Below are 113,564 nucleotides of genomic sequence, written 5' to 3' on the forward strand. Positions count from 1 at the left end.
AGCGTCGACCGCGACCAGCTTGCCGCCGCCGCGGGCCTCGACACCCGCACCGCCGCGCAACGCAACCACGACGCAGTCAAGGAAGCACTGCGCGCCCTCCTCGGTTCCGGAGTCCTCGGCTCGCACCGCGGGTTGCCGGTGACGACGATCCTGACGATGACGATCGATGAACTCGAACAACAAACAGGTGTGGTCACCACCGCCTCCGGCGGGATCGTCCCCATCAAGGACGCCCTCAAGCTCGCCGAACGGTCACATCCGGTGCTGGTGCTCTTCGACCACAACGGCAGACCACTGCACCTCGGACGGAGCAAACGCCTCGCCACCGCCGACCAACGACTGGCTCTGATCGCCGCCGATCGCGGTTGCACCCGACCCGGCTGCGACGCCCCGGCCACCATGACCGCCGTCCACCACGTCCACGACTGGTCCAAGGGCGGCACCACCGACATCGGTGTCCTCTCCCCCAAGCACTTCGTGCAGGGGGTACCCCCACCTCGGGTGCGACGGCTGCCACGCCCTCATCCACGACGGACCCGGCGGCTGGCACACCCGCACCGCCCCCAAAGACTCCGAATACGCCGGACGCACCCAATGGATCCCACCAACGCACATCGACACCGAACAGAAACCCCGCGTCAACCACCGCCACCACCCGAAAGAGCTCCTCGACCGCGCCCGACGAAAGGCCAACGCCCGCAGGGAGACCGGCATGCGCAGGCGGGATGGGTCATGGCCGTGGGGAGAGGCGCGGGGCGAAGGATCGGCCTCAGACGGTCTCCCGTAGCGTCCGGCCGTGTCGAGTTGCAGCGAAGATCGACAGGACGCGCCTGGCTACTTTGACCGAGGTCGGGCGTGTAGGTCGCGCCTGTCGATGCAGGTGTGTCACCGAACCCAGAGACACGTCGTCGCATCCGTCAGGATGTGACTATGAAACACGCGCAAATGCACGCGGACCGGATCGCCGGGATCCTGACCGGCCTCGACCGACTTCGAGCAGCCGATCTGAGGACCACGGTCGTCTCGCTCGGCGACCGGGAGGTCATCGGCTACAGATGCGGCATCCATGGGGCAGCCGTGCATCGCTACGAGCACGCTGCTCCCGCGGACCCGGACGTTCTGGCGGCATTCGAGAACCGGCTCGGCGTCGGCCTTCCTGCCGACTATTTCGAGTGGATCACCCGGGTGGGCGACGGCGGAGCCGGACCGATGCTCGGACTGCTCCCGCTGGCGCAGGAGGCCGAAGACGCCGCGATCGACTACGCCGCGGACTTCCCCTTCACCGCCGAGCGACCCTGCGCGCCCGCCGCTGAGGACTCCGAGTTCCAGTGGTCAGAGAACATCGGCCGGATCCACCGAGGCGCGACCTTCCTCGCGAACGAGGGGTGCGGCATGTACGACCTCCTGATCCTGCGCGGCCCGGCCGCGGGGCAGGTGTGGTGGCACAGCTACGAGCACGCCGCCGCGCTGCCGGTGCTTCACCCAGACACCCGCGAGCCGCTGACGTTCCTCGACTGGTACGAACTCTGGCTAGCCCGCGCCCTCGATCCGGACGTAGACCAGGTGGGGAGCTTTGCCGAGTTCGCCGATCACGGCGCGAACCACGACTGAGGTGTCACGTCCCCCCGCAGCGCGGTTGCGACGACGATCGCCAGGTGTGGGCCTCAGGCCGTCATGTCGAACGTACGACCGTTCGTGCAATCGCAAGATCTCGTAGAGAATGAAGCGATGGTGGATACGGCTCAGACTTCCGATCAGCGGTTGATCAAGGGGGCGCTGGCCCGCGCCTCGATCGCCCGGCACGCGGCGGACGTCGCCTCGGTCGAGGGACTGACCGGTCTGAGCATCGGCAGGCTCGCCACCGATCTCGGGCTGAGCAAGAGTGGCGTCGCGACTCTCTTCGGCACCAAGGAGAACCTTCAGGTCGCGGCGGTGCAGTCGGCCAGGGAGGTGTTCATCGAGCACGTCGTCCGGCCGAGCCTGAAGGAGCCCGGCGGGCTGCCCCGGCTACGGGCCCTGATCGACCGTTGGTTCGACTTCGTGTCGGCGCCGGTGTTCCCCGGCGGCTGCTTCCGGGTCGCGACCGTATCCGAGTTCGACAGCAGGCCGGGGCCGGTGCGTGACGCGATCGCGGCCGATCAGCGGGACTTGCGCGAACTGCTCACCCGCGAGATCCGGCGGGCCAAGGATCAGGGCGCGGCGGAGGGGAGGGACGCCGCGGCGCTGGCCTTCGAGATCGAGGCGCTGATGAGTGCGGTCAACACCGCCCTACAGATGGGGGAATCGGAGGCGGCGCCGATCGCCCGCGGGATCATCGATGGGCTGATCGCCTAGCCGGATTCCGGGGGAGTGTCCCCGTCCGCCGATGCCCCGTCGCCGGTGGCCGACTCGGCGTCACGGTCGAGCGCGCGCAGGGTCGTCGCCCCGTTCGGCCCGTCACCGGGTTCGTCGGCGAGCGGCCAGCCCCCGGCCGCGAGGTGTGCGCGCACCCGCTCCACATCGGACTCGACGGGCATCTCGTCCGTGACCTTGGTGATGAGCACCTGGATGTCGATCTTGTCGATCGGCGGCGGGAACTGCTCGACCAGTGCGTCGGTGACCGCATGGACCTCTTCGTCGGACAGGCGCCTGCGGAGCAGGGCGATCAACGGGATGTAGTCCTGTTCGGGCACACCGTTGGGATACCCGGCACGCAGCCACCCGAGTATCGAGGTGAGGAACGGTGGAAGGGCCACGACGGTGCGTCCCTACGGCTCGTCGCCGAGCGGCCACCCGGCCGCGGCGAGCACGGACCGGACCCGGGCGATGTCGTGATCCGACGGGGCCTCGTGGGTGATCTGTTCGATCAGCTCGCCGATCTCGGCGTGGGTGACGGTCGGGTCCTCGCCCTCGCCCCGCGATTCGGCGAGCGCGACGGCCACGTCCTTGATCTGCTCGGCGGTCAGCTCGTGGTGGAGCAGGGCCACCAAGGGGATGCGGTCCTTCGGCGGGACGCCCTGCGGGTACCCGTCCTGCAGCCAGGTCAGCACGGATAGTGGGAACGTTGATTTTGCTGAGGACACGAACTGTTGCCTCTCGACTCGTGGGCCGACGCTAGAAGATCTCGATGCCGAAGGTGTGGCTGAGGAAGCCCTGCATGACGAACAGGATGCCGGTGATGATCGCCACGACCACCACGGCGAAGCATGTACCGGCTGCGATGACGGCAGCCGGCTTGCGGGTGGTCGTCGCCGCGGCGGGATCGGTGGTCGAACCGGAGTCCAGTGCCCGCAGGCCGAGCGCGAAGATCGCGGGCAGGCCTGCCCCGAGCAGTAGCCCCACCGCGACGACCTGCCACAGCGAATCGACGGTTTTCGAGAGAAGATCCATGGTGCTGTATTCCTCAGGCTGTCACGTTGTCGCGCGGGGCAGGCTCCGCGGCCGGTGCGGGCGCGGGGGTCGGGTTCGCCGGCGGGCCGGGGATGTCCTCGGCGGGGATCAGGCCGCCGTCCCATTCCGCGTTGACGTTGCTCGAGTCGATCGGCTGCCTGCGCGAACGCGCATACATCCAGCCCGCCAGCAGCAGCAGGATCGCGAAGACCGCCAGCACGCCGGGCAGGCCGCCGATCAGCTGCGCGATGCCCCAGCACACGGCGCCGACAAGCGCGGCCGACGGCAGGGTGATCAGCCAGGCGACCGCCATCCGGCCCGCGACGCCCCAGCGCACCTCGGCGCCGCGGCGGCCGACGCCGGTACCCATGATCGAGCCGGTGGCGACGTGCGTCGTGGACAGCGGCAGCCCGAGGTGGCTGGAGGTCAGGATGATGGCGGCCGAGGACGCCTCCGCGGCCATGCCCTGCGGCGCCGCGATCTCCACCAGACCCTTGCCGAGGGTGCGGATCACGCGCCAGCCGCCGAGGTAGGTACCGAGGGCGATCGCGACCGCGCAGCTCAGCTTCACCCAGAACGGCATGTCGGAGTCGGCGTTGAGGGTGCCGTGGGCGACCAGGGCCAGGAAGATCACGCCCATCGTCTTCTGCGCGTCGTTGGTGCCGTGAGCGAGGGACACCAGCGACGCGGAGCCGACCTGGCCGAGCCGGAACCCGGAATCCTTGGTCTCGTCGCTGACGCCGCGGGTGATCCGGTAGATCATCCAGGTTCCTGCCGTGGCGACGAGGCCGGCGACGACCGGCGCCAGCAGTGCCGGGATGACCACCTTGCTCAGCACGCCGCCCCACTCCACGCCGTTCATCCCGAGGGAGGCGAGGGCCGCGCCGATCAGGCCGCCGAACAGCGCGTGCGAGGAACTCGAGGGGATGCCGAACAGCCAGGTGGCCAGGTTCCAGATGATTCCGCCGACAAGTCCGGCGAAGACGATGAACAGCAGATCCTCGCCGCCGACGGAGTTGAGGTTGACCACGCCCTTCGCGACGGTGGCCGCGACCTCCACCGAGAGGAACGCGCCCACCAGATTGAGGATTGCGGAAAGCGCAACCGCGACTTTGGGTTTGAGTGCCCCGGTCGCAATCGACGTCGCCATCGCGTTGCCGGTGTCATGGAAGCCGTTGGTGAAGTCGAACCCGAGGGCCGTGACAACTACGACAAGAAGAACGATGAGTTCCGCGTTCACGGCCTCGATCCTCCGTTACGAACGCGTAAAAGTCGAGTCTGTACCCGCTGTTCGCGCGTGCTTTCGAGCACGCCGCGCCGCCGCCCGTCGGGCCAGGTCCTGGCGGTTCGGGCGGGCCCCGAACGGCGTGCGCACCGCCCTGTCGCCATGCGAACCGTCAGGGTCAGGAACGAAATGTGTCGAAGCTCACCGGGCCAGGACCCGTCACTCCTCGCGCCGCGATGGGCCGCTCGACCCGACCGGTTCGCGGGGGATGTTCGCGGTGAAGAACAGCGCGAGGACGGCGAGGAGCGCGGCGAGGCCGCATGCCACCCGCAGCGCCTCCAGTCGTGCGTCCGCGTTGACCGCGAGAACGGCGTCGGCGGTCGGGCCGCTCACCCCGGCCTCGTCCATCGCCGCGGTCAGCTGGGTGTCGGACAGGAACGGGACCCCGGCGGCCAGCTCGGTGGTGGCCTGCTGCTGCACGGCGACGGGCACGTCGGGGTTGTCCTGGATCCCGTCGACGGTCGCGGCGCTCAACGTCGTGATGAGCACCGCACCGATCAGTGCTGTCCCCAGTGACGCGCCGAGGTTGGTCGCCGTGTTCTGCAGCCCGCCGACCTCGGCGCTCTGCGAGTCCGGCACCGCGGACACGGTGACCGCGCCGAGCTGGGACGCCAACGCACCAAGCCCGAGTCCCATCAGGAGCATCGGGACGGCGACGATCGCGGCATTGGCGCCGGGGTCCAACCCGGCGACGAGGACCAGGATCCCGACGATCATCGAACCGAGACCGCACCGCACCACCCGGCGGGGAGCCGCACGAGGCCAGAGCTTGGGTATGCCCGCTGCGGCGAGCAGGAGAGCCACCGAGAGCGGCAGCAGCCGCAGACCGGTCTGCAGCGAGTCGAGTTCGAGGACCACCGAGAGGAACAGCGGGACCGCGAAGAAGATCCCGGCCTGCACCATGAACTGCGCGAAGAACATCGTCAGGCCGCCGCTGAGCTGACGGTTCTGCAGGAGCCGTGGATCGAGCAGTGGCTCGGCGCCCGCCTTGGACAGCCGGGTTTCCCAGAGCAGGAACACATAGGCGACCAGCAATCCGGCGAGGATCAACCACAGGGTCGCGGACACTCCCATCAACTGGACGCCGTCGGGCGTTGGCCGGATCCAGCCCCATTCGCTCGAGCGGAGCACCCCGAACACGAGCATGCCCAACCCCAGCACCGACAGGGCCGATCCCACCAGGTCGAGGTGCACCTTGGCCGGCGGGGTGTCCTCGATCCTCCTGAGCACCAACAGGATCAACACGACGATGACGACCTCGCCGAGGAAGACGTAGCGCCAGGACGCGTACGTGGTGACCGCGCCGCCGATGAGGGGGCCCGCGGCGACGGCCATCGCCCCGGCCGCGGCGACCAGGCCGTAGGCCGCAGGGCGACGTTCCGCCGGGAAGTTGCTCGCCACCAGGGCGACGATCGCGGGCATGATCAGCGCGGCGCCGATGCCCTCCAGGAGTGACCAGCCGATCAGCAGCACGGCCAGGTTCGGTGCCACGGCCGTGGTGAAGGACCCCGCTGCATAGATGACCAGCCCGATGCCGAAGGCGCGGCGACGGCCCAGGATGCTGCCCACCTTGCCGCCCGTGATCATCAGCGTGGCCATGACGAGGGTGTACAGCGTGATCGCCGTCTGGATCCCGGTGATCGTGGTGTTCAGGTCTGCGGCCACGGTGGCCATCGAGACGTTCATGACGGAGCTGTCCAGCGTCATCAGGAACTGGCCGGAGGCCAGCACCGCGAGCACCAGGCCGCTGCCGGTTCGGGTGGAGGACGTGTGCCGAGCAGCTGTGCTCATCGGTGACCTCGGGGTCGATGGGTTCCGCGTGCACGAATCGTCCGCTGCGAGGGCCTCGGTCGTCAACGGCGCCGCGCCGAGAGAATCGGTGCCGCAACCGGCTAGGGGGCCGGGCGGCCGTCCCTCCGGATCGGGTGGTCCGCCGGGATCTGCACCAACACGATCGGGACGCCGTCGGGGTCGGCTATCCACAACTCGTGCAGGCCCCACGGTTCCTGCCGCGCCTCCCGGATGATCTGCACGCCCTTGAGCACCAGTTCCGTCTGCGTGGCCGTGAGGTCGCGAACCTGAAACCAGAGGGCACCGTCGAAGCGGGTGCTCACCCCGGATGCGCCGTGGGCGGCGACCTCGATCAATCCCTGCCCGGCGAAGAACACGGTGCCGCCCGGATACTCGCGCGCGACCGCGAGCTCCAGGGTCTGCGCGTAAAACGCCAGGGTGGTCGGATAGTCGGCCGGCCGCAGGATCGTCCGGCTGCTCAGAATCTCCATGCTCACTCCTGCTCCGCGGGTCGGGCCTCGTGCCCGGGCCTGCCCGGTGTCCGTCTGCGCTGCTTCATCTCCGCCTCGTACAGGTGCCTGCGCCCGCCGAGCAGCTCCTCGCGCACCGCCTGCTCGTGCTCGCGGAATTCCGACCAGTACCCGTCGTCGAACTCCTCCACCACCTGAAAGGTCCAGCGGCCCGCCAGCACGTTCCGGCCGACCAGCTCCTCGAGGAGCTTGTCGGCCCGCTCACCGTGGCCGGCCGCGCGCAGCATATCGACCGCCTCGGCGAGCTGCAGGTGCGCGTGCCCGATGAGTTGGTGGAACCCGTACAGGTGCCCGCGGGCCCGCTCGACCGTCTCGAGGGCCTCGGAGACCCGCCCGGCGGCGGCGATCTCGGCGTCGGTGACACCGTCGGGCCGACGGTGTTCGGGTGCAGGCTCTTCGCGGTCGACGCCCATGCGTTCAGTGTGCCCGATCCGGTGTCGGTCGCGGGCGCGAGATTCGTGACAGTGGCGAACGAATTCCCCTGCGCGGCCCACCCGAACGCGGTACCGTCTCGGCGATCGGTGCCGCCGCCAAGGAGGCCGGCGGTCCGGGCCGTCTGGTGCCCGCATCCGATCGACAACGTCGAGGCTGGGGGAGTCCATGAATTTCGCGTGTCGTCGTCCTGCGTTGGGCCGGGCAATGGGTGTGGCCCTGGTCGCGATCGCGGTGTTGGCAGGCTCGGGCGAGGCCGTCGCGGCACCGGGCACGGGCAGTGACTCGGGTAGCGCGGGCAGTTCGGGCAGCTCGGATTCGGGCAGCGCGGGCGGCAGCTCGGACTCGGGCAGCGTCACCTCCGGATCGACGATGCCCGAGTGGGGGCGCGACGATCCGGGGCCGATACCCCCGCTGCGCGACGACATCGTCACCCCGTCGATCGTCTCGGAGAAGTTCACCTCGGAACGGGTCGCGCGGTTCCTCATCGCCTCGCCCGCGCTGCACCGCGAGGTCGGCGTGGACGTGCTGCTCCCCGCGGACGGCAGCGTCCCGCGGCCCACCCTGTACATGCTCGAGGGCGTCGGTGCCGACGAGAACCAGAGCGGGTGGATGTACATGACCGATGCCCCGAAGTTCTTCGCCGACAAGAACGCCAACGTGGTCATGACCAACGGCGGGGTGGCCAGCCTCTACACCGACTGGGACAAGCGCGATCCGAAGATCGGGCTGCACAAGTGGGAGACCTTCATCACCAAGGAGCTGCCGCCACTGATCAACGCCCGGCTGAAGACCAACGGCGTCAACGCGATCGCGGGCAACTCGATGGGCGCCCAGGGTGCGATGATGCTCGCGCACCGGCACCCCGACCTGTACCGCGGCATCGCGGTCTTCAGCGGCTGCTACTCGACCACCGACGACATCGGTCGGCTGAGCACGCAGGTCACGGTGTCCTCGCGTGGCGGGGACCCGGCCAACCTGTGGGGTGTTCCTGGTGGTCCCGAGTGGGAAGCGCACGACACGGTGCGTCACGCGGAGGCGTTGCGCGGCAAGCCCATCTACATGTCGGTCGCCACGGGTATCGCAGGCAGGCACGAGGGCCCAGGCACCGATGCCGAGCGGATCGTGGTCGGCGGGGCTATCGAGGCGGCGGCGAACCAGTGCACCAAGCGGCTCGACCGAAAGCTGCGGGAGTTGGGCATCCCGGCCACCGTCGACTACGAGCCCACCGGCGTCCACGCCTGGGCGTACTGGAAGGACCAGCTGCCCAAGGCATGGCCCACGTTGCGTCAGGCGCTCGGGCTGTAGGCCTAGAAGTACCAGGGGTACGGCGACCAGTCGGGATCGCGCTTCTCCAGGAACGCATCCCGGCCCTCGACGGCCTCGTCGGTCATGTAGGCCATCCGGGTGGCCTCGCCGGCGAACAGCTGCTGGCCGACCAGGCCGTCGTCGGCCAGGTTGAACGCGTACTTGAGCATCCGCTGCGCCTGCGGGGACTTGCCGTTGATCTTCTCGGCCCACTCCAGCGCGACGTCCTCGAGCTCGGCGTGGTCGACGACCTTGTTGACCGCGCCCATCTGATGCATCTGCTCGGCGGTGTACGCATCACCGAGGAAGAAGATCTCGCGGGCGAACTTCTGCCCCACCATCTTCGCGAGATAGGCGCTGCCGTATCCGCCGTCGAAGCTGCCGACGTCCGCATCGGTCTGCTTGAACCGTGCGTGTTCGCGGCTGGCCAGTGTCAGGTCGCAGACCACGTGCAGCGAGTGCCCGCCGCCCGCGGCCCAGCCGTTGACGAGGCAGATCACCACCTTCGGCATGAAACGGATCAGGCGCTGCACCTCCAGGATGTGCAGCCGGCCCGCGCGCGCCTTGTCCACGGTGTCGGCGGTCTCGCCCGCGGCGTACTGGTAACCGCTGCGTCCGCGGATGCGCTGGTCGCCTCCCGAGCAGAACGCCCAGCCGCCGTCCTTGGGGCTGGGACCGTTGCCGGTCAGCAGCACCGCGCCCACATCGGAGGTCATCCGGGCATGGTCGAGGGCGGCGTACAGCTCGTCGACCGTGTGCGGCCGGAACGCATTGCGCACCTCCGGACGGTTGAAGGCGACGCGGACGGTGCCCTGCGTGATGTGCCGGTGATAGGTGATATCGGTGAGGTTCTCGAACCCGGGAACCGGACGCCACAGCTGCGGATTGAAGGTCACGATCGCCAAGGATAGGCCCCGCCCGACCGCGAGGCGCCGATGGTGGTGTTGCTGCCGGGCCGGCCATGAGGTCAGGTGCGAGGATGACGGCATGCTTCCCGCTCACCGTCAGGGTGCGTACCGAATCCGGTTCGACTGGGGACCGGCGGGCGCCGCTGCCCTGATCGAGGACTGCGACGTCGCGGTCGTCGTCGACGTGCTGTCGTTCACCACCACGTTGACCGTCGCGCTGGACGGCGGCGTGGGCGTGTACCCCTATCGATGGGACCCCGCGTCCGCCGCCGGCTACGCCGCCGAACGCGGTGCGACCGTTGCGGTCGGCCGATCACGGGCGGTGCCGGGCGACGTGAGCCTCTCGCCCGGTTCGGTCCGGGCCGCCTTCGGCCCTGGTCGGCTGCCGGATACGCGCGGGCACAGGCTGGTGCTGCCGTCCCCGAACGGATCCGCGCTGTCCTTCGGGCTGGCCGAGGCCGGGGTCGAGGTGGTGGGGGCCTCGCTGCGCAACGCCACCGCCGTGGCGCACTGGCTCTCGGCTCGGGGCGGAGCGGCCCGGCCGCCGCGGGTGGCGGTGATCGCGGCGGGGGAGCGCTGGCCGGATGGGGACATCCGCCCTGGCCTGGAGGATCTGTGGGGTGCGGGCGCGGTGCTCCGTGCGCTCGGGGCGTTGGGTGCGGGGGCGGCGTCTCCGGAGGCCCGCGCGGCCGCCGAGGCTTTCGCCGCGGCCGAGGGCGACCTGAGGGACAGGCTGCGTGACTGCGCGAGCGGCCGGGAGCTCGTCGACAAGGGATTCGGCGAGGACGTCGACATCGCCGCCGAGCTCGACACCAGCGCCGTGGTCCCGCTGCTGCGGGGCGAGGCGTTCGTGGACGCCGCGTCATGAGCGGCGAACCGGTGCCGCTGCCGCCACTGTCCGAGCTTCGCGAGGGCGCCGTCGTGGTGAGCCTTCCGATGCGAGTCCGCTTCCGCGGCATCACCACTCGCGAGGTGCTGTTGTTGCGCGGGCCCGCAGGCTTCGGCGAGTTCGCCCCATTCCCCGAATACGCCGACGCCGAGGCCGCCTCCTGGCTCCGCTCCGCGATCGAGGCCGCCTGGCTGGGCCCGCCCGCGCCGCTGCGCGCGATGGTGCCCGTCAACGCGACCGTGCCCGCGGTGGAGGCGGCGCGGGTGCCCGAGATCCTGTCCCGGTTCCCCGGCGCGGGGACGGCGAAGGTGAAGGTCGCCGAGCGGGGGCGGTCGCTCGCCGAGGACCTCGCGCGGGTCGAGGCGGTCCGTGCGCAGATCGAGCACGTGCGGGTCGACGCGAACGGTGGGTGGGGTCTCGACGAGGCGGAGGAGGCATTGCTGGCGCTGTCCTCGGATGGACCGCTCCAGTACGCGGAGCAGCCGTGCGCCTCCGTCCCCGAACTGGTCGAATTGCGTAGGCGCCTGGCCGATCACGCGGCGGCGTCCGGTCGCGCGCGGGTGCGGATCGCCGCGGACGAGAGCATCCGCCGGGCGGAGGATCCGATGAGGGTCGTGCGCGCGGGCGGTGCCGACGTGGCGGTGGTCAAGGTCGCGCCCCTCGGCGGCATGCGGGCACTGCTGAGTCTCGCCGCCGAATTGGCGGAGCACGGTGTGCCGGTGGTGGTCTCGAGCGCGCTGGACTCCGCGGTGGGGATGGGTGCGGGGCTGGCGGCGGCGGCCGCGCTGCCCGAGCTGGAGTACGCCTGCGGGCTCGGCACCGGCGGACTGTTCGAGGCCGATGTCGCGGCGCCACGCGCGATGGTGGACGGGGCGCTGCCTGCCTCTGCGGTCGTGCCGGACCCGGAGCGGGTGGCCGGGCTGTCAGCCTCACCGGAGCGCACACGGTGGTGGCTCGCGAGGCTCGAGCGGTGTCACGAGCTGCTCTCGGCGGATGCTGAGTAAGCCGGTTGGGCTCCGCGTCGTATAAGGTCTGGCGCGACACCCAAGTCAACATCGGAGGCATTGAAAGTGGTTGCAGCACTGAATGACACCCTTCTCGACCCGTCCCGGCTGCCCGCCGTGGTCGCGGACGTGCAGGAGCTGATCGACGCCGAGGTTTCGGAGAAGACGGGCGCCTCGGGCCTCGCGGTCAAGGGCGGCTACGGAGCCGTGAAGAAGGTCGGACCGTCGATCGTGCCGGAGGCCGTCGAGGGACTGCTGCCCGGATTCATCTCCCGCCTCGAGCCGTTCTGGCAGGACTTCGGCGCGGCCGGTGGCGCCGGCTTCGGCGACTTCCTCAGCGCGCGAAGCGAGCAGGTTGCGGACGCGCTCCTCGGCGTGACCGACGAGAAGATCGAGGGCACCAGCAAGTCCGCCATCAAGAAGGTCTACTCGACGATGCGCCCGTCGGCGAAGAAGAACGTCATCGAGGCGCTCCCGCGTCTCGGTGCGCTCGTGGAGAAGCACGCAAGCTAGTCACCACGCCACAGTGGTAGACGGTGGGCCGGATCCCTGGGGGATCCGGCCCACCTGTCGTATGTGGGCTCGGCGCCGTCGGGTCGTCGCCGAAGTGTTTAACGCAAAAATTGCGATTACCCGGCGGTAGCAAGCTGGCCCGTGCCAGACTCCCTCGCGTCACCGGCCGGCGACCTCCCCACGTACGAATGCGTGCCTGTCCTCGTAGGACAGGTGTGCCCATCCCCAGGAGCCCGTGTTGGTCGAAACATGCAACAAATCTGCCGCCGGCCGCAGCGCCAGGAGTCTGCTCGCCGCCCTGCTGGCGGTACCCCTGGCCGCCGCCGGTCTGTCGGTGCTCGCCACACCCGCGGTTGCTGCTCCCGCCGGGCCGACGGCGAGCGTGTCGATGGGCGACAGCTACATGTCCGGCGAGGCGGGACGGTGGAAGGGCAACAGCCTCACCACCTCCGGCAGCCGCGACGGCACCGACCGGGCCTGGACGGGCAGCGGTTACGACCCCACCCGTGTGTACGGCAGCACCTACGCCAACGGCTGCGACCGCTCCGATTCGGCCGAGGTGAACAGTGCCGCGTCCGTCGCGCAGACCAGGATCAACCTGGCCTGCTCGGGCGCCGTCACCGCCAACATCTTCCGGGCCGCCAACGGCGGCCAGGCCTTCAAGGGTGAGGCGCCGCAGGCCGATCAGTTGGCCGCGGTCGCCGCGGCCAACAAGGTCAAGCTGATCACCCTCTCGATCGGCGGGAACGACCTCGGATTCGCCGACGTCATCTCGACCTGCGTTCAGGACTACCTGGTCTGGTACTCCTACTGCAACGACGACCAGCAGGCGGCGGTGGACGGCAAGATGAATGCCGCGATGGACGGTGTCGCCAAGTCCATCGACGAGATCCGTGCCGTGATGTCCGGTGCCGGTTACGCGGCCGCCGACTATCGCGTGGTGCTGCAGTCGGCGCCCTCGCCGACCCCCCGCGCGGCGGATAACCGGTACTCGGAAAGCGGCTGGGCGCGGGCGAACACCGGCGGCTGCCCGCTCTGGGACGGCGACGCCAACTGGGCCCGAGATTCCTTGGTGCCGCAGATTTCCAACCGCCTCGCCGGTGTCGCTGCCGCGAAGGGTGTGCAGTTCCTCGACCTCGGCGATGCCTTCGACGGGCATGAGGTCTGCGCCAAGGCGGCCAAGCAGGTGAGCGCCTCGTCGGCGCCGTCAGGGGCGACCAGCGAGTGGATGCGCTGGCTGGACATGGGATGGACCACGCAGGGCAACCGTCAGGAGTCGATGCACCCGAACTACTTCGGCCAGCTCGCGCTCGGCCGCTGCATCGACCTGCTGTACGCCAAGCCGAGTGGCAACTTCACCTGCCGCAACACGGCGGGGCAGGACCACAGCGGGATGTACCTGACCGGGCGTCCGTAGCCACCCCTGTGAGTCTTTCTGGTCCTTCACGGGGCCAGAAAGACTCACAGGCGGCGCAGCCGCCTAGGGTGCGGACTTCCCGTGGCGCCAGTAGCCGGTGAAGGCGATATCGGACTTGGGCACCTTGCGGTCGTTGACCAGATGCCGTCGCAGGCCCGTCGACAGATCGCTCTCGCCCGCGACGAACGTGTAGGACGGCCCCGTGGGCAGCTCCGCCTCCCGCACCGTCTCCAGGGCGAGGACCCCGGGCCGATCGTGCGGGTCGGAGCGGACGAGCCAGTGCAGGTTCACGTCCTCGGGCGTCGTCACCTGCTGGGCGTCCTCGGCGTGCGGGATCTCCACGAAGACCTCGGCGCGCAGATCGGCAGGCGCCGAGCCCAGGACGCCCATGATGGCGGGCAGCGCGCTCTCGTCGCCTACCAACAGCTGCCACTGCGCTTCCGGGGTCGGGTTGTAGATCAGGCCCTCGTCGAGCAGCGCGACCTCGTCCCCCGGCGTCGCCGACCCGGCCCACGCCGACGCCGGTCCGGTGTCGCCGTGCGAGACGAAATCGATGTCCAGTTCGGGGATGTTCTCACCGAACACCGCCTCGTCCGCGCCGCGGAATCCGCGGACCGTGTAGTTCCTGACCACCGGCCGGGTGCTCTTCGACATCGCCAGGTACTGGGCGTACCACAGGTTGTTGGTCGCGCTCGGCACCCGCAGCGTGGTCTGGCCATCCTGCGGGATGAACATGCGGAACCACTGATCGAACCCCATGGGGGTGAAGCTGCGCAGCTCCTCGCCGCCGATGGTGACGCGGATGAAGTTGGGGCTCACCTGTTTGCTGCCGAGCACCCGGGCCCTGGTGATGTGCCGGTCCTCGGGTTTGACGAACTTGCTGCGCTTGGCCATGGTCTCGTTCCTCGCGGGGTGGTTAGCTCAGGCAATCCTAACTGACGGTGTGCCCGGACCGCCGCCCGTCGGCGGGCGGCCGTCTGACACCCTGGAACCGTGAATCCGTCCACAGCCCAGGCCACCGCCGTCGTCGACGAATTGATCCGCGGCGGGGTGCGCGACGTGGTGCTCTGCCCGGGTTCGCGCAACGCGCCGTTGGCCTTCGCGCTGCAGGCCGCGGACACGGCCGGACGGCTGCGGCTGCACATGCGGATCGACGAGCGCACCGCCGGATTCCTCGCGGTCGGCCTTGCCATCGGCAGCGGACATCCGGTGCCGATCGTGATGACCTCCGGCACCGCCGTGGCGAATCTCGGCCCCGCGGTGCTGGAGGCGAACTACGCCCGGGTCCCGCTCGTGGTGCTCAGCGCGAACCGCCCCTACGAACTCCTCGGGACGGGCGCCAACCAGACCATCGAGCAGCTGGGCCTGTTCGGTAGCCAGGTGCGGGCCACCATCAGCCTCGGCCTCGCCGAGGAGGGCGTCGACCAGAACAGTCAGTGGCGGTCGGCGGTCTGCCGGGTCCTCGCCGCTGCCAGGGGTGCACGGTCCGGCAACGCGGGACCTGTGCATTTCGACGTGCCGCTGCGGGAACCGCTGGTGCCCGGCGCGCACGTCCAGGGCCCCGTGCCGGAGGGCAGGCCCGACGGCGCCCCGTGGACGACCACAACGCACGCGACCCTCGACGTGCCGCTCGAGCTGGACCTGACGCCGGACACCGTGGTGATCTCCGGCCACGGTTCGGGTCATCGGCCGGAGCTCGCCGGTCTGCCGACGGTCGCCGAGCCGACCGCGCCGATGCACGGCATCCCGCTGCACCCGCTTGCGCTGCCCCAGCTCAAGCCCCGGCAGGCGGTGATCACCGGCAGGCCGACGCTGCACCGTCCGGTGGCCAAGCTGCTCGCCGACCCCCGGGTGTCGGTGTTCGCGCTCACCACCGGCCCGCGCTGGCCCGACGTGTCCGGCAACGTGCTGGCCACCGGCACCCGCGCCGTCGTGTCCGGCGCCCCCGACGCGGCCTGGCTCGAGCGTTGCCGGCACCTCACCGAGCATGCGGACAAGGCTGTGCGGCAACAGCTCTCGGCGCATCCGAAGCCGACCGGTCTGCACGTGGCCAAGGTGGTGATGGACGCGCTGTGCGAGGGCGACCAGCTGCTGCTCGGTGCGTCCAACCCGGTGCGGGACGCTGCCCTGGTCAGCTATCCGCGGCCGGGCGTCCGGGTGTTGTCGAACCGTGGCGTCGCGGGTATCGACGGCACCGTGTCGACGGCGGTGGGTGCGGCGATGGCCGCGCAGGGGGAGAACACCCGCACCCTCGCGCTGATGGGCGATCTGACCTTCCTGCACGACGCCTCCGGCCTGCTGATCGGCACCGGGGAGCCGCGGCCGCGCGACCTCACGATCGTGGTGGCCAATGACGACGGCGGCGGCATCTTCGAGCTCCTCGAGCAGGGCGACCCGCAGTACGCGGGTGTCTTCGAGCGGGTGTTCGGCACCCCGCACGGGATGGACCTGTCCGCGCTCTGCGCCGCCTACCGGGTTGAGCACCACGCGGTGAACCCCGAGCAGTTGGCGGCGGCGCTGACCGAGCCGAACACCGCGGGGATCAGGGTCCTCGAGGTCGCGACCGAACGTTCCGGGCTGCGCGAACTGCACGCCGCGGTGCGGGCGCAGCTGTGACGCCGACGGTGGCGGGCCGGGTCAGGAAGGGGATCCTGGTCGCGGCGATCGGGATCTCGGTGCTTGCGGTGCTGCTGGTGGTCGCGGCCTGGCGCAACGACCTCACGATCGAGTCCGACAAGGGCGTGGCCACCGCGGAGGTGCTCTCCGCCGGCCGGCTGCGCTCGGCGATCAGCTTCGTCACCCCGGACGGGGTCACCAAGAACCCGCGGCTCGGCGTGTTGTACCCGACCGAGCTGATGGTCGGCCAGCGGATCGACGTCGAGTACGCGAGGTCCGATCCGGACCTGGTCCGGGTGTCCGGTCGCGATGTCCGGGTGGCGCTGGTCCCCGCCGGTTCGGTGATCGCGGTGACGTGGCTGATCACCCTGCCCGCGCTGTGGCTGGTCCGGCGGCGCACGGCGGCCGAGCCGCCTGATGTGACGGCGGCCGAGCCGCCTGATGTGACGGCGGCCGAGCCGCCTGATGTGACGGCAGCCCCGCCCGACTGACCCGGTAGCCCAGGTTTCGCCGGAACTTCGCCGCCCGGACACCTCGGCCTTCCCGTCCCGGCCCGCGCGGCGCGGACACTGGGCGGGTGCGAGTAGCCATCGTCGCGGAGTCGTTCCTGCCGAACATGAACGGGGTCACCCACTCGGTGATCCGGGTGCTCGAGCACCTCAGGCGCCACGGACACGAGGCGCTGCTCGTGGCCCCCGACAGTGTCGCCGGCCGCCCGGCCGCCCCGACCTCACACGACGGGTTCCCGGTGCACCGCGTGCCTGCCGTGATGATCCCGCGGGTCAGCTCCCTCCCCGTCGGCATCCCGCAGCCGGGGATCACCTCGGCGCTGCGGTCCTTCGACCCGGACGTCGTGCACCTGGCGTCGCCCTTCCTGCTCGGCGCGGGAGGGTTGGCCGCCGCCAACCGGCTCGACGTGCCCGCCGTCGCGGTCTACCAGACCGACGTGGCCGGCTTCGCGCAGAGCTACGGCCTCGGACTGACCAGCAGGGCGGCGTGGCGGTGGACCCGCCGCCTGCACCGCGGGGCCGCCCGCACCCTCGCCCCGTCCACGGCCGCCGTCGAGGCGCTCGAATCGCGAGGTGTGCCACGGGTGTTCCGCTGGGGTCGTGGGGTGGACACCACGCGGTTCGCGCCTTCCCGGCGCAGCGCGGAGCTGCGGGCGAGCTGGTGCGACGCCGATCGGCTGGTGATCGGGTTCGTCGGACGGCTGGCCCCGGAGAAGCACGTCGAGCGGCTGGCCGTGCTGGCCGCCGACCCCGGCCTGCAGTTGGTGATCGTCGGCGACGGCCCCGAACGGGCGCGGTTGGAGCGGCTGATGCCGTCGGCGGTGTTCACCGGGCAACTCGGGGGAGACGAGCTGGCCAACGCCTACGCGAGCCTCGACCTGTTCGTGCACCCGGGCGAGCACGAGACCTTCTGCCAGGCGGTGCAGGAGGCCCTGGCCAGCGGTGTCCCGGTGATCGGTCCGGACGCAGGCGGACCACGCGATCTCGTCGCGCACTGCAGCAACGGTTACCTGCTGCCGGTCGAGCGCTTCGAGGAGCTGCTGCCCAGCGCCGTGATCGCGCTGCGGGACCGGGCAACGCGCGCCCGGTTCGGAGCGTCCGCCAGGAGGTCGGTGCTGCACCGCACGTGGTCCTCGGTGTGCGGCGAACTGCTGGGCCACTACGAGGACGTGACGGGCTCGCGCGGTGTCCCGGCGCAGCGCTCGGCCTGAGCCACCCGCGCGCGAACTGGGCGCGGGGCGCCCGGTGCGCGCCTGTAACGTCAACGGTGTGGCAACAACACACGGGTCTCGGGCCTCACTGGAGAAGGCACCGCACGAGGTCGCGTCCATGTTCGACGGCGTCGCGAAGCGGTACGACCTCACCAACACGATCATCTCCTTCGGGCAGGACCGCACCTGGCGCAAGGCGACCCGGGCGGCGCTCGACCTGAAGCCGGGGGAGCGGGTGCTCGACCTTGCGGCGGGCACCGGTGTGTCCACGGTCGAGCTCGGGCGTTCCGGTGCCTGGGTGGTGGCCGCGGACTTCTCCAAGGGCATGCTGAAGGCAGGCGCCGACCGTCGGGTGCCGATGGTGGCGGGCGACGCGATGGCACTGCCGTTCGCGGATGCGGTGTTCGACGCCGCGACCATCTCGTTCGGCCTGCGCAACGTCTCCGACTTCGAGGCAGGACTGCGGGAGATCGCCCGGGTGACGAAGCCCGGCGGACGGCTGGTGGTCAGCGAGTTCTCCACCCCGACGTTCGGCCCGTTCCGCACGGTCTACATGGAGTACCTGATGAAGACGCTGCCGGTGGTGGCGCGCGCGGTGAGCAGCAACCCCGATGCCTACGTGTACCTCGCGGAGTCGATCCGGGCCTGGCCCACGCAGGAGGAGTTGGCCCTCAAGATCGAGGCGGCCGGCTGGAAGAACGTGCAGTGGCGCAACCTCACCGGCGGCGTCGTGGCGCTGCACCGCGCCGAACGGTAGTCCAGCCCACGGCAACCCGCCCGTCGGCACGATCGCGGCGGGTAACGTGGAAAGCGCAGGGGACCGTGTGATGAGAGTGACGCTTCGATGCCGCCCACCGTGCAAGGCAAGGTCGGGAACCTGCCCCTCGAGCTGACCAGTTTTGTCGGCCGTCGCCATGAGGTGACCGAGGCGCGACGGCTGCTGTCCGAGTCCCGTCTGGTGACGCTCACCGGGATCGGCGGGGTCGGTAAGACCCGGCTGGCACTGCGAGTGGCCGAGGATTCCCGGCGTGCTTTCGACGACGGGGTATGGCTCGTCGAACTGGGTGAGGTGTACGACCCGACGCTGGTGCCTGCCACGGTGGCCGCCGCGCTCGGACTTCGGGACCAGCTCGCCCACCTTCCCGAGGAGGTGTTGGCGGACCACCTCGCCACCCGCCGCCTGCTGCTGGTGCTCGACAACTGTGAGCACCTCGTCGAGGCGGTCGCGGGCCTGGCGGAGTCGTTGCTGACGGCCTGCCCCGAGATGCGCATTCTCGCCGCGAGCCGGGAGGCCCTCGGCATCAGCGGCGAGGCGGTGTTGCGGGTGCCGCCGCTGACGGCCCCGAGCAGCGACGAGGCGCCCTCGTTGCAGGGCCTTCCCCGATACGACGCGGTGGCGCTGTTCACCGAGCGGGCCGCCGCCGCGGTACCCGAGTTCACCCTCACCGAGGACAACAGGCGTGCGGTCGCCGGGATCTGCCACCGGCTGGACGGCCTGCCGCTGCCGATCGAGTTGGCGGCGGTGCGGCTGCGCGCGATGACGGCCGAACAGGTTCTGCAGCGGTTGACCGATAGATTCCGGTTGCTGACCCTTGGCAGCCGCGGCGCTCCGACCCGTCAGCAGACATTGTGGTCCAGCATCGAATGGAGCCACGAGCTGTGCTCGGTCCGGGAACAGGAGCTGTGGGCCCGGCTGTCGGTGTTCTCGGGTGGATTCGAGTTCGACGCCGCCGAGGGGATCTGTGCGGGGGAGCTGTCCTCGGACGACCTGCGCGCCGTCCTGGCGTCCTTGGTCGACAAGTCGATCTTGATCCGCGAGGAGCAGGGTCCCGCGGTGCGGTACCGGCTGCTCGAGACCCTCCGCGCCTACGGGAACGAGAAGTTGCGGGAATCGGGTGACCGCGACGGGCTGCATCGCGGGCACCGGGACTGGTACGCGCGGTTGGCCCACACGGCCGAGACCGAGTGGATCGGGCCCAACCAGGTGTCGTGGATCGGCCGCCTGGAGCGGGAGACGTCGAACCTGCGGGAGGCGCTGCATTTCAGCCTCACCGCGCCCGGCGACGCCGAGGCCGACGCCTGCCTCCGGATGGTCAATTCCCTGTACCTGTACTGGATCTGCCGCGGGCTGATCAGCGAGGGCAGGCGCTGGCTGGATCGCGCGCTGGCGCGGTCGGGCGATCGACGCACGGCCGACCGGGTGCTCGCGCTGTTCGGGGCCAGCGTCATGACCGGCATGCAGCAAGAATTCGCCACCGCCACCGCCCTCGTGGAGGAATGCGGTGCGCTCGCCGAGGAGCGGGGCGATCCGATGCTGCGGGCCGCCGCCGGGTACGCGACCGGTTTCCGGTCACTGTTCAGCGGCCAGCTCAAGGGCGCGCGGAGCTCGTTCGAAGACGCACTGCAGACGAGTCGGCCGACCGGCGAACTCCAACGGGCGATCGGGTGCCTGCTCGGGTTGGCGGTTGCCAGCGGACTCCTCGGCGACGAGGACCGGTCGGTCGCCTGCTACGAGCAGGTGTTCGCCATCACCGCGTCGCGTGGCGAGTCCTACTATCGCGCGTACGCACTGTGGGGGCTCGGCCTTGCGACCCTGCACAAGGGCGACGTGACCCGGGCGTCCGCACAGTTGGCGCAGGCCCTGCGCCTGATCCGACGGGTCAACGACCCGATCATCGCCACGTGGTGCCTCGAGACGATGGGGTGGATCGCGGCAGTCGAGGACGCGCCGGACCGGGCCGCCGTGCTGTTGGGGGCCGCAAACGCGCTGGCGAAAGCGGAAGGGGGCATCACCGTCACACTGCCCAACCTGCTCAGCCACCACGCGGAGTGCAAGCAGCGGGCACGAGCGGCACTCGGCGATCGAGCCTTCGAGGAGGCACGGCGCCGCGGCAGGGGAATGGATTTCCGCGAGGCGATCGGCTACGCGCTCGGTGAACGCCGCCCGGCCGGGCCGCCTGCGGTAGAGGAGGCCGTGAGCCTGACCCGGCGTGAGATGCAGGTCGCCGAGCTGGTCGCACAGGGCCTCACGAACAGGGCGATCGCCGAGAAATTGGTCATCTCCCCGCGGACGGCCCAGGGACACGTCGAGCGGGTGCTGGCCAAGCTCGCGTTCACCTCGCGCACCCAGATCGCCGCCTGGTATCTCGAGCGGACGCGGGAGCAGGAGCCGGACGCGCAACGGGGGGCCTGATCAGAAACAGGTATACATCCGGGTAGTTCCGCCCTGACGGTCACCGGGCGCAAGCGGCAATGTGTGCTGGGTCATATCCGCGACCGCGAAGCCGAGGCCCTCGATGTTGCAGCACCCGACAAGCCACCCCTACGTTGTCAGCCAGGCGAGGAACACCAGCTGGAAGAACACCCTCGTCGAGGGTCGGGCGGCGTCGTATGCGGTTGCGGGTGCAGGCGCTCCGGTCGTGTTCCTGCACGGATACGCGCTGACCCCCCGCGCCTACGACCGCGCACTGCTTCGGATGGCAGCCCAGGGAGTGCGGGTGTTCGCGCCCTCGCTTCCCGGATTCGGCGGCACCGCGGAACTTCCCCCGCAGGAGCGAAACCTGGCCGGGTACGCGCGCTGGCTCGGCGAGTTCCTCGACTCGATCGGTATCGCGGGACCGGTGACGCTCGTCGGCCACTCGTTCGGAGGTGGGGTCGCGATCCAGTCCGCACACGACCTCGGACCAAGGGTGGCGCGGTTGGTGCTGGTCAACTCCGTGGGCGGGGCCGCATGGTCCCCCGGGGGCGGCGACGTGCGCCCGATCGGCGAGCGGCCCCTGTGGGACTGGGGCGCGGCGGCCACCGGCGACGCCCTAGCCATTCGGCCGTCCGTCGCGGGCCTGCTGGCGATCACCGCGGACGCGGTGGGCAACGTACTGCGCAATCCGCTCGCGATGTGGCGCCTCTCGCACCTGGCCCGAAACGCGGATCTGCGCGGCGAACTCGACGAGTTGGCGGAGCGCGGCCTTCCGGTGACGCTGCTCTGGGGCGGCGACGACACGTTCATCCCGCGCGCCAGCTTCGAATCCCTTCGCATCGCGCTCCGCAATCCCACGGTCGTCACCGTCGCGGGCAACCACGGCTGGCTGATCGACGACCCGCACGGATTCGGCACCGCGATGGGGACCGTGTTCGGCGCGGAGCAGACGCAGCCGCACACACCCGCGGCGGTGACATTGTGACGGTCGCGGGCGGGACCCACCTGTGGGCCGGCTTGTCCGCGCGCACGCTGATGATCCGGCGCTGCGAGTGCTGTGGGCTGCTCCTCGCGCCGGTCGCGGTGACCTGCTCCTCGTGCGGGAGCGACCACCTGTCGCGGGTGCCGTCGACCGGGCTCGGGTCGATGGTGACCTGGAAGCTGGCCGACCGTGCGCGGGCGGGTGCGGACGACGACGCCCTGCCGTCCATGCTGGCCGTCGTCGCGCTCGACGACGGGCCCTGGATCTGCAGCTGGATCGAGGGTGAGATCGCGGTTCGCCCCGGCCGCCCGGTCCGGGTGGAGTTCGACCACCTGGAGTCCGACGAGCGGTACCCGGTGTTCCACGGCTGCCAACACGCGCCTGCCGTTCGAGTCGCCTGACACGGCCCCCCGCCACCCCGCTCCGGGGGTAGCGTCGATTGGGCAGGGGACCGGCGTGTTGAGAGTGACGGTTCGATGGCTAGCGCTGTCCGGGGCAAGGTCGGGAACTTGCCGCTCGAGCTGACCAGTTTCGTCGGCCGTCGCCGCGAGGTGACCGAGACGAGGCGGCTGCTGTCTGTCTCGCGCCTGGTGACATTGACCGGGATCGGCGGGGTCGGCAAGACCCGGCTCGCGCTCCGGGTGGCCGAGGACTCGCGGCGGTCGTTCGAGGACGGGGTGTGGCTGGTCGAGCTCGGCGAGCTGCGGGAGGAGGCGCTGCTGCCCGACCTGGTGGCCGCGACGCTGGGGCTGCGGGAGCAGTCGACGAATCGCACGCAGGACTCGCTGGCAAAGTACCTCGCCGATCGACGGCTGCTGCTGGTGCTGGACAACTGCGAACACGTGCTCGACGCGGCCGCGGCGCTCGCCGAAGCGTTGCTGCGGCGCTGCCCGGACCTCAGGATCCTCGCGACCAGCCGCGAGCCGTTCGGCATCGGAGCTGAGGCCTTTCTGCGGGTGCCGCCGCTGTCGGTCCCGGATCCGGATCTGCGCTCGTCCGGGCGCGGTTCGGCTGGGGGCGACGCCGTGGCGCTCTTCGCCGAACGGGCGTCCGCCGCGGTCCCGGAGTTCGGGCTCACCGAGGACAACCAGGTCGCGGTGGCCCGGATCTGTCAGCGGTTGGACGGGCTGCCGCTGCCCATCGAGTTGGCCGCGGGGCGCATGAGGGCGATGTCCGCGGAACAGATCCTGGACCGGTTGAACGATCGCTACAGCCTGCTGACCGGGGGTAGTCGCGGCGCGCCGACGCGGCAACAGACGCTGCGCCTGTGCATCGACTGGAGCCATGAGCTGTGCACCGAGCCGGAGCGGATGCTGTGGCGGCGGATGTCGGTGTTCACCGGTGGTTTCGAGCTCGATGCGGCGGAGGGCATCTGTGCCGGGGACCTGAGCCCGGACGACCTGCTGGATGTGGTGGCGGCGCTGGTCGACAGGTCGATCCTGATCCGGGAGGAAGCGGGTGCCGTGGTGCGCTACCGGCTCCTCGAGACCCTCCGCGAGTACGGCCGTGAGAAGTTGGCGGAATCCGGTGAACACGCTTCGATGCGGCGGCGGCACCGGGACTGGTACCAGCAGCTCGTGATCCGCGTGGAGGCCGAGTGGATCGGTCCGCGGCAGATGGAGTGGATGGCACGGCTGGGGCGGGAGCAGCCGAACCTGCGCGAGGCGATGGAGTTCTGCCTGACCGAGCCGGGAGAGGAGGCGGCAGGCCTGCGTATCGCCGATGCCCTCGCCCCGTTCTGGTTGTCCAGGGGCCTGCTCGGGGAGGGCAGGCACTGGCTCGATCAGTTCCTCGACCGCCAGGACGGGCAGCCGACCGTGGAGTGGCTGTGGGGGCTGTACGCGAACAGCGTGCTGGCAGGCAACCAGGGCGACATCGAGGCGGGCGCGGCGCTGGTCGAGCGGGCGCGTGAGGCCGCCGAGGTCCTCGACGACGCTCAGGCCCACGCGCTCGTGACCCTCGCCGTCGGGCAGCTCGCGGTGTGCAGCGGAGACATGCGGCTGGCCGTTTCCTCCCTCGAGGAGATCACCGACGCCTTCCACACGGGCAGGGAGCTGGTGCTACGGCTCGCGACGCTGCTCGGCCTCGCGCTGGCCTGCGGGCTGCTCGGGGACACGCAGCGCTCGATCGCCTGCCAGGAGGCGGCTCTCGAGATCACCCAATCCCGCGGCGAGTCCGTGTACCGGGCCTACTCGCTGTCGACCCTCGGGCTCGCGTTGTGGCAGAGCGATCCCCGGCGGGCGGCCGGGCTGCTCGAGCAGGGCCTTCGGCTCAGCCGCGTCGTGGACGATCCGCTCGGATCCGCCATCTGTGTCGAGGCGCTGGCCTGGGTCGCCGCGGGCGATCGGCTCGCCAGGCGCGCGGCCGTGCTGTTCGGCATCGCCAACTCGCTGTGGCGGGTCGTCGGCAGCGCAGGGGTCGTGATACCACCCCTGCTTGCGTACCGCGAGGAGTCGGAGCTGCAGGTCCGCAGCGCGCTCGCCAAGCGCGCCTACGAGTCGGCTTTCGAGCAGGGCGCCAACCTGAGCTTCGATGACGGCATCGCGTACGCGCTGGACGAGCAACTCCAGGGGGCGCCGACCTCGGGCGTCGCCTCGGCCCTGACCCGACGTGAGCGGCAGGTCGCCGACCTGGTCGCGCAGGGCCTGACGAACAGGGCGATCGCCGAGCAACTGGTGATCGCCCCGCGGACCGTCGAGGGCCACGTCGAGCACGTTCTCGCCAAGATGGGCTTCACCTCCCGGGCGCAGATCGCGGCGTGGGTCGTCGAGCAGGCGCAGGTCGGCACCCAATCGCTCTGACGCCCGCGTCGGGGGTCGGTCGGCGGAGAAAACAGGTACCCACCCGGGTGGTTCCACCGTCGCCGGGGAGCCGGGCAAAAGGGACACTTGAGTCGTCATCAGCTCAGGAAGCCGAGGTCCCCGATGTTCGAGCGACAGGTGCAGTGCACATCCACAGGTGCGAGAAGTGTCCGTGTCCGGCGGCGGGCGCTGATGATCCTGCGATGCGAGGCGTGCGCGACGCTGCTGGCCCCCGAGGAGACGAAGTGCACCTCGTGTGGACGGGACGAGCTCGAGCGGGTGCGGGCCGCAGGCACGGGGACCGTGGTGTCGTGGACGGTGGTGGACTGTTCGTCCGCCGCCCTCCCGCTGGCGCTGGTGCCGTGCACCCTCGCGATCGTCGAGCTCGACGAGGGGCCCTGGATCTACACCTGGATCGAGGGGGAGCTGCCGGCGCATCCTGATCGGTCGGTGCGGGTGGAGTTCCGGCTGGCGGAACCGGGGGAGCGGTTCCCCGTCTTCGCCGTTCGGCAGGCTGTCGCAGATCGGGTCGCGATCAGCTGAACGGCGGCCGGGAGTCGAGTCGCAGCGAGGAAGACCCCGACGCCCGCCACGCCCGCGCGGTCAGGTCGCGATCTGCGTCGGTCACGAGATTGCCCATCACCCGGACCGCGATCGTCATCAGCGCACGCGAACGCATCGCCAGCGGCCCGGAGGCAGGCAGCACCCGCGGGACCGTGAGCAGGCCTGCGAGCCGACGGGCGATCGAGAAGGCTTGCCCGTACCGCTCCCGCAGCAGGGTCGGCCACAGCTCGGTGAGGTCCGGGGCCCCGAGCACCTCGGCCACCATCGAGCCGGTCTCCAGGCCGTAGTCGATGCCCTCGCCGTTGAGCGGGTTCACACAGGCCGCGGCGTCGCCGATGATCGCCCAGTTGGTCCCCGCCACCCCGGACACCGCCCCGCCCATCGGGAGCAGAGCCGATGCCACCGCGCGCACAGGGCCGTCGAGCCGCCACTCGTCGCGGCGCTGCTCCGCGTACAGCTCGATCAGCGGCCGGAGTGCGCCGGGCGCGGGCCGCTTCGCGGTGGCCAGGGTGCCGACGCCGAGGTTGACCTCGCCGGTGCCGAGCGGGAACACCCAGCCGTAGCCGGCCTGCAGGGTCCCCTCGCGGTCGCGCAGTTCGAGGTGCGAGGTGATCCACGGGTCGGTGCTGCGGGCCGAGCGGACATAGGCACGGGCCGCCACCCCGTACGCGGTGTCGCGATGCCACTCGCGGCCGAGACGTTTGCCGAGGGTGGAGCGCACGCCGTCGGCGACGATGAGGTGCTCGCATCGGACCGTGCGTGGCCCATCGGCCGTCTGGAGGGTTACCGACTGCACCCGGTTTCCCTCCCGGTCGGCATCGACGGCCTTGGCGCCCTGCACCATCCGGGCACCGGCGTCGAGCGCGACCTGTCGGATCCGGTCGTCGAGTTCGGTTCTCGGGACGGCGCTGCCGGTACTCGGCAGTGAGCCGCCTGGCCACGGCAGCTCCAACTCCTGCCCGAACCCGTTCAGCCGCAGGCCGCGGTTGGTGGCGCGGGTGGCGAGCCAGTCACCGAGGCCGAGATGGACGAGTTCCGCCACGGCGCGCGGGGTGAGTCCGTCGCCACACGTCTTGTCCCTCGGGAAGGTGGCGGAGTCGGCGAGCAGCACCTCGCGGCCCGCGCGCGCCGCCCATGCCGCCGCCGCGGAACCGGCGGGACCTGCGCCGATCACCACCACTTCGGCCTGCGCGGGGACGTCATCGGGCGCCTCGGAACGGGCGGCGGAGGGATCGGGGTCGACAGGCGATGGCACCACCCCAGTATCTTCTCAGGCCGGGGTGGACCGCTGTGGTCAGCCCGACGGGCCGCGAACCCGATAGGTTCACTACCGTGACAGTTATGGCATCGGTTGCTGGGCATCACGCGAGACGGGATGGGTACTGAGATCGTGAGCACGAGCGAAGCGATGGGCACGGTCGTTGCCGGCGTGGATCTGGGGGATCCGGCGCTGGCCGAGGTGGTGCGTGGGGGTCTCGCCGAGGTCGAGAGCCTGCTGGTGAGTGAGCTCTCGGATGGCGAGGACTTTCTCACCGAGGCGGCGCTGCACCTGGCGAAGGCGGGTGGCAAGCGGTTCCGGCCGCTGTTCACCCTGCTCACGGCGCAGCTGGGCCCCAATCCGACGGACCCGGCGACCATCACCGCGGCCACCGTCGTCGAGCTGGTGCACCTGGCCACGCTCTACCACGACGACGTGATGGACGAGGCGACGATGCGACGCGGCGCCCCGAGTGCGAACTCGCGCTGGGGCAACTCCATCGCCATCCTGGCGGGCGATTACCTGTTCGCGCACGCCTCCCGGCTGGTGTCCACGCTCGGACCCGAGGCGGTGCGGATCATCGCCGAGACCTTCGCCGAGCTCGTCACCGGGCAGATGCGGGAGACCATCGGCGTCAAGGAGCAGCAGGATCCCGTCGACCACTACCTGAAGGTGGTGTGGGAGAAGACGGGATCGCTGATCGCGGCCTGCGGTCGGTTCGGTGGCACCTTCTCGGGAGCGAGCGCCGACGACGTGGTCCGCCTCGAGCGGCTCGGCGACGCGGTGGGCACCGCCTTCCAGATCTCCGACGACATCATCGACATCTCCTCGGTCGCCGCGCAGTCCGGCAAGACCCCTGGCACCGACCTGCGCGAGGGGGTGCACACCCTGCCGGTGCTCTACGCGCTGCGTGAGGAGGGCCCCGACGCCGATCGACTGCGGGTGCTGCTCGACGGCCCGGTCACCGACGACGACGCCGTCGCGGAGGCGCTGGCGTTGCTGGAGCGTTCCCCCGGCATGGCGGCTGCCAAGGCCAAGCTGGCGGAGTACGCCGACTCGGCGCACGCGCAGCTCGCGGAGCTGCCGCAGGGGCCGGCGAACGACGCGCTGGGACGGCTGGTGGATTACACGATCGCGCGGGTCGGCTGACGGTAACGTCTCGGCTCGGGTCCACGTGGCTCGCCGACGCGCTGCGTGCGGGGGAACGTCCCTCCGGGCTCTTTCGTTGTTCAACTGAGTGTCCGGCGAGAAAAGGGGCCCAACGTGCACCGGTATTCCAACGGGTTGAAGACCTTCGCGTTGCTGGTGGGGATGTCCGCGCTGATCGTGTTCATCGGGGCGCTGTTCAACAACAGGAGCATCCTCATCTTCTCGATCGTCCTCGCGGTCGGGATGAACGGCTACGCGTACTTCAACAGCGACAAGCTGGCGCTCAAGGCCATGCACGCGCAGCCGGTCACCGAGGTCGAGGCGCCTGTCATCTACAAGATCGTGCGCGAACTGGCGACGACGGCGCACCAGCCGATGCCCCGGCTCTACATCAGCCCCACGGCCGCGCCGAACGCCTTCGCCACGGGTCGCAACCCGCGCAACGCGGCGGTCTGCTGCACCAGCGGCATCCTGCAGATCCTCGACGAGCGGGAGCTGCGGGCCGTGCTCGGCCACGAGCTCTCGCACGTGTACAACCGCGACATCCTGATCTCCTCGGTCGCGGGTGCGATGGCCGCGGTCATCTCGGGCCTGGCCAACATGGCGATGTTCGCCTCGATGTTCGGCGGCCGCGGCGAGGGCAGGCCGAACCCGCTGGCGCTGCTGCTCGTCTCGTTGCTCGGTCCGATCGCGGCCTCGGTGGTGAAGATGGCGGTCTCGCGCTCGAGGGAGTACCAGGCCGACCAGTCCGGCGCGGAACTCAGCGGTGATCCGCTGGCGCTCGCCTCGGCGTTGCGCAAGCTGGAGCGCGGCGTGGAGGCCGCCCCGCTGCCGCCGGAGCCGAAGATCGCCGCGCAGTCGCACATGATGATCGCGAACCCGTTCCGGGCGGGGGACAAGATGAGCCGGCTGTTCTCCACCCACCCGCCCATGGCGGAGCGGATCGACCGCTTGGAGAAGATGGCGGGCCGACGACTGCCTGAGTGACGGATATCGCTGGGGGACAAGGTTGTTCGCTGGTCAGTCTGGGTGAATGCGGATCGGCCCCATCGTGTCGGGCCGCCGCCGACGCAGAGAGGACCGCGCGGCCGGTGCGGCCGTCGCGGTCCCCTCGATGCGCTATCGGGTGATCAGCGGTAGTTGACGAACTGCAGCGCGATGCCGAAGTCCTCGCCCTTGAGCAGCGAGATGATGGCCTGCAGGTCATCGCGCTTCTTGCTGCTGACGCGGAGCTCGTCGCCCTGGATCTGCGCCTTGACGCCCTTGGGGCCCTCGTCGCGGATCTTCTTCGAGATCTTCTTCGCATTCTCGGTGGTGATGCCCTGGACCAGGGTCCCGGACAGCTTGTAGATCTTGCCCGACTGCGCGGGCTCGCCGGCGTCGAACGCCTTGAGTGAGATGTCCCGGCGGATCAACTTCTCTTTGAACACCTCGAGCGCCGCCAGCAGCCGCTCCTCGGTGTCGGCGGTCAGGGTGATCGCCTCCTCGCCGGACCAGTCGATGCTCGCGCCGGTGTTGCGGAAGTCGAAACGCGTCGACAGCTCCTTGGCCGCCTGGTGCAGCGCGTTGTCCACTTCCTGCCGGTCAACCTTGCTCACCACATCGAAGGACGAATCCGCCACGGCAACTCCTAGTTCATCGTGCGCGGGCCTGCGCCAGCGCGTGAGAACCCCACGATAACCACACGGTTTGCATTTACCCGCCCCGGTAGAGGTATTCTCTTGTCCGCGCCAGAGATGGTCCGGAGTACTTCGGATCTGATCTGGATGACACCAGGCAGGTTGCCCGAGCGGCCAATGGGAGCGGACTGTAAATCCGTCGGCTTATGCCTACGTAGGTTCGAATCCTACACCTGCCACCTCCGGGTCCCGGTGAGCGCAAGCTCGCCGGGGCTCGTTGATTACACGGATGGAAAGAGCTCCTGACCTGCGGGTTTGGCACTCGGCCCCGCCGCTGTGTAATCTCTTGGAGGCTTCAGCGCATGAACGAAGTGCGCGGAAGCATGCCCCCTTAGCTCAGTCGGCAGAGCGTTTCCATGGTAAGGAAAAGGTCAACGGTTCGATTCCGTTAGGGGGCTCGCTGGATTGGGTGTCCATAGACTGGCACCGATGCACCGAGGCGGTGTAGCTCAGTTGGTAGAGCAAACGACTCATAATCGTTGTGTCGCCGGTTCAAGTCCGGCCATCGCTACACAAGTGGACACATAGAACACTCCCTGATTGACCCCGATCAGATTTATCCGAAAGAAGGCATCCCGTGGCCTCGACTGACGTTCGGCCCAAGATCACCTTGGCCTGCGAGGTATGCAAGCACCGCAACTACATCACCAAGAAGAACCGTCGTAACGATCCCGATCGTCTCGAGATCAAGAAGTTCTGCCCGAACTGCGGAACGCATCAGGCGCACCGCGAGTCGCGCTAGTACTCTTCGAGTCGACGCGGAGATCGTAGGGGTCGGTTCCCGGCTTCCTGGCCTAGCTGCGTCCCAAGCAGATAGGTTGCGTTGCTGTGAAGTTGAGTCCTGATCTCGTTGGCCTGCATCACAGGTTCAGCGACTACTACGAGGTCGGTCGTGAGAAGGTGCGCGAGTATGCGCGCGCCGTCAAGAGCGACGACCCGGTCTACCGCGACGAAGCGGCCGCCAGGAAGATCGGCTACGACACCCTCGTGGCCCCGCTGACCTTCATTGCTGTCTTCGGCTTCCTCGCGCAGGAAGAGTTCTTCAAGGCCCTGGACGTCGAGCTGGACCTCAGCCGGGTCCTGCACACCGATCAGCGCATCGTCTACCACCGTCCGGTCAAGGTCGGCGACCGTCTGTACTGCGACGTGTATGTCGACTCGATCCGAACGATGGGCGGTAGCGACATCATCGTGACCCGCAACGAGATCACCGATCAGGACGGCCAGGTCGTCCAGACCCTGTACACCACACTGGTCGGTCGGCATGCCGAGGAGGTCGAGTGATGTCCGTTCGCGATTTCGCGGAGATCTCCGTCGGCGAGGAACTGCCCGAAGAGACCGTGCCCCTGACCAGGTCCGACCTGGTGCAGTACGCAGGCGTTTCCGGCGACCCGAACCCCATCCACTGGGATGACGCGACGGCGCAGAAGCTCGGCCTCCCCTGTGCGGTTGCGCACGGGATGCTCACCATGGGCATCGGCGCCGGCTATGTGACCTCCTGGCTCGGCGATCCGGGTGCGGTCACCGAATACAGCGTTCGCTTCACCAGCCCTGTCGTCGTGCCCAACGACGGCAAGGGTGCCGTTATCGTCCTCACCGGCAAGGTGAAGTCCGTCGACGAGGAGGCCCGCTCCGCCGTGGTCGCCATCGTCGCCAAAGTGGACGACAAGAAGATCTTCGGTCGCGCTACCGCGACCGTGCGCTTCGGCTGAGTAACCAGCCGATTCGGTTTGTTCGACTACCGTGCAGTACACTGAGATTTCTGGGATCAACCAGCGCTGCGCGCTGCCCTACGTGCCCATTCGGGCCGCTGAGGGTAGCGCGCGTGTTGTGTGGTCACGGAGAGGTTGATCGGTCCGGATCATGATGATCGGGACGCGTCGGTCAACCAGAGGGGCGTAGCTCAACTGGCAGAGCAGCGGTCTCCAAAACCGCAGGTTGCAGGTTCAAGTCCTGTCGCCCCTGCCCCGGATGTCAGCGACTGAGAGGAACGACGGTGAGCGAGGATCGCGGAAAGGCCGATAGCGCGGCGGGGTCTCCGGACGTCGACGCCACCGCGGCCGGCGCGAGTGATTCAGCTCCCGTCGCCTCTCGTCCGACTGGAAAGCGTCCGGGTCGTCGTACCCATGCCGCCGCGACCGAGTCGCAGGCCGCGAAGGTCGCAGGCACCCCCTTGGCCACGAAGGCCAAGCCGGAGAAGCCGCGCAAGGAGAATCTCTTCAAGCGCCTGAGGAAGTTCCTCCGTGAGGTGATCACGGAACTCCGGAAGGTGATCTGGCCTAACCGCAAGCAGATGATCACCTACACCACCGTTGTACTGGCGTTCGTGGCCTTCATGGTCGCGTTCATCAGTGGATTGGACCTGGCGTTCATCAAGGGCGTCAGTTGGCTGTTCGGCTGACGCCGGACACCGAACGTGATGAGAGGAAGCGAGTGCGCCAGTGAGCACCCCCGAGAACGACGCAATTGAGGCTGCAGCCGCAGAGCATGTTGCCGATGACGCGGTCGCCGCGGAGTCCGCTGACGCGGCAGTCCTCGGCGAGGGTGACGCTCCCGTGGCCGACGCTCCCGTCGAAGAGGCAGCAGCTTCCGCAGACGACGCCATCGCCGCCGACTCCGAGGAGCCGGTCGATCCCGTTGCCGAGATGAAGGCCGCGCTCCGCCGCGCGCCCGGCGACTGGTATGTGATCCACTCGTACGCCGGGTACGAGAACAAGGTGAAGACCAACCTCGAGACCCGCGTGCAGAACCTGGACGTCGGCGACTACATCTTCCAGGTCGAGGTCCCGACCGAAGAGGTCACCGAGATCAAGAACGGCCAGCGCAAGCAGGTCAATCGCAAGGTGCTGCCCGGCTACATCCTGGTCCGGATGGAACTGAACGACGAGTCGTGGGGCGCGGTCCGCAACACGCCCGGTGTCACCGGCTTCGTCGGCGCCACCTCGCGGCCGTCGCCGCTGACCATCAACGAGGTCGTCAAGTTCCTGATGCCGCAGGAGGGCGCGAAGAAGCCCGTCGCCGCTGCCGCAGGAACCGGCGAAGCCGCAGCCTCCGTCGCGAAGCCCCTCATCGAGGTGGACTTCGAGGTCGGTGAGTCGGTCACCGTCATGGACGGCCCGTTCGCGACGCTGCCCGCCAGCATCAGCGAGGTCAACGCCGAGCAGCAGAAGCTCAAGGTCCTCGTGTCGATCTTCGGTCGCGAGACGCCGGTCGAGCTGTCCTTCACGCAGGTCGCGAAGATCTAGCCACAAAAACTTGCACTGCAGTAGCAAGACACACACAAGAAATTAGGAACGAAAGATGCCCCCCAAGAAGAAGAAGCTCGCCGGGCTCATCAAGCTTCAGATCCAGGCCGGTCAGGCTAACCCTGCACCGCCCGTGGGTCCCGCGCTTGGTCAGCACGGCGTGAACATCATGGAGTTCTGCAAGGCCTACAACGCGGCCACCGAGTCGCAGCGCGGCAACGTGATCCCCGTGGAGATCTCCGTCTACGAGGACCGGACCTTCGACTTCAAGTTGAAGACCCCGCCCGCCTCGCGACTGCTGCTCAAGGCCGCAGGCGTGCAGAAGGGCTCCGGCGAGCCGCACAAGACCAAGGTCGCCACGGTGACCATGGACCAGGTGCGCGAGATCGCGAAGACCAAGCAGGAAGACCTCAACGCGAACGACATCGAGCAGGCCGCGAAGATCATCGCCGGCACCGCACGCTCGATGGGTATCACCGTCGAGGGCTAAGCAGCTCCAGATCGCGTGGGAGGGCCGGCCAGGCCCGAAACCACAACTGAACCATTAGTAAGGACAGAACACATGGCAAAGCGCAGCAAGGCGTACCTCGCCGCCGCCGAGAAGGTCGACCAGGCCAAGCTCTACAGCCCACTGCAGGCTGCGAAGCTCGCCAAGGAGACCTCCTCCACGAAGATGGACGCGACCGTCGAGGTCGCCGTTCGACTCGGCGTCGACCCCCGCAAGGCGGACCAGATGGTTCGCGGCACCGTCAACCTCCCGCACGGCACCGGTAAGACCGCCCGTGTGATCGTGTTCGCCGTGGGCGAGAAGGCCGCCGAGGCCGAGGCTGCCGGCGCGGACGCGGTGGGTGCCGAGGACCTGATCGAGCGCATCCAGGGCGGTTGGCTGGACTTCGACGCCGCGATCGCGACCCCTGATCAGATGGCCAAGGTCGGCCGCATCGCCCGCGTCCTCGGACCGCGTGGCCTGATGCCGAACCCGAAGACGGGCACCGTCACCGCCGATGTGACCAAGGCCGTCAACGAGATCAAGGGCGGAAAGATCAACTTCCGCGTCGACAAGCAGGCCAACCTGCACTTCGTGATCGGCAAGGCGTCCTTCGACGACGCCAAGCTGGTGGAGAACTACGGCGCCGCGCTGGACGAGATCCTGCGTGCGAAGCCGTCCTCCGCGAAGGGCCGTTACGTCAAGAAGGTCACGGTTTCGACCACCACCGGACCGGGCATCCCGGTGGACCCGAACCGCACCCGCAACCTCCTCGAGGATGCTGCAGAGTAAGACAGCTCGACAAGAAGGCCGGTACGGATCTCCGTACCGGCCTTCTTCGTGTCTGCGGTCCCTACGGCTGTGGGTCTGCCTCATCGTTCCGCCAGGCGAGCAGGACGGCGTTCTCCTTCGACGGCGCCCATGGCAGGAAGATCGCGACGATGATCGCGCAGACCACCACCGCACCGGCCGCGACAAGGGAGGCGGTCTGGGAGCCCTGTAGTACCGCCGACTTCATCGCCGTGATCAGGTTCTCCCGCTGCGGTTCGAGCATCGTCGGGATCTCCCGCTTGCGGATCTCGAGAACACTGAGGACCGTCGCCCGCGCGAATCCCTTCTCGTCCTCGTTCATCAGCATCGCGGGCACCCGGTCGATGATCGGCGAGATCGTCGTCGAGTAGTACGAGGCGACGATGGACCCGAGCACTGCAACGCCGAGGGTGCCGCCGATCTCGCGTGTGGTGTCGTTGACGGCCGAGCCGGCACCGGCCTCGTCGAGGGGGAGCGAGGACATGATCGATTCGGTGGCGGGGCCCTGGACGATCGCCAGGCCGAGCGCCATCGAGACCATCGACGGCAACACGTCGGCGAGGTAGGTGCTGTCGACGTCGACGAGTCCGCCGAGGTAGAGCCCGAGCCCGGTCAGCAGCAGACCGAAGACGATGACCGCGGTGGTGCCGATGCGTTGCGCGAGCAGGGTGGCGATGGGCGCGCCGACCGCCACGCTCACCGCGAAGGGGAGCGAGGCGATGCCGAACTCGAGCGGGGTGTACTCGCGCACTCCCTGGAAGTACTGGGTGATCAGGAACAGGAACCCGAACATCGAGAAGTACGCGATCGCGATCGCCAGCGCGGGCAGCGAGAATCTGCGGATCCGGAACAGGCGCATGTCGAGAATCGGTGTCGGGGTGCGCAACTGCCACCAGACGAACGCGCCGAGGAGTACCGCCGCCGCCGCGATCCCACCGAGGGTGGCGAGGCTGAGCCAGCCGTAGCGCGGGGCCTCGATGATCGACCAGACCAACAGCGTGATGCCCGCGATGGACAGCACGATCCCGGGGAGGTCGAGTCGGCCGACGACGGCGGCCTTGGACTCAGGGACGAGGAGCAGCGTCGCGATGATCGCGACCGCGGCGACGGGGACGTTGATCCAGAACACCGAGTGCCAGGAGAAGTGTTCGAGCAGCCAGCCGCCGGACATCGGTCCGATGGCGATGGCGAAGCCGGCCATCGCGGTCCAGGCCGCGATGGCAAGCGCGCGCTCGCGGGTGTCGGTGAAGATGTTGATGATCAGGGCCAGGGTGGCGGGGAAGACCGCGGCGGCGAACACGCCCATGGCGGCCCGGGCGGCGATGACCTGCCCGAGGGTCTCGGCGTTGGCGCCGGCCACGGACATCACCCCGACGCCGATCAGGCCGATGATCATGATGCGTCGGCGGCCGTACCGGTCTCCGAGATTGCCGCAGGCCAGCAGCAGGCCGGCGAACGTGAGGGTATAGGCGTCCACCACCCACTGCAGTCCGCTCACCCCGGTGTGGAGTTCGACGCCGATCGAGGGCAGGGCGACATTGACAATCGTGTTGTCGAGAACCACCAGTAGTTCCGCGAGGCAGATCACGGCGAGTGCCGCGAATCGCCCTGCGCGCGAGGAGATCAGCTCGACCCTGTTGTCGGGTGGGTTGGTGCGTTCCAGCGTGGTCATGAGTTGTGACGGTACTCGCTATGTGTAACTACATATAACAGTCAATTTGGGACTGGTCCGTCACCCTAGGGGGTTAGATGTGATGGCTGTCACGATCCAGGCTTCCCGTGGCGGCTCGTTTTGGATGGTCAGGCCCGTTCGGGTACTCTCTCCGGAAGAGTTCGATCTATTTCGAGTTCACCCCAAGAAGTTCTACCCAAGACCGTTGGTCACCGATGTCGTGAGGCATTGGTTGAAGGTTCGGGACACAGCCCGACGGCCCACGCAGGAGGACGAGGTAGGGGAGTGGTGGGCCTTCGCGCGAGCTGGGTCCGGATCTCTTCGTAACGCCCCGTGTGCCTGCACCGGGGCGTTTTGCATTGTCACGGCCGCATCCCGAGGGTGCACCAACACGATGTCACGAGAGGAGGCGAAGTATGGCAAAGCCCGAAAAGGTCTCCGCAGTCACGGAGATCACTGAGCAGTTCAAGGGTTCGACTGCCGCCGTGATCACCGAATACCGTGGTCTGTCGGTGACCAGTCTGACGCAGCTGCGACGCGCGCTCGGAGCAGGCGCAACCTACTCCGTCGCCAAGAACACCCTGGTCAAGCGCGCCGCCGCAGAGGCGGGCGTCGAGGGCCTTGACGACCTGTTCGTCGGACCGACCGCCATTGCGTTCATCAAGGGCGAGCCGGTTGACGCAGCGAAGGCCATCAAGGCCTTCGCGAAGGACAACAAGGCGCTTGTCATCAAGGGCGGCTACATGGACGGCAATGCGCTGTCCGTGGACGAGGTCAACAAGATCGCGGACCTCGAGTCCCGCGAGATCTTGCTGGCCAAGCTCGCCGGCGCGATGAAGGGCAACTTGGCAAAGGCCGCTGGCCTGTTCAATGCCCCCGCCTCGCAGATGGCCCGTCTGGCCGCTGCGCTGCAGGACAAGAAGGCCGCGGAAGGCTCCGCAGCCGAAAGCTGATCCGCACGAGACCGGACGGGCGCCCTCGCGGGTGCGAACAAGGTCTTGCGTATCACGTACCAAACCACTCCCACCTCGTCGCGGATCAGCGACATGGGACTTACAGGAAGGACCGCCATCATGGCGAAGCTCACCACCGAAGAGTTGCTGGACCAGTTCAAGGAGCTCACCCTCCTCGAGCTCTCGGAGTTCGTGAAGGCGTTCGAGGAGACCTTCGAGGTCACCGCTGCTGCGCCGGTCGCCGTTGCCGCCGCCGGTGCCCCGGCCGCCGCCGCGGACGCCGCTGAGGAGCAGGACGAGTTCGACGTCGTCCTCGAGTCGGCCGGCGACAAGAAGATCCAGGTCATCAAGGTCGTCCGTGAGGTCGTCGCGGGCCTGGGCCTGAAGGAGGCCAAGGACCTCGTCGAGGGTGCGCCGAAGGCGATCCTCGAGAAGGTTTCGAAGGATGCGGCCGAGGCCGCCAAGGAGAAGCTGGTCGCCGCAGGCGCCACCATCTCCGTCAAGTAAGACCGCCGCGTAACAACGCAGCGCTCACGCTCGACAAAAGGGCCGTTCCCCGTCAGGGGAGCGGCCCTTTTTGGTGCCCGGATTCCGAACCTCGAGCGCGTTAGAAGTGGACGGTTGTTCAGCGTTGAGGCGACGCATCGATGCAGTTCAGAGGGGATAAATCGGACATGGAGGGGCCGGATTGCACCCGAACCCTACTCATGAGTAGCATTCAGCGTCACAGGTACCACTTCGATGCGATAGAGTGACCCAACCCACATTGGGTCAGTGTGTCGAAAAGCGTGGAGGTTTTCGGTGGGAGTAGAGGTAGTAGTCGAGGGACTCACCAAGTCGTTCGGCTCGCAGAAGATCTGGCAGGACGTCACCCTGACGCTCCCCCCGGGGGAGGTCACGGCCCTGCTCGGCCCGTCCGGTACGGGCAAGTCGGTGTTCCTGAAGTCGCTGATCGGCCTGCTCCGTCCGGAGCGCGGTTCGATCGTCATCGACGGCACCGACATCCTGGAGTGCTCCAGCCGAGAGCTCTACGAGATCCGGAAGATGTTCGGTGTGCTGTTCCAGGACGGTGCGCTGTTCGGGTCGATGAACCTCTTCGACAACGTCGCCTTCCCGCTGCGTGAGCACACCAAGAAGTCCGAGTCCGAGATCCGCAACATCGTGATGGGCAAGATGGAGCTCGTCGGACTCATCGGTGCCGAGAACAAGCTCCCCGGTGAGATCTCCGGCGGTATGCGCAAGCGCGCCGGATTGGCAAGGGCGCTCGTGCTTGACCCGGAGATCATCCTGGTCGACGAGCCCGACTCGGGCCTCGACCCGGTCCGCACGACCTACATCAGCCAGCTGCTGATCGACATCAACTCGCAGATCGACGCGACGATCCTGATCGTCTCGCACAACATCAACCTCGCGCGCACCGTGCCGGACAACATCGGCATGTTGTTCCGCAAGGAGCTCGTCATGTTCGGTCCCCGCGAGGTGCTGCTCACCAGCGACGAGCCGGTGGTCAAGCAGTTCCTCAACGGCAGCATGCTCGGCCCGATCGGCATGTCCGAGGAGAAGGACGAGGCGCAGATGGCGCAGGAGCAGGCGATGGTCGATGCAGGCCACCACCACGGCGGTGTCGACGACGTCGAGGGCATCGTCCCGCAGATGAAGGCCACCCCCGGTATGCCGTTCCGTCAGGCCGTCGCCCGCCGTCAGGAGCGCGTCCGCCAGATCATGCACACGTTGCCGCACAATGCCCAGATCGCGATCCAGGAGAGCCTTGACACCGAGGACAACACTCAGGTGATTCCCGCATATGACGACTCCGGCATGGAGACGTCTTCCTGGGGACGCGGGTAGCACGCGCCGATGGGGGGTACCAAGAGCACGCTGCTCAGTCCGCTGACGGCCGCGTTGACACAGGCCGGGTTGATATTTCAGCTCTTCGTCGATGTCGTGCGGAACACGTTCAGGAAGCCGTTCCAGTTCCGGGAGTTCATCGAACAGGCCTGGTTCATCGCGAGCGTGACGATCCTGCCGACAGCGCTGGTCGCGATCCCGTTCGGCGCGGTGGTGTCACTGCAGACCGGATCGCTGATCAAGCAGCTCGGCGCCGAGTCCTTCACGGGTGCGGCCAGCGTGCTGGCGGTGATCCAGCAGGGCAGTCCGATCGTGACCGCGCTGCTGATCGCCGGTGCGGCAGGCTCGGCGGTGACGGCCGATCTCGGGTCGCGCACCATCCGTGAGGAGATCGACGCCATGGAGGTGCTCGGTATCAACCCGGTCCAGCGCCTCGTGGTCCCCCGCGTGCTGGCGATGATCCTGGTGGCGGTGCTGCTCAACGGGCTGGTCTCGGTGGTCGGCATCGCGGGCGGGTACTTCTTCAACGTGATCCTCCAGGGTGGCACCCCCGGCGCCTACCTGTCCTCTTTCTCCGCGCTCGCGCAGTTGCCGGACCTCTACATCGCGGAGGCGAAGGCCGCCGTGTTCGGCGTCATCGCGGGCGTGGTCGCGGCCTACAAGGGCCTGCACCCCAATCCAGGGCCGAAGGGCGTTGGCGAGGCCGTGAACCAGACGGTCGTCATCACCTTCTTGCTGCTGTTCTTCGCCAATCTGATCCTCACGATGGTGTACCTGCAAGTCGTTCCTGCCAAGGGGGCTTAACCCATGACGATCGCCAAGGGTCGCGGCGACCGGACACTGATGCGTGCGCGCAAGGTGACCCGCGCGCCGCTGCACGTTCTCGATCGCGCCGGCGACCAGATGTCCTTTTACGCAAGGGCAATCGGCTGGATTCCGCGGACGCTCACGCACTACGGCCGAGAGGTCCTCCGGCTGCTCGCCGAGGTCACCTTCGGCAGCGGTGCGCTGGCCGTCATCGGCGGAACGATCGGCGTCATCGTGATGATGTCCGGCTTCACCGGCGTCGTCGTGGGCCTGCAGGGGTACGCGGCGCTCGAGCAGCTCGGCAGTTCCGTGCTGACCGGCTTCCTCTCCGCGTACGTCAACACCCGCGAGATCGCCCCGCTCGTGGCTGCCCTCGCGCTGTCGGCGACGGTCGGCTGTGGCTTCACCGCCCAGCTCGGTGCCATGCGCATCTCGGAGGAGATCGACGCGCTCGAGGTCATGGCGGTGCCGAGTGTGCCGTTCCTGGTCACCACCCGGATGATCGCCGGGTTCATCGCGGTCGTGCCGCTCTACATCGTCGGTCTGATGGCCGCGTATCTGGCATCGAGGCTGATCAACACCGTCTTCAACGGGCAGTCGAGCGGGTCGTACGACCACTACTTCAACCTGTTCCTACCGCCGGTGGACGTGCTCTGGTCCTTCGGCAAGGTGCTGGTCTTCGCCTTCGTGCTGATCATGATCCACTGCTACTACGGCTACAACGCCTCCGGCGGACCGGCGGGCGTGGGCGTCGCCGTCGGCCGGGCGGTGCGGACCGCGATCGTGACGATCGCGGTGCTGGACTTCTTCCTCAGCCTCGCCATCTGGGGCACCACGACCACAGTGAGGGTGGCCGGATGACCGACGGTGGTTCGGTGCTGCGCCGACGCATTCTTGGCCTGGCATTCTTTCTCGTTCTCGCGTTGTTCCTGGTGTTCACGATCGGGATGTACAACAAGTCGTTCAAAGAGGTCGTGAAGGTCAACCTCGTGACCGACTCGGTCGGCAACTCGCTGCCCAGCCACGCGGACGTGAAGGTGCGCGGGTTGATCGTGGGTGAGGTGCGGTCGGCCTCGACCGAAGACGGCAAGGTCACCTCGGTCCTGGCGATCGACCCCGACAAGGCCGAGCTGATCCCGTCCAACGCGACGGCGCGGCTGCTGCCGAAGACCCTGTTCGGTGAGCGCTACGTCTCGCTGATCGTGCCGACAGGCGACACCGCCGCCCCGATCTCGCAGGGCGACACGCTGCTCCAGGACAAGAGCGGCAACGCGATCGAGGTCGGCGAACTGCTCGACGGGCTGCTGCCGCTGCTGCAGGCCGTTCCGCCGCAGGACCTGGCGAACACCCTCGGTGCGCTGTCGCAGGCACTTGCGGGGCGCGGCAACGACATCGGGTTGAGCATCGAGCGACTCGAGACAATCTTCGCCGGGGTCAACACCGAGCTGCCGAACCTGCAGGAGGGCCTGCGCGGTCTCGCGGACTTCTCGCAGACCTACTCGGAAGCCGCTCCCGACCTGATCAATGCGTTCGACAACCTGCGGACCACCGGCGCGACCGTGGTCCAGCAGCAGAACCAGATCCGGGCGCTGATGTCCTCGGTCACCGCCACCGCAGGCAGCACCGCGGACTTCCTGGAGGTCAACAAGGACTCGCTGATCTCCATCGCGGCGGATTCGCGGGAGGCCCTCGAGGTCCTGGCCGCTGCATCGCCGACCTTCGGCTGCACCTTCTCGCAGTTCGTGCCGATCGTGGAGAGCGCAAGCGCCATCCTCGGGCTCAACCCGGACGGCAGCCTCAAGGACCACCCGGGCGCCCGCGCGGCCACGGTGTTCGTGAACCCGAAGGGGCGTTACCTGCCGAACCAGGACGAGCCCCGGCTCTTCGACAACCGCGGCGCCAAGTGCTATCAGCCTGCGGCGCCCGGCTACAAGTTCGGCCAGTACCCGGGCGGCTCGTACAACGACGGTTCCTACCAGGTGCCCTCGCGCAACCCGGGCCCCTCGTTCGTGCCGTCGCCCGCCGCCCCGCAGTACTCGGTGGTCCCGAGCCCCGCGACCGGGCAGAATACGCCCGCCGCTTACACCGGATCGACACTCGAGCAGGACACATTGGCAGTCATCTACGGGAAGGGCACCGGCACCCTGCCGGAGGCGGTGCCGGGTTGGACGACGCTGCTGGGCGCGCCGGCATTGAGGGGAACGGAGGTGAGTGTCCGATGAGAGGTCTCGCGGCTCCCCTGATCAAGCTCATCATCTTCGCCGTCGTCACAGTGTTGGCGACCGCGACGCTGGCCTTGACCATCGCGAACACCAGCGGTGGCGGTGGTACCAAGTTCAACGCGATCTTCACGGACGTCGCGTCGCTCAACAAGGGCGACGAGGTCCGAATCGCGGGCGTACGCGTCGGACAGGTCAACGAGATCGCGATCGTCAACGAGCGGGAGGCGAAGGTCCAGTTCTCGCTGACCGACCGCGACTGGCTCCCGGCCAGCTCGACCGCCACGATCCGCTACCGGAACCTGGTCGGCCAGCGCTACATCGCGCTGGAGCAGGGCGAGGGCGCGCAGGGCATGAAGCTGTCCGGCGGCGCGACCATCCCGATCGAGCGCACCAAGCCCGCGGTCAACCTGACGACCCTCTTCAACGGCTTCCGGCCGCTGTTCCAGACGCTCAGCGCCGACGACGTGAACAAGCTGTCGTTCCAGATCATCCAGGTGTTCCAGGGCGAGGGCGGCACGATTTCCGAACTGGTGCGCAACACGGCCAGCCTGACCAACACCATCGCGGACAAGGACCGAGTGATCGGCGACGTGATCAACAACCTCAACGGGGTTCTCGAGACCGTCAACAAGCACGACGAGGAGCTGAGCTCGCTGATCGTCAACACCGAGCAGCTCGTCACGGGGCTGGCCAACGATCGCGGCGTGGTCGGGAGCGCGGTGACCTCGCTCGCCGGGCTGGCCGATGCCACCGCGGACGTGCTCGAACCGACGAGGCCGTCGATCCAGGGCTCGGTGTCCGCGCTCAACACGCTGGCAGGAACGCTGAACGCGCAGAGCGACGACGTGAACAAGATCCTGGCCACCCTGCCGGTGAAGCTGGACAAGCTGTCCCGCATCGCGAGCTACGGGTCGTGGTTCCAGTTCTACCTGTGCGGACTCGACGTCGTCGCGGGTCCCGGTGAGTCGCCGTATCTCAACCTGCCGACGGGACTCCCGACCGTCAATCAGCCGATCTACACCAACTCCGCACCGCGGTGCTCGGCGAACGGGGCCGGACAGTGAAGCAACGTCGTAGCCCAGCCGCCATCGGAGCGCTCGGCATCGTGGTGGCGCTGCTCGCCACGGTGTCGGCCTTCTTCCTCGATGACCTGCCGATCATCGGTGCGGGCGCCACCTACCGGGCCCAGTTCACCGAGGCGGCCGGGCTCAAGCCGAGCAACGAGGTCCGCATCGCGGGCGTCAAGGTCGGCAAGGTGACCGCCGTCGAGCTCGACGGCGACAAGGTCGAGGTCGCGTTCAAGGTCAAGGACGCCTGGGTGGGCGACCAGACCACCGCGTCGATTCAGATCAAGACGGTCCTCGGCCAGAAGTACCTGGCCCTCGACCCGCGCGGATCCGACACCCTGGACGCCAGGGACACGATCCCGTTGGAGCGCACCACCTCCCCGTACGACGTGCTCGACGCCTTCGGCGACGCGACCACCACGCTGGACGCGATCGACACGCCGCAGCTCGCGCAGAGCATGAAGACGCTGTCCGAGGCGTTCTCGGAGACGCCCGCGGACATCCGGGCCTCGCTCGACGGGGTGACGCGGCTGTCGAAGACCATCGGTAGCCGGGATGAGGAGCTGCGCAAGCTCTTCGCCGCGACCGCGGACACCTCCAAGGTGCTCGCCGACCGCAACGCCGAGTTCACCAAGCTGATCGGCAGCGCAGGCCTGCTGCTCGGCGAGCTGAACAGCCGCCAGCAGGCGATCTCCCAGCTGCTCACCGGGACCCAGCGGCTCTCGCAGCAGCTGACCGGGCTGGTCAAGGACAACGAGGCGCAGATCGGTCCCGCGCTCGAGCAGCTCCGCGGCGTCGTGCAGATCCTGCAGGACAACAACGCCAACCTGGACCGGGCGATCAAGCTGTACGCACCGTTCACCCGGCTGTACGCGAACATCGTCGGCAACGGTCGCTGGTTCGACCAGGTGGTCGTGAACCTGACGCCGCCCGCGCTCCCGCTCATCCCGGGTTACCGCGATCCCGTTCGAACCATTGGGGGCAACTGATGACCGGCGTGACCTCGGGAAGGATGCAGAAGTTCAGCAGCCGTCAGATCGTGGCCACCGCGCTGGTACTGGTGGGGCTGCTGGTGCTGGGATTCGGCGGTTGGTGGCTGTTGACCCGAGCGGGGACCACCAAGATCACCGCGTACTTCGACAAGTCGGTCGGCATCTACGACGGCTCGGACGTCCGGGTGCTCGGCGTGAAGGTCGGCTCGGTCAACGAGGTCGAGCCACTGGGTGACCAGGTCCGGGTCACCATGCGCGTCGATCGCGGGGTGAAGATCCCCGAAGATGCCAAGGCCGCGCAGATCACCCCGTCGGTGGTGTCCGACCGGTACATCCAGCTCGCCCCCGCGTACTCGGGCGGCGAGGCGATGGAGTCCGGCGCCACCATTCCCCGCGAGCGGACCGCGACCCCGGTCGAGGTCGATCAGCTCTACTCGAGCATCGACGAGCTGTCGAGGGCGCTCGGGCCGGAGGGGGCGAACAAGGACGGCGCGCTGTCCGAGTTCGTCGACACCGCGGCCAAGAACCTCGACGGCAACGGTGAGGCGCTCGGCGCCACCATCACCGAGCTGTCCAAGGCTGCCGAGACCCTCAATCTCAACAGGGGTGACCTGTTCGAGACGATCCGGAACCTGCAGACCTTCGTCAGCGCGCTGGCGGCCAACGACGAGCAGGTGCGCCAGTTCAACTCCCAGCTCTCCGATCTCAGCGGCTTCCTGGCCGGGGAAAGGAAGAACCTCGGCGACGCGCTGAACCAGCTCTCCTTCGCGCTCGGTGACGTGGCGGTGTTCGTCCGCGACAACCAGGAGGCCGTCACGAGCAACGCGGAAGGATTGGTCCAGGTGACGCAGACCCTCGCCGACAACCGGCAGGACCTGGTCGACGCGTTGACCACCCTGCCGATCGCCATCAGCAACGTCGTGAACTCGTACGACGCGGAGTCCGGAACGCTTGCCTCGAGGGTGAACCTGCCCGAGACGCAGGACCCGTTCGGGACCCTGTGCAAGCTGATCGACCTCGGCAAGCTGATGCCGGGCGACCCGAAGTTCGACGCGCTCGGTCGCCAGATGGCGCCGCTGATCCAGAACTGCAAGATGATCATGGACCAGGTGACCGCGGGCGTGAAGACACCGTCGTTGAATCTGCCGTTCGGCATCCTCAGCGGCGACAACCTCCAGCGGCCCTCGCAGCCCGGTACGGTCCCAGGAAACGTCTCGCCCCGACTCGGAAACTCGCAGGCCCCCGGCCTCAGCGACCAGAACATCCCGCGGGGTGGCCAGTGATGCAGGAACGGTCAGTGAAGCGTTCGGTTGCGATCGGTGTCGGCGCATGCGTCGTCGCGTTGACGGTCGCGAGTTGTGGGTCCAAGGGCATCTACGGCATTCCGTTGCCCGGTGGCGCCGACCTCGGCAGCGACCCGATGCACCTGACGGTGGAGTTCGATGACGTGCTCGACCTGGTGCCCCAGTCCACCGTGAAGGTCGACGGCGTCCCGGTCGGGCGGGTGGAGAGCATCGACGTCCCGGACGACGGTTGGACGGCGGCCGTCGGTGTCGTCGTCGATTCCGCGGTCGATCTGCCGGCGAACGCGCTTGCGTCGGTGCAGCAGACCAGCCTGCTCGGTGAGAAGTTCATCGAACTCAAGGCCCCGCCCGTCAACGCCGACGCGGCCCGGCTCAGTGACGGGTCGACGATCCCCGTGGACCGGACCCGGCACGCCACCGACATCGAGCAGGTGCTCGGCGCGCTGTCGCTGCTGCTCAACGGCGGCGGGGTCGCCCAGCTGCAGCCGATCATCCACGAGCTCACCACGGCCCTGGACGGCCGCGAGTCCAAGGCACGCAGTCTGCTCGACCAGGCGAACACGCTGATCGACGGGCTGAACAAGCAGCGCGACGACATCACAAGGGCGCTCGACGGGCTCGACACCCTCACCGGTCGGGTCAACGAGCAGACCGATCAGATCGAGAAGATCCTCGCGGAGATCCCTCCCGCGGTGCAGGTCCTGAACGAGCAGGAACCGCAGTTCATCCAGATGCTCACCCAGCTGGATCGGCTCGGTCAGGTCGGCACCGACGTGCTGGTCCAGTCCAAGGACAACCTGATCGCCGACCTGCGCGCGCTGCGGCCGACCCTGCAGGCGCTCGCCGACTCGAGCGAGGACCTGGTGACCGTGCTCCCGCTGATCCCGACGTTCCCGTTCCCGGACGGTGCGGAGAAGGTCATCCACGGCAACTCGATGAACCTCTTCCTCTCGCTGGACATGCGACTCGGCCAGCAGTTCGAGGCGCTCGGGGTGGGACTGCCCGACCCGGTCTACGTTCCGCCGCCGCCCGGATACGGCGGATACGTCCCGAAGGTGGACCCGTCGAACCCGTACTACAACGGGAACGGCCCGCGGCCCGGCTGGCCGACGGTCTCGATCCTGCCGTTGCCGCCGATCGTCCCGAAGCCCGCGCCCGCTCCTGGCGCCCCGGTGGCGCCCGGCACCGAGCCGGTCGCCGAGAAGAAGGACCAGAATCCGCTGAGCGGTCTGCTCGACAAGCTGGGAGTGGGTGGACGATGAGGTCGGCTCTGGTGCGCTGGCAGTTGGTGGCGTTCGCGCTGGTCGCGATCGTCGGCCTGCTCTACGTCGGCGCGAAGTACGTGCGGCTCGACAACCTGCTGGGATTCGGCCAGTACACGGTGCAGGCGGACTTCGCCGACTCCGGCGGCATCTTCACCAACGCCGAGGTCAGCTACCGCGGCGTGCCGGTCGGCACGGTGGGGGACCTGCACCTCACCGACGACGGCGTGCTGGTCGACCTGAAGATCAACACCAGCGCCCCGGAGATCCCGTCCTCGGCCAAGGCCGTGGTGGCGAACCGGTCGGCGATCGGTGAGCAGTACGTCGACCTGCAGCCGAGCAGTGACGAGGGCCCCTACCTGGAGGACGGATCGCTGATCGTCCGCCAGGACACCGCCACCCCGGTTCCGGTGGAGGAGGTGCTGGCGAGCACGAACGCGCTGGTGCGCTCGGTGCCCTTGAAGGCGCTGAACACCACGGTCACCGAGCTGGGCAAGGCGTTCAACGGCAAGGGTGACGACCTGCAGGTACTGGTGGATTCGCTCAACACCCTCTCGCAGGAGGGGATCGACAACCTGCCGCAGACGCTGACGCTGATCCGGGACACCAGGACCGTGCTCGACACCCAGTCGGAGCAGTCCTCGGCGATCCGCCAGTTCAGCTCCGATCTGGACCTGGTGGCTGCCCAGCTCCGGGCCAGCGATCCGGACCTGCGGCGCCTCATCGAGACCGGCACCGCCGCGAGCAACGAGGTCGGTTCGCTGATCGATTCGGCGGGCCCGGCCCTGACCACCGACCTGGACAACCTGGCGCTGGTGACGGCGGCCCTCGGTCCGCGGACCCTGGCACTCAACGCCCTGTTGATGTTCCTTCCGGGACTGGCGGCGGGAGCGAGCACCGCGGCACCCGGCGACGGCACCCTGCACCAGGGCCTTTTGCTGGAGACCAACAACCCGCCGCCGTGCACCCAGGGCTACGAGGGGACGCACGAGATCCTCGCGCAGATGAAGCGGGAGAACCCCGACTTCGACCCGACCCGCGACGAGTTCCCGCTGAACATGCAGGCCAACTGCACCACGCCGCTGGGCAGCGTCACCGGCGTGCGTAGCGCCAACCGGATCGTGTACGCGGACCCGGCCACACCGCAGCCGTGGGACAACAAGCCGAAGGTCGATCCGGACAAGCTCAACCTCAACCCGATCGCGACGCAGCTCGCGCCCTTGCTCGGCATCACCCCGAAGTGATGCCGCTCCGGCGGAGTCGAGCAGAAGTTACCAAGTAGTAGGGTAGAAAAAGTGATGCGTAGCACGAAACTGCTGAAGCCTGTTCTCGCTGCGGTGAGTGTGCTCGCCATCGGGGCCCTCGTGGCCGCCGTCTGGTTCGGGTTCGGTTGGGGTCATGCCCTGTTCTCGGACAAGCCGGCGGCCGCCGCGCGCGACGACGCGCTGACCGGCGCGCGCCAGTCAGCGATCAATCTCAACACCGTCGACTCGGGGAATCTGGACCAGACGTTCGCGAACATGGAGTCGTCTATCACCGGCGACGAGATGCTCAATGCGCTGGCCGAGACCAAGGATCAGATGGCCGAGCAGGTCAAGCAGACCGGCGCGAAGAGTGAGGCGAACGTGCTCGACGCCGCGCTCACCGCGATGAGCCGAGACGAGGGCACCGCGAACTCGCTCGTCGTGCTCACCACGACCACGACCTGGCCGAACAAGCCGACCAGCAAGGTCAAGATAACGATGCGAATCGGTCTGACCGATGTCGACGGCGTCTGGAAGGCCTCGAAGGTCGAGAACGTCGGCCAGCCTCTCGCCATGGACCCCGGCACCCCGGCACCCGCCCCGGCCCCGGCGCCCGTGCCCGAAGGGGCCCCTGCCCCCGCTCCCGAGTCCGGCGGACAGTAGGGCCTCGGCCCCGCACCAGCGGCAATCCGGCAGCGGAACAGCTAAGGAGTATCGAACAGTGCCCCCACGTCGTCGCACCACCAGCACGCCCCAGCCCAAGGGGCGTCGCCCCCGCGTGGCCGGTACCGGGTCCGGTACGCCCCGCGGACCCGTGAGCGAACCCGAGGCCACCCCGCCCGCGAGTTCGGCCGCGACCGAGACCGAGGTCGTGGCAGTGGGCCCCGATGTCGTCAGCCCGCCCGCAGGGACGCCTGTCGCCGCCGCGGAGGCCACGGGCGACACGGAGGCCACCGCAGCGGTAGTGGCCGACGCGAGCGGCGAGAGCGCCGCGACCGAGCCGGAGCAGGCGCCGAAGACGATCAACCGGACCAGTTCCCTGCGCCCGCGCGCGACCGGGGCGGACGCCGACGCGTCGTCCGCTCCCGAGGCCGCGGTCGACGGAGAATCGGTCGACGAGCCTGTGGTCGACCAGGAAATGGTCATGGCGGGCTGGAAGCGGGTCACCACGATCGGCTTGGTGGCGCTTGGGCTCGGTGTCTTCGCGCTCGTCGCCGCGTTCCGGCCCGGTGCCGACGTCCCGAACCAGGCCTGGGTCGACACCTCGGAGACCTCGAAGGTCACGGCCGACGCGAAAAATGCGATCCAGACGCTCTACACGTACAAGTTCGACACGGTCGAGCAGGACTTCGAGAACGCGCGGGCGGTCCTCGACGACGCCATGCGCGAACAGTTCGACAAGACCGCCGCGGTCACCAAGGATGCCGTCATCCAGACGAAGACGGCCACCAACGCCGAGGTGACCGACATCGGTCTGAAGTTGCTCTCGGACGACCGCGCCGAGCTCGTGGCCAGCATGAACGTGAGTGCGACCAACGACGGTGCGGCGCAGGGGAGCGCACAGGGACCGCTGTCGGTGACCATGGCGAAGTCCGGCGACCACTGGGTGATCACGGACATCCGGGACCGCTGATCGGGGCTCGGATCGGGTGTCCCGGCGGTGTCCGCGGGGCAAATCGCCGAGACGTGTCTTGACGCGGCGGGGTTGAGGCGTCACTCTAATGGCGAGACATGCGAGATCGCTCCTTCTGTAGGAGCGGGTCCGCGCAAGATCGCGCCGGCGCAAATGGAGGCACCGGGCGCGAGGGATTGCACGGACGCCAGGCTTGGGCACCGTTTGGGCTGCCCTGTCCAGTTGTATTCTGCGTCGACTTCGGGTACCTTTGGACGTTGCGCTGGCTGCCTCCTGTCCACCTCTCCACCTCACCGCCTGTGAAGCGTTCGCTTCCTGCGTCTGTTGGCGAGTTTCGTTCGGGTTGTGACCAGCGAATTCGCCCCACATGAAGAAGCAGATACAGCGGCGGTCGCGCAGCACGAGCGGCCCGCGTGAGGTGCTGGAAGGACGCATCTTGGCAGTCTCTAGCCAGACCAAGGCAAATGCCGGAATCCCCGGAGCCCCGAAGAGGGTCTCGTTCGCGAAGATTCGCGAACCTCTCGAAGTTCCAGGGCTACTTGATCTACAGACGGATTCTTTTGAATGGTTGATCGGATCGCCTGCATGGCGTGAGCGGGCAGCCGCCCGCGGCGACGGCAGTGTCACCGGCGGTCTGGAGGACATCCTCACCGAGCTGTCCCCGATCGAGGACTTCTCGGGATCGATGTCGCTGTCCTTCTCGGACCCGCGCTTCGACGAGGTCAAGGCCTCGACCGATGAGTGCAAAGACAAGGACATGACCTACGCGGCGCCCTTGTTCGTCACCGCGGAGTTCATCAACAACAACACCGGCGAGATCAAGAGCCAGACGGTCTTCATGGGTGATTTCCCGATGATGACCGACAAGGGCACCTTCATCATCAACGGCACCGAGCGCGTCGTCGTCTCGCAGCTCGTTCGCTCCCCGGGTGTCTACTTCGACCACTCCGTGGACAAGGGCACCGAGAAGGACCTGCACAGCGTCAAGGTGATCCCCGGCCGCGGTGCGTGGCTGGAGTTCGACGTCGACAAGCGCGACACCGTCGGCGTCCGCATCGACCGCAAGCGTCGTCAGCCGGTCACCGTGCTGCTCAAGGCCCTCGGCTGGACCACCGAGCAGATCACGGAGCGCTTCGGCTTCTCCGAGATCCTCATGGCCACCCTGGAGAAGGACAACACGGCAGGCACCGACGAGGCGCTGCTCGACATCTACCGCAAGCTGCGTCCGGGCGAGCCGCCCACGAAGGAGAGCGCGCAGACCCTGCTGGAGAACCTGTTCTTCAAGGAGAAGCGCTACGACCTCGCCCGCGTTGGTCGCTACAAGATCAACAAGAAGCTGGGCCTGAACCACGGCCAGCCGATCACCGCGTCGACCCTCACCGAGGAAGACATCGTCGCGACGATCGAGTACCTGGTGCGCCTGCACGCCGGTGACACCGCGATGACGGCGCCCGACGGCGTCGAGGTCCCGGTCGAGGTCGACGACATCGACCACTTCGGTAACCGTCGTCTCCGCACCGTTGGCGAGCTGATCCAGAACCAGATCCGGGTGGGCCTGTCCCGCATGGAGCGCGTCGTGCGCGAGCGGATGACGACCCAGGACGTCGAGGCGATCACGCCGCAGACCCTGATCAACATCCGTCCCGTCGTGGCCGCGATCAAGGAGTTCTTCGGAACCTCCCAGCTCTCGCAGTTCATGGACCAGAACAACCCGCTGTCGGGCCTGACCCACAAGCGTCGTCTCTCGGCGCTCGGCCCCGGTGGTCTGTCCCGTGAGCGCGCCGGCCTCGAGGTGCGAGACGTGCACCCGTCGCACTACGGCCGCATGTGCCCGATCGAGACCCCTGAGGGCCCGAACATCGGCCTGATCGGTTCGCTGTCGGTGTACGCGCGGGTCAACCCGTTCGGCTTCATCGAGACCCCGTACCGCAAGGTCGTCGACGGACAGGTCACCGACCAGGTGGACTACCTGACCGCCGACGAGGAGGACCGCCACGTCAAGGCCCAGGCCAACGCCGTGGTCGACAAGGACGGTCGCCTGACCGAGGACCGCGTCCTCGTCCGCACCAAGGGCGGCGAGGTCGAGTTGATCCCGGCCGAGGACGTCGACTACATGGACGTCTCGCCGCGACAGATGGTCTCCGTCGCGACCGCGATGATCCCGTTCCTCGAGCACGACGACGCCAACCGCGCCCTGATGGGTGCGAACATGCAGCGTCAGGCAGTGCCGCTGGTCCGTTCCGAGGCGCCGCTGGTCGGCACCGGCATGGAGCTGCGCGCCGCGGTCGACGCGGGCGACGTCGTCGTCAGCGAGAAGACCGGCGTCATCGAGGAGGTCTCGGCCGACTACGTCACCGTGATGGCGGACGACGGCAGCCGCAAGACCTACCGGATGCGCAAGTTCGCCCGCTCGAACCAGGGCACCTGCGCCAACCAGCGTCCGATCGTGGACGAGGGCGACCGGGTCGAGGCCGGCCAGGTCATCGCCGACGGTCCCTGCACCGAAGCCGGTGAGATGGCGCTGGGCAAGAACCTGCTCGTCGCGATCATGCCGTGGGAGGGCCACAACTACGAGGACGCGATCATCCTGTCGCAGCGCCTCGTGGAAGAGGACGTCCTGACCTCGATCCACATCGAGGAGCACGAGATCGACGCCCGCGACACCAAGCTCGGTGCCGAGGAGATCACTCGCGACATCCCGAACGTCTCGGACGAGGTCCTCGCCGACCTCGACGAGCGCGGCATCATCCGCATCGGTGCCGAGGTCCGTGACGGCGACGTGCTGGTCGGAAAGGTCACGCCGAAGGGCGAGACCGAGCTGACCCCGGAGGAGCGTCTGCTGCGCGCCATCTTCGGTGAGAAGGCCCGTGAGGTCCGCGACACGTCCCTCAAGGTCCCGCACGGTGAGAACGGCAAGGTCATCGGCATCCGCGTGTTCTCGCGCGATGACGACGACGATCTGCCCCCCGGTGTCAACGAGCTGGTCCGCGTCTACGTGGCACAGAAGCGCAAGATCCAGGACGGCGACAAGCTCGCCGGCCGCCACGGCAACAAGGGTGTCATCGGCAAGATCCTCCCGCAGGAGGACATGCCGTTCCTGTCCGACGGCACCCCCGTCGACATCATCCTGAACACCCACGGCGTGCCGCGTCGTATGAACATCGGTCAGATCCTGGAAACCCACCTGGGTTGGATTGGCAAGACCGGCTGGAACGTGCAGATCGCCAGCGACGGCACCCGTCCGGACTGGGCCTCGACCCTGCCCGAGGAGATGCTCTCGGCCCCGGCCGACAGCAACATCGCCACCCCGGTGTTCGACGGTGCCAAGGAAGACGAGCTGACCGGTCTGCTTGGCGCGACCCTGCCGAACCGCGACGGCGAGCAGATGGTGGGCCCGGACGGAAAGGCCACCCTGTTCGACGGCCGCTCCGGCGAGCCGTTCCCGTACCCGGTCTCGGTCGGCTACATGTACATCATCAAGCTGCACCACCTCGTCGACGACAAGATCCACGCTCGTTCGACCGGTCCGTACTCGATGATCACCCAGCAGCCGCTCGGCGGTAAGGCCCAGTTCGGTGGCCAGCGCTTCGGTGAGATGGAGTGCTGGGCGATGCAGGCCTACGGCGCGGCATACACGCTGCAGGAGCTGCTCACCATCAAGTCGGATGACGTGGTCGGCCGCGTGAAGGTGTACGAGGCCATCGTCAAGGGCGAGAACATCCCCGAGCCGGGCATCCCCGAGTCGTTCAAGGTGCTCCTCAAGGAGCTCCAGTCGCTCTGCCTCAACGTGGAGGTGCTGTCCTCGGACGGCGCGGCCATCGAGATGCGCGACGGCGACGACGAGGATCTCGAGCGTGCGGCAGCGAACCTGGGCATCAACCTGTCCAGGAACGAGGCGGCGACCGTGGACGATCTCGCGAACTAGGTGTTTGGTCCCCGGGCCACGTCGTTGATGTGGCCCGGGGGCGTAGCCCACATTTGAATTTGGCAGACAGGTAGGCGCTGAGAAGCGCACACCATAATCCCTCTGGGGAAAGGAAGTTACGTGCTCGACGTCAACTTCTTCGATGAACTCCGCATCGGCCTTGCCACCGCTGAGGACATCCGTCAGTGGTCGTTCGGCGAGGTCAAGAAGCCGGAGACCATCAACTACCGCACGCTCAAGCCCGAGAAGGACGGCCTCTTCTGCGAGAAGATCTTCGGCCCCACCCGGGACTGGGAGTGCTACTGCGGTAAGTACAAGCGCGTCCGCTTCAAGGGCATCATCTGTGAGCGCTGCGGCGTCGAGGTGACCCGCGCGAAGGTGCGCCGTGAGCGCATGGGCCACATCGAGCTCGCCGCTCCTGTGACCCACATCTGGTACTTCAAGGGCGTGCCGAGCCGTCTCGGTTACCTGCTGGACCTGGCGCCGAAGGATCTCGAGAAGATCATCTACTTCGCCGCCTACGTGATCGTCGCGGTCGACGACGAGCTCCGCCACAACGAGCTCTCCACCCTGCAGGCCGAGATGGAGGTCGAGAAGAAGTCCGTCGCCGACCAGCGCGACGCCGACCTCGAGGCCCGCGCACAGAAGCTCGAGTCGGACATCGCCGAGCTCGAGGCCGAGGGCGCCAAGTCCGACGTGCGCCGCAAGGTCAAGGACGGCGGCGAGCGCGAGATGCGTCAGCTCCGTGACCGGGCCCAGCGCGAGCTGGACCGGCTCGAGGAGATCTGGACGACCTTCACCAAGCTCGCCCCGAAGCAGCTCATCGTCGACGAGGGCCTCTACCGCGAGATGGTGGACCGCTACGGCGAGTACTTCACCGGCGCGATGGGCGCGGAGTCCATCCAGAAGCTGATGGAGAACTTCGACATCGACGCCGAGGCGGAGATCCTCCGGGAGACCATCCGCAGCGGCAAGGGTCAGAAGAAGCTGCGCGCGCTCAAGCGCCTCAAGGTCGTCGCGGCCTTCCAGTCCACCGGCAACTCGCCGATGGGCATGGTCCTCAACGCCGTGCCGGTGATCCCGCCGGAGCTGCGTCCGATGGTTCAGCTCGACGGTGGCCGGTTCGCCACCTCCGACCTGAACGACCTGTACCGCCGCGTGATCAACCGCAACAACCGCCTCAAGCGACTGATCGATCTCGGCGCGCCCGAGATCATCGTCAACAACGAGAAGCGGATGCTGCAGGAGTCCGTCGACGCGCTGTTCGACAACGGCCGTCGTGGACGTCCGGTCACCGGTCCGGGCAACCGCCCGCTGAAGTCCCTGAGCGACCTGCTCAAGGGCAAGCAGGGTCGTTTCCGTCAGAACCTGCTCGGCAAGCGCGTCGACTACTCGGGCCGTTCGGTCATCGTCGTCGGCCCGCAGCTCAAGCTGCACCAGTGCGGTCTGCCGAAGCTGATGGCTCTCGAGCTGTTCAAGCCGTTCGTGATGAAGCGCCTGGTGGACCTGAACCACGCGCAGAACATCAAGTCGGCCAAGCGCATGGTCGAGCGTCAGCGCGCTCAGGTGTGGGACGTCCTCGAAGAGGTCATCGCCGAGCACCCGGTGCTGCTGAACCGTGCACCCACGCTGCACCGCCTCGGCATCCAGGCCTTCGAGCCGCAGCTCGTCGAGGGCAAGGCCATCCAGCTGCACCCGCTGGTGTGTGAGGCCTTCAACGCCGACTTCGACGGTGACCAGATGGCCGTGCACCTCCCGCTGTCCGCGGAGGCGCAGGCCGAGGCCCGCATCCTGATGCTGTCCTCGAACAACATCCTGTCGCCCGCGTCGGGTCGCCCGCTCGCCATGCCGCGTCTGGACATGGTGACCGGTCTGTACCACCTGACCCGTCTGGACGAGGGTGTCGTCGGTGAGCTCGTCGCGGCAGGCAAGGATCGTCCCGAGGTCGGCGCCTACTCGTCGCCCGCCGAGGCGATCATGGCCGTCGATCGTGGCGCGCTGAAGGTCCAGGCCCAGATCAAGGTCCGCCTGACCACCCAGCGTCCGCCGCGCGAGCTCGAGGACGAGCTGTTCCCCGACGGCGGCTGGAACTACGGCGACGGCTGGATCGCCGAGACCACCCTGGGTCGCGTGCTCTTCAACGAGCTGCTCCCCGCGGACTACCCGTTCGTGAACGAGCAGATGCCGAAGAAGCGTCAGGCGACGATCATCAACGATCTCGCCGAGCGCTACCCGATGATCGTGGTCGCGCAGACCGTGGACAAGCTCAAGGACGCCGGCTTCTACTGGGCGACCCGTTCGGGCGTCACGGTCTCGATCTCCGACGTCCTTGTGCCGCCGAGCAAGTCCGAGATCATGGACAAGTTCGAGGGCCAGGCCGAGCAGATCGAGAAGAAGTACCAGCGCGGTGCCCTCAACCACACCGAGCGCAACAGCGCCCTGGTGAAGATCTGGTCCGAGGCCACCGACGAGGTCGGTAAGGCCATGGAGGCCTACTTCCCCGACGACAACCCGATCCCGATGATCGTGAAGTCCGGCGCCGCCGGCAACATGACGCAGGTTCGGTCGCTCGCCGGTATGAAGGGCCTGGTGACGAACCCGAAGGGTGAGTTCATCCCGCGTCCGATCAAGTCTTCCTTCAAGGAAGGCCTGACCGTTCTCGAGTACTTCATCAACACGCACGGCGCCCGTAAGGGTCTGGCAGATACCGCGCTGCGTACCGCCGACTCGGGTTACCTGACCCGTCGTCTGGTGGACGTCTCGCAGGACGTCATCGTTCGCGAGACGGACTGTGGCACCGAGCGCGGCATCGTCACCACGATCGCGGAGAAGCAGGCCGACGGCTCGCTGATCCGGGATGCACACGTGGAGACCAGCACCTACGCCCGCACGCTGGCCGCGGACGCGGTCGACGCCAACGGCACGGTCATCGTCGAGCGCGGCGCCGACCTGGGTGACCCGGCCATCGACGCACTGCTCGAGGCCGGCATCACCGATGTGAAGGTGCGCTCCGTGCTCACCTGCACCACCGGCACCGGCGTCTGCGCCACCTGCTACGGCCGCTCGATGGCGACCGGCAAGCTGGTGGACATCGGTGAGGCTGTCGGCATCGTCGCCGCCCAGTCCATCGGTGAGCCGGGTACCCAGCTGACCATGCGTACCTTCCACCAGGGTGGTGTCGCAGGCGAGGACATCACCGGTGGTCTGCCGCGTGTCCAGGAGCTGTTCGAGGCCCGCGTCCCCAAGGGCAAGGCCCCGATCGCCGACGTCACCGGACGGGTGCAGCTCGAGGATGGCGACCGCTTCTACAAGATCACCATCGTCCCGGACGATGGCGGCGAAGAGGTCGTCTACGACAAGCTGTCCAAGCGTCAGCGTCTGCGCGTCTTCAAGCACGACGACGGTTCCGAGCGCCTGCTGGCGGACGGTGACCACGTCGAGGTCGGCCAGCAGCTCATGGAGGGCGCTGCCGATCCGCACGAGGTGCTGCGCGTCATGGGCCCGCGTCAGGTGCAGATCCACCTGGTCAACGAGGTTCAGGAGGTGTACCGGAGCCAGGGTGTGTCGATCCACGACAAGCACATCGAGACGATCGTTCGTCAGATGCTGCGTCGCGTGACGATCATCGACTCCGGCGCCACCGAGTTCCTGCCCGGTTCGCTCACCGAGCGTTCCGAGTTCGAGGCGGCCAACCGTCGCGTCGTCGCCGAGGGTGGTGAGCCCGCAGCCGGTCGTCCGGTGCTCATGGGCATCACCAAGGCCTCGCTGGCGACCGATTCGTGGCTGTCGGCGGCGTCCTTCCAGGAGACCACTCGCGTGCTGACCGATGCGGCCATCAACTGCCGCTCGGACAAGCTGATCGGTCTCAAGGAGAACGTCATCATCGGCAAGCTGATCCCTGCCGGTACGGGCATCAACCGTTACCGGAACATCCAGGTTCAGCCGACCGAAGAGGCGCGCGCCGCGGCCTACGCCGTGCCGTCGTACGACGATCAGTACTACAGCCCCGAAGGCTTCGGCACCGGGACCGGAGCTGCTGTTCCGCTCGACGACTACGGCTTCAGCACCGATTACCGGTAAGCGCTTCTTGCGCCTGTGAAACGGCCCCCGCCCCCAGCAATGGGTGCGGGGGCCGTTTCGCGTCTACTGTTGGAGGGACATTCCCCGGCATCGGTTCGGGCGACCACCACGGAGGATTCGATGGCAGGCAAGGGTATCGACCGCTCGAAGGCGCAGTCGGCGCTCGAGGTGGTCCGCGAGAATCCGGCGATCTCGTTGGTTGCTGCTGCGCCCGCGATCGTGATCTTCGGGGTGGCCTGGTGGCTGCTCGGCTTCGGCTGGGCGCTGATCCTGGCGATCCTGCTCGGCGTGGCCGTGGTGGCGGGCAAGAAGTTCCTCGGCTGACCCGCCGACAGGTCCATCGGGGCGCCCGCGACCTGCCCGAATCCGGTCGGGAGCGGGGCAGCGCGGCTATCCTCTGATCCTCTGTGACTTTGCTCGCACCAGCCGGGTATTGTCGCAGGAACAGGTTCTAGTTTTGGAGGAGGCCGACAGTGGCGTTCGTGATCACCCAGCCTTGTTGCAACGACGCTAGCTGCACCGAGGTGTGCCCGGTGGACTGCATCCATCCGACGCCGGACGAGCGCGGATTCAGGTCGACCGAGATGCTCTACATCGATCCGGAGACCTGCATCGACTGCGGGCTCTGCGTCGATGCGTGCCCGGTGGACGCGATCTTCCGCGACGACGACCTGCCCGAGGCGATGGCGCGGTACTCGAAGATCAACGCCGACTACTTCGCGGGCACCGAGATCGAGTACGCGGATCCCGCCCCCTCGCTGAAGTTCCCCAAGACCGACCAGGAACCCTTCCGCGTCGCGATCGTCGGCGCCGGGCCGTCCGGCTTCTACGCCGCCCGCGAGCTGCTCTCCTTCAAGCGCTCGGGCATCGAGGTCGACATGTTCGACCGCCTGCCGACGCCGTGGGGCCTGGTGCGCGCGGGCGTGGCGCCCGACCACCCGGAGACCAAGGCGGTCACCGACGTGTTCGCGGAGGTCTCGCGGCGTCCCGGCTTCCGGCTGCACCTGAACGTGGAGGTCGGCAAGCACCTCACGCACGAGGACCTGATGGAGCACCACCACGCGGTGCTCTACACGGTCGGTGCGCCCAGCGACCGGCACCTCGGCATCCCCGGTGAGGACCTTCCCGGCAGCCTCGCCGCCACCGAGTTCGTCGCCTGGTACAACGGACACCCCGAGTACGCGGACCACACCTTCGACCTGTCCGGCACGCGCGCGGTCATCGTCGGCAACGGCAACGTCGCGCTCGACGTGGCCCGTCTCCTGGTCACCGACCCGGACAAGCTGGCCCGCACCGACATGGCCGAGCACGCGGTGGAAGCGCTGCGCGGCAGCGCCGTCCGCGAGGTCGTGGTGCTGGGCAGGCGCGGACCCGTCCAGGCGGCCTTCACCAGCCCGGAGCTGCTGGCCCTCGGACAGATGCCCGACGTGGACGTGATCGTCGACCCGGCCGAGCTCGAGCTCGACAGCCACAGCGCGGCCGAGGTCGCGGAGAACCCGGCCAAGCGGCTGAAGATGGAGATCCTGCGCGAGTACGCGGAGCGTCCCCTTGCCGGCCACGTGAAGCGGATCGTGCTGCGGTTCCTGGCCTCGCCCGTCGAGATCCAGGGCGACGACCACGTCAGCGGGGTCGTGGTGGCGCGCAACGAGATGGTCGAGGGCCCGGACGGCACGCTGCGGGCGAGCAGCACAGATCAGACCGAATTGCTCGAGACCCGCATGGTGCTGCGCTCGGTCGGCTACCGGGGCGTGCCGGTCGCGGACCTGCCGTTCGACGACGCGCGCGGCACGATCGCGAACGTCGCAGGCCGGGTCACCTACCCGGAGTCCGGCGAGCCGATGCCGGGCACCTACACCGCAGGCTGGATCAAGCGCGGGCCCTCCGGCGTGATCGGCACCAACCGGCAGTGCGCGCACGACACCATCGCGCTGGTCATCGAGGACCTCGCCGCGGACCGGCTGCCCGCGCCGAAGGGCGACCGCGAGGCGCTCGAGGCGCTGCTGGCGGACCGTCAGCCCGAGGCGCTGGACTGGGCGGGGTGGAAGGCGATCGACGCCCGCGAGCGCGAGCTCGGCAAGGCGTCCGGTCGGCCGCGGGTCAAGCTGCTCGACCTCGCCGAGATGGTGGCGATCGCCAAGAAGTAGGGGCCGCCGGTCGGCGGCTCAGTAGTGGTCGATGCCCGAGACCCGGGCAACGGCCCTCACTTCGCCGCCGACCAGGAACCACAGGCTCATCGACTCGGCGTCCTGCGTGGCGCGGACGTGGACGTCCTCGCCTCCGGTGATGGGCGCGTTGTATTCGAGAACGGCGCGGTGCGGGCCGGCGAGCAGGTCGGGCCGGGCCACGAGGTGGTCCTCGACGGCGTGCCAGTATGCCGCGTTGTTCACGTGGCCCATCGGGTCCAGGTCGGTCGAGCGCAGGTGGAATCGGGCGTCGGTGCCGTCGTCCTCCGGCGGCGGCCCGCCGAGCCACGGGCGCCATTTGAGTCGGTGCTCGTCGGTGGTCCGCGACAGCAGGGCGATGCCCTTGTCGCTGATCCGGGTCGGCATCCCGGTGTCGGGGCTGATGTTGATCCAGAAGCCCTCGGTCTCGATCAGCGCGCCCTTCTCGCTGGTGAGCTGCACTCGCATCGCCGACCAGCGGGTCGACAGGCCGGAACACCAGCGGCGCAGATGGATCCGGTCCGGCCACAGTGCGGGGCGGACGACGTCGATCACGGTTCGCCGCACGATCCACAGCGGGTCGAGATCGGCGAGTTCGGAGGCGTCCAGGTTGTCGGACCCGATGTCCTGCAGGTACCGGGTGATGCCGTCGAGCCGGAGCCGGTTGTCAGGAGCGACGTCGCCCGTACGGACCGGCCACGAGGTGGCGAACCCCAGCCCGTCGGCGGGGGGAACGGCGAGCGGCTGATCGAAGTCCAAGACTGCGCTCCTCTGCGGTGATCACCGGCGTGACGCGAACAGTATCTTTCCCGCGCAGGCGCGGCGAGACAAGGACTAGCGTCAGGGCGTCGGATCGCAGAAGAGATTGCGATGGCGCGCGAACACGGAGGTCTGTGGTGAAAGCAGTTGTGGTCTCGGAGTTGACCGGGCCCGCAGGGATGGCCCTGCAGGAGGTGCCCGAGCCGGACGCGACGGGCAAGGTGCTGATCGACGTGCGCGCGACAGGGGTGTGCTTCCCGGACCTGCTCATCAGCTACGGCAAGTACCAGCTGCGGCCGGAGCCGCCCTTCATCCCCGGCGCCGAGGTGGCCGGGGTGGTGGTGTCCGCTCCGGACGACAGCGGCTTCGCGGTCGGGGACCGCGTGCTGGCGATGTCCGATCTCGGTGGCTACGCGGAGCGCGTCGCGATCGCGGCCTCCCGGGTGATGCCGATACCGGCTGATCTGAGCTTCGAGGAGGCTGCCTCGCTCATCATCAACTATCAGACGATGGAGTTCGCGCTGTCCCGGCGAGCGGGCCTGGTGGCGGGCGAGACGGTGGTGGTGCTCGGTGCCGCGGGCGGTGTCGGCACCGCGGCCATCCAGTTGGCGAAGGCACACGGCGCGAAGGTGATCGCGGTGGTCCGACGGGCGGGGGCCGACGAGTTCCTCCGCGAACTCGGCGCGGACGAGGTGGTGGCGCTCGACGAGGGCTGGGCAGCCCGGGTGGGCGAGCTGACCGAGAACCGCGGCGCGAACGTGGTGGTCGATCCGGTCGGCGGCGACGCCTTCGACGATGCCGTCCGGGTGCTGGCGCCGGAGGGCCGGCTGCTGGTGATCGGGTTTGCGGGCGGCGGTATCCCGTCCGTGAAGGTGAACCGGGTGCTGTTCCGCAACATCAGCATCGTGGGCGCCGCCTGGGGTGAGTTCCTGCGCACCGACCCCTCGGCGCTGGCGCGCACCCATGCGGACCTCACCGAACTGGTGGGGAAGGGCCTGCGGCCGCTGGTCAAGGCCCGGTATCCACTCGCCGACGCGGCCCGCGCGCTGGCGGACCTCGAGGCCGGTCAGGTGCTCGGCAAGGCGGTGCTCGTCCGCGAGTAGCTGGCCTCGCTCAGCGCGGGATGTGGAAGTCGGTCAGGCGCGCGCGTGAGACGAGGAGGTCGGCCCAGGACCCCGTCACCGCCAGGGTCGCCATGGCCGAGGTCGGGAAGCGGTCCGCGATCCGTTCGGCGAGCGGGCCGCCCGGATCGAGCGCGAGTGCCGTGTCCGGGATGCCGGGCTCGTGCCCCACGACGAGCAGGGTCCGCACGGCCGCGTCGGTACTCGCGATCTCGCGCAGCACCTCGGCGGCACTCGCCCCGTAGAGCGTGTCGGCGTAGCGGGCGGGAGCGTCGATGCCGCTGGCCGCGAGGGTGAGCCTGGTCCTGGTGGCGGTGGAGCAGAGCACGGCGTCGACCGGGGGCTGGGTCAGGCGGATCCAGTCGCCCGCCAGCCCGGCCTCGCGTTGCCCGCGCGGCGCGAGCGGACGCTCGTGGTCGGCCACGCCGTCGGGGTAGGCGGACTTGCCGTGTCGGAGCAGGATCAGAACCTTCGAGGGCATGTCCCGACAGTAGCGAGCCGGTTGGCGGCCGGAAATTCGATTGCCCGGCGACCTGAGACCGTGGTCGGATCTCTCTGCGGGCGCTCGAGCCTCGGCAGCGGACGTGATGCCCTTCACATTAATATCGTTTGGGCAATAGTTGCGCGATCGCTACTATTGCACGAGTGGCCGCTTCCCCCGAAGACCTGTATCAGGCGCTCGACGAGTTCATCATGCGGCTGCTGGGGGTGGGGGAGTCGGAGTCCATGGACAAGCTGATCGCCGTGGACCTGTCGTTCTCGCAGGTGCGAACTCTGTTCATGCTGGCGCAGCACGGCAAGCCGGTTGCGATCAACGAGGTGGCAGAGCGGCTGCGCCTGTCCGTCGCGGCCGCGGGTCGCAACATCGACCAACTGGTCAATCAGGGTCTGGTGGAGCGCCGCGAGGATCCGAAGGACCGCCGCATCAAGAGGATCTCGTTGTCGGAGGCCGGTCGAGCCATCGCCTCCGGCCACATCGACAGCAAGAAGGGCGAGCTGCGAGCGTTCGCGGCCCGCCTCTCGGACTCGGACCGTGACCGGCTGTACGAGTCGCTCAAACCCATTCTCGCGGGAGATGTTCTGCGAGCCAATTGTCAGGAGAACCCATGACGACGCCGACACCTCCGGGCGCCCCCGCGGCCTCGGACAAGATCGACGGCGCAGTTCTGAAGATCGCCAGCGTGGTGGTGATCGGTGCCATCATGTCGATCCTCGATGTGACGGTCGTGAGCGTGGCGCTGCCGACGTTCATGTCCGAGTTCAACGCGACCTACGCAACCGTCGCCTGGACCATGACCGCGTACACCCTGGCCCTGGCGACCGTCATCCCCGTGACGGGGTGGGCGGCTGACCGGTTCGGCACCAAGCGCCTCTACATGACGGCGCTGGTGCTGTTCGTCGGCGCCTCGGTGCTGTGCTCTATGGCATGGAACATCGAGTCGCTGATCGGCTTCCGGGTCCTGCAGGGCCTCGGCGGCGGCATGCTGATGCCGTTGGGCATGACGATCATGACCAAGGCCGCGGGTCCCCACCGCGTCGGCCGCGTCATGGCCGTGCTGGGCATCCCGATGATGCTCGGACCCATCTGCGGACCCATCCTGGGTGGCTGGCTGATCGAGAGCGCCAGCTGGCACTGGATCTTCCTGATCAACCTGCCGATCGGCATCATCGCCCTGACCGCCGCGTTCGTGCTGCTGCCCAAGGACAACCCGAGCCCGTCCGAGTCCTTCGACTTCCTCGGCATGCTGCTGCTCTCGCCCGGTCTCGCGCTGTTCCTGTTCGGCGTCTCCTCGATCCCGGAGACCGGCACCGTTGCGGCCACTCGGGTGCTGGTCCCCGCTGTGATCGGCCTGGCGCTGGTGATCGGCTTCGTGTTCCACGCGCTCCGCGCCGACCACCCACTGATCGACCTGCACCTGTTCCAGAACCGCAAGCTCACCATCGCGGTCATCACGTCGACGATGTTCGTGATCGCGTTCATGGGTGCCGGCCTTCTGTTCCCGAGCTACTTCCTGCAGGTTCGCGGTGAGACCACCCTCACGGCCGGTCTGCTGCTGGCCCCGCAGGGCATCGGCGCGATGCTCACGATGCCGTTGGCGGGCACTCTCGTCGACAAGATCGGTCCCGGAAAGATCGTGTTGTGCGGCCTCTCCCTGATCGCCGCAGGCATGGCAGTGTTCACCCAGGTCGGTGCCGACACCTCGTACGTCGTGCTCCTCGGTGCCCTGTTCGTGATGGGCCTGGGCATGGGCGGCACCATGATGCCGATCATGACGGCGGCGATGCAGACGCTGACCAACGAGACCGTTGCCCGCGGTTCGACGCTGATGAACATCGTCCAGCAGGTCGCAGGCTCGGTCGGTACCGCGACCATGTCGGTGGTGCTCACCAACCAGATGCTGTCGCGCCCGCTCGCCGGACCGGCCATCGCGGCCGGGCAGGATCCCTCGATCGCGGAGCAGATGCCGCCCGGAGCGGTGGAGCAGGGCCTGGACGCCGCTGCGGACGCGTTCGGCAACACCTTCACGGTGGCGCTGGTGCTGCTCCTGCTGACCCTGATCCCGGCGTTCCTGCTGCCGAGGAGCAAGCCCGCGGCCCCGGTCGACGCGACCCAGGTGATGGCTCACTGAGTTACTCGCTGAGTTAGAGGGCAACTCGACTCTCACGACGATGGCCCGCACTCCCGAGGGGGAGTGCGGGCCATCGTCGTTTGGTACCCCAGGCCCCAGGCCCCAGGCCCCAGGCCCCAGGCCCCAGGCCCCAGGCCCTAGGTCGCGACCGCTGGGCGGATCAGGACTCGAATCCGGCTGCGCCGCCGCCGTTCGCGCCGCCACCGGCACCGCCGCCGATGGTGCCGCCGAGCGAGCCGCTGTCGAACTGGCCACCGAACATCGAGGAGAACAGGGACGAGAAGAGGGCAGAGAAGGACATGAGTACTCCTGTCGCGTGGTGAGCGACGCCGGTCGGCGTCGAGTCCCATTGGTACGCCGGACACCCCGCCGATCGGTGCGAGTGACGGCGGATTAGGGGGTGAATAGGGGATCCCGATCGGGGCAGGCCTGCGGCTGCCCCGGTTGGCCCGACATCCCCTATCCGCCGCGCCCGGGGGTGCTGTGCGGGGGCGGAATACCCCGGACCCCGACGCGGTTGGAAATTCATGCAAACGCATTGAAATAGCGGACGTGTTCAATCCAGCTCGAGGGAGTCACCATGCAGATCGGAATCTTCAGCGTCGGCGACGTCACGCCTGACCCCACCACGGGGCGGGCGCCGACCGAGCACGAGCGCATCAAGGCGATGACGACCATCGCCAAGCACGCGGAGGATGTGGGCCTCGACGTCTTCGCGACAGGCGAGCACCACAACCCGCCGTTCGTGCCGTCCTCCCCGACGACCATGCTCGGATTCCTCGCCGCCAAGACCGAGAACCTGATCCTGTCCACCTCGACGACCCTGATCACCACCAACGACCCGGTGAAGATCGCCGAGGACTACGCGATGCTGCAGCATCTCGCCGACGGCCGCGTCGACCTGATGATGGGCCGCGGCAACACCGCGCCCGTGTACCCCTGGTTCGGCAAGGACATCCGCGAGGGGATCCCGCTCGCGCTGGAGAACTACCAGCTGCTGCGTCGGTTGTGGGACGAGGACGTGGTGAACTGGCAGGGCCGGTTCCGCACCCCGCTGGAGGGTTTCACCTCCACGCCGCGTCCGCTCGACGGGATCGCGCCGTTCGTCTGGCACGGCTCGATCCGCAGCCCGGAGATCGCCGAGATCGCCGCGTTCCACGGCGACGGCTTCTTCGCGAACAACATCTTCTGGCCCAAGGAGCACTACATCGCGCTGATCAACCTGTACCGCGAGCGGTTCGAGCACTACGGGCACGGCAGCGCCGACCAGGCCATCGTCGGCCTCGGTGGGCAGGTGTTCATGCGCAAGAACTCGCAGGACGCGGTCGCGGAGTTCCGGCCCTACTTCGACAACGCGCCGGTCTACGGTCACGGACCCTCGCTGGAGGATTTCACCGAGCAGACCCCGCTGACCGTCGGCACGCCCGAGCAGGTGATCGAGAAGACGCTGGCCTTCGCGGACTATTTCGGTGACTACCAGCGCCAGCTGTTCCTGGTCGACCACGCGGGCCTGCCACTGAAGACGGTGCTCGAGCAGCTCGACCTCCTCGGCTCCGAGGTCGCCCCGGTGCTGCGCCGCGAGTTCGCGGCCCGGCGCCCGGCCCACGTGCCGGAGAACCCGCCGACGCACGCGAGCCTGCTGGCGCAGCGGAACGGTCGCGTCGGCACCCTCGAGGCGTCGACCGATGCCGCCCACTGAACCGCCCGTCGGCGGGCGGCCGCGCAGCACCACCGAGCTGGCCGCCGACGCGTGGGAGGCGTTGTTCCGTGCCCAGGTGGCGCTGATGCGGCGGTTCGAGTCGGCCGACGCGTGGGATCCCCTCGGCCGCCGCGAGTACGACGTGTTGTTCACCCTCAGCCGCCGCCCGGACAGACGGGCCCGGCTGCACGAGCTGAACCGGGAGATCCTGTTGACCCAGCCGTCCCTCAGCCGCATGGTCGAGCGTCTCGAGCAGGCCGGGCTACTGGACCGGCTGCCGGATCCGCACGACCGGCGGGGCACGATCGTGGCGCTCACGGAGCAGGGGCGAGCCATGCAGCGCAGCATCGGCAGGCGGCACGCCGCGCAGATCCGGCGCCACGTCGGCACCGCGCTCGACCGAGAGGAGCTCGCGGAGCTCGAGCGGTTGACGACGAAACTGCGACTGGCGCAACAGTAGTCAGGCTCGGCCCGCCAGGGCGGCCACCTCCCGCGCGCAGCCCCAGGAGAGGGTCACCCCGGCGCCGCCGTGCCCGTAACAGCAGATGATCCGGCGCGCGCCGGGTAGCGCCTCCAGTCGCACCGAGGGCCTGGTCGGACGAAGGCCGACGCCGCGGGAGAGGATCGGCGCGCCCCGCAGCTCGGGCACCAGGTCGTAGCACCGCTCGAGGATCGCGCGTTCGGTCTCGGGATCGACGGCGGTGTCGAAGGACCCGGGCTCGGCGGTGCCGCCGCACACCACGTCCTCGAAGCGCGGCACCACGTAGGTCATCCCGGCCGGGTTGTCGTCGTCGATCAGCCAGTCGGTCAGCCCGGGGTTGGCCACGCGCACCACCTGGCCGCGCAGCGGGATCAGCGGGGCGTCCCCGGTCAGTGCGGCCGACCGCAGGCCGGCCGCGACCACGATCAGCTCCCCGGTGACCTCCGCTAGGTCGTCGACCCGCCTCCTGATCACCCGCACGCCCGCGGCTTCGCACCGGCGGGCCAGCCACGGCAGGTAACGGCCCATGTCGATCACCGGGACCGTGCAGCGCACCCCGCTCGTCACGCCGGACGACAATTCCTCGCCCGGGATCACCCGATGTCCAGGCACCGCCGGGGTCCACCAGCGGTCCGGCGCAGTGGACCGCTCGAGCACCGTGCCGGTTCGCAGGGCCACGCCTGCCGAGGAGTCCGCTGCGAGGCCGACGAACGCCGCCGCGGACTCGGTCGACCAGCGCAGCACGGCGTCGGCGGGTGACGCCTCGTAGGGGAACCAGATCGCCGCGGCGACCGCGGAGGTCGTCTCCGCTGTCGGATCGGCCGTCAGGACGGTGACGTCGAGGCCTGCCCGCGCGAGTTCGAGTGCGCAGGTCAGCCCGGTCACACCGCCGCCGATCACGGTGGCCTCGGTGCTCATGAGGAGGTGGTGGTCCGGCCGAGGTCGATGACCGAGGCGGTGCCCTGAGCGGCGGCGCAGAGCACCGGCCCGTTCTCGGTGTCCGCATAGATCTCGCAGCGGCACAGTGCCTGCCTGCGGCCCGAACTCACCGCCGTCGCCTCCGCGCGCAGTGCGGTACCCATCGCGGGACGGAGGTAGGTGATGGTGAACCCGGAGGTCACGATGCTCGGCCCGAGCACGCTGCCCGCCGCGAAGGTGAGCGCGTTGTCCGCCGCGTAGGACAGCACACCGCCGTGCACGAACCCGTGCTGCTGCAGCAGTTCCGGGCGGATCGGGATCGTGAGGGTGGCGGCGCCGTCGGTGAAGGCGGTCAACCGGGCGCCGACCAGGGTGCTGAACGGCTGCGCGGCCAGGGTTTCCGCGGCCTCGTCGAGAGAAAGGGTCACGAGCAATCACTCCCGGTGTCGGTGACGAATCACATGTGGTGCGTGAATGCGATGGTGCCACGTCGACGGCTCCCCGGTTCGCCGGGAAAAGTCGGGGAAAACCCGTATCCCGCGCACCGGCGAGGCACACGGACGGTGTCGGTGGCCCGCGTTACCGTCGTAGAGACGCCACACCGGAAGACGGAAGAAGGCGCAAGATGGGCACTGTATCCGGTCCCACACACCAGCCAGGCGAGCCCGTGGATTCGGGCGACTCGGAGCACGCCGGGGAATGGCACTTCTATGCGGTGGTCGGAACCACCGTGCAGGGTAGGCACACCCTGGCCAGGTTCGGACCGCGGCCGACCGCGCTCGACGCGCTCCGGCTCGCGATCCACGCCGTCAACCACACGGCGTTCTCGCTGCTCGAGCAGGGCGTGAACGGCGACCCGTGTGCCGACATCCGCCTGCTGGAGCGGCTACCGATCACGGAGTTCACCATCGAGCGCCACCACCGCACGACGCGGGTGGCCGATCGGCGCTGGGCGCTGACCGGGCGTAAGCACCATCGGAAGACCAGCAGGCGAGACCGGCCCGCAGTGGCCTGACTGCGCGGTCGACGCCCGACCACCTCATGACCGGGCGAGGTGGAACCAGCGCGGGTTCCCCCGTCGGACCGGTCGCGGCAGCGCCCCGCTGTCCGCGGCGTCGGAGATCAGCCGCCACCCGGCGAACGTACGCTCCACCTCGGCGCGGTCCGTGCCGCGGGGGAGTGGTCCCCGTCGGCCGGGGCCGAAGGCGAACATCAGCAGACTCGCCCCTGGCTCGGTGATCCGGGTGAGCTCGTCGGCGTAGTGGTCCCGCTCGCAGGCGGTGAGACCGTGAAAGCACCCGATGTCGAGCACGAATCGATATCCGCGGCCGACCGACTTCTCGAGTTCGGTGACATCGCCGAGCACGAATGTCACCTCGACCCCGGCCTCCTCGGCCCGCGCCCGGGCCCGGGTCACCGCCAGCGGCACGGCGTCGATGCCGGTCACCTGCCAGCCGCGACGGGCCAATTCGATGGCGTGGGAGCCGGTACCGCACCCCGCGTCGAGGGCTTTCCCAGGCGGTCCCGCCTGCGCGTCCCGGCTGTCGAGGAACGCGGTCAGCTGCGCGCCGATCGACTGGCCCGCCCACTCCCACGGCGTGAGGCCGAGCCGGTAGGCCAGCCGGTACCAGGTGATCACGCCCGCCCTCTCGGCTGTCCCCACGCGTCGACGATCGGCACGTCGGGTTCGACTCGGGGTTCGGCCATCGTGGATCCTCTCGCCGGTGCCAGTGTGCTCCCCGGAAAATCGGTCTGTCCAGGGTCGACGGTCGTGCCCGCGGTCGCCGTCGGGTCCTGGCGCATGCGGCAGGATGCTGTCAGAAAACAAGAACGTGTTCTATATTTGGGGGTGAGTGTCCGCGCAGTCGCGGCGCCGTCTTCGCGTGCCGCACGTTGCGCACGATCCGCCGATCAATGGGAGTTCCCGACATGTACGAGTGGTCTGACACCGACCTGATGTTCCGCGACGCCCTGCGTGGCTTCATCGAGAAGGAGATCAAGCCGCACGTCGACAAGCTCGAGAGCGGCGAGCTGCCCCCGTTCGAGATCATCCGGAAGATGTACTCGACCTTCGGCATGGACGAGATGGCGAGCGAGGCGCTCGAGAAGGCCTTCGCGAAGGAGGAAGCGCGCGAGCGCGGCGAGACCGTCCCCGAGTCCGGCGAGAAGGGCGGCGGCTTCAGCGGCGCAGGCAGCATGGGCGTCATCCTCAACAGCGAACTCGCGGGCGTGAGCCTCGGCCTGGTCGCGTCGATGGGCGTGAGCCTCGGCCTGACGGTCGGCACGCTGCGCAGCCGCGGCACGCTGGCACAGAAGAAGCGCTGGCTGCCCGAGCTCGTCACGATGGAGAAGGTCGGCGCGTGGGCGATCACCGAGCCCGACTCCGGTTCGGATGCGTTCGGTGGCATGAAGTCCTACGTCCGCCGCGACGGGGACGACTACATCCTGAACGGTCAGAAGACGTTCATCACCAACGGCCCGTACGCAGACGTGACCATCGTGTACGCCAAGCTCGACGAGGGCGACTCCTCCGTGGACCGCCGCGACCGCAAGGTGCTCGGCTTCGTGCTCGACAAGGGCATGGAGGGCTTCACCCAGAGCCCGCCGTTCAAGAAGATGGGCATGAACTCCTCGCCCACCGGCGAGCTGTTCTTCGACAACGTGCGGATCAGCAAGGACCGGCTGCTCGGCGAGACCGAGAACCCGGCAAAGGGCGACGGCAAGGAGAGTGCCAAGGAGTCCTTCGCGGCCGAGCGAATCGGCATCGCCTCCCTCGCGCTCGGCATCATCAACGAGTGCCACCGGCTGTGCATCGATTACGCCAAGACCCGCAAGCTGTGGGGCAAGGAGATCGCTCAGTTCCAGCTCATCCAGCTCAAGCTGGCAGAGATGGAGGTCGCCCGGATCAATGTGCAGAACATGGTGTTCAACGCGATCGAGCGCACCGCCGCAGGCAACAAGGTGACCCTCGCCGAGGCATCGGCGATGAAGCTGTACTCCTCGCGGGCCGCCACCGAGGTCGCCATGGAGGCCGTTCAGCTGTTCGGCGGTAACGGCTACATGGCCGAGTACAAGGTGGAGCAGCTCGCGCGTGACGCGAAGTCGCTGATGATCTACGCGGGTAGCAACGAGATCCAGGTGACGCACATCGCGAAGGGCCTGCTCAGCGCCTGACCCAGCGCCGCAACGGCGAACTCTCTCCGATTCTTCCTCGCCGCCGTCACCGATCTCCGGTGGCGGCGGCGAGGTCGTCAGGCCGTCAGTTGGTAGAAGCGCCAGAACCCGAAGCCGTCGATCGGGAGTATCTCGAATCCTGTGAATCCCGCCTCGAACGCATAGCCGCGCAGCGTGTCCGGGCGCATGACGGTTCCGGTGGCGGCGGTGGGCCGGTGGCTCATGCCGTCCGGCAGGCAGATCAGCAGGCTGAAGCCGTACATCAGTCGCTCGGTCTCGTCGCCGGGAGGGTCGAAGGAGCCGGCGACCGCCTCGTCCATGATGACAACGCGGCCCCCGGGGACCAGCGACTGCCTGGCAGCGGCGAGCACCCCGACGGGATCGGGCATGTCGTGCACGCACTCGAAGGCGAACACGCAGCGGAAGGTGGACGCGGGTAGCCGGGCGGCATCGCCGCAGTGGAAGGAGACGCGGGACGCGACGTCCGGGTTCGCGTCGCCGTTGCTCGAGGCCAGCCGCGCCGAGGCCGCGTCGATGTCGAGCCCGTCCACGGTGGCAGCCGGGTACGCCCTGGCGAGTGCGATCGTCGACCAGCCGCCGCCGCAGCCCAGGTCGGCGATCCGGGTGCCCGGCTCGCGAAGCAGCGCGTCCAGGTCGGGAACCGACCGCAGGGCCTCCGGCAGGGCCCGCTCGTACCAGGGGCGGTTCATCTCGGCCTGCGATTCGCGGGCGTCGGCTCCGTACTGTGCCCAGCCGACCCCTCCGCCGGAGCGATACGCCTCGAGCAGCGCGGGCATCTGTTCGGCCGCGGCGCAGAGCATCCGGGCCAGCGGCGCGAGGTAGGCGAGGCTGGACCCGTCGGTGAGCACCTCCGCCGCCGCAGGCGGCAACGTGAATCGTCGGGGTCCGTCGGAATCGACCTCGATCAGACCGGTGACGGCCTGTTGCTCCAGCCATTCCCGCGCGTACCGAGGGTGGGTGTCGGTGCGGGCGGCGAGTTCTTCCGGCGTCGCCGGGCCGTCGACCCGCAGACTCCGGTACCAGCCGAGGCGGTCGCCGAGGTGGATGGACAGCAGATCGACGGTGCCGAGTGCGGCCTCGACGAGGCGTTGGGCGAGAGCGTCGGCCTCGGCGACCGGTTGCGTTGTGGACATGAGCCCCCTCCCGCGTCTCGGAGACGACGGATGCGTCCCTCCCGGACCATCGTCGTCCGAGCGTGGCGCGCTGTCACCGTTCGTTCGCCGGGTGAAGCACGCGACGGAGGTGGGATCACCCGGTGGCGCCGGTGCGCGCAAGCTCCTCGACCCGGCGACGCAGGGTGGACTCGGTGTGCTTGATGGCCGTTCCGACGATCGGCTCGACGATCTTCGCGAGCACCTTGCCTGCGAGTCCGCCCGGCAGCGAGTACTCGAAGTCCACCGTCATCTCGGTGGTGTCGTCGCTCGCCGGAGCGAATCGCCACGTCGACGAGTTCGAGATCCCGTCGACCGAGGCCAGCGTGATCAGCCGGTCCTGCTCCCACTCGGTGATCGTGACCCTGGAGTTCATGGCCTTGGGGCCGAGCTGCATGGTGGCGTCGAAGGTGGCCCCGAGTCCCTGGGTCTGCTCGCCGACCGGCTCGAACCGGGTCACCCCGAACATCCACGCCGGCACATTCTTGTAGTCGTCCACATAGGAGAAGCCGGCGTGCACCGGAACCTTCGCGACCGCGGTGATGTGAATGGTGCCCATGTCTCTCCTCGTACCGATGTCGGCCCTGTCGGCCTACGTAGACGGTACTAGCTTTCACAGTTACCTGGACAGGGGTTCGGCTGTGAGTTCCATCGGCTTCACTACAGTTGGAGGCATGCAGCAGCGTGAACGGGACGGCCGGGGCAGGCCGCTCAATGCGCGCCCCCGCGACGGGTTGGGGAGGCCGTTGCCGCGCGGCGCCGAGGGCGTCGCGCGGGTGCAGGAGGAGTTCCTGCTGACCCCTGCGGAGGCGATTGTCGAGGCCCAGCGCCTGCTGGACGAGGGCATGCCGTTCCATGCGCACGAGGTGCTCGAGGGTTCGTGGAAGGCGGCGCCGGATTCCGAACGCGAGCTCTGGCAGGGGCTTGCGCAGCTCGCGGTGGGCCTGACGCATCTGTTGCGCGGCAATATCGTCGGCGCCCAGTCGCTGCTGCGTCGCGGCCAGGACCGGATCCGTGGGTTCGAGACGGACGCTCCGCACGGTCTCGATGTCGCCGGCCTGGTGGCCTGGTCGCAGGGCGTGCTGGACGGGCTGGCGGGCGCGGGTTCGGAGATCCCGGTGCCGAGCACACCACGGCTGCTGCGCCGGGGGTGTTGACCGGGTCGCCCGGCTGGTGCGCGGGTCCGCGCGCTCAACGCGCAGACCCGCGCGTGTCGATCAGGGGAAGGTGCTGCCGACGTTCCCGGTGCTGCTGCCGACAAACTTTCCGTCGGTGGTGGTCTCGGCGGGGCCGACGAGGCCCAACAGGGTGGCGATCAACGCGCTCAGGTTCATAGCTTCGGCTCCTGGTGATTTCTCATGTGCTGGAGATGCGCCCTCGGACCGGGCGCGCGTCCAGTTCTACCGCACGCGCCGCGGGCGTGGGTTCGATTCCGCAATCCACCTCCGCTGCGCCGAAATGCGTTGCTGTGGAGTGAATTCGACATCGAAATGATCGACCCCGGGCAGCACTGTGGGGGCCGCCGAGTCGCCGGCAGCCCCCACAGTGTGCTCACATGACTACTCGCTGGAGCCGCCACCCGAGGTCTCCGAGGACCCGAGGATGCCGAAGACGGTGCTGAGGGCGCCGAAGAGGGTGGAGAGTTCGGACGAAGACGGCATGAGTGCTCCCTGTTTTCTCGATGGTGATGCGCCGAGAATTGCGCGCGTGTTGTAGTTCTACCGCACGAGATCTCGGTCAGGTCACAAACCGGCAACTGTCGTGACCTACATCTCATTTCTTTGGGTTCAGCCTCGTCCAATGGGGCGCCGGTGTTAGCGGATCAGCTGCCGATCGGGAGCTCGATGCCGAAGGGCAGGCCGATGATGATGCCGGCGAAGATGTCCTGCGCCGGCAGGGAGAATAGGGTCGGTAAGTCGAACGCGGGCATAGATGTCTCCTCGTGTCGATGGATGGAAAGTGCACCCCAGAGCTCGGCGCGCACCAGTTCTACCGCACGGGATGCCTCCGGTGTAGCGGAATCGGATGACCATTCTTTGGCGTAATCGATTGTGGCGCAAAGGGGTTCGTGGATCGTATGTCCGTCGGTGCGCAGGGTGGGGCGGCGGGGTGCGGCAGCCGCGAATCGCCGAGGGGTGGCGGCCGGCCACAAGCAAACTGGACGCTCGCCTTGCTTTCCGAGCATCAAACCCCATCGGCGCGCGCAGGGTGCGAGAATCGCGGGAAAATCTCTGGGCGTTCATGACGGGCAGGCTGGGAGCCAATAACAAGCAAGCGTGCTTGATTTTTATGGCTCGCGGTGTGATGCTGGTCGCAGCACTTCTCAAGGGAGCATTCATGGCCGATCTGGGTACCACCATCGGGGACCTGCGGGTGGAGGGTGATCAGCTCGACGCGCTGGTCGCGAGCCTGACCGACGAACAATGGGCGGGCCCGACGCCCGCCAAGGGCTGGTCGATCGCCCACCAGATAGGGCACCTGGCCTGGACCGATCGCGCCTCGCTGATGGCGGTCATCGATCCAGAGGCCTTCGCCGAGTCGCTGGCCGAGGCATGGAAGAACCCCCTCGGTTTCGTCGACGAGGCCGCCGAGATCGAGGCCGCCCGGCCGCCCGCCGAACTGTTGGCGGACTGGCGCACCGGTCGGTCCACACTGGCCGAAGCGCTCGCTGCGGTGCCGAGCGGTACCAAGCTGCCCTGGTATGGCCCGCCGATGAGTGCGATGTCGATGACCACCGCCCGGCTGATGGAGACCTGGGCGCATGGGCAGGACGTCGCCGCGGCGCTCGGCGTCGACGTCCCGCCGACCAACCGCCTGCGCAGCATCGCCCATCTCGGTGTGCGCACCCGTGACTTCGCGTACGCGGTGAACGAACTGACCCCGCCCGCGGGGGAGTTCCGGTTCGAGCTGACGGCCCCTGAGGGCGACGAGGTCTGGACCTGGGGCCCCGAAGACGCCGCGCAGCGCGTCACCGGCCCCGCCGCGGACTTCTGCCTGCTGGTCACCCAGCGAGCGAACCCGGCGGATCTGGACCTGACCGCGGTGGGACCCGATGCCACCGCGTGGATCGCAATCGCCCAGGTCTTCGCCGGTCCTCCCGGCGCGGGCCGTGACCCGAAGGTGGACGCATGACAAACCCGGTCCGGATCGGAAACTGTTCCGGCTTCTACGGAGACCGCATCTCGGCGATGCGCGAGATGCTCGAGGGCGGCGAACTCGACTACCTCACCGGCGACTACCTCGCCGAGCTGACGATGCTGATCCTCGGTCGCGACCGGATGAAGGATCCCTCCCGGGGCTATGCCAAGACGTTCCTCCGCCAGGCCGAGGACTGCCTGGGGCTGGCGCTGGACAAGGGCGTCAAGATCGTCGCCAACGCGGGCGGGCTGAATCCGGCCGGGCTGGCGCAGGCGCTGCGCGAGGTGAACGAGCGGCTCGGTCTCGGCGCGGTCATCGCCCATGTCGAGGGCGATGACCTGATCGCCAGGGCGGCGGAGCTGGGGCTCACCGGTGCGCCGGGCTCGCCCGCCCCGCTGACCGCCAACGCCTATCTCGGCGCGTGGGGCATAGTCGAATGCCTCGGTGCGGGCGCGGATGTCGTGGTCACCGGCCGGGTCACCGACGCGTCGGTGATCGTCGGACCCGCAGCGGCGCACTTCGGCTGGGAGCGAACGGATTTCGATCAGCTGGCCGGAGCTGTGGCGGCCGGGCACGTGATCGAGTGCGGAACGCAGGCGACCGGGGGCAACTACTCCTTCTTCACCGAGATCGCCGACATGGGGCGACCCGGATTCCCGATTGCGGAGATCCACGCGGACGGATCCTCGGTCATCACCAAGCACGCGGGCACCGGGGGTGCGGTCAGCGTCGGCACCGTGACCGCTCAGCTGCTCTACGAGATCACCGGCGGCCGCTACGCCGGACCGGACGTCACCACCCGGATGGACTCCCTCGAACTCTCCTCCGACGGACCCGACCGGGTCCGCATCAGCGGGGTGCGGGGAGAGGCACCGCCGCCGACGCTGAAGGTCTCCCTCAACGCGCTGGCCGGGTTCCGCAACGAGTTCACGATGATCCTCACCGGCCTGGACATCGAGGCGAAAGCCGAGCTCGCCCGCACCCAGTTCGAGGCGTGGATGACCACCAAGCCGGCCGAGATGACGTGGACCCTCGCGCGCACCGATCACCCGGACGCGGACACCGAGGAGACGGCGAGCGCGTTGCTGCGCTGCGTCGTTCGCGATCCGGATCCGAACGTCGTCGGTCGAGCGTTCTCGTCCGTGTCGGTCGAGCTCGCGCTCGCCAGCTACCCGGGCTTCAGCCTGACGGCGCCGCCGTCGAACGGACAGCCGTACGCCGTGTTCACGCCCGGCTACGTCGACGCCGCCGAGGTGCCGCACACCGCGGTCCTGCCCGACGGCACCAGGATCCCGATCGCCCCGAGCGGGCCGACGCTGGAACTGGCGCAGGCGGCCGATCCCGAACTGCCGCAAGCATTGCCGACGACGCCGACGATCCGTGTCCCGCTCGGTACGATCGCGGCCGCCCGCAGTGGCGACAAGGGCGGCAACGCGAACGTCGGAGTCTGGGTTCGCACCGACGAACAGTGGCGCTGGCTGGCCAACACTCTCACGGTCGAGGAGCTCGGGCGGCTGCTCCCCGAGGCGGCGGGGCTGCCGGTGACCCGCCACCTGTTCCCGAAGCTGCGCGCGGTGAACTTCGTCATCGAGGGCATCCTCGGGGCGGGCGTCGCCTCGCAGACCCGATTCGATCCGCAGGCCAAGGGCCTCGGGGAGTGGCTGCGTGCCAGGCACATCGACATTCCGGAAGAACTTCTGCTCGGTAGCGAACCCCTGGGAGGAACACTGTGAGCGTGTGGACCACCGACGAGCGAAAGGCGTTGCGCGAGACGGTTCGCCGATTCGCCGAGCAGGACGTGCTGCCCCACCTCGACGAGTGGGAGCGACACGGCGAGCTGCCGCGTGAGCTGCACAAGAAGGCGGGCGCGCTCGGGTTGCTCGGCGCCGGGTTCCCCGAGTCGGTCGGCGGGTCCGGCGGCGACCTCGTCGACGCCGTGACCATCTGCGAGGAGATGCACTACGCGGGCGGGTCGGGCGGCCTGTTCGCCTCCCTGTTCACCTCGGGCATCGCGTTGCCGCACCTCGTCGCGGCCGGCGACGAGCGGCAGATCGACCGCTGGGTGCGGCCCACCCTCGCGGGCGAGCTGATCGGCTCACTGGCGATCACCGAGCCCGGTGGCGGCTCGGACGTGGGGCACCTGCGGACCAAGGCCGTTCGGGACGGCGACCACTTCGTCGTCAACGGGGCAAAGACGTTCATCACCTCCGGCTGCCGCGCCGACTTCGTGGTCACCGCGGTCCGCACCGGTGGGGAAGGGGCGGCCGGGGTGTCGCTCCTCGTCATCGAGAAGGGCACGCCCGGCTTCGAGGTCACGCGCAAGCTCGAGAAGATGGGCTGGCTGGCCTCCGACACCGCGGAGCTGTCCTTCGTGGACGCCCGGGTTCCTGCGGAGAACCTGGTCGGTGGCGAGAACAGCGGGTTCCAGCAGATCGCGCAGGCCTTCCTCACCGAACGGATCGCGCTTGCCGCCCAGGCGTACTCGAGCGCCAAGCGATGCCTGGACCTGACCCTGCAATGGTGCCGGGACCGGGAGACGTTCGGCAGGCCGCTGATCAGCAGGCAGTCGGTGCAGAACACCGTCACCGAGATGGCTCGTCGGGTCGACGTGGCGCGGGTGTACACCCGTGCCCTCGTCGAGCGCTCGCTGGAATCGGATCAGGATTTCATCGCCGAGGTCTGCTTCGCGAAGAACACCGCCGTTGAAGCGGGCGAGTGGGTGGCGAATCAGGCGGTGCAGTTGTTCGGCGGGCTCGGCTACATGCGGGAAAGCGAAGTCGAAAGGCAATACCGGGACATGCGAATCCTGGGGATCGGCGGTGGCACCACCGAGATCCTCACCGGATTGGCGGCAAAGCGATTGGGGTATCAGTCATGACGGTTCTCAGGTCCACCCTCGACACCGGGTCGGAGGTGTACGCGACCGCGGTGGAGACGATGAACGCCAAACTCGCCGAGCTCGAGACCGAGCACGCCAAGGCGCTGGCAGGCGGCGGTGAGAAGTACGTGGAGCGGCACCACAAGCGAGGCAAGCTGCTCGCCCGTGAGCGGATCGAGCTGCTGATCGATGCGGATTCGCCGTTCCTGGAGCTGTGCCCGCTCGCGGCGTGGGGAAGCGACTTCCCGGTCGGCGCGAGCACGGTGGTTGGCATCGGCGTCGTGGAGGGGATCGAGTGCCTGATCGTCGCGAACGACCCGACCGTCCGTGGCGGCACCAGCAACCCGTGGACGCTGCGGAAGGGCTTCCGGGCCAACGACATCGCGATGCAGAACCGACTGCCGGTGATCTCGCTCGTCGAGTCCGGTGGCGCGGACCTACCGACCCAGAAGGAGGTGTTCATCCCGGGCGGTCGGATGTTCCGCGACCTCACCCAGCTCTCCGCGGCCGGGATCCCCACGATCGCCCTGGTGTTCGGTAACTCGACCGCGGGTGGTGCCTACATCCCGGGCATGTCCGATCACGTGGTGATGATCAAGGAGCGCTCCAAGGTGTTCCTCGCCGGCCCACCGCTGGTGAAGATGGCCACCGGCGAGGAGTCGGACGACGAGTCGCTCGGCGGCGCCGAGATGCACGCGCGCAAGTCGGGTCTGGCCGACTACTTCGCCGTCGACGAGCAGGATGCGATCCGCATCGGCCGAAGCATCGTCAAGCGGTTGAACTGGAAGAAGGAGGGGCCGGCGCCCCGGGCCGAGGTGATCGAGCCGCTGGCGGACCCGGAGGAACTCCTCGGCATCGTCCCGGCGGACCTGAAGATCCCGTTCGACCCGCGCGAGGTGATCGCCCGCATCGTCGACGGATCCGATTTCGACGAGTTCAAGCCGATGTACGGCTCCTCGCTGGTCACCGGGTGGGCGGAGCTGCACGGCTACCCGGTCGGCATCCTCGCGAACGCCCGAGGCGTGTTGTTCAGCGAGGAGTCCCAGAAGGCCACCCAGTTCATCCAGTTGGCGAACCGTTCCAACACCCCTCTGCTGTTCCTGCACAACACGACCGGGTACATGGTCGGCAAGGAGTACGAGGAGGGCGGGATGATCAAGCACGGCTCGATGATGATCAACGCCGTGGCGAACTCGAAGGTGCCGCACATCTCGATCCTGCTCGGCGCCTCGTACGGAGCCGGCCACTACGGAATGTGCGGCAGGGCCTTCGATCCCCGATTCCTGTTCGCCTGGCCGAGTTCGAAGTCCGCGGTCATGGGTGGCGCACAGTTGGCGGGCGTCATCTCCATCGTCAGCAGGGCCTCCGCGGAGGCCCGCGGACAGGCGTTCGACGAGGAAGCCGACGCCGGCATCCGCGCCATGATCGAGAACCAGATCGAGGCCGAGTCGTTGCCGATGTTCCTGTCCGGCCGGCTGTACGACGACGGCGTCATCGATCCGCGTGACACCCGCACGGTGGTGGGAATGTGCCTTTCGGCCATTGCCTCCGCCCCGATCCAAGGCACCGAGAACTTCGGCGTCTTCCGCATGTGAGGCAGACCGTGATGACTTCCCCTAACGCTTCGCTCGGACCGGCGATCCAGTCCGTTCTTGTGGCAAACCGCGGCGAGATCGCGCGGCGGGTGTTCGCGACCGCGCGTCGGACCGGCGTCGGCACCGTCGCGGTGTTCTCCGACGCGGACACGGCAAGCCCGCACGTGGCCGAGGCCGACGCCGCCATCCGGCTCCCCGGCAACACCCCGGCCGAGACCTACCTTCGGGCCGACCTCATCATCGACGCGGCGCGTGCCGCGGGCGCCGACGCGATCCACCCCGGTTACGGATTCCTCTCGGAGAATGCGGGATTCGCGCAGGCGGTCGAAGACGCGGGCCTCACCTGGGTCGGTCCGCCGGTCAAGTCCATCGAGTCGATGGGCTCCAAGGTCGAGTCCAAGAAGCTGATGGACGCCGCGGGCGTTCCCGTCCTGGTCGAGCTCGCGCCCGACGAGGTCACCGAGGCACACCTGCCCGTGCTGATCAAGGCGTCGGCCGGTGGCGGCGGCCGCGGCATGCGCGTGGTGCGCGAGTTGTCAGCGCTGGCAGGCGAACTGGAGGCGGCCCGGCGCGAGGCGCAGTCCGCCTTCGGCGATCCGACGGTGTTCTGTGAGCGCTACCTCGAGACCGGCAGGCACATCGAGGTCCAGGTGATGGCCGACAAGCACGGCACGGTGTGGGCGGTGGGCGAGCGCGAGTGCTCCATCCAGCGCAGGCACCAGAAGGTCGTGGAGGAGGCCCCGTCGCCTCTGGTCGAGCGGACCCCCGGCATGCGTGAGCGGCTCTTCGAGGCATCGCGGCTGGCGGCGAACGCCATCGGCTATGAGGGTGCGGGCACCGTCGAGTTCCTGGCGGACGAGCGCGGCGAGTTCTTCTTCCTCGAGATGAACACCCGGCTGCAGGTCGAGCACCCGGTCACCGAGTGCACCACCGGACTCGACCTGGTGGACCTGCAGCTGCAGGTCGCCGCAGGCGTCGCGCTGCCTGCCGAACCCCCGGCGCTGCGCGGACACTCGATCGAGGTCCGTCTCTACGCCGAGGACCCGGCGAAGAACTGGCAGCCGCAGAGCGGGACCGTGCACCGCATCGAGCTCCCCGGCACGGTGGAGGAATTCGCGGTCCTGGACCGGCAGGGCGTGCGACTGGACTCCGGCGTGGTGGCCGGCTCGGTGGTCGGGGTGCACTACGACCCGATGCTCGCCAAGGTCATCTCGTTCGCGCCGACCCGAGGACAGGCCGCGCAGCTGCTCGCCTCGACGCTGGCCCGCACCGCGCTGCACGGCCTGCGGACGAACCGGGATCTGCTGGTGAACATCCTGCGGCACCCGGCCTTCCTGGCCGGGGACACCGACACCGCCTTCTTCGACACCCACGGGCTCGACACCCTGGCGCGGCCGCTGGCCGATCCGGATGCCGAGGCGCTGTCCGCGCTGGCGGCGGCGTTGGCCGATGCCGCGGCGAACCGGGCGGCGGCTCGCGTCGACGGCCAGATCCCGAGCGGATGGCGGAACCTGACGTCGCAGCCGCAGTTCAAGCAGTACACCAGCGCGTCGGGGGAGTACGACATCCGATACCTGCTCGGGCGGGGCGGCCTTCGGGCCGAGGGCTTCGAGCACGTCTCGCTGGTGTCCTCGACCCCGGACGTGGTGGTGCTGGAGGTCGCAGGCCTGCGCCGGACCTTCGACGTCGCCAGGTACGGCGACGAGGTGTTCGTCGACTCGCCGCTCGGACCGGTCGCCCTGACCGCGACCCCACGGTTCGTGGATCCGGCGACGATCGTCGCGGCGGGTTCGCTGCTCGCGCCGATGCCGGGCGCGGTCATCCGCCTCGGCGCCGCGCAGGGCGATTCGGTCACGCTCGGCCAGCCGATCGTCTGGCTCGAGGCGATGAAGATGGAGCACACCATCACCGCCCCCGCGTCGGGTGTGCTCGTGGAGCTCCCGGTTTCGGTCGGCCAGCAGGTCGACGTCGGGTCTGTCCTTGCCATTGTTGAACCTGAAGAGACGGAAGAGGAATCGGCATGAGTTTTATCGAGAGCGACGAGCAGAAGGCACTGCGCGCGGCGGTGTCCAAGCTCGGCGAGCGCTTCAACTACGTCGACTACGTGCTGCCGCGGTCGCGCAGGGGCGAGCCGCTGACCGAGCTGTGGAACGAGGCGGGCAAGCTCGGCTTCCTCGGGGTCAACCTGCCGGAGGAGTACGGCGGCGGGGGAGCGGGCATCTACGAGCTCGCCCTGGTGCAGGAGGAGCTGGCCGCGCACGGCGCGGGGCTGCTGCTCGTCGTGGTCTCGCCCGCGATCTGCGGCACGATCATCGGCAAGTACGGCACCGATGAGCAGAAGCAGCAGTGGCTCCCTGGCCTCGCCGACGGCAGCAAGATCATGGCGTTCGGGATCACCGAGGCCGATGCGGGCTCCAACTCGCACCAGATCTCGACCACCGCCCGCCGCGACGGCGCCGACTGGATCCTGACCGGGAGCAAGATCTTCATCTCGGGTGTGGACCAGGCGGACGCGGTGTTGATCGTGGCGCGGACCGAGGACCACAAGACCGGCAAGCTCAAGCCTGCGCTGTTCATCGTGCCGACCGACACCGAGAACTTCGTCAAGACGCCGATGGAAATGGACATCATCGAGCCGGACCACCAGTTCACGCTGTTCCTCGACGAGGTCCGGGTGCCGGGTGAGGCGTTGGTCGGATCGGAGGACGCCGCACTCATGCAGCTGTTCGCCGGCCTGAACCCGGAGCGGATCCTCGGTGCGTCGATGGCGATCGGCGTGGGCCGGTACGCGATCGACGCCGCGGTGAAGTACGCGAAGGAGCGCACCGTCTGGAAGACCCCGATCGGGGCGCACCAGGGCATCGCGCATCCGCTCGCCCAGGCGAAGATCGAGCTCGAGCTGGCCAAGGTGATGATGCAGAAGGCCGCGTTCCTCTACGACAGCGGCGACGACTTCGGCGCGGCCGAGGCCGCGAACATGGCGAAGTACGCGGCGGCCGAGGCGAGCATCAAGGCGCTCGACCAGGCCATCCAGACGCACGGTGGCGCCGGGTTGAGCAAGGAGTACGGACTGGCCGCCATGCTCGGGGCCGCCCGGATCGCGCGGGTGGCGCCGGTGAGCCGGGAGATGATCCTCAACTTCGTCTCCCAGCACTCGCTCGGGCTGCCGAGGTCGTACTGACCATGACGGTTCCCGAGACGAGCGCGCCGTACGTCCGCTCCGAGGTCGCGGGCGGGTTCGCCACCGTCACCCTGGACTCACCGCACAACCGCAACGCGATCTCCTCGCGGTTGGTCGGCGAACTCCGGCAGGCGCTGGCGGACGCGGCGGCCGACGACTCGGTCCGCGCGGTGGTGCTCACCCACACCGGCGGCACCTTCTGCGCCGGCGCGGATCTGTCGGAGGCGGGCGGGGCATCGGATGCCGACCCGGCGGAGCTGGCGGCGGGGCGCACGGCTCAGATGACCGAGCTGCTTCGGGAGTTCCTCGAACTGCCGAAGCCGATCGTCGCCCGCATCGACGGTCACGTCCGGGCAGGCGGCATGGGGCTGGTCGGCGCGTGCGACATCGCGATCGCCGGTCCGTCGAGCACCTTCGCGCTCACCGAGGCGCGGCTGGGGCTGGCGGCGTCGATCATCTCGCTCACGGTGCTGCCCAGGATGACCTCCCGGGCAGCGGGCCGGTATTTCCTGACCGGGGAGAAGTTCGGTCCGGCGGAGGCCGAACGCCTCGGCCTGATCACCATCGCGTCCGAGGACGCCGCGGTGACCGTCGCGGAGGTCTGCGCGGAGCTCGCGCTGGCGTCCCCTCAGGGACTGGCGGAGTCGAAGAGGCTGACCACCGCGCGGATGCTCGCCGACTTCGACCGTTACGGTGAGGAGCTCGCCGCCCAGTCGGCGAGACTGTTCGGATCGCCGGAGGCCGTCGAGGGCATGACCGCCTTCTTCCAGCGCCGCCCGCCTGCCTGGGTACCCAGCGAATAGCAAGGACGTCGAGGAGTACGTGGTGGCCGGATACGACAGGACCCGCGCTCGAGGAGTCGAGCGCGGGTCCTGTCGGGTGTTACGTAAAGGCGATCAGGCCTTCGGGTTGACGAGCCCGTCGACGGAACCGACGAGGGTGCCCAGTCCACCGGTGAGGTCGCCGATCGCGCCGGCGAAGGTGCTGATGGCGTCGAATGCGGAAGCGAATTCTGCAGAACCCATGATGTGCTCCTTGGTTGTGTTCGGTGATTCTCATAGGGGCGCATCAGGTGCACCGGGAACCTTCGTACCGGCAGGTAACGGCTGAGGCAAGGCCTTTGTGGCGAAGATAACGTAAAGATAACGGAAATTTACATGGGGGCGGGAGGTGCCGAATGCGTGAACCGCAGCAGGATCGAAGCCGGCTGACGCGGCAGCGGTTGCTCGAGGCGACCATCGATTGCCTGGCCGACCAGGGCTGGGCCGCGACCACTGTCGGTGTGGTCGCCAAGCGCGCGGGGGTCTCCCGCGGCGCGGCCCAGCACCACTTCCCGACGCGCGAGGACCTGATCACGGCCGCGCTCGAGTTCATGTTCGACAGCCGGATGGAGGCCGCCCGACTGGAGGCCACCGGCCTGCCCGCCGGGCCAGGCCGCACCGAGGCGATCGTCACCCGCCTCGTGGAGTACTACACCGGCACCCTGTTCAAGGCGGCCCTGCAGGTGTGGACCGCCGCCGCCTCGGACCCGGCGCTGCGCGAGCGGGTGCTGCCGCTCGAGGAGAAGTTCGGCCGGGTCGCGCACCGGACGGCCGTCGCCATGCTCGGGGTGGAGGACGGCGACCTCATCGCGCACCGGTGGGTGCAGCTCACGCTCGACCTGGCGCGCGGGCTCGGCCTGGCCGATGTCCTCACCGACGACTCCAAACGGCGGGCCGAGCTGATCAAGCAGTGGGCCGCGGATCTCGATTCGGTCCTGCACCGCAGGCGGTCGGGGGACCAGCAACCGGTGGCCCTGTCGTGACCCGGCGCGGGCCGTTACCACCGATCGACTCGCTTTGACCTGAAGGCGCGCCGCCGGGTATCGTTGTGGGTCGTGCCCGGCCTGCCCGGGTCGATTTGTGTGCCTAGCAAGGTAAGGCCGCGCGCGCGCTCTCCTCAGAGACGAGCATTCGGCTGCCTGTGTGGGGGTATGCGACACGCCCGACCTCGGGGTCGAGGGACGGGTGAGGAGCAGCGTTTTCTTGCTCCAACTGCTAGATCCCTAATTACACAACGACCAGACCTGCCAAGCGCAGATCGGTCGACAGAAGAAAGCCGGTATATGCCAACCATCAACCAGCTGGTCCGAAAGGGGCGTCGCGACAAGGTCGCGAAGCTCAAGACCGCTGCCCTGAAGGGAAGCCCGCAGCGTCGTGGTGTGTGCACCCGCGTGTACACCACCACCCCGAAGAAGCCGAACTCCGCGCTCCGTAAGGTCGCGCGTGTCCGCCTGACCAGCTCGGTCGAGGTCACGGCGTACATCCCCGGTGAGGGCCACAACCTCCAGGAGCACTCGATGGTGCTCGTCCGTGGCGGTCGTGTGAAGGACCTCCCGGGTGTTCGCTACAAGATCATCCGCGGCTCCCTCGACACCCAGGGTGTCAAGGGTCGCAAGCAGGCACGCAGCCGCTACGGCGCCAAGAAGGAGAAGAGCTAATGCCACGTAAGGGCCCCGCTCCCAAGCGCCCGCTGATCAACGACCCCGTTTACGGGTCGCCGCTGGTCACGCAGCTCGTGAACAAGATCCTGCTGGACGGCAAGAAGTCCACCGCCGAGCGCATCGTCTACGAAGCCCTCGAGCAGGCGCGTGAGAAGACCGGCACCGATCCGGTCGTCACCCTCAAGCGCGCGCTGGACAACGTCAAGCCCGCCCTCGAGGTGCGCAGCCGCCGTGTCGGTGGCGCCACCTACCAGGTGCCGGTCGAGGTTCGCCCCGGCCGCTCCACCACGCTGGCCCTGCGCTGGCTGGTGACCTTCTCGCGTGCACGTCGTGAGAAGACCATGGTCGAGCGTCTCGCCAACGAGCTCATGGATGCCAGCAATGGCCTCGGTGCAGCCGTGAAGCGTCGCGAGGACACCCACAAGATGGCTGAAGCCAACAAGGCGTTCGCGCACTACCGCTGGTGATCTGGCGCCGGGGCGGCACTTAATGTGCCGCACCGGCGTTGCCACTATGTGTCGGTTCCTCACGGGCCGGCTGACAACACAAAAAGACGTGGTCCGCGAAGGACCGACACGAGCTACGAGCGGGGAAGAATCCTGTGGCACAGGAAGTGCTGACCGACCTGAACAAGGTCCGCAACATCGGCATCATGGCGCACATCGATGCCGGCAAGACCACCACAACCGAGCGCATCCTGTTCTACACCGGTGTCAACTACAAGATCGGTGAGACGCACGACGGTGCGTCGACGACGGACTGGATGGAGCAGGAGAAGGAACGCGGCATCACGATCACGTCTGCCGCCGTGACCTGCTTCTGGAACAACAACCAGATCAACATCATCGACACCCCGGGCCACGTCGACTTCACGGTCGAGGTCGAGCGCTCGCTGCGCGTGCTCGATGGCGCCGTCGCCGTCTTCGACGGCAAGGAGGGCGTCGAGCCCCAGTCCGAGCAGGTCTGGCGTCAGGCCGCCAAGTACGACGTTCCGCGCATCTGTTTCGTCAACAAGATGGACAAGATGGGCGCGGACTTCTACTTCACGGTCCAGACCATCATCGATCGTCTCGGCGCGAAGCCGCTGGTCATCCAGCTGCCGATCGGTGCCGAGGACGACTTCGACGGTGTCGTCGACCTGGTCGAGATGCGTGCCGTCACCTGGCGCGGCGTGGTGCCGACCGGTGCCGAGCCGACCATCGAGGAGATCCCCGCGGATCTCGTCGAGAAGGCCAACGAGTACCGCACCAAGCTGCTCGAGACGGTCGCCGAGACCGACGACGCGCTCATGGAGAAGTACTTCGGCGGTGAGGAGCTCACGGTCGAGGAGATCAAGGGCGCCATCCGCAAGCTGACGGTCAACTCCGAGATCTACCCGGTTCTCTGTGGCTCCGCGTTCAAGAACAAGGGTGTTCAGCCCATGCTCGATGCGGTCATCGACTACCTGCCGACCCCGCTGGACATCGGCGAGGTCGAGGGTCACGTCCTCAACAAAGAGGACGAGATCATCACGCGTAAGCCGAGCAAGGACGAGCCGTTCTCGGCGCTGGCCTTCAAGATCGCGTCGCACCCGTTCTTCGGCAAGCTGACCTTCGTTCGCGTCTACTCCGGCCGGATCGACCCGGGCGCCCAGGTGCTCAACGCCACCAAGGGCAAGAAGGAGCGCATCGGAAAGCTCTTCCAGATGCACGCCAACAAGGAGAACCCGGTCGACGAGGCCGTGGCCGGCCACATCTACGCGATGATCGGTCTGAAGGACACCACCACCGGTGACACCCTCTGCGATCAGGCCGACCCGATCGTGCTCGAGTCCATGAGCTTCCCGGACCCGGTCATCCAGGTCTCGATCGAGCCCAAGACCAAGTCCGACCAGGAGAAGCTGGGCACCGCGATCCAGAAGCTGGCCGAAGAGGACCCGACCTTCTCCGTCGAGCTCGACGAGGAGACCGGCCAGACCGTCATCGGCGGCATGGGCGAGCTCCACCTCGACATCCTCGTCGACCGCATGCGTCGCGAGTTCAAGGTCGAGGCCAACGTCGGCAAGCCGCAGGTCGCGTACCGCGAGACCATCACCAAGACGGTCGACAAGCACGAGTTCACCCACAAGAAGCAGACCGGTGGTTCGGGTCAGTTCGCCAAGGTGATCATCGCGCTCGAGCCGTACATCGGCGAGGAAGGCGAGCCCTACACCTTCGAGAACAAGGTCTCCGGTGGCCGCGTTCCGCGTGAGTACATCCCCTCCGTCGACCACGGTGCGCGCGACGCCATGCAGTACGGCGTGCTCGCCGGCTACCCGCTGGTGAACCTCAAGCTGACGCTGCTCGACGGTGCGTACCACGACGTCGACTCGTCCGAAATGGCCTTCAAGGTTGCCGGTTCGCAGGCACTGAAGGAAGCCGCCCGCAAGGCCGGTCCGGTCATCCTCGAGCCGCTCATGGCTGTCGAGGTGACCACGCCCGAGGAGTACATGGGCGACGTGATCGGCGACCTCAACTCCCGCCGTGGCCAGATCCAGGCCATGGAGGAACGCAGTGGTGCCCGTGTCGTGAAGGCGCTGGTTCCGCTCTCGGAGATGTTCGGCTACATCGGAGACCTTCGGTCGAAGACCCAGGGTCGGGCGAACTTCTCCATGGTGTTTGATTCCTACGCAGAGGTTCCCGCGAACGTCTCGAAGGAAATCATCGCCAAGGCGACCGGCGAGTAACACCAGCTGGGAGCACGACCGCTGGCGAGTTTCACCAGCTGAGCACGACCAAGTAATAACCAACCGCACTGCTGCATAGCGCAAGCACGAATACAGGAGGCCATCAAGTGGCGAAGGCGAAGTTCGAGCGGACGAAGCCGCACGTCAACATCGGGACCATCGGTCACGTTGACCACGGCAAGACCACGCTGACGGCGGCGATCACCAAGGTCCTGCACGACAAGTTCCCGGACCTGAACGAGGCCTCGGCCTTCGATCAGATCGACAAGGCGCCGGAGGAGAAGGCTCGTGGTATCACGATCAACATCTCCCACGTCGAGTACCAGACGGAGAAGCGCCACTACGCGCACGTCGACGCCCCGGGCCACGCGGACTACATCAAGAACATGATCACGGGTGCGGCGCAGATGGACGGCGCCATCCTCGTGGTCGCGGCCACCGATGGCCCGATGCCGCAGACCCGCGAGCACGTGCTGCTCGCCCGCCAGGTTGGTGTTCCCTACATCCTGGTCGCGCTCAACAAGTCCGACATGGTCGACGACGAGGAAATCCTCGAGCTCGTCGAGATGGAGGTCCGCGAGCTGCTGTCGTCGCAGGAGTTCGACGGCGACAACGCACCCGTCGTGAAGGTCTCGGCGCTCAAGGCGCTCGAGGGCGACGCCAAGTGGGGCGAGAGCGTTCTCGAGCTCATGCAGGCCGTCGACGACTCGATCCCGGACCCCGTCCGTGAGACCGACAAGCCGTTCCTCATGCCCGTCGAGGACGTCTTCACGATCACCGGTCGTGGCACCGTTGTCACCGGTCGTATCGAGCGTGGCGTGGTCAACGTCAACGAAGAGGTCGAGATCGTCGGCATCAAGGAGACGGTCACCAAGACCACCGTCACCGGCATCGAGATGTTCCGCAAGCTGCTCGACTCCGGCCAGGCGGGCGACAACGTCGGTCTGCTGGTTCGTGGCATCAAGCGCGAAGATGTCGAGCGTGGCCAGGTCGTCGTGAAGCCGGGCACCACCACCCCGCACACCGAGTTCGAGGGCAACGCCTACATCCTGTCCAAGGACGAGGGCGGCCGCCACACGCCGTTCTTCAACAACTACCGCCCGCAGTTCTACTTCCGTACCACGGACGTTACGGGCGTCGTGACCCTGCCCGAGGGCACCGAGATGGTCATGCCCGGTGACAACACCGAGATGTCCGTCAAGCTGATCCAGCCGGTCGCCATGGACGAGGGCCTGCGGTTCGCCATCCGTGAGGGTGGCCGCACCGTTGGCGCCGGTCGCGTCACCAAGATCAACAAGTGATTTAGTTTCACCTGTTGATCTAGCAGTACCAAAGCCGAATGGCGTTCACTCCCTCGGGAGTGGGCGCCATTCGGCGTTTCCGGGGACCTGAGCCGGGCCGGGACGGAGTTTCCTCCTCGCCCCGGGCGTGCATGTACGGCCCGGCTCTGGCTCCGGGCCGGGGCACCCCCCCGGGATGGCGAAGAGGGCTGGTCAGCCCGGTAGATCAGCGCGGTCGAGGTGAAGCAGCACCTGCGTGGCGACGGGGGCATCGGGCAGAGCCGCGGCCATGGACCTGGCCAGGGACTCGGCGTCGCGGGTGAACTCGGCGATATCGACCGCGGGGTCGGCGATCACCGTCACCCGCAGGGTCAGCAGACCGCGATCGTCCACGGCGGCGGCCCGCACGGAGCGGACCCCCTCCAGGGTGGACAGCTCCGAGGCCAGCCCGACCGCCATCGGCCCGAGGTCGACCGACAGGTCGGAGTCGCCGAGGACGTCCCCGATCTGCACCGTCGAGGTCCGGCCGCGCCGGAGGTTGATCACCAGCAGCGTGACCCCGGCCACGAGGCTGGCGACGCAGGCGACGCCGAGCAGCGTCGGCCACCAGTCCCTGGTCGGGATCGCCGCGTACTCGGCCCGGTCGAATCGTCGCCAGAACTCCTGGGACACATCGAGGTCCATGTTCCAGGTCAGGGCCAGTGCGCCCGCAGCAACCAGGGCGAGGCCGGCGCCGAGCGCTATCGACCTGTCGATGACCGACGTGCGGCGCCTCACCCTCGCACCTTGCCGATCCGGACGCGCAGCGGACGGGGCGTTGCGAGCGTCGCCAGCCCCGGCTCCACCGCGTCGCGCACGGCCGATTCGAGCGCGGGGGCCGCGACCTCACCGTCGGGGGAGATGCGGACGGTGGTCCGCTTGCCGTCGACGATGGTCTGCACCGACCGGACACCCGCCACCGTGCGTGCCTGCGCGCTGCACATCCTCGCCACATCGGTTGGACGCACCCACACCACCGCAGATCCCGCGTCGCCGAGCGGCAGATGGGTGCGGATCCGCGGCTTGACCGCCACGAAGATCAGCACCAGGCCGGCGAACACGGCCGCGGCCGCGGCAGGCACCATCCACGGCTCCCAGTGCTGGCGTGCGGACCACTCGATCGAATTGCGCAGCCACGCGGCGGGAGCGATGACCTCGTGCGCGATCAGGAACTCGCGTCCGGTCAGCACCGCGAGCACCAGCAGGGCGCAGGCGAAGAGCAGCGCGACCGGGGCCGCCGCGGGCCGGGTGATCGGTGCCCGCGACGGGACCAGGGGTGCAAGGGCGGCGCCGGGCGCCGCGAACTGCTGACTGTCGACCTCGGCCCCCTCCGGTGCCGCGGTTGGCACCGCAGCGGCGACGACGACGTGCAGCTGGTCCATGGGCAGGCCGCTGAGGGCGGCGATACGATCGCCCACCTCGCGGTGCACCTCGCGGGAGAGCAGGGCGATCGGGCACGGCCATGCCACCGCGATGTACAGCGTGACGGCCACCGACTCGGTTCCCATCGACACCTCTGCTCGCGGCAGGTCGCGGCCGGTGAGCCGGGACAGGCCGCCGCGCTGGCGGACCACACCCGGCACCTGGAGGGCAGCCGCCACGGCGATCCGTGAAACCGCGCGATCCTTGATGATCAGCTGGCCCCTGGTGCTGCGCTCCTCGTCCAGGTCGGCTTCCGCGGTGCGTTGCCGGGTCGCTCCGCCCGCCTCGCTCGTGCCGTCAGCCACGGCCCCGGCTCCGCAACAGCGCGCCCAGATCGACGTGCCCGTCACGGTGGGCCCCGATGGCCATACCGAAGCCGCCCAACAGCACGGCGAACACGAAACCGCTGAAACCACCGAGGATTACGGCGATCGCCAGCAGCAGGCCGGCGATCAGACCGACGACTGTGCTGTTCATGGCGCTGTCCTCTCCGTGAGTACGTCTTCGACCGTGACATCGACCGGGACGTCGAGCATCGGGACGAGTGCCGCGCGGACCCGCTCCGCCGTCTCGATGACGTGCGCCGGATAGCGCACGCTGATGTGGATGGCGCAGGAGTCGTCGCCGAGCGCGACACCGAGCACCCGCCGGCCCGGCAGGTACGTCGCGACCTCGCCGAACATCCCGCCGTGCAGCCCCGCGACTCCCGGTACCGCGAGCACCGCGTCCGCGATCAGCTCGGCGGGCTCCACCTCCGGGTCGCTGCTCCGCTCCTGTGCTCCCGGGTCGCTGCGCGGGCTCCGCTCCGGTGTCACTGGACTCTCGGTCTGCCGTCGGTCTCGCCCGGTTGCTCGTTCTCGTCGAACAGGACGACGTCGTAGACGGTGATGTTGACCTCGGTGACCTCCAGTCCGGTCATCCGCTCCACGGCCGCGATCACGTTGCGCCGGATGCCGGCCGCCAGCTCGTGCAGCGCGACGCCGTATTCGGCGACGATGCCGATGTCGATGGCGGCCTGCTTCTCGCCGACCTCGACGGCGACGCCCTGGCCGTGGTTGACGCGGGCGCCCGGGATCCGGTCGCGCAGCGCGCCGACAACGCGGGCGGTGCCGCCGCCGACATCGAACACGCCGCTGATCTCCCGGGTGGCGATACCGGCGATCTTCGCCACGACCGCGTCGGCGATGATCGTGCGCCCCTGCGAGCTCACCAGCTCGGTGGTGGAGGTGCCGTAGTGCACTGGGGCGATGCCCCTGTTCGGATCGGTGGTCACGCACTCAACTCTAGTGAGTGTGGGCGCGCTGCGACGCCCGTGCGCCGATTCACCTAACGTGGAGCAGTCCACCGCACCGTCGACGAAGGAATTGACCCGATGGCAGGAGTTCAGGATGCGGATCCCGCGGGGGCCGCGTCGCCCGCCGTCGCGACCGGATCCCGGCCGCGGGGAGCGCTCGTGGCGGGACCGGCGCTGCTCGCCGTGGTCGCCGTGCTGCTGGCGACCGCGTGCGGAGTCATGCTCTGGCAACACCGTTCGGCATCGGAGCTGCAGTCCGAACGGGAAACCTATCTGCGGGTCGCCAGGGAGGGTGCGCTCAACCTGACAACCATCGACCACAACAATGCCGAGGCCGACGTGCAACGGGTGCTCGACGGCGCGACCGGCGAGTTCTACGACGATTTCGATCGGCGATCGCAGGGTTTCATCACGGTGGTGCGGGACGCCAAGGTGACCACGGTCGGTGAGTCGGCAGCCGCCGGAATCGAGACGGAGGCGGCGGATTCCGCCACGGTTCTTGTGCAGGTAGCGTCGCGGGTCAGCAACGGAACGGGGGCACAGGACCAGCAGCGCGTCCAGCGGCTCCGGGTGACCGTCGATCGGGAACAGTCGAAGATCTCGAGGGTGGAGTACCTGTCGTGAGTGCGCAGCGAAGGCTGATGGTCGGACTGACCGCAGCGGTCCTGGTGCTGGCGGCGCTTGCCGGGTTCCTGTACTTCGCCCAGTACCGGCCGGACCAGCGGGTGGACGATCGGGCAAGGGCCGAGGTCCAGCAGGCTGCGGCGGACGGCGCGAAGGCTCTCCTGACCTACACGCCGGAGACCGTCTTCGCGGACATGGCGGCCGCGCGCGAGTTGCTGACGGGGGAGTTCAGGGACTACCACGACCGGCTCGCGCAGGGGGTGATCGTGCCCGCGGCGACGGACAAGAAGATCACCGCGACCGCCACGGTCACCGGGACCGGACTGACCTCCCTGACCGACGACAGCGCCGAGGTGCTGGTGTTCGTCGAGCAGTCGACTACGTCAGCGGCGGAGCAGGCGCCGGTCGACAGGACCGTCGGTGCCGAGGTGGCGCTGCGGAAGGTGGACGGTCGCTGGCTGATCTCCGAGTTCGACGCGAGGTGATCGGGCCCGCGCGCGAGAGTTCAACCTCGACAACAACTCTGGAAGGAAGCGGATCATGACCGAATCAGGACGGAGCGTGCTCCTGACCGGCGGCACCGGCGGGCTAGGGGTCGCGGTCACCAAGAGGCTGCTCGCGGACGGGTGGCGCGTGGTGGTTCCGTGGATCACGGAGAAGGAACTCGAGCGTCTGGATGCGCACCCGAGGCTCGTCCTCGCGCGCGCCGACCTGTTCGACCCGGCGGGTGTCGCCGAGGTGGCGGCCCTGGCGGGAGGCGACGAACAGGCGCCGTTGCGCGCGGTGGTGAACCTGGTCGGCGGCTTCGCCAGCGGCGCGCGGGTCCACGAGAGCCCGATCGAGGACTTCGAGGCCATGTTGCGGCTGAACCTGCGCCCGCTGTACCTGTGCACCCAGGCCGCGCTGCCGTTCATGATCGACGCCGGTGGCGGGTCGGTGGTCGCGATGTCCACCAAGGCGGCCTTCGCACCCTTCTCGGGTGCGTCGGGCTACGTCACGTCGAAGGCCGCGGTCTTGGCGTTCATCAGCGCACTGGCGGTGGAGTACCGCGACGAGGGCATCCGGGCGAACGCGGTGCTGCCCTCGGTGATCGACACCCCCGGCAACCGGGCGAGCCAGCCAGGGTCGAGCCGCAAGGGCTGGGTCGCACCCGAGGCGATCGCCGAGGTGATCGCGTTCCTGATCGGCGAGTCCTCGGCCGCGATGACCGGCGCCCAGGTCCCGGTTCCCGGGGTCGGCTGAGCGCCTTCGCACCGTTCCCGTCGCCCGTCGCGATCCCGGGGTGTGGCATTCCTCGGCTCCTTAGGGCACGCTATCTAGAACACGTGTCAGTTTGGTATGAAGTGTGCGTGGCCCACCTGGGCGCACAACGATCCATCGGGTGAGAGGTTGAGCGGGATGAGCGTTGGACGGGTCGTCGTCGTCGGTGCCGGGTTGGCCGGTCTGCGGACCGCCGAGGAACTGCGGCGGGCGGGCTTCGACGGCGAACTGACGCTGATCGGCGCGGAACCACACCTGCCCTACGACCGGCCCCCGCTGTCCAAGGAGGTCGTCCGCGGTGAGCGCGACGACGTCACCCTCAAGCCGGCCGAATTCTTCGAGGAGCAGCGCATCGAGCTGCGGCTCGGCGCGGCCGCGACCGGTGTCGACACCGGCGCCCGCACGGTGACCCTCGCCGACGGATCGACCGTCGACTACGACCACCTGGTGGTGGCCACCGGGCTCGTCCCGCGCCGGATCCCCGGACTGGCCGAACTGGGTGGCGTGCACGTGCTGCGTTCGTTCGAGGATGCGATGGCGCTGCGTTCCGAGCTCGCCGCCGATCGGACCGCCCTCATCGTCGGGGCCGGGTTCATCGGGTGCGAACTCGCCGCGAGCATGCGCGCACGCGGCATGAAGGTCATCCTGATCGAGCCGCAGCCCACCCCGCTGGCCTCCGTGCTCGGCGAGCGGATCGGTGGCCTCGTGGCCCGACTGCACCGCGAGGAGGGTGTCGACCTGCGCACCGGCGTCGGCCTCGCCGCCCTGCTCGGCGAGGACAGGGTCACCGGTGCCGTGCTCTCCGACGGCACCGAGGTCGCGGCCGACCTGGTGGTCATCGGCATCGGCTCCGTCCCGGTCACCGAGTTGCTGGACGGCTCGGGCGTGCAGGTCGCCGAGCCGCGCGCGGGCGGCGGCGTGCTCGCCGACGAGTGCGGCCGGACCAGTGACCCGAACGTGTGGGCGGTCGGTGACGTCGCCGCCTGGCGCCATCCCGAGGGCCATCGGCGGGTCGAGCACTGGACCAGCGCGGGCGACCAGGCAAAGGCGCTGGCACTGGCGCTGGTCGGCGCCGACGCGCCCACCGGACCCGGCCAGGTCCCGTACTTCTGGAGCGACCAGTACGACATCAAGATCCAGGCGCTCGGCGAGCCGTCCGCCACGGACACCGTGCACCTGGTCCGCGACGACGGCCGCAAGTTCCTCGCGTACTACGAGCGCGACGGCGTTCTCGTCGCCGTGGTCGGCGGCGGTCTCGCGGGAGCGGTGATGAAGACCAGGGCGAAGATCGCGAGTGGCGTGCCGATCACCGAGGTGATCGAGGCCGCGGGCGTCTAACGTGAATGTATGGTCCATGACCAGCGGGCGCTGCCTGAGCTGACGGATCTGACCGCAGCGCACTGGACGTCGGGCGCGTCCGGACGGTTGTCGGTGCGGCGGTGCGAGCACTGCCTGCGTTGGTCGTTCCCGCCGTCGCGATGCTGCAGGCACTGCTGGTCGGCCGACTTCACCATCGAGCCGGTCACGGGAAAGGGCGTGCTGCTCACCTGGACCGAGGTGAACGACCAAGAGCGGAGCCCGCGGAGCGACCCGGCAGCGCAGCCCTACCTCGTCGCCGTGGTCGAGCTCGAGGAGGGGATCCGGCTGTTGCTGGGCCTGACCGGGACCGAGCCGGGCGCCCTGCGCGTGGACACGCCGATCCGGTTGTATTTCGAGCACCTCGGCGGCGACTTCTGGCTTCCGTTCGCCGAGATCGAGGAGCTGGAGCTGCCGGAGGACCGGCTGGAGGCCGTGTCGTGATCACCAGGGGGGCCGTGGTGAGCGGGATCGGCCGGGTGCCACGCGGACCCGGGTCCGCCGATGTTCGAGTCGCAGCCATGGCCGCCCGCGGCGCGCTGGCAGATGCGGGCCTGACCGGTGGCGCCGTCGACGGGCTCGTCACCTGCGGGCTGCCGGACGTGGTCGATGTCGCGGACGCCCTCGGTCTCGAACTCGCCTGGCGCACAGCGGAATCAAATCGGCTCGGCGTGCTGACCGCGGTCTCGGCCGCGGTGGCGGCGGTGATCTCCGGCCTGGCCACCCACGTGCTGTGTATCGAGGCGTGCGACCCGCCGTCGCCCGCGCGGGTTGCACGGCGTTTCGCCGGCCGGCCGTCGGTGTCCGGGTGGGCACAGTGGCACGCACCATACGGGGCCGGAACGGAACTGGTGACGACGGCGCTCGCGGCGCGCAGTTACATCGAGGCGTTCGGGCTCACCCGGGTCGAGTTGGCCCAGATCGCGCTGACCGCGGGCCGAAACAGCGGGCGGGGCCTCGGGCTTCGGGAGTACCTGGACGCCCCGATGCTGGCCGATCCGCTCTGCGAGTACGACCGCGCGCTCCCCGCGGGAGGGGCGGTCGCCGTGCTGATCAGTCCCGGCGACCTGGCGGAAGATCTGCCCGGCCCCGCGGTCACCGTCGAGGCCGTCGCGGCGGCGCGGAACGTGAGCCCGCTGTGGGAACAGCGTGCCGACCTGACGGGAATGGCGATCCACGATGCCGGCGAAAGGCTCTGGGAGGGCACCGAACTCGTCCCCGAGAATGTGGACGTCGCACTGTTCGAGGACGAGTTCAGTATTCTGGCGCTGATGTGGCTGGAGGCGCTCGGGTTCTGTGGGCCGGGGACGGCGGGCGCGTTCGTCGCCGGGGGACAGCGGATCTCGAGAGCGGGCGCGCTGCCGCTCAACCCACACGGCGGCCAACTGGGGCTGGGACGATCGGCCGCGCTGGAGCTCGTCGCGGAGGCGGCGTCACAGCTGCGGGGCGAGTCGACCGCCCAGCTCGACGGCCCGCCCGAGGTCGCCGTCGTCGGCGTCGGCGGCGCGACCGTCGCCGGCTGCATGCTGCTGGTGCGCTGACGCGAGAAGCGCTGCTAGGAAAGGAAATCCGCGAGGATCGTGGTCAGCTCGCCCGGCTCGTGTCCGGGCAGGCTGTGGTGACTGCTGTCCGGCAGGACCTCGATCCGGACGTCCGGGAGGGCGCCGCGCGCCGCCGCGGCCACCCGGTCGACATCGATCGCCCGCGAATCCTGGGCGAGCGCAACGAGGGTCGGGACGTGCAGCTCGCCGAGCGCGGTCCTCGACGGCCGCTTCGGTAGCACGATCCGCGGCCGCGGGGACCCCGCGGCGCCGAGCGCGTACACGGTCAGCCAGTCCGGGTCGAGCGCCCGCCCGCCCGTCTCCCACTCGATGAAGCGCCGTGCCCGGTTCTCATTGGGGCGCAGCAACATCGGGAGTGCCCGCAGCAGATATCCGGCCCGAAATCCGGAGAAGCAGTCCGACGGGTCGAGTAGTGCGAGCCGGTCCACCCGATCCGGGTGGCCGAGCGTGTAGGCGAGGGCCATCCACGCGCCGTAGGAGTGTCCGATCAGCGTGGCCCGCTGTAGGCCGAGTTCGGCGCGCACTGCATCGAGCCATGTCATCAGGTCCGCGGGGGTGCGTGGCCGGCGGTCGCCGGGCACGCTGCGTCCGACGTCCCCGATCAGGTCCGAGGCGTACACCCGGTGCGTCCGGCCGAGCGCGGTCGCGACCGTGGACCAGGCGGTCGAGGTGGCACCGCCGCCGTGGAGCAGGAGAACCGGCGGCGCCCCGGTCGGTCCGCAGGCGTGGACGCGGGTGAGGCCGAATTCGGAGGTGGTCTCCAGGGCGGTCACCCCGCCCCAGCGGGCGAGAACTGCGTCGTAGGCGGCGTCGAACCGGCCTTTCGTGCGGATCTGCGTGTCGTCGTCCATGGACCGCCCCCTGGTTCTCTCGGCATCAGATAATCTCGATGATAGAGATAATTGTTCATCGAGAGATATGAATCAAGGAGTGATCGTGGGAGCAGGGCAGTGAGCGCGACCGACGACCCCGGCGCGGCACTGCAGCTCGTGCACGAGCTGCGCAGGCTGACCGTCGAACTGGACCAGTTCGGTGCCGCGTTCGCGAGCCGCAACGGCCTGCACGCGACCGACCTCCGCGCGCTCATCGCACTGCTCGATGCCGACCGGGCCGGGATCGCCGCGACGCCGGGCTGGCTGGGCGGGCAGCTGGGTCTTGGCTCGGCGGCGACCACCGCCCTGCTCGACCGGTTGGAACGGGCGGGCCACATCGGCAGGACACCGGACCCCGGCGACCGCCGCCGGGTGCTGCTGCGGGTGCAGGAACAGGCGAAGTACCTGGGCTGGTCGTTCTTCGGACCGCTGATCGGGCGCATGATCGCCTCGATCGGGGAGTTCGACGAGGCCGAGCTGGCCGCGGTGACCCGATTTCTCGGAGTGATGAACGAGGCGGTCGGATCCGCGGCGGGCGGCACCGACGGGAGTCGTTGACATCCGGTCCGTGGCCGGAGAAGGCTCGGGTCCATGGAATCGCTGCGCGGCCGCGTCGCGCTGGTGACCGGGGCGACCGGTGGGCTCGGCCCCGTCATCGCCCGCGCGCTCGCACGTGAGGGCATGGACCTGGTGGTCACCGGCAGGCGGGTGGACGCCCTCGACGCCACGGCGGCGGCCCTGCGGGCGACCGGAGCGCGGGCGGACTCGGTGCCGGCCGACCTCGCGGACCTGGATGCGACCGGGGCCCTGATCGAGCACGTCGAGCGATCCTTCGGCCCGATCGACGTCCTGGTCAACAATGCCGGTGTCGAGAATGTTGCGGCGTTCACCGCGCTCACTCCCGAGGAGCTGACGGCGATGGTCGAGGTCAACCTCTCGGCGCCGATGTTGCTCACCAGGCACGTGCTGCCGGGCATGCTGGCGCGCGGCCGCGGCCATGTCGTGTTCATCAGCTCGATGGCGGGCAAGTACGGGCCGGCGTTCTGTGGGCCGTATGCCGCGACCAAGGCGGCCCTGATCGGGCTCGCCCAGTCGCTACGTGCCGAGTACGGGCAGTCGCCGGTCGGATTCTCCGTGGTGTGTCCGGGATTCATCGGCGGCGACGGCATGTACCAGCGGATGGTCGAGCGCGGTTTCCGGTCCAATCGGGTGATCGGCGAGACCACCACGTCGAAGGTGGCGGACAGGGTGGTGACGGCCATCCGACGCGACCTGCCCGAGGTCATCGAGAGTGGCGCCCCGATCCGCCCGCTGCTGTCGTTTGCCGCGCTGGCCCCCCGTCTAGCGGAGCGGATCGCGGGGAAGGTCGGAGTCAACGCGATGTTCCGACGCCTCAGCGAGGAGCGTGGGAGGACCGGGTAGCGCGGGTCGGCGGGACGGGGGGACGGGGGGACGGCCCGGCCGCGGCGTCGGGATAGATTTGTCGGGTGATTGTTGCGCTCATCGACTCCGGCCTGGGGCTGCTGCCGACGTCGGCCTGGCTGCGGCGTCTCCGCCCCGAACTGGACCTGCTGCTCTCACTCGACCCGGACGGCGCGCACTGGGGGCCCAAGCCCGAGCAGTGGGTGATCGATCGCGTGGTCGGGGCGGCCGAGCACGCCGTGGACCTGGGTGCCGAGGTCGTCGTGCTGCCCTGCAACACCGCCAGCGTGACCGCCCTCGACCATGTCCGGGACCGGCTGGGCGACGCGATCCCGGTGATCGGGACCGTGCCCGCGATCAAGCCGGCGGCCGCGGCCAGTCGCTCGGTCGCGATCTGGGCCACCGCGGCCACCACCGCCAGTCGGTACCAGGCCGACCTGATCGAGCGGTTCGCCAACGGCACCGCCGTGGTCGGGGTGGCGTGTCACGGGCTGGCCGAGGCGATCGACCTTGGCGACACCGACCTGGCGAAGCGGGCGATCGCGGACGCCGTGGCTCGCACCCCGGTCGACTGCGACGGGGTGGTCCTCGGCTGCACGCACTATCCGCTGATGGCCGAGGAGATCGCGGACCAGTTGCCCGCCGGGGTCACCCTCTTCGACAGCGCGGAGGCCGTCGCGGCCCAGACGCTCCGGCGCATCGACGCGCTCGGCCGGGACGCGAGCGGAAGCGGCTCGGTGAAGGTGCTGCTCAGTGGCAGGCCGGGGGAGCTGCCCGCAGGTGCTGCGGCGTTCGAGGCCGGCCGCCTGCTCGGCTGACGCACGTCGCTAGGCCCCGGCGGTGCCGAGCTGTTCGAGGCCCGCGGCCACCACGCGAGCGACGCCGCCCAGGTCCTCGCGGTGCTCGCGGGTGCCGTCGAGATCGCGGAGCCGGTCGATGCTGGCGACGGAGAACATCGCGGCCACCCAGATCGTCGCGCAGGAATCGAGTACCCGCGCGGACACCGCCACCGGCGAGCTCGCGCGCAGGACCTCGACGGTCGCATCGTGCAGGTAGGTGCGGAATCGCCGCAGGTGCGCGCGGACGGCGGGGTGGGTCTCCGCCTCGCGCCAGATGATCACCCGCATCACCGAGGAGTGGTGGTCCCTGAGGTTGAGCGCGGCCTCGAGGTTGACCAGGGTGGACTCCGGTTCGCCGGTGACCACCAGCCCGGCGACGTCGGCCAGCGGTTCCGCGGGCAGTCGCTCGGCTATGAGCGTGGTGAGGATCGCCGACTTGGTCGGGAAATAGTAGAAAACCAGGCCCTTCGGCACGCCCGCCTGCTTCGCGATGGCCGCGGTCGAGGTCGCGTCGAAGCCCGACTCGGCGATCAACTCCTCGGCGGCGTCGAGGATCAGCTCCCTCGCGTCACCATCCACGCTGGCGGTCCGGCGTTGGCGCGGACCTGGCATTCGGTTGCCTCCACACGTGTTTCGTCAGGCGCGATCATCTGACCGAGCCCGGATGTCCGACCGGCTGGAGCGAGGCCGACGGCCTTCGCTCCAGCACGGGACTGTTGTTCGATTCTGTCAGGGATCGACGGTCCGTCAGTGATGCGTCGCCAATCCGCCGCCGTGTCCGATGTGCAGCCTCGAGCCCTCCGGCATCGCGGCCATCGCCGTGAGCACCGTCAGCACTCCGCCGATCCATGAGGTCCAGGCGGCGCCTGCCATGTCGGCGAAGCCCATCACCCACGGAGAGAGGAACATCAGCACGCCGAGAACGCCCATCGCCCACGGGAGCGCCGGCATCTCTGCCGACATCATGTGCGCCAACCCCGCGACCGCCACCAGTGCACCCAGCACGATCATCGACCACATCGCGGCGTCGTTCGTGTCCATCCACAGCGGGGACAGCGCCACGACCACGCCGATCACCACGGCGGCCCAATCCTGCCACCGAGCCATTGCTGCCTTCATTTCCTGCCTCCTCGACGAGGGAACCCCGCTACCTCAGGTATAACCCTGATTGACCGGCCGATCAATAGCTGCGCGACGTCGGTTCTGATTCGCCCGGCCCCGCCGTCTGGCAAGGTCGGGGCATGGACGATGCGGCGGCGGTGACCAGGGCGTTGGCACTGGTGTCGAGCCCGGCCGATGTCGTCGAGCTGCAGCGGTTCTTCAAGACCGGCCCTGGCGAGTACGGCGAGGGTGACGTCTTCATGGGTGTTCGGGTGCCCGCCACCCGAACGGTGGCGAAGCGGTTCGCGGACCTGCCGTTGGCCGAGGTCGACGCGCTGCTCGACAGCGAGGTGCACGAGCACCGCCTGGCCGCGCTGGTCATACTGAACGGCCGGTTCACGCGGGCCTCCGGAGCGCGGACGCGCGACGAGGCCGAGCGCGAGCGGATCGCCGATTTCTATCTGGCCGCCGTGCTCCGGGGTCGGGTGAACAACTGGGACCTGGTCGACACCTCGGCGGTGACGGTGCTCGGCGGGTGGCTGTTCGACCGGCCGCGAGACCTGGTCCACGAGCTCGGCGCGGACCCCGACCTGTGGCGGCGCCGGGTGGCGCTGCTGACCACGTTCGGGTTCATCCGCCGAGGCGACGCGACCACCACACTGGAGCTGGCGCCGCGTCTGCTCGAGGACCGGCGCGACCTCACCCAGAAGGCGCTCGGCTGGATGCTGCGCGAGGTCGGCAAACAGGTGGACCGGCAGCTGCTCACGGGGTTCCTCGACGAGCACGCCGCCGCGATGGGCGCGACCGCGCTCAGCTACGCCACCGAGCACCTGGACGCGGACACCCGCGCGCGGTACAGGCGGCTACGCCGCCCGTGAGCGCTCGACGAGTGTGGGGACTCGGTAACCGCGCACGGGCGGCGAAGCCGCCTAGAACTCGATCTTGAGGTGGTCGGTGACCGGGCGGGCCTGGCAGCCGAGGATGTAGCCGGCTGCGATGTCCTCGGGGTCGAGGATCTCGCTGTTCTCCATCTCGACCTTGCCCTCGAGCACGGTGCAGGCGCAGGAGCCGCACTCGCCCTCCTGGCAGGAGTACGGCACGTCGAGACCCTTCGACAGCATGATGTCGACGAGGGTCTGCTTGCGCGGCCAGCTCATCGTGTGGGTCTCACCGTCGAGCTGCACCTCGACGGTGGCGGCGTCCGCGGCCTCCTCCTCGGTGACCTCTTCGAGCGCCACGTCCTGGAACGGGTCACCCGCGAGCGAGTTGAACACCTCGGCGTGCACGGAGTTGCGCGGGACGCCCGCCTCGGCGAGCGCCTTGTGCACCGTGTCCATGAACGGGCCGGGCCCGCACATGAAGGACTCGAAGCCGCCGAACGGCTTGGCGAGGGTGGCGAACTGGTCCGGCGTCGGCAGGCCCTGCAGGGACTCGAGCCAGTGCACGACGGTCAGGCGGGTCGGGTACTGGGCCGCGAGGCCGCGCAGCTCGTCGGCGAAGATGACCGACTTCTCGTCGCGGTTGGCGTAGACCAGAACCACCTTGCCGGTGCCCTCGGTGAGCGCGGACTTGAGGATCGAGATCACCGGGGTGATCCCGCTGCCCGCGCCCCAGAGCAGGAAGTCGTGGTCGAGCGACTTGGGGGTGAACACACCGGACGGGGGCAGCACCTCGATGGTGTCGCCTGCCTTGACGTTGTCGCACAGCCAGTTGGAGCCGTATCCGTCGATGGTCCGCTTCACGGTGACCTTCGGCTCGGAGTCGCTGAACGGCGAGCTGGCGAGGGAGTAGCAGCGGGCCACGGAACCGGTCTGATCGCTGGGAATGCGCAGGGTGAGGAACTGGCCGGGCTTGTAGTCGAACTTGCCGCGATGCTCGTCCGGGACGGTGAAGACCAGCGACCTGGCGTCGGAGGTCTCCTCGACGACCCCGGAGACGGTGAGGACAACCGACCTGGAGCTGTGCGGCATGTCAACGGTGGTCATCGCGGCGGATCCTCTCGGGGGTGAATCTGGAACGTGTTCTAGTTTTCAAATGTAGCAGGAAAACATGCAACCAGGTGGATCGTAAATTGCAGAGTGGCGATCCCGATAATCGGGATGCGGCAGCTCAGGGATGGTCGGCCGCGCCACCCGGCGGCGGCGATCGGGCTGGTCAGTCGCGTCCGGCAGCGGAGGTGCCGAGCCCGTGTGAGAGGACCTCGCTCCCCGCGCGGAGCAGATCGGGCAGCTCGAGGGAGTCGTCGGTGAGCCACTGCTCATAGGCCGAGAGGGCGATGCCGAGGACCATCCAGCCGATCGTGCGGGGCAGGTGATCGCCGGGTCGGCAGCCCATCCGGTCGGCCACGTAGTCGGCGATCACGCCGCGCCAGCCGTCGTACATCACCATCGAATACGCCTGCAGCGCCGGGGCTTGCAGGATTATCTCCATCCGCTTGCGGTGCAGCGCGGCCACGGTGGGCGAGAAGCTGTTGAACTCGAGCAGCGCCGAGGCGAGTCCCTCCGCCAGCGGGATGTCGCGGGGGAGTTCCGCGAGCTGCTCGCGCATGTTCGCCAGATGTAGGTCGAAGTCGCCCCACGGCACTGCGTTCTTGGAGGGGAAGTAGCGGAAGAAGGTGCGCCTGGCGATACCGGCTGCCTCCGCGATCTGATCGACGCTGGTCTCCTCGAAACCGTGCTCGGCGAACAGTTCGATGCCGATATTGCTGATCCGATCGCGCGTCGTCGACGGCCGACGACCTATGCGACCTGCGGGTTTGCTACCGGCCTGCGTCAATTTCCCCTCCGGACCTTTCATTGTGCACTCGATGCCATTAGTGTGGTGAGCCGAGTCACAGCGAACTGATCGCCGTGACTGACGCCAACCCTGACACAGGAGGTATGTAGATGTCTGAGCATCGCGAAAGCGTCGTTGCCGGGACCGAGCTCGTCGAGGAGGCCTTGGTCGAAGAGGTCTCGATCGACGGCATGTGCGGCGTGTACTGACCGTGGATCTCGACACCGGGTGGAAGCTTCACCCGCAGGTGGCGCTTCGCCCCGAACCTTTCGGGGCGTTGCTCTACCACTTTGGGACCAGGAAGCTCTCGTTCCTGAAGAACCGCACCATCGTCGAGATCGTGCGGGCCCTGCCCGACCATTCCGACGCCAGGACCGCCATCCGCGCGGCGGGTATCGACGAGGCGCAGGTGGACACCTACGCCCGCGCGCTCGCCACGCTGGCCGATTCGAAGATGATCGTGCCCGGCGCGTCCGCGGCCTGAGCTCGCCTGATCCGCCACCCCACTCCTCGAGGACACAGCCCATGACCTCCATGCTCGATCGCCCCGCACCCGCCCCGGTCGGCCGGCTCGTCGACCAGTTCGAACTCGGACTCGACGCGCCCATCTGCCTCACCTGGGAGCTCACCTACGCCTGCAACCTCTCCTGCGTGCACTGCCTGTCGTCGTCCGGCAGGCGCGATCCGCGCGAGCTGAGCACCGAGCAGTGCAAGTCCATCATCGACGAGCTGCAGCGGATGCAGGTGTTCTACGTGAACATCGGCGGCGGCGAGCCCACCGTCCGGTCCGATTTCTGGGAGCTCGTGGACTACGCCACCGAGCACCAGGTCGGCGTCAAGTTCTCCACGAACGGTGTGAAGATCGACAAGAAGGTCGCCGCGCGGCTGGCGGCCAGCGACTACGTCGATGTGCAGATCTCCATCGACGGCGCGACCGCGGAGGTGAACGACGCGGTTCGCGGCCCCGGCTCCTTCGCGATGGCGGTCCGTGCGCTCGAGAATCTCGCCGAGGCGGGCTTCAAGGACGCCAAGATCTCCGTCGTCGTCACCCGCCACAACGTCGGCCAGCTCGACGAGTTCAAGGCGCTCGCCGACAAGTACGGCGCGACGCTGCGGATCACCCGGCTCCGCCCGTCCGGCCGTGGCGCCGACGTCTGGGACGAGCTGCACCCGACGCAGCCGCAGCAGCGCGAGCTGTACAACTGGCTCGTCGCGAACGGCGAAGGGGTCCTGACCGGCGACTCGTTCTTCCACCTGTCCGCCTACGGCGACGCGCTCCCCGGCCTGAACCTGTGTGGCGCCGGACGGGTGGTGTGCCTGATCGACCCGGTCGGCGACGTGTACGCGTGTCCCTTCGCGATCCACGAGCAGTTCCTCGCGGGAAACATCGTGGCCGACGGTGGTTTCCAGCACGTGTGGCAGCACTCCGAGCTGTTCACCGAGCTGCGTTCCCCGCAGACCGGCGGCGCGTGCAGCAAGTGCGACCACTACGACTCCTGCCGCGGCGGCTGCATGGCGGCCAAGTTCTTCACCGGCCTGCCGATGGACGGTCCTGACCCCGAGTGCGTGCAGGGCTACGGCGAGGCCGCGCTCGCGGGCACCCGCGGCGAGATCCCCAAGTCGAGCGTCGACCACTCCCGCACCGGGAACCGTCGCACCCCGCGGGCGCCCGTCCCGCTGCAGCTGATGGTGCGCCCGCCCGCCAAGGTCTGCGACGAGAACCCGCTCGCGGGCATGAATTAACGAGACTCGTTCACTCAGTAGAAAAGGTTCAGTGATGGCCAAGAATGCCTGGTTCGAAACCGTTGCCGAGGCGCAGCGGCGGGCCAAGAAGCGGCTGCCGAAGTCGGTGTACGGCGCGTTGATCGCCGGTTCGGAGCAGGGCCTGACCCTCGACGACAACACCTCTGCCTTCGGTGAGCTCGGATTCGCCCCGCACGTCGCGGGGCTGTCGGACAAGCGTGATCTGTCGACCACCGTGATGGGACAGCCGATCTCGATGCCGGTGCTGATCTCGCCGACCGGCGTGCAGGCCGTGCACCCCGACGGCGAGGTCGCGGTCGCAAGGGCCGCCGCCGCCCGCGGCATCGCGATGGGGCTGAGCTCGTTCGCGAGCAAGTCGATCGAAGAGGTGACGGCGGCCAACCCGCAGACCTTCTTCCAGATGTACTGGGTCGGCAGCCGGGAGGTGCTGCTGCAGCGCATGGAGCGGGCGCGAGCGGCCGGGGCGACCGGGCTGATCATGACCCTGGACTGGTCGTTCTCGCACGGACGCGACTGGGGCAGCCCGGCGATCCCGGAGAAGATGGACCTCAAGGCCATGGTCCGGTTCGCGCCCGAGGCCATCACCCGGCCGAAGTGGTTGTGGGAGTTCGCGAAGACCGGCCGGGTGCCGGACCTGACCACCCCCAACCTCGCCGCGCCCGGCGAGCAGCCCCCGACCTTCTTCGGCGCGTACGGCGAGTGGATGGGCACGCCGCTGCCGTCCTGGGAGGACGTCGCATGGCTGCGTGAGCAGTGGGGCGGTCCGTTCATGCTCAAGGGCGTCATGCGGGTCGACGACGCCAAGCGCGCGGCCGACGCGGGCGTCACCGCGATCTCGGTGTCGAACCACGGCGGCAACAACCTCGACGGCACCCCCGCGCCGATCCGGGCGCTGCCCGCGATCGCGGAGGCCGTCGGAAGTGAGATCGAGGTCCTGCTCGACGGTGGCATCCGGCGCGGCAGCGATGTCGTCAAGGCGGTCGCCCTCGGTGCCCGCGCGGTGATGATCGGTCGCGGCTACCTGTGGGGCCTGTCGGCCAACGGCCAGGCGGGTGTCGAGAACGTGCTCGACATCCTCCGCGGCGGAATCGATTCGGCGCTACTGGGTCTCGGGCACTCATCCGTGCAGGACCTGACCGCCGCGGACATCGTCATCCCGCCGGGATTCGCCCGCCCGCTCGGCCTCTGAGCCAGGTGTAGGCGTCGCAGGTCGTGACGCAGCGGTTGACCGAAGGACTCACCCTGGCCGGGCGCACCGCCCGGTCCAGGGTGCTGTTCGGGCCCCATGAGACGAACCTGGGCAGCGACCGTGCCCTGTCCGGGCGCCACGTCGCGTACTACGAGCGGCGGGCGCGCGGTGGCGCGGGCATCCTCGTCACCGAGGTCGCCTCGGTGCACGCCGACGATTGGCCGTACGAGCGGGCGCCGCTGGCCGCGGACAGCGCTCCCGGCTGGCGGGACATCGCGGCCGCGTGCCGGCCGCACGGGACGCTGGTGTTGGCCGGACTCGGCCACACCGGGCTGCAGGGCTCGAGCGCGTACTCGCAATCGGCGCTGTGGGGACCCTCGCGCGTGGCCGACGTCGTCACCCGCGAGCTGCCCATGGAGATGGAACGGGCTGAGATCGACTCGCTGATAGCGGGATTCCGGTCGGCCGCGGTCTCGGCCCGGGATGCCGGGATGGACGGGGTCGAACTCGACGCGGGACCGCGGTCACTGCTGCGGCAGTTCCATTCCGGGCTGACGAACCTGCGCGGCGACGGGTACGGCGTCGACCGGCTCAGGCTCACCCGCGAGGTGATCGAGGCGGTCCGCGGCGAGCTCGGTCCGGACCGGGTGCTGTCGCTGCGGCTGAGCTGCGATGAACTCGCGCCCTGGGCGGGGATCACCCCCGAGATCGCCGCACGGCACGCCCGCGAGTTGGCGGAATCGCTCGACCTGCTGGTGGTCGTCCGCGGCGGTCCGATGTCGGTGGAGGCATACCGGCCGGACGCGCACACGGCGCCGGTGTTCAACGTGAAACTGTGTTCGTCTGTCCGTTCGGCGGTGGCAGGCGCGGTGCCGGTCGTGCTGCAGGGCAGCGTGATCGAGGCCGGACAGGCGGAGCGCGCGCTCGCGGACGGCGTCGCCGATGTGGTGGAGATGACCCGCGCGCAGATCGCCGAACCGGACCTGGTGGTCAAGGCGCGCCGCGGCGGCGAGGCCCGGAAGCAGGCGGAGGCCCCGCCCCGGCCGTGCCTGCTCTGCAACCAGACCTGTCAGGTCCGCGACCCGCGCAATCCGATCATCACCTGCGTCGGGAATCCATCGGCCGGGCACGAGAGCGTCGACCCCGACGAGGCGTTGCCTGCCCCGGATCCGGGTGACGTCCTGGTCGTCGGTGGCGGGCCCGCGGGTCTCGAGGCCGCGCGAGTGCTGGCGTTGCGCGGCCACCGGGTCACCCTCGCCGAGCGCGGTTCCCGGCTCGGCGGCATGCTGCGGGTGGCCGCGGTGGGTGCCGGTCGCGACTCGCTCGCGACCCTGGTCGACTGGCTGGAGTCCGAATGCCGCCGGCTGGGCGTCCACGTCGAGACCGGCCGCGCGATCACGGCCGAGGAGATCGACGCGGCGAGATCTGCGGGCCGCGCGGTGATCCTGGCGACAGGAAGCGTGCCGAGCCCGTGGCCCGGTGACCGCCACGCGAGCGTCGAGATCGTGGGCCCCCAGGAGGTGCTGGCCGGAAAGCCGTTGCGGGACGGCCCGATCCTGGTGTTCGACCCGGTGGGGGACCAGGCCGCCGTCGGGGTCGCCGAATGGCTCGCCGCCCGCGGCCGCGAGGTGTCCATCGCGACACCGGACCAGGTCGTCGGCGTTCAGTTGGGCCGGACCGGTGACCTCTCCGCCGCCAATGCCCGGCTGCAGCGGGCATGCATCGCGCGCCACCTGAGCACGACCGTTCGCTCGATCGCCGCCGGCGGTGTCCTGTTGGAGAACGTCCACACCGGCGAGCGGCGGCTGCAGGCCGCCGCCACCCTGATCGACTGCACACACCGGCTTCCCGAGGAATCCCTGGTCCTGCCGTCGCCCGCATCGGTCCGGATCGGGGACTGCCTGGCACCGCGAACCGCCGCCGAAGCGATCCGCGAGGGCCGGGCGGCGGCAGTGGTGGCCTTTCGCCGGGAGACGCGGCCATGACCCACCGGCACCTGCTGACCCCGTTGGCCCTGGGGCGGCTGACCCTGCGTAACCGGGTGGTGTTCTCGGCGCATCTGACCAACAGTGCCCGCGGCGGCCTTCCCACCGAGCAGCACATCGCGTACTACGAGGCGCGCGCCAAGGGCGGCGCGGGACTGATCATCACCGAGGAACACAGCACCCACCCGTCGGACTGGCCGTACGAGAAGCTGATCCAGGGTTACCGACCCGAGGTGATCCCGCACTACCGGACGCTCACCGACACGGTGCGCGCCCACGGTTCGGTGATCCTGGCCCAGCTCAACCACAACGGCGGGCAGGGCTCCGGGATGTACTCGCGGCGGCCGGTTCTGGCGCCGAGCCCGGTGGCCGACCCGCTGTTCCGCGAGGTGCCGAAGGCGCTCGACCCGGCCGAGATCGCGGAGCTCGTCGCCGGCTTCGCAACGACCGCCGAGCACTGCAGGCGCGGCGGCTTCGACGGTGTCGAGATCCAGTGCTCACAGGCCTCGATCGTGCGGGCCTTCCTCTCGCCCGACACCAACCGGCGCACCGATCGGTACGGGGGCGCCCTGGCGAATCGTGCCCGATTCCTGCTCGAGATCGTGGCGTCGGTGCGCGCGGCGCTGGGGCCCGAGCCGGTGCTGGGCGTGCGGCTGACCGGTGAGGAGTCGATCGAGAACGGCATCCATCTCGACGAGGCGGTCGAGGTCGCCGCGATGGTGGAGGCCTGCGGGCAGGTCGACTACATCAACACCTCGATCGGCATGGCGACGCAGACCCTGCACCTGATCGAGGGCTCCATGGCGGTCCCGCGCGGATACGCCCTGTTCATCCCGAACGCGATCCGCAAGAGGGTGACGCTGCCGGTGATCGGCGTCGGCCGGTTCACGGACCCAGAGCAGGCGGATCTCGCGATCGAGGAGGGCCATTGCGACCTGATCGGGGTCGTGCGCGGGCAGATCGCAGACCCTGATTTCGCGGCCAAGGCAGCGGCAGGACGATCCGGTGAGATTCGGACCTGCCTGTCCTGCAACCAGGAGTGCATCGGCAGGGTCGGTCTGGGCCGTTGGCTCGGCTGTGTCGAGAATCCCAGGGCCGGAAGGGAATCGGTGCCGCTGCCGATGCCCCGACGGTTCGGCCTGCGGGTGTGCGTGATCGGCGGCGGACCGGCCGGGTTGCAGGCCGCGGCCACCGCCGCGCAGAGCGGTCACCGGGTGACGCTGTTCGAGCGGGACGCCCGCACCGGCGGCCAGGTCCGCGTCGCGGCGGGTGCGGCAGGCCGGGCCGAGTTCGGCGAGCTGGTCCGGAATCTCGAGGCGGAATGCGTGCGGTCCGGGGTCGAGGTCATGACCGGCGTCGACGTGGACGCGGACCTGCTCCGGGCACTGGCGCCCGACGCGGTGATCGTCGCGACCGGGGCCCGGCCGCGACGGCCGGGGTGGGCGGGCGAGTCGGCGCGGGTGGTGGACGTGCGGGACGTGCTCGAGGGCCGGGTCGAACCCGGCGGCCGGGTGCTCGTGATCGACGAGCTGGGCTTCCACCAGGCGACGTCGGTCGCCGAATCGCTGGCCGACCGTGGCTGTGTGGTGACAGTCGCGACCAACGGCATGATCGTCGGCCAGGACCTTGGCCTCACGCTGGACATGGAGGGCTGGCAGCGCAGGGCGCACCGCAAGGGCATCGCGCAGCTCACGGACCTGGTGCCGATGGCGGTCGCCGACGCGCCGGGGTCGGCGGTGAGGGTCGCGCTGCTGCATCATCCGACCGGGATCACCTCCGAGTCGGAGTTCGACTGGGTGGTGTGTGCGGTGCACCAGCAGCCCGAGGACCGACTCTGGAAGCAGTTGTCCGGGAGCGAGTTCGAGGTTCACCGGATAGGTGACGCGCTGACCCCGCGGCGCGCGGACGCGGCGGTGCGGGAGGGCCACCGGGTCGCCGTCGCGCTCTGACGCGTGTCAGATGCCGGTGGCGCGGTCGCCCGGCAGCAGGCCTTGTGGCAGCTGGCTGAACACCCAGCCTTGCGCGCCGTTCCGGGTGAGCACCCAGATCACGTCGAAGCGGTCCTCGGGCCACGGGTCGGGCGGTGTGGAATCGACCTCGCCGAGCGTATCGACGATCTCCGGGAGGTACTCGCGCTGCCAGGAGATGAGGACCGGGCCGGGGGTGCGCAGTACCCGCTCGGCGAGTGCCTTGACGTCGGAACGGCCGAAGTCGGTGTCCACCTCTAGGCCGAGCTTGTCGGCGAGCGGCGAGATCGTCTGCAGCGAGCGCTTGCTGCCGTCTTTCTTGCGCGGTGTCGAGGCGAACAGGGCCCGCGGGCGCACCAGCCCGGTGGGTGGCTCGCCGCCGTCGGGCGCGAAGAGTGCGGCGAGGGCGGTGGCGCGTTGCCAGCCGACCGGGGTGAGCGATTCGTCGCACCGGGACCCGGCGCGGTCCACGCCGAAGGGTGGCTCGTCGCCCTCGGGCCGTTCCGCATGCCGGATCAGCATGATCGTCGTCGCGCGCGTCGCCTCGTCCTCGGCCATGGCGTCATCCTGCCCTTCTGCCGGTCAGTCCGCCCGCTGGTTCCCGGTATCCGCGGCGTACTGGAGCAGGCCCCAGGAGAACTGAGCCTCGCAGGCCGCACCGTCAGGAGTGGTGAAGGCGGCGGCCGCATGGCTGGCGACTGCACCGCCGGACATGCGGTAACGAACGGGGGAGCAGGCCGCCTCCACGTCGTCGATGACCAGTAGCCACGGTCGTAGGTCCGCCACCGAGGCGATGGCGGGCGCGGTCGAGTCGGCCATCCTGGCCAACCGCTCGTCGACGACGTCCCCGCCCGGCCCGAAGGCGATCTGGAACTGCAGCCCGGGCCACAGCGGCATCGGCCAGGCCTCGACGGCCAGCTCGCCGACCACGGGCACCGTGCGCGAGCTCACCACGGCGGGCTTGCCGAGGGCGAGCCGATACCGCGCCGCGCCACCGGGGAAGCCGCCCCGCAGGCCGCGCTGCCACTGGGCGTGCGCGGTGCGCAGGTCGGTGGCGCTCTTGCCGAGGTTCTTGAGGGCGGCCCCGACCAGGGCCTGCTGATGGTCGTGCATCCGGCGGAGCAGCATGAGTTCGAAGTTGACGACGCCAAATCCTCTGAGCGGCATCCGGTCCAGCGTCACGTCATCCTCCAGCCGAGGGGTCCTGTGGGTGAGTCGATGGTAGTCGTCGGACCGTCTGCGACTCCCGTCGGAATAGCATCGGTGCATGCCACTGGACCTCGCGGGCGCGACCTGGCCCGACATCGACGCCGACGCACCCGTCCTCGCGGTGCCGGTCGGTTCGGTCGAGCAGCACGGGCCGCACCTGCCGCTGGACACCGACACCCGGATCGCGGTCGCGGTGGCGCGGTCGCTGCCCGGCATGACGGTCGCCCCCGCCATCGCCTACGGGGCCAGCGGTGAGCACGAGGGATTCGCGGGAACCGTCTCGCTGGGCGCGCCCGCGCTCGAGGCGGTGGTCGTCGAATACGGGCGTTCGGCGTGTCGCTGGTCCCCGCGCGTGTTGCTGGTGAACGGGCACGGCGGCAACGCGCCCACTCTCGCCAAGGCGGTCGCGTTGCTGCGCTACGAGGGCAGGGACGTCGCCTGGCTGCCCTGCGCGGTGCCGGGGGCCGATGCCCACGCGGGGCGCACTGAAACCTCCCTGCTGCTGCACCTTTCGCCAGGTGACGTGCGGATGGACAGGGCGCAACCGGGAATCACCGAACCGATCGGTGCGCTGATGGACAGGTTGCGGGCCGGTGGGATCGCGTCCGTCAGTGCGAACGGGGTGCTCGGCGATCCGACAGGGGCGAGTGCGGCCGAGGGTGAACGGATGTTCGAGCAGATGCTGGCGCGTTGTGTTGCGGCGGTGTTGCGATGGCAACCAGATGGCAAAGGCATGTTGCGGTGAGAGCAGATCCGAATACGATCACCTGATGCGCCAAGCTCGACTGCCCGACGGATTCGGGGTGAGAATCGATCCCAAGGTGCGCACCTTCTCGGGTGGACGGGTACTGATCGGGGGTTCCCCGACCCGGATGCTCAAGCTCGCCCCGACCGCTGCGGCGATGATCGGTGACGGATACCTGAAGGTCGTCGACACCCAGTCCGCACAGGTTGCCCGGCACCTTCTCGATTCCGGCGTGGCGAACCCCCGGCCGATGAGCTCGCCATCGAATCACGACGTCACGGTCGTCATCCCCCTGCACAACAACATCACCGGGTTGAACCGACTGCTGCCCGCGCTGCGCGGACTCTCGGTGATCGTCGTCGACGACGGCTCCGACGATCCGGTGACGACTCCGCCGTGCTGCGACGGGCGGGCCGACGTGCGGGTTCTCCGGCACCCGACAGCGCTCGGGCCTGCTGCCGCTCGCAACACCGGAATGGCCGCCGCGACAACGGAGTACGTAGCCTTCCTGGATTCCGACGTGGTACCCCGGCTCGGCTGGCTCGAGGCGATGCTGGGCCACTTCAGTGACCCGGCGGTCGCGATGACCGCACCGCGGATCGTCGCTCTCGAGCCGGATGCGGGCTCGATCGGCCGCTACGAGCACGCTCGATCCTCCCTCGATCTGGGCCGCAAGGAGGGCGCGGTGCGGGCGGGGAGCCCGGTGTCCTACGTGCCCAGTGCGGCGATGCTGGTGCGCAGGCGCGCCCTCGAGGAGTGCGGTGGCTTCGACGCGGAGATGCATGTGGCCGAGGACGTCGACCTCTGCTGGCGGCTGCACGCGGCCGGCTGGCGGCTGCGCTACGAGCCGATCGCCAATGTCGCCCATGATCACCGCGTCTCGTTCCGGAAGTGGTTCGGCCGCAAGCTCTTCTACGGCACGGGTGCGGCTCCGCTCGCGCTCCGGCACGAGGGGCTGGTGCCGCCCGTCGCGATGTCGCCCTTGACACTGCTGGCCGTCCTGCTCGCCGCGACCTGCACCAGGCTCGGCCTCGCCGGCTCGCTGGTCGCGCAGCTCGTCACCGTCATCCGCCTGCGCCGGACATTCCGGGAGCTCGACCAACCCACCCGGATCTCGGTCGTCCTCACCGCGCAGGGCTTCGCGGGCGGAGTCTGGCAGCTCGCATCCGCGATGTGCAGGCACTATTGGCCGGTGACGCTGCTGGCCGCCTTGGTCTCGTCCCGAGTCCGTCGCGCCCTGCTGGCGGTGGCCGTGGCCGAGGGCCTCGCGGACTGGTACACGCACCGCGAGCCCGGAGGGCTGGGGCCGGTGCGGCACACCGTGTTCAAGCGGATGGACGACATCGCCTACGGCACCGGCCTGTGGCGTGGGGCGATCGCGGAGCGCAGCCTCGCCGCGCTGAAGCCTCGGCTGCGGGGCTGACCGGTGCCGGCCCCCGATCCGGTGGCCGATGTGATCGTGGTGGGCGGCGGGTCCAGCGGGTGCGTCGTGGCGGCGCGCATGAGCGCGAACCCCGATCGTGCGGTGCTGTTGATCGAGGCGGGACCCGGTTCGAGCGATCCAGGGCCACTCGGGCTGCTGCCGGTCGGACCGCGCAGCGATGTCGCCGCGACCTATCCGGTCGAATTGCGGCCGGGCCGCAGCACGACCATCTCCCGCGGCCGGGTGCTCGGCGGGTCAGGGGCGGTCAACGGCGGCTACTTCATCCGCGGCACCGAATCCGACTTTCGGAGCTGGCCGCAGACGTGGTCGTATTCCCAAGTGCTGCCGTACTTCCGGAAGCTCGAGACGGACCGGGCGGG

At 68.8% G+C, this 113,564-nt stretch carries 115 protein-coding genes and 4 tRNA genes (1 of these 119 running past the window's edge); 86 read left to right on the top strand and 33 right to left on the bottom strand.

The annotated features are described in order from the left end of the window. The first annotated feature begins 87 nt into the window (after positions 1–87). The 3 genes from C8K38_RS07410 to C8K38_RS07420 all read left to right on the top strand — a co-directional run bounded on the left by C8K38_RS07410 (position 88) and on the right by C8K38_RS07420 (position 2,334). Entirely contained in the window at positions 88–843 is a 756-nt protein-coding gene (locus C8K38_RS07410; protein WP_306455726.1) for an HNH endonuclease signature motif containing protein, read from the top strand. Positions 844–930: 87 nt separating this feature from the next. Further along, on the top strand, positions 931–1,611 hold the full coding sequence (locus tag C8K38_RS07415; protein WP_143548407.1) for an SMI1/KNR4 family protein: 681 nt from the start codon (positions 931–933) through the stop codon (positions 1,609–1,611). Positions 1,612–1,728: 117 nt separating this feature from the next. Further along, positions 1,729–2,334: a TetR/AcrR family transcriptional regulator gene (locus tag C8K38_RS07420; protein ID WP_097210931.1), complete on the top strand. Its 606-nt coding sequence runs from the start codon at positions 1,729–1,731 to the stop codon at positions 2,332–2,334. Here the strand turns inward: C8K38_RS07420 and C8K38_RS27545 are convergent. The 7 genes from C8K38_RS27545 to C8K38_RS07450 form a co-directional block, all read right to left on the bottom strand. Continuing rightward, the gene (locus C8K38_RS27545) at positions 2,331–2,735 is read right to left on the bottom strand and encodes a DUF3349 domain-containing protein (RefSeq protein ID WP_257017235.1); all 405 of its coding nucleotides are present in this window, start codon (positions 2,733–2,735) and stop codon (positions 2,331–2,333) included. The two genes, C8K38_RS07420 and C8K38_RS27545, sit on opposite strands and share 4 nt — an antisense overlap. A gap of 12 nt (positions 2,736–2,747) precedes the next feature. Then, positions 2,748–3,062, bottom strand: coding sequence for a DUF3349 domain-containing protein (locus C8K38_RS27550; RefSeq protein ID WP_307861328.1), 315 nt, complete (start codon positions 3,060–3,062; stop codon positions 2,748–2,750). Positions 3,063–3,093: 31 nt separating this feature from the next. Beyond that, the gene (locus C8K38_RS07430; RefSeq protein WP_097210932.1) at positions 3,094–3,369 is read right to left on the bottom strand and encodes a hypothetical protein; all 276 of its coding nucleotides are present in this window, start codon (positions 3,367–3,369) and stop codon (positions 3,094–3,096) included. Positions 3,370–3,382: 13 nt separating this feature from the next. Beyond that, entirely contained in the window at positions 3,383–4,609 is a 1,227-nt protein-coding gene (locus C8K38_RS07435) for an inorganic phosphate transporter (protein WP_097210933.1), read from the bottom strand. 204 nt (positions 4,610–4,813) lie between these two features. Next, positions 4,814–6,445 carry an MFS transporter gene (locus C8K38_RS07440; RefSeq protein WP_097210934.1) on the bottom strand — a complete coding sequence of 544 codons (1,632 nt, stop codon included), beginning with the start codon at positions 6,443–6,445 and terminating at the stop codon, positions 4,814–4,816. Positions 6,446–6,546: 101 nt separating this feature from the next. Beyond that, the gene (locus C8K38_RS07445; protein ID WP_097210935.1) at positions 6,547–6,936 is read right to left on the bottom strand and encodes a VOC family protein; all 390 of its coding nucleotides are present in this window, start codon (positions 6,934–6,936) and stop codon (positions 6,547–6,549) included. A gap of 2 nt (positions 6,937–6,938) precedes the next feature. Next, entirely contained in the window at positions 6,939–7,388 is a 450-nt protein-coding gene (locus tag C8K38_RS07450; RefSeq protein ID WP_097210936.1) for a hypothetical protein, read from the bottom strand. A 226-nt stretch (positions 7,389–7,614) separates the two neighbouring features. Here C8K38_RS07450 and C8K38_RS07455 point away from each other — a divergent pair, with 226 nt between their 5' ends. Continuing rightward, complete coding sequence (locus C8K38_RS07455) at positions 7,615–8,715, top strand: alpha/beta hydrolase (protein WP_245221154.1); 1,101 nt, start codon at positions 7,615–7,617, stop codon at positions 8,713–8,715. 2 nt (positions 8,716–8,717) lie between these two features. Here C8K38_RS07455 and C8K38_RS07460 read toward each other — a convergent pair whose 3' ends face one another. Next, positions 8,718–9,611: a 1,4-dihydroxy-2-naphthoyl-CoA synthase gene (locus C8K38_RS07460; protein ID WP_027500684.1), complete on the bottom strand. Its 894-nt coding sequence runs from the start codon at positions 9,609–9,611 to the stop codon at positions 8,718–8,720. Positions 9,612–9,702: 91 nt separating this feature from the next. On the opposite strand from C8K38_RS07460, the gene C8K38_RS07465 reads away from it, so the two are divergent. The 4 genes from C8K38_RS07465 to C8K38_RS07480 all read left to right on the top strand — a co-directional run bounded on the left by C8K38_RS07465 (position 9,703) and on the right by C8K38_RS07480 (position 13,446). Next, a complete protein-coding gene (locus C8K38_RS07465; protein ID WP_097210938.1) occupies positions 9,703–10,491 on the top strand; it encodes a 2-phosphosulfolactate phosphatase in 789 nt (262 codons plus the stop codon). Beyond that, on the top strand, positions 10,488–11,516 hold the full coding sequence (locus C8K38_RS07470) for an o-succinylbenzoate synthase (protein WP_097210939.1): 1,029 nt from the start codon (positions 10,488–10,490) through the stop codon (positions 11,514–11,516). Before C8K38_RS07465 ends, C8K38_RS07470 begins: the two co-directional genes overlap by 4 nt. A gap of 66 nt (positions 11,517–11,582) precedes the next feature. Further along, entirely contained in the window at positions 11,583–12,029 is a 447-nt protein-coding gene (locus C8K38_RS07475; protein ID WP_077040721.1) for a DUF6918 family protein, read from the top strand. Between the two features lie 235 nt (positions 12,030–12,264). Then, positions 12,265–13,446 carry a GDSL-type esterase/lipase family protein gene (locus C8K38_RS07480; protein ID WP_097210940.1) on the top strand — a complete coding sequence of 394 codons (1,182 nt, stop codon included), beginning with the start codon at positions 12,265–12,267 and terminating at the stop codon, positions 13,444–13,446. A 63-nt stretch (positions 13,447–13,509) separates the two neighbouring features. Here C8K38_RS07480 and C8K38_RS07485 read toward each other — a convergent pair whose 3' ends face one another. Beyond that, complete coding sequence (locus C8K38_RS07485; RefSeq protein ID WP_097210941.1) at positions 13,510–14,340, bottom strand: siderophore-interacting protein; 831 nt, start codon at positions 14,338–14,340, stop codon at positions 13,510–13,512. 99 nt (positions 14,341–14,439) lie between these two features. On the opposite strand from C8K38_RS07485, the gene menD reads away from it, so the two are divergent. From menD to C8K38_RS07530, 9 genes are all read left to right on the top strand, one after another. Further along, positions 14,440–16,062, top strand: coding sequence for a 2-succinyl-5-enolpyruvyl-6-hydroxy-3-cyclohexene-1-carboxylic-acid synthase (gene menD, locus C8K38_RS07490; protein WP_097210942.1), 1,623 nt, complete (start codon positions 14,440–14,442; stop codon positions 16,060–16,062). After that, entirely contained in the window at positions 16,059–16,553 is a 495-nt protein-coding gene (locus C8K38_RS07495) for a DUF3592 domain-containing protein (RefSeq protein WP_097210943.1), read from the top strand. Before menD ends, C8K38_RS07495 begins: the two co-directional genes overlap by 4 nt. Before the next feature lie 86 nt (positions 16,554–16,639). Continuing rightward, positions 16,640–17,782, top strand: a complete 1,143-nt coding sequence (locus C8K38_RS07500) for a glycosyltransferase family 4 protein (RefSeq protein ID WP_209928652.1) — start codon at positions 16,640–16,642, stop codon at positions 17,780–17,782. Positions 17,783–17,840: 58 nt separating this feature from the next. Further along, positions 17,841–18,539 (top strand): demethylmenaquinone methyltransferase, encoded by a 699-nt coding sequence (locus C8K38_RS07505; RefSeq protein WP_077040725.1) that lies wholly within the window; start codon positions 17,841–17,843, stop codon positions 18,537–18,539. Positions 18,540–18,626: 87 nt separating this feature from the next. After that, positions 18,627–20,975 (top strand): ATP-binding protein, encoded by a 2,349-nt coding sequence (locus tag C8K38_RS07510; protein WP_097210944.1) that lies wholly within the window; start codon positions 18,627–18,629, stop codon positions 20,973–20,975. A gap of 103 nt (positions 20,976–21,078) precedes the next feature. Then, positions 21,079–21,963 carry an alpha/beta fold hydrolase gene (locus C8K38_RS07515; protein WP_097210945.1) on the top strand — a complete coding sequence of 295 codons (885 nt, stop codon included), beginning with the start codon at positions 21,079–21,081 and terminating at the stop codon, positions 21,961–21,963. Next, positions 21,960–22,361 (top strand): Zn-ribbon domain-containing OB-fold protein, encoded by a 402-nt coding sequence (locus C8K38_RS07520; protein ID WP_097210946.1) that lies wholly within the window; start codon positions 21,960–21,962, stop codon positions 22,359–22,361. Before C8K38_RS07515 ends, C8K38_RS07520 begins: the two co-directional genes overlap by 4 nt. A gap of 75 nt (positions 22,362–22,436) precedes the next feature. Continuing rightward, positions 22,437–24,761: an ATP-binding protein gene (locus tag C8K38_RS07525; protein WP_097210947.1), complete on the top strand. Its 2,325-nt coding sequence runs from the start codon at positions 22,437–22,439 to the stop codon at positions 24,759–24,761. Positions 24,762–24,953: 192 nt separating this feature from the next. Next, complete coding sequence (locus tag C8K38_RS07530; protein WP_245221157.1) at positions 24,954–25,304, top strand: Zn-ribbon domain-containing OB-fold protein; 351 nt, start codon at positions 24,954–24,956, stop codon at positions 25,302–25,304. Here C8K38_RS07530 and C8K38_RS07535 read toward each other — a convergent pair. Continuing rightward, positions 25,297–26,505, bottom strand: a complete 1,209-nt coding sequence (locus tag C8K38_RS07535; RefSeq protein WP_257017310.1) for a geranylgeranyl reductase family protein — start codon at positions 26,503–26,505, stop codon at positions 25,297–25,299. The genes C8K38_RS07530 and C8K38_RS07535 overlap by 8 nt on opposite strands. A gap of 195 nt (positions 26,506–26,700) precedes the next feature. Between C8K38_RS07535 and C8K38_RS07540 the strand changes: the two genes are divergently transcribed. Next, positions 26,701–27,732, top strand: coding sequence for a polyprenyl synthetase family protein (locus C8K38_RS07540; protein ID WP_097210950.1), 1,032 nt, complete (start codon positions 26,701–26,703; stop codon positions 27,730–27,732). A gap of 114 nt (positions 27,733–27,846) precedes the next feature. After that, complete coding sequence (gene htpX / locus C8K38_RS07545; protein WP_077040728.1) at positions 27,847–28,719, top strand: zinc metalloprotease HtpX; 873 nt, start codon at positions 27,847–27,849, stop codon at positions 28,717–28,719. Between the two features lie 143 nt (positions 28,720–28,862). Here the strand turns inward: htpX and C8K38_RS07550 are convergent, their stop codons facing one another. Continuing rightward, positions 28,863–29,354 carry a YajQ family cyclic di-GMP-binding protein gene (locus C8K38_RS07550; RefSeq protein ID WP_027500670.1) on the bottom strand — a complete coding sequence of 164 codons (492 nt, stop codon included), beginning with the start codon at positions 29,352–29,354 and terminating at the stop codon, positions 28,863–28,865. Between the two features lie 153 nt (positions 29,355–29,507). On the opposite strand from C8K38_RS07550, the gene C8K38_RS07555 reads away from it, so the two are divergent. The 11 genes from C8K38_RS07555 to rplA all read left to right on the top strand — a co-directional run bounded on the left by C8K38_RS07555 (position 29,508) and on the right by rplA (position 33,935). Then, positions 29,508–29,590 (top strand) — tRNA-Tyr (locus C8K38_RS07555). A 146-nt stretch (positions 29,591–29,736) separates the two neighbouring features. Beyond that, positions 29,737–29,809: transfer RNA gene (locus C8K38_RS07560), tRNA-Thr, on the top strand. A 40-nt stretch (positions 29,810–29,849) separates the two neighbouring features. Then, positions 29,850–29,922 (top strand) — tRNA-Met (locus tag C8K38_RS07565). 66 nt (positions 29,923–29,988) lie between these two features. Beyond that, positions 29,989–30,153 (top strand): 50S ribosomal protein L33, encoded by a 165-nt coding sequence (gene rpmG, locus C8K38_RS07570; protein ID WP_027500669.1) that lies wholly within the window; start codon positions 29,989–29,991, stop codon positions 30,151–30,153. An 86-nt stretch (positions 30,154–30,239) separates the two neighbouring features. Beyond that, entirely contained in the window at positions 30,240–30,695 is a 456-nt protein-coding gene (gene hadA, locus C8K38_RS07575; RefSeq protein WP_097210951.1) for a (3R)-hydroxyacyl-ACP dehydratase subunit HadA, read from the top strand. Continuing rightward, on the top strand, positions 30,695–31,123 hold the full coding sequence (hadB, locus tag C8K38_RS07580) for a (3R)-hydroxyacyl-ACP dehydratase subunit HadB (protein WP_097210952.1): 429 nt from the start codon (positions 30,695–30,697) through the stop codon (positions 31,121–31,123). Before hadA ends, hadB begins: the two co-directional genes overlap by 1 nt. Before the next feature lie 180 nt (positions 31,124–31,303). Continuing rightward, a tRNA-Trp gene (locus C8K38_RS07585) sits at positions 31,304–31,376 on the top strand. A gap of 31 nt (positions 31,377–31,407) precedes the next feature. Beyond that, positions 31,408–31,812 (top strand): preprotein translocase subunit SecE, encoded by a 405-nt coding sequence (gene secE, locus C8K38_RS07590; RefSeq protein ID WP_179800486.1) that lies wholly within the window; start codon positions 31,408–31,410, stop codon positions 31,810–31,812. Between the two features lie 40 nt (positions 31,813–31,852). After that, positions 31,853–32,656, top strand: coding sequence for a transcription termination/antitermination protein NusG (gene nusG / locus C8K38_RS07595; protein WP_097210954.1), 804 nt, complete (start codon positions 31,853–31,855; stop codon positions 32,654–32,656). Positions 32,657–32,711: 55 nt separating this feature from the next. Then, a complete protein-coding gene (gene rplK / locus C8K38_RS07600) occupies positions 32,712–33,146 on the top strand; it encodes a 50S ribosomal protein L11 (protein ID WP_027500664.1) in 435 nt (144 codons plus the stop codon). A 72-nt stretch (positions 33,147–33,218) separates the two neighbouring features. Next, positions 33,219–33,935 (top strand): 50S ribosomal protein L1, encoded by a 717-nt coding sequence (rplA, locus tag C8K38_RS07605; protein ID WP_077040733.1) that lies wholly within the window; start codon positions 33,219–33,221, stop codon positions 33,933–33,935. A gap of 61 nt (positions 33,936–33,996) precedes the next feature. Here rplA and C8K38_RS07610 read toward each other — a convergent pair whose 3' ends face one another. Then, entirely contained in the window at positions 33,997–35,625 is a 1,629-nt protein-coding gene (locus tag C8K38_RS07610) for an MFS transporter (protein WP_097210955.1), read from the bottom strand. 416 nt (positions 35,626–36,041) lie between these two features. On the opposite strand from C8K38_RS07610, the gene rplJ reads away from it, so the two are divergent. The 17 genes from rplJ (at position 36,042) to C8K38_RS07695 (ending at position 59,106) form a co-directional block, all read left to right on the top strand. Continuing rightward, positions 36,042–36,578, top strand: a complete 537-nt coding sequence (rplJ, locus tag C8K38_RS07615; protein WP_027500661.1) for a 50S ribosomal protein L10 — start codon at positions 36,042–36,044, stop codon at positions 36,576–36,578. A gap of 120 nt (positions 36,579–36,698) precedes the next feature. Beyond that, positions 36,699–37,085 carry a 50S ribosomal protein L7/L12 gene (rplL, locus tag C8K38_RS07620; RefSeq protein WP_097210956.1) on the top strand — a complete coding sequence of 129 codons (387 nt, stop codon included), beginning with the start codon at positions 36,699–36,701 and terminating at the stop codon, positions 37,083–37,085. Positions 37,086–37,379: 294 nt separating this feature from the next. Continuing rightward, on the top strand, positions 37,380–38,426 hold the full coding sequence (locus C8K38_RS07625) for an ABC transporter ATP-binding protein (RefSeq protein WP_097210957.1): 1,047 nt from the start codon (positions 37,380–37,382) through the stop codon (positions 38,424–38,426). 9 nt (positions 38,427–38,435) lie between these two features. Beyond that, the gene (locus tag C8K38_RS07630; RefSeq protein WP_027500658.1) at positions 38,436–39,230 is read left to right on the top strand and encodes an MlaE family ABC transporter permease; all 795 of its coding nucleotides are present in this window, start codon (positions 38,436–38,438) and stop codon (positions 39,228–39,230) included. Positions 39,231–39,233: 3 nt separating this feature from the next. Then, positions 39,234–40,094, top strand: coding sequence for an MlaE family ABC transporter permease (locus C8K38_RS07635; RefSeq protein ID WP_077040736.1), 861 nt, complete (start codon positions 39,234–39,236; stop codon positions 40,092–40,094). Then, positions 40,091–41,455 (top strand): MCE family protein, encoded by a 1,365-nt coding sequence (locus tag C8K38_RS07640; RefSeq protein ID WP_097210958.1) that lies wholly within the window; start codon positions 40,091–40,093, stop codon positions 41,453–41,455. Before C8K38_RS07635 ends, C8K38_RS07640 begins: the two co-directional genes overlap by 4 nt. After that, positions 41,452–42,519: an MCE family protein gene (locus C8K38_RS07645; protein WP_097210959.1), complete on the top strand. Its 1,068-nt coding sequence runs from the start codon at positions 41,452–41,454 to the stop codon at positions 42,517–42,519. The genes C8K38_RS07640 and C8K38_RS07645 overlap by 4 nt, the downstream gene beginning before the upstream one ends. Next, entirely contained in the window at positions 42,516–43,511 is a 996-nt protein-coding gene (locus C8K38_RS07650; protein ID WP_097211091.1) for an MCE family protein, read from the top strand. Before C8K38_RS07645 ends, C8K38_RS07650 begins: the two co-directional genes overlap by 4 nt. Then, on the top strand, positions 43,511–44,797 hold the full coding sequence (locus tag C8K38_RS07655; RefSeq protein WP_373560237.1) for an MCE family protein: 1,287 nt from the start codon (positions 43,511–43,513) through the stop codon (positions 44,795–44,797). Before C8K38_RS07650 ends, C8K38_RS07655 begins: the two co-directional genes overlap by 1 nt. Positions 44,798–44,811: 14 nt before the next feature. After that, positions 44,812–46,080 carry an MCE family protein gene (locus C8K38_RS07660; protein WP_179800487.1) on the top strand — a complete coding sequence of 423 codons (1,269 nt, stop codon included), beginning with the start codon at positions 44,812–44,814 and terminating at the stop codon, positions 46,078–46,080. Continuing rightward, positions 46,077–47,324, top strand: a complete 1,248-nt coding sequence (locus tag C8K38_RS07665) for an MCE family protein (protein WP_097210961.1) — start codon at positions 46,077–46,079, stop codon at positions 47,322–47,324. Before C8K38_RS07660 ends, C8K38_RS07665 begins: the two co-directional genes overlap by 4 nt. A gap of 54 nt (positions 47,325–47,378) precedes the next feature. After that, complete coding sequence (locus C8K38_RS07670; protein WP_097210962.1) at positions 47,379–47,987, top strand: hypothetical protein; 609 nt, start codon at positions 47,379–47,381, stop codon at positions 47,985–47,987. 151 nt (positions 47,988–48,138) lie between these two features. Continuing rightward, positions 48,139–48,957, top strand: coding sequence for a hypothetical protein (locus C8K38_RS07675; protein ID WP_097210963.1), 819 nt, complete (start codon positions 48,139–48,141; stop codon positions 48,955–48,957). Between the two features lie 418 nt (positions 48,958–49,375). Next, on the top strand, positions 49,376–52,882 hold the full coding sequence (gene rpoB, locus C8K38_RS07680) for a DNA-directed RNA polymerase subunit beta (protein ID WP_097211093.1): 3,507 nt from the start codon (positions 49,376–49,378) through the stop codon (positions 52,880–52,882). A 120-nt stretch (positions 52,883–53,002) separates the two neighbouring features. Then, on the top strand, positions 53,003–56,962 hold the full coding sequence (locus C8K38_RS07685) for a DNA-directed RNA polymerase subunit beta' (protein WP_097210964.1): 3,960 nt from the start codon (positions 53,003–53,005) through the stop codon (positions 56,960–56,962). A 120-nt stretch (positions 56,963–57,082) separates the two neighbouring features. Further along, positions 57,083–57,286: a hypothetical protein gene (locus C8K38_RS07690; protein WP_077040743.1), complete on the top strand. Its 204-nt coding sequence runs from the start codon at positions 57,083–57,085 to the stop codon at positions 57,284–57,286. 149 nt (positions 57,287–57,435) lie between these two features. Continuing rightward, on the top strand, positions 57,436–59,106 hold the full coding sequence (locus C8K38_RS07695; protein WP_097210965.1) for a 4Fe-4S binding protein: 1,671 nt from the start codon (positions 57,436–57,438) through the stop codon (positions 59,104–59,106). 18 nt (positions 59,107–59,124) lie between these two features. Here the strand turns inward: C8K38_RS07695 and C8K38_RS07700 are convergent, their stop codons facing one another. Continuing rightward, complete coding sequence (locus tag C8K38_RS07700; RefSeq protein WP_097210966.1) at positions 59,125–59,883, bottom strand: acyl-[acyl-carrier-protein] thioesterase; 759 nt, start codon at positions 59,881–59,883, stop codon at positions 59,125–59,127. 137 nt (positions 59,884–60,020) lie between these two features. Here C8K38_RS07700 and C8K38_RS07705 point away from each other — a divergent pair, with 137 nt between their 5' ends. After that, on the top strand, positions 60,021–60,986 hold the full coding sequence (locus C8K38_RS07705) for an NADPH:quinone oxidoreductase family protein (RefSeq protein ID WP_097210967.1): 966 nt from the start codon (positions 60,021–60,023) through the stop codon (positions 60,984–60,986). A 10-nt stretch (positions 60,987–60,996) separates the two neighbouring features. On the opposite strand, the gene C8K38_RS07710 is transcribed toward C8K38_RS07705, so the two are convergent. Beyond that, the gene (locus C8K38_RS07710) at positions 60,997–61,485 is read right to left on the bottom strand and encodes a SixA phosphatase family protein (RefSeq protein WP_097210968.1); all 489 of its coding nucleotides are present in this window, start codon (positions 61,483–61,485) and stop codon (positions 60,997–60,999) included. A gap of 212 nt (positions 61,486–61,697) precedes the next feature. On the opposite strand from C8K38_RS07710, the gene C8K38_RS07715 reads away from it, so the two are divergent. Beyond that, positions 61,698–62,114: a MarR family winged helix-turn-helix transcriptional regulator gene (locus C8K38_RS07715; RefSeq protein ID WP_077043522.1), complete on the top strand. Its 417-nt coding sequence runs from the start codon at positions 61,698–61,700 to the stop codon at positions 62,112–62,114. Further along, positions 62,111–63,634 carry a DHA2 family efflux MFS transporter permease subunit gene (locus C8K38_RS07720; RefSeq protein WP_097210969.1) on the top strand — a complete coding sequence of 508 codons (1,524 nt, stop codon included), beginning with the start codon at positions 62,111–62,113 and terminating at the stop codon, positions 63,632–63,634. Before C8K38_RS07715 ends, C8K38_RS07720 begins: the two co-directional genes overlap by 4 nt. Positions 63,635–63,794: 160 nt before the next feature. On the opposite strand, the gene C8K38_RS27065 is transcribed toward C8K38_RS07720, so the two are convergent. Continuing rightward, a complete protein-coding gene (locus C8K38_RS27065) occupies positions 63,795–63,935 on the bottom strand; it encodes a hypothetical protein (protein WP_179800488.1) in 141 nt (46 codons plus the stop codon). 279 nt (positions 63,936–64,214) lie between these two features. Here C8K38_RS27065 and C8K38_RS07725 point away from each other — a divergent pair, with 279 nt between their 5' ends. After that, a complete protein-coding gene (locus tag C8K38_RS07725; RefSeq protein WP_097210970.1) occupies positions 64,215–65,333 on the top strand; it encodes an LLM class flavin-dependent oxidoreductase in 1,119 nt (372 codons plus the stop codon). After that, a complete protein-coding gene (locus tag C8K38_RS07730) occupies positions 65,320–65,793 on the top strand; it encodes a MarR family winged helix-turn-helix transcriptional regulator (RefSeq protein WP_097210971.1) in 474 nt (157 codons plus the stop codon). The genes C8K38_RS07725 and C8K38_RS07730 overlap by 14 nt, the downstream gene beginning before the upstream one ends. On the opposite strand, the gene C8K38_RS07735 is transcribed toward C8K38_RS07730, so the two are convergent. Both C8K38_RS07735 and C8K38_RS07740 read right to left on the bottom strand, forming a co-directional pair. Beyond that, positions 65,794–66,732, bottom strand: coding sequence for an FAD-dependent oxidoreductase (locus C8K38_RS07735; RefSeq protein WP_097210972.1), 939 nt, complete (start codon positions 66,730–66,732; stop codon positions 65,794–65,796). Beyond that, positions 66,729–67,166, bottom strand: a complete 438-nt coding sequence (locus C8K38_RS07740) for a PaaI family thioesterase (RefSeq protein WP_097210973.1) — start codon at positions 67,164–67,166, stop codon at positions 66,729–66,731. Before C8K38_RS07740 ends, C8K38_RS07735 begins: the two co-directional genes overlap by 4 nt. Before the next feature lie 191 nt (positions 67,167–67,357). Between C8K38_RS07740 and C8K38_RS07745 the strand changes: the two genes are divergently transcribed. Beyond that, on the top strand, positions 67,358–67,747 hold the full coding sequence (locus C8K38_RS07745; RefSeq protein WP_097210974.1) for a hypothetical protein: 390 nt from the start codon (positions 67,358–67,360) through the stop codon (positions 67,745–67,747). Between the two features lie 24 nt (positions 67,748–67,771). Here C8K38_RS07745 and C8K38_RS07750 read toward each other — a convergent pair whose 3' ends face one another. Next, positions 67,772–68,395: a class I SAM-dependent methyltransferase gene (locus C8K38_RS07750; protein WP_257017254.1), complete on the bottom strand. Its 624-nt coding sequence runs from the start codon at positions 68,393–68,395 to the stop codon at positions 67,772–67,774. A 266-nt stretch (positions 68,396–68,661) separates the two neighbouring features. On the opposite strand from C8K38_RS07750, the gene C8K38_RS07755 reads away from it, so the two are divergent. Beyond that, a complete protein-coding gene (locus C8K38_RS07755) occupies positions 68,662–69,906 on the top strand; it encodes an acyl-CoA dehydrogenase family protein (protein ID WP_097210976.1) in 1,245 nt (414 codons plus the stop codon). 77 nt (positions 69,907–69,983) lie between these two features. On the opposite strand, the gene C8K38_RS07760 is transcribed toward C8K38_RS07755, so the two are convergent. Both C8K38_RS07760 and C8K38_RS07765 read right to left on the bottom strand, forming a co-directional pair. Continuing rightward, the gene (locus C8K38_RS07760; protein ID WP_097210977.1) at positions 69,984–71,060 is read right to left on the bottom strand and encodes a class I SAM-dependent methyltransferase; all 1,077 of its coding nucleotides are present in this window, start codon (positions 71,058–71,060) and stop codon (positions 69,984–69,986) included. Positions 71,061–71,175: 115 nt separating this feature from the next. Further along, a complete protein-coding gene (locus C8K38_RS07765) occupies positions 71,176–71,637 on the bottom strand; it encodes an SRPBCC family protein (protein ID WP_097210978.1) in 462 nt (153 codons plus the stop codon). A gap of 115 nt (positions 71,638–71,752) precedes the next feature. Here C8K38_RS07765 and C8K38_RS07770 point away from each other — a divergent pair, with 115 nt between their 5' ends. The 8 genes from C8K38_RS07770 to C8K38_RS07805 all read left to right on the top strand — a co-directional run bounded on the left by C8K38_RS07770 (position 71,753) and on the right by C8K38_RS07805 (position 82,673). Next, complete coding sequence (locus C8K38_RS07770; RefSeq protein ID WP_097210979.1) at positions 71,753–72,235, top strand: DUF309 domain-containing protein; 483 nt, start codon at positions 71,753–71,755, stop codon at positions 72,233–72,235. A 1,180-nt stretch (positions 72,236–73,415) separates the two neighbouring features. Further along, positions 73,416–74,210, top strand: coding sequence for a TIGR03084 family metal-binding protein (locus C8K38_RS07775; protein WP_097211094.1), 795 nt, complete (start codon positions 73,416–73,418; stop codon positions 74,208–74,210). Continuing rightward, positions 74,207–75,949, top strand: a complete 1,743-nt coding sequence (locus C8K38_RS07780; RefSeq protein WP_097210980.1) for an acyclic terpene utilization AtuA family protein — start codon at positions 74,207–74,209, stop codon at positions 75,947–75,949. Before C8K38_RS07775 ends, C8K38_RS07780 begins: the two co-directional genes overlap by 4 nt. Next, entirely contained in the window at positions 75,946–77,094 is a 1,149-nt protein-coding gene (locus tag C8K38_RS07785) for an acyl-CoA dehydrogenase family protein (RefSeq protein ID WP_097210981.1), read from the top strand. Before C8K38_RS07780 ends, C8K38_RS07785 begins: the two co-directional genes overlap by 4 nt. Continuing rightward, positions 77,091–78,689, top strand: a complete 1,599-nt coding sequence (locus C8K38_RS07790; RefSeq protein ID WP_097210982.1) for an acyl-CoA carboxylase subunit beta — start codon at positions 77,091–77,093, stop codon at positions 78,687–78,689. The genes C8K38_RS07785 and C8K38_RS07790 overlap by 4 nt, the downstream gene beginning before the upstream one ends. A gap of 11 nt (positions 78,690–78,700) precedes the next feature. After that, on the top strand, positions 78,701–80,713 hold the full coding sequence (locus C8K38_RS07795) for an acetyl/propionyl/methylcrotonyl-CoA carboxylase subunit alpha (RefSeq protein WP_097211095.1): 2,013 nt from the start codon (positions 78,701–78,703) through the stop codon (positions 80,711–80,713). Beyond that, entirely contained in the window at positions 80,710–81,870 is a 1,161-nt protein-coding gene (locus C8K38_RS07800; protein ID WP_097210983.1) for an acyl-CoA dehydrogenase family protein, read from the top strand. Before C8K38_RS07795 ends, C8K38_RS07800 begins: the two co-directional genes overlap by 4 nt. Before the next feature lie 2 nt (positions 81,871–81,872). Next, positions 81,873–82,673: an enoyl-CoA hydratase family protein gene (locus C8K38_RS07805; protein WP_097210984.1), complete on the top strand. Its 801-nt coding sequence runs from the start codon at positions 81,873–81,875 to the stop codon at positions 82,671–82,673. A 93-nt stretch (positions 82,674–82,766) separates the two neighbouring features. Here C8K38_RS07805 and C8K38_RS27555 read toward each other — a convergent pair whose 3' ends face one another. Beyond that, entirely contained in the window at positions 82,767–82,895 is a 129-nt protein-coding gene (locus tag C8K38_RS27555; protein ID WP_257017258.1) for a hypothetical protein, read from the bottom strand. 152 nt (positions 82,896–83,047) lie between these two features. Here C8K38_RS27555 and C8K38_RS07810 point away from each other — a divergent pair, with 152 nt between their 5' ends. The 5 genes from C8K38_RS07810 (at position 83,048) to tuf (ending at position 88,357) form a co-directional block, all read left to right on the top strand. After that, a complete protein-coding gene (locus tag C8K38_RS07810) occupies positions 83,048–83,674 on the top strand; it encodes a TetR/AcrR family transcriptional regulator (RefSeq protein ID WP_097210985.1) in 627 nt (208 codons plus the stop codon). Positions 83,675–83,974: 300 nt separating this feature from the next. Beyond that, positions 83,975–84,349 (top strand): 30S ribosomal protein S12, encoded by a 375-nt coding sequence (gene rpsL, locus C8K38_RS07815; RefSeq protein WP_027500620.1) that lies wholly within the window; start codon positions 83,975–83,977, stop codon positions 84,347–84,349. Then, entirely contained in the window at positions 84,349–84,819 is a 471-nt protein-coding gene (gene rpsG / locus C8K38_RS07820; RefSeq protein ID WP_027500619.1) for a 30S ribosomal protein S7, read from the top strand. Before rpsL ends, rpsG begins: the two co-directional genes overlap by 1 nt. 134 nt (positions 84,820–84,953) lie before the next feature. Then, a complete protein-coding gene (fusA, locus tag C8K38_RS07825; protein WP_097210986.1) occupies positions 84,954–87,056 on the top strand; it encodes an elongation factor G in 2,103 nt (700 codons plus the stop codon). 107 nt (positions 87,057–87,163) lie between these two features. After that, positions 87,164–88,357, top strand: a complete 1,194-nt coding sequence (tuf, locus tag C8K38_RS07830) for an elongation factor Tu (RefSeq protein WP_077040759.1) — start codon at positions 87,164–87,166, stop codon at positions 88,355–88,357. 192 nt (positions 88,358–88,549) lie between these two features. On the opposite strand, the gene C8K38_RS07835 is transcribed toward tuf, so the two are convergent. Genes C8K38_RS07835 through C8K38_RS07855 form a run of 5 tightly spaced genes read right to left on the bottom strand, consistent with a single transcriptional unit; the run spans position 88,550 to position 91,070 of the window. After that, entirely contained in the window at positions 88,550–89,113 is a 564-nt protein-coding gene (locus C8K38_RS07835; RefSeq protein WP_097210987.1) for a hypothetical protein, read from the bottom strand. After that, on the bottom strand, positions 89,110–90,102 hold the full coding sequence (locus tag C8K38_RS07840) for a DUF6286 domain-containing Asp23/Gls24 family envelope stress response protein (protein WP_097210988.1): 993 nt from the start codon (positions 90,100–90,102) through the stop codon (positions 89,110–89,112). Before C8K38_RS07840 ends, C8K38_RS07835 begins: the two co-directional genes overlap by 4 nt. Beyond that, positions 90,095–90,274: a DUF2273 domain-containing protein gene (locus C8K38_RS07845; protein ID WP_072750969.1), complete on the bottom strand. Its 180-nt coding sequence runs from the start codon at positions 90,272–90,274 to the stop codon at positions 90,095–90,097. The genes C8K38_RS07840 and C8K38_RS07845 overlap by 8 nt, the downstream gene beginning before the upstream one ends. Then, the gene (locus C8K38_RS07850; protein WP_097211096.1) at positions 90,271–90,549 is read right to left on the bottom strand and encodes an Asp23/Gls24 family envelope stress response protein; all 279 of its coding nucleotides are present in this window, start codon (positions 90,547–90,549) and stop codon (positions 90,271–90,273) included. Before C8K38_RS07850 ends, C8K38_RS07845 begins: the two co-directional genes overlap by 4 nt. Positions 90,550–90,608: 59 nt before the next feature. Continuing rightward, positions 90,609–91,070, bottom strand: a complete 462-nt coding sequence (locus C8K38_RS07855) for an Asp23/Gls24 family envelope stress response protein (protein ID WP_027500612.1) — start codon at positions 91,068–91,070, stop codon at positions 90,609–90,611. 99 nt (positions 91,071–91,169) lie between these two features. On the opposite strand from C8K38_RS07855, the gene C8K38_RS07860 reads away from it, so the two are divergent. The 6 genes from C8K38_RS07860 (at position 91,170) to C8K38_RS07885 (ending at position 95,872) form a co-directional block, all read left to right on the top strand. Continuing rightward, complete coding sequence (locus C8K38_RS07860; RefSeq protein WP_097210989.1) at positions 91,170–91,715, top strand: mammalian cell entry protein; 546 nt, start codon at positions 91,170–91,172, stop codon at positions 91,713–91,715. Continuing rightward, on the top strand, positions 91,712–92,200 hold the full coding sequence (locus C8K38_RS07865; RefSeq protein WP_097210990.1) for a twin-arginine translocation pathway signal: 489 nt from the start codon (positions 91,712–91,714) through the stop codon (positions 92,198–92,200). The genes C8K38_RS07860 and C8K38_RS07865 overlap by 4 nt, the downstream gene beginning before the upstream one ends. Positions 92,201–92,255: 55 nt before the next feature. Beyond that, the gene (locus tag C8K38_RS07870) at positions 92,256–92,957 is read left to right on the top strand and encodes an SDR family NAD(P)-dependent oxidoreductase (RefSeq protein WP_097210991.1); all 702 of its coding nucleotides are present in this window, start codon (positions 92,256–92,258) and stop codon (positions 92,955–92,957) included. A 156-nt stretch (positions 92,958–93,113) separates the two neighbouring features. Beyond that, a complete protein-coding gene (locus C8K38_RS07875) occupies positions 93,114–94,313 on the top strand; it encodes an NAD(P)/FAD-dependent oxidoreductase (RefSeq protein WP_097210992.1) in 1,200 nt (399 codons plus the stop codon). A gap of 9 nt (positions 94,314–94,322) precedes the next feature. After that, positions 94,323–94,775: a Zn-ribbon domain-containing OB-fold protein gene (locus C8K38_RS07880; protein WP_097210993.1), complete on the top strand. Its 453-nt coding sequence runs from the start codon at positions 94,323–94,325 to the stop codon at positions 94,773–94,775. Beyond that, positions 94,772–95,872 carry a thiolase C-terminal domain-containing protein gene (locus C8K38_RS07885; RefSeq protein WP_143548408.1) on the top strand — a complete coding sequence of 367 codons (1,101 nt, stop codon included), beginning with the start codon at positions 94,772–94,774 and terminating at the stop codon, positions 95,870–95,872. Before C8K38_RS07880 ends, C8K38_RS07885 begins: the two co-directional genes overlap by 4 nt. A 14-nt stretch (positions 95,873–95,886) precedes the next feature. Here C8K38_RS07885 and C8K38_RS07890 read toward each other — a convergent pair whose 3' ends face one another. Next, on the bottom strand, positions 95,887–96,744 hold the full coding sequence (locus tag C8K38_RS07890) for an alpha/beta fold hydrolase (RefSeq protein ID WP_097210995.1): 858 nt from the start codon (positions 96,742–96,744) through the stop codon (positions 95,887–95,889). Positions 96,745–96,843: 99 nt separating this feature from the next. Between C8K38_RS07890 and C8K38_RS07895 the strand changes: the two genes are divergently transcribed. The 3 genes from C8K38_RS07895 to C8K38_RS07905 all read left to right on the top strand — a co-directional run bounded on the left by C8K38_RS07895 (position 96,844) and on the right by C8K38_RS07905 (position 99,005). Further along, entirely contained in the window at positions 96,844–97,323 is a 480-nt protein-coding gene (locus tag C8K38_RS07895; protein WP_097210996.1) for a MarR family winged helix-turn-helix transcriptional regulator, read from the top strand. Between the two features lie 33 nt (positions 97,324–97,356). Next, on the top strand, positions 97,357–98,187 hold the full coding sequence (locus C8K38_RS07900) for an SDR family NAD(P)-dependent oxidoreductase (RefSeq protein WP_097210997.1): 831 nt from the start codon (positions 97,357–97,359) through the stop codon (positions 98,185–98,187). Positions 98,188–98,252: 65 nt separating this feature from the next. Next, on the top strand, positions 98,253–99,005 hold the full coding sequence (locus C8K38_RS07905) for a glutamate racemase (protein WP_097210998.1): 753 nt from the start codon (positions 98,253–98,255) through the stop codon (positions 99,003–99,005). A gap of 9 nt (positions 99,006–99,014) precedes the next feature. Here the strand turns inward: C8K38_RS07905 and C8K38_RS07910 are convergent, their stop codons facing one another. Together C8K38_RS07910 and C8K38_RS07915 are read right to left on the bottom strand one after the other, a co-directional pair. Beyond that, positions 99,015–99,638: a TetR/AcrR family transcriptional regulator gene (locus C8K38_RS07910; protein WP_097210999.1), complete on the bottom strand. Its 624-nt coding sequence runs from the start codon at positions 99,636–99,638 to the stop codon at positions 99,015–99,017. 135 nt (positions 99,639–99,773) lie between these two features. Further along, positions 99,774–100,145 (bottom strand): SPW repeat protein, encoded by a 372-nt coding sequence (locus C8K38_RS07915; RefSeq protein ID WP_027500601.1) that lies wholly within the window; start codon positions 100,143–100,145, stop codon positions 99,774–99,776. A 122-nt stretch (positions 100,146–100,267) separates the two neighbouring features. Between C8K38_RS07915 and C8K38_RS07920 the strand changes: the two genes are divergently transcribed. Further along, the gene (locus C8K38_RS07920; RefSeq protein WP_097211000.1) at positions 100,268–101,005 is read left to right on the top strand and encodes a DNA alkylation repair protein; all 738 of its coding nucleotides are present in this window, start codon (positions 100,268–100,270) and stop codon (positions 101,003–101,005) included. A gap of 51 nt (positions 101,006–101,056) precedes the next feature. On the opposite strand, the gene C8K38_RS07925 is transcribed toward C8K38_RS07920, so the two are convergent. Next, the gene (locus tag C8K38_RS07925) at positions 101,057–102,112 is read right to left on the bottom strand and encodes a ferredoxin--NADP reductase (RefSeq protein ID WP_097211001.1); all 1,056 of its coding nucleotides are present in this window, start codon (positions 102,110–102,112) and stop codon (positions 101,057–101,059) included. Positions 102,113–102,281: 169 nt separating this feature from the next. Further along, entirely contained in the window at positions 102,282–102,902 is a 621-nt protein-coding gene (gene mftR, locus C8K38_RS07930) for a mycofactocin system transcriptional regulator (protein WP_245221159.1), read from the bottom strand. Positions 102,903–103,012: 110 nt separating this feature from the next. On the opposite strand from mftR, the gene mftA reads away from it, so the two are divergent. From mftA to C8K38_RS07960, 6 genes are read left to right on the top strand one after another with little or no spacing between them, the layout of a single operon-like run. Continuing rightward, positions 103,013–103,111 carry a mycofactocin precursor MftA gene (gene mftA, locus C8K38_RS07935; RefSeq protein ID WP_072750957.1) on the top strand — a complete coding sequence of 33 codons (99 nt, stop codon included), beginning with the start codon at positions 103,013–103,015 and terminating at the stop codon, positions 103,109–103,111. Continuing rightward, a complete protein-coding gene (mftB, locus tag C8K38_RS07940; RefSeq protein WP_097211003.1) occupies positions 103,096–103,386 on the top strand; it encodes a mycofactocin biosynthesis chaperone MftB in 291 nt (96 codons plus the stop codon). The genes mftA and mftB overlap by 16 nt, the downstream gene beginning before the upstream one ends. Before the next feature lie 41 nt (positions 103,387–103,427). Then, positions 103,428–104,645 (top strand): mycofactocin radical SAM maturase, encoded by a 1,218-nt coding sequence (gene mftC, locus C8K38_RS07945; protein WP_097211004.1) that lies wholly within the window; start codon positions 103,428–103,430, stop codon positions 104,643–104,645. Between the two features lie 34 nt (positions 104,646–104,679). Then, on the top strand, positions 104,680–105,855 hold the full coding sequence (mftD, locus tag C8K38_RS07950; RefSeq protein ID WP_077040772.1) for a pre-mycofactocin synthase MftD: 1,176 nt from the start codon (positions 104,680–104,682) through the stop codon (positions 105,853–105,855). A 23-nt stretch (positions 105,856–105,878) separates the two neighbouring features. Next, positions 105,879–107,840: a mycofactocin system FadH/OYE family oxidoreductase 1 gene (locus C8K38_RS07955; protein ID WP_097211005.1), complete on the top strand. Its 1,962-nt coding sequence runs from the start codon at positions 105,879–105,881 to the stop codon at positions 107,838–107,840. Continuing rightward, positions 107,837–109,789, top strand: a complete 1,953-nt coding sequence (locus C8K38_RS07960) for a mycofactocin system FadH/OYE family oxidoreductase 2 (RefSeq protein WP_097211006.1) — start codon at positions 107,837–107,839, stop codon at positions 109,787–109,789. Before C8K38_RS07955 ends, C8K38_RS07960 begins: the two co-directional genes overlap by 4 nt. A gap of 6 nt (positions 109,790–109,795) precedes the next feature. On the opposite strand, the gene C8K38_RS07965 is transcribed toward C8K38_RS07960, so the two are convergent. Further along, positions 109,796–110,365 (bottom strand): histidine phosphatase family protein, encoded by a 570-nt coding sequence (locus C8K38_RS07965; protein WP_097211007.1) that lies wholly within the window; start codon positions 110,363–110,365, stop codon positions 109,796–109,798. A 24-nt stretch (positions 110,366–110,389) separates the two neighbouring features. Beyond that, on the bottom strand, positions 110,390–110,989 hold the full coding sequence (locus tag C8K38_RS07970; RefSeq protein WP_097211008.1) for a hypothetical protein: 600 nt from the start codon (positions 110,987–110,989) through the stop codon (positions 110,390–110,392). 85 nt (positions 110,990–111,074) lie between these two features. Between C8K38_RS07970 and mftE the strand changes: the two genes are divergently transcribed. The 3 genes in view from mftE to mftG are tightly spaced (at most 25 nt apart) and all read left to right on the top strand, a layout consistent with a single transcriptional unit that may run on beyond the window. Next, on the top strand, positions 111,075–111,761 hold the full coding sequence (gene mftE, locus C8K38_RS07975; protein ID WP_097211009.1) for a mycofactocin biosynthesis peptidyl-dipeptidase MftE: 687 nt from the start codon (positions 111,075–111,077) through the stop codon (positions 111,759–111,761). Between the two features lie 25 nt (positions 111,762–111,786). Further along, positions 111,787–113,184, top strand: coding sequence for a mycofactocin biosynthesis glycosyltransferase MftF (gene mftF, locus C8K38_RS07980; protein ID WP_097211010.1), 1,398 nt, complete (start codon positions 111,787–111,789; stop codon positions 113,182–113,184). A gap of 3 nt (positions 113,185–113,187) precedes the next feature. After that, positions 113,188–113,564: the beginning of a mycofactocin dehydrogenase MftG gene (gene mftG, locus C8K38_RS07985; protein WP_097211011.1), read on the top strand. Its footprint extends 1,120 nt past the window's final position; the window shows 377 of its 1,497 coding nt (coding positions 1–377); its start codon is at positions 113,188–113,190; the stop codon falls past the right edge of the window.

Source organism: Rhodococcus sp. OK611, from assembly GCF_003050885.1.
Classification (GTDB): Bacteria; Actinomycetota; Actinomycetes; order Mycobacteriales; family Mycobacteriaceae; genus Rhodococcus_G; species Rhodococcus_G oryzae.

Coding starts and splice junctions, on each gene's coding strand:
- C8K38_RS07860 (WP_097210989.1), top strand. CDS start 91,170: ATGGCAGGAGTTCAGGATGCGGATCCCGCGGGGGCCGCGTCGCCCGCC.
- C8K38_RS07870 (WP_097210991.1), top strand. CDS start 92,256: ATGACCGAATCAGGACGGAGCGTGCTCCTGACCGGCGGCACCGGCGGG.
- C8K38_RS07610 (WP_097210955.1), bottom strand. CDS start 35,625: ATGACCACGCTGGAACGCACCAACCCACCCGACAACAGGGTCGAGCTG.
- mftA (WP_072750957.1), top strand. CDS start 103,013: ATGTCTGAGCATCGCGAAAGCGTCGTTGCCGGGACCGAGCTCGTCGAG.
- C8K38_RS07715 (WP_077043522.1), top strand. CDS start 61,698: ATGCGGCTGCTGGGGGTGGGGGAGTCGGAGTCCATGGACAAGCTGATC.
- rplK (WP_027500664.1), top strand. CDS start 32,712: ATGCCCCCCAAGAAGAAGAAGCTCGCCGGGCTCATCAAGCTTCAGATC.
- rpsL (WP_027500620.1), top strand. CDS start 83,975: ATGCCAACCATCAACCAGCTGGTCCGAAAGGGGCGTCGCGACAAGGTC.
- C8K38_RS07790 (WP_097210982.1), top strand. CDS start 77,091: ATGACGGTTCTCAGGTCCACCCTCGACACCGGGTCGGAGGTGTACGCG.
- rplL (WP_097210956.1), top strand. CDS start 36,699: ATGGCGAAGCTCACCACCGAAGAGTTGCTGGACCAGTTCAAGGAGCTC.
- C8K38_RS07665 (WP_097210961.1), top strand. CDS start 46,077: ATGAGGTCGGCTCTGGTGCGCTGGCAGTTGGTGGCGTTCGCGCTGGTC.
- C8K38_RS07420 (WP_097210931.1), top strand. CDS start 1,729: ATGGTGGATACGGCTCAGACTTCCGATCAGCGGTTGATCAAGGGGGCG.
- C8K38_RS07925 (WP_097211001.1), bottom strand. CDS start 102,112: ATGACCACCGTTGACATGCCGCACAGCTCCAGGTCGGTTGTCCTCACC.
- C8K38_RS07810 (WP_097210985.1), top strand. CDS start 83,048: ATGCGTGAACCGCAGCAGGATCGAAGCCGGCTGACGCGGCAGCGGTTG.
- C8K38_RS07415 (WP_143548407.1), top strand. CDS start 931: ATGAAACACGCGCAAATGCACGCGGACCGGATCGCCGGGATCCTGACC.
- C8K38_RS07710 (WP_097210968.1), bottom strand. CDS start 61,485: ATGCCCTCGAAGGTTCTGATCCTGCTCCGACACGGCAAGTCCGCCTAC.
- C8K38_RS07765 (WP_097210978.1), bottom strand. CDS start 71,637: ATGGGCACCATTCACATCACCGCGGTCGCGAAGGTTCCGGTGCACGCC.
- C8K38_RS07635 (WP_077040736.1), top strand. CDS start 39,234: ATGACGATCGCCAAGGGTCGCGGCGACCGGACACTGATGCGTGCGCGC.
- C8K38_RS07540 (WP_097210950.1), top strand. CDS start 26,701: ATGGGTACTGAGATCGTGAGCACGAGCGAAGCGATGGGCACGGTCGTT.
- C8K38_RS07430 (WP_097210932.1), bottom strand. CDS start 3,369: ATGGATCTTCTCTCGAAAACCGTCGATTCGCTGTGGCAGGTCGTCGCG.
- rplA (WP_077040733.1), top strand. CDS start 33,219: ATGGCAAAGCGCAGCAAGGCGTACCTCGCCGCCGCCGAGAAGGTCGAC.
- C8K38_RS07735 (WP_097210972.1), bottom strand. CDS start 66,732: ATGAGCACCGAGGCCACCGTGATCGGCGGCGGTGTGACCGGGCTGACC.
- hadB (WP_097210952.1), top strand. CDS start 30,695: ATGTCCGTTCGCGATTTCGCGGAGATCTCCGTCGGCGAGGAACTGCCC.
- C8K38_RS07745 (WP_097210974.1), top strand. CDS start 67,358: ATGGGCACTGTATCCGGTCCCACACACCAGCCAGGCGAGCCCGTGGAT.
- C8K38_RS07760 (WP_097210977.1), bottom strand. CDS start 71,060: ATGTCCACAACGCAACCGGTCGCCGAGGCCGACGCTCTCGCCCAACGC.
- C8K38_RS07845 (WP_072750969.1), bottom strand. CDS start 90,274: ATGAACAGCACAGTCGTCGGTCTGATCGCCGGCCTGCTGCTGGCGATC.
- C8K38_RS07630 (WP_027500658.1), top strand. CDS start 38,436: ATGGGGGGTACCAAGAGCACGCTGCTCAGTCCGCTGACGGCCGCGTTG.
- C8K38_RS07465 (WP_097210938.1), top strand. CDS start 9,703: ATGCTTCCCGCTCACCGTCAGGGTGCGTACCGAATCCGGTTCGACTGG.
- C8K38_RS07910 (WP_097210999.1), bottom strand. CDS start 99,638: ATGCCAGGTCCGCGCCAACGCCGGACCGCCAGCGTGGATGGTGACGCG.
- C8K38_RS07510 (WP_097210944.1), top strand. CDS start 18,627: ATGCCGCCCACCGTGCAAGGCAAGGTCGGGAACCTGCCCCTCGAGCTG.
- C8K38_RS07800 (WP_097210983.1), top strand. CDS start 80,710: ATGAGTTTTATCGAGAGCGACGAGCAGAAGGCACTGCGCGCGGCGGTG.
- C8K38_RS07645 (WP_097210959.1), top strand. CDS start 41,452: ATGAGAGGTCTCGCGGCTCCCCTGATCAAGCTCATCATCTTCGCCGTC.
- C8K38_RS07920 (WP_097211000.1), top strand. CDS start 100,268: ATGGACGATGCGGCGGCGGTGACCAGGGCGTTGGCACTGGTGTCGAGC.
- C8K38_RS07755 (WP_097210976.1), top strand. CDS start 68,662: ATGTACGAGTGGTCTGACACCGACCTGATGTTCCGCGACGCCCTGCGT.
- C8K38_RS07900 (WP_097210997.1), top strand. CDS start 97,357: ATGGAATCGCTGCGCGGCCGCGTCGCGCTGGTGACCGGGGCGACCGGT.
- C8K38_RS07455 (WP_245221154.1), top strand. CDS start 7,615: ATGGGTGTGGCCCTGGTCGCGATCGCGGTGTTGGCAGGCTCGGGCGAG.
- mftF (WP_097211010.1), top strand. CDS start 111,787: ATGCGCCAAGCTCGACTGCCCGACGGATTCGGGGTGAGAATCGATCCC.
- mftD (WP_077040772.1), top strand. CDS start 104,680: ATGGCCAAGAATGCCTGGTTCGAAACCGTTGCCGAGGCGCAGCGGCGG.
- C8K38_RS07725 (WP_097210970.1), top strand. CDS start 64,215: ATGCAGATCGGAATCTTCAGCGTCGGCGACGTCACGCCTGACCCCACC.
- C8K38_RS27555 (WP_257017258.1), bottom strand. CDS start 82,895: ATGGGTTCTGCAGAATTCGCTTCCGCATTCGACGCCATCAGCACCTTC.
- C8K38_RS07880 (WP_097210993.1), top strand. CDS start 94,323: ATGGTCCATGACCAGCGGGCGCTGCCTGAGCTGACGGATCTGACCGCA.
- C8K38_RS07485 (WP_097210941.1), bottom strand. CDS start 14,340: ATGGCCAAGCGCAGCAAGTTCGTCAAACCCGAGGACCGGCACATCACC.
- rpsG (WP_027500619.1), top strand. CDS start 84,349: ATGCCACGTAAGGGCCCCGCTCCCAAGCGCCCGCTGATCAACGACCCC.
- C8K38_RS07515 (WP_097210945.1), top strand. CDS start 21,079: ATGTTGCAGCACCCGACAAGCCACCCCTACGTTGTCAGCCAGGCGAGG.
- C8K38_RS07730 (WP_097210971.1), top strand. CDS start 65,320: ATGCCGCCCACTGAACCGCCCGTCGGCGGGCGGCCGCGCAGCACCACC.
- C8K38_RS07640 (WP_097210958.1), top strand. CDS start 40,091: ATGACCGACGGTGGTTCGGTGCTGCGCCGACGCATTCTTGGCCTGGCA.
- C8K38_RS07670 (WP_097210962.1), top strand. CDS start 47,379: ATGCGTAGCACGAAACTGCTGAAGCCTGTTCTCGCTGCGGTGAGTGTG.
- C8K38_RS07525 (WP_097210947.1), top strand. CDS start 22,437: ATGGCTAGCGCTGTCCGGGGCAAGGTCGGGAACTTGCCGCTCGAGCTG.
- C8K38_RS07875 (WP_097210992.1), top strand. CDS start 93,114: ATGAGCGTTGGACGGGTCGTCGTCGTCGGTGCCGGGTTGGCCGGTCTG.
- C8K38_RS07445 (WP_097210935.1), bottom strand. CDS start 6,936: ATGGAGATTCTGAGCAGCCGGACGATCCTGCGGCCGGCCGACTATCCG.
- mftC (WP_097211004.1), top strand. CDS start 103,428: ATGACCTCCATGCTCGATCGCCCCGCACCCGCCCCGGTCGGCCGGCTC.
- C8K38_RS07965 (WP_097211007.1), bottom strand. CDS start 110,365: ATGGCCGAGGACGAGGCGACGCGCGCGACGACGATCATGCTGATCCGG.
- C8K38_RS07690 (WP_077040743.1), top strand. CDS start 57,083: ATGGCAGGCAAGGGTATCGACCGCTCGAAGGCGCAGTCGGCGCTCGAG.
- C8K38_RS07440 (WP_097210934.1), bottom strand. CDS start 6,445: ATGAGCACAGCTGCTCGGCACACGTCCTCCACCCGAACCGGCAGCGGC.
- C8K38_RS07775 (WP_097211094.1), top strand. CDS start 73,416: ATGGCCGATCTGGGTACCACCATCGGGGACCTGCGGGTGGAGGGTGAT.
- C8K38_RS07450 (WP_097210936.1), bottom strand. CDS start 7,388: ATGGGCGTCGACCGCGAAGAGCCTGCACCCGAACACCGTCGGCCCGAC.
- C8K38_RS07960 (WP_097211006.1), top strand. CDS start 107,837: ATGACCCACCGGCACCTGCTGACCCCGTTGGCCCTGGGGCGGCTGACC.
- C8K38_RS07720 (WP_097210969.1), top strand. CDS start 62,111: ATGACGACGCCGACACCTCCGGGCGCCCCCGCGGCCTCGGACAAGATC.
- C8K38_RS07770 (WP_097210979.1), top strand. CDS start 71,753: ATGCAGCAGCGTGAACGGGACGGCCGGGGCAGGCCGCTCAATGCGCGC.
- C8K38_RS07780 (WP_097210980.1), top strand. CDS start 74,207: ATGACAAACCCGGTCCGGATCGGAAACTGTTCCGGCTTCTACGGAGAC.
- C8K38_RS07795 (WP_097211095.1), top strand. CDS start 78,701: ATGACTTCCCCTAACGCTTCGCTCGGACCGGCGATCCAGTCCGTTCTT.
- C8K38_RS07530 (WP_245221157.1), top strand. CDS start 24,954: ATGATCCTGCGATGCGAGGCGTGCGCGACGCTGCTGGCCCCCGAGGAG.
- C8K38_RS07470 (WP_097210939.1), top strand. CDS start 10,488: ATGAGCGGCGAACCGGTGCCGCTGCCGCCACTGTCCGAGCTTCGCGAG.
- C8K38_RS07805 (WP_097210984.1), top strand. CDS start 81,873: ATGACGGTTCCCGAGACGAGCGCGCCGTACGTCCGCTCCGAGGTCGCG.
- rplJ (WP_027500661.1), top strand. CDS start 36,042: ATGGCAAAGCCCGAAAAGGTCTCCGCAGTCACGGAGATCACTGAGCAG.
- C8K38_RS07915 (WP_027500601.1), bottom strand. CDS start 100,145: ATGAAGGCAGCAATGGCTCGGTGGCAGGATTGGGCCGCCGTGGTGATC.
- C8K38_RS27065 (WP_179800488.1), bottom strand. CDS start 63,935: ATGTCCTTCTCTGCCCTCTTCTCGTCCCTGTTCTCCTCGATGTTCGGT.
- C8K38_RS07890 (WP_097210995.1), bottom strand. CDS start 96,744: ATGGACGACGACACGCAGATCCGCACGAAAGGCCGGTTCGACGCCGCC.
- mftE (WP_097211009.1), top strand. CDS start 111,075: ATGCCACTGGACCTCGCGGGCGCGACCTGGCCCGACATCGACGCCGAC.
- C8K38_RS07655 (WP_373560237.1), top strand. CDS start 43,511: ATGACCGGCGTGACCTCGGGAAGGATGCAGAAGTTCAGCAGCCGTCAG.